This is a genomic window from Actinomadura sp. NPDC048021 (assembly GCF_040653135.1).
Taxonomy (GTDB): Bacteria; Actinomycetota; Actinomycetes; order Streptosporangiales; family Streptosporangiaceae; genus Spirillospora; species Spirillospora verrucosospora.
Genome location: NZ_JBEZJQ010000034.1, coordinates 1 through 95,135 on the forward strand (window position 1 = coordinate 1; position 95,135 = coordinate 95,135).

A 95,135-nucleotide genomic window follows, 5' to 3' on the forward strand; every position below is an offset into this window, starting at 1 on the left:
GAGCCCATCAGCGCCCGGTTGGCGTCGTCGTGCTCCAGGAACGGGATCATCGCGGTCGCGACCGAGGTCATCTGGCGCGCCGAGACGTCCATGTACTGGACCTCGCGGGCGGGGACCAGCTCGACCTCGCCGCCCTTACGGCGGACGAGCACGCGGCTCTCGACGAAGGTGCCGTCGTCGTTCAGCAGGGAGTTGGCCTGCGCGATGACGTAGCGGTCCTCCTCGTCGGCCGTCAGGTAGTCGATCTCCTCGCCGACGACGCCGTCGGTGACGCGCCGGTACGGGGTCTCGACGAACCCGAACGGGTTGACGCGGCCGAACGCGGCGAGCGAGCCGATGAGGCCGATGTTCGGGCCTTCGGGCGTCTCGATCGGACACATCCGCCCGTAGTGCGACGGGTGGACGTCACGGACCTCCATGCCCGCGCGCTCACGCGACAGACCGCCGGGGCCCAGGGCGGAGAGCCTCCGCTTGTGGGTGAGGCCGGCCAGGGGGTTGGTCTGGTCCATGAACTGCGACAGCTGGCTGGTGCCGAAGAACTCCTTGATGGAGGCCACCACCGGCCGGATGTTGATCAACGTCTGCGGCGTGATCGCCTCGACGTCCTGCGTCGTCATCCGCTCCCGGACCACCCGCTCCATACGGGCCAGCCCCAGACGCACCTGGTTCTGGATCAGCTCCCCCACCGTGCGCAGCCGCCGGTTGCCGAAGTGGTCGATGTCATCGACCTCGATCGGCACCGCCACACTGCCCAGGGTCGCCTCCTCCTCACCCGCGTGAAGACGCACCAGATACTCGATCGTGGCGACGATGTCGTCCTCGGTCAACGTCCCCTGGTTCATGTCCAGGTCCAGACCGAGCTTCTTGTTGATCTTGTAACGGCCGACCTTCGCCACGTCGTACCGCTTGGGATTGAAGTACAGGTTCTCCAGCAGCGTCTGCGCCGACTCACGCGTCGGCGGCTCACCCGGACGCAGCTTGCGATAGATGTCCAGCAGCGCGTCATCCTGCCCGGACGTGTGATCCTTCTCCAGCGTCACATTGATCGACTCATACGAGCCGAACCGCTCCCGGATCCGCGCCTCGTCCCACCCCAGCGCCTTCAGCAGCACCGTCACCGGCTGCTTGCGCTTGCGGTCGATGCGCACGCCCACGTTGTCGCGCTTGTCGATCTCGAACTCAAGCCAGGCACCCCGACTCGGGATCACCCGGCACCCGTAGATGTCCTTGTCCGACGCCTTGTCCAGCGCCCGGTCGAAGTACACCCCCGGCGAACGCACCAGCTGCGAGACCACGACACGCTCGGTGCCGTTGATGATGAAGGTGCCCTTGGGGGTCATGAGCGGGAAGTCGCCCATGAACACCGTCTGGCTCTTGATCTCACCGGTGGTGTTGTTGATGAACTCCGCCGTGACGAACATCGGGGCGGAGTAGGTCATGTCCTTGTCCTTGCACTCCTCGACGGAGTACTTGGGCGGCTCGAACCGGTGGTCCCGGAACGACAGGGACATGGTTCCGGAGAAGTCCTCGATCGGACTGATCTCTTCGAAGATCTCCTCCAGCCCCGACTGCGTCGGGACGCTCTTACTTCCGGCCTTCTGGGCCGCCTCGACCCGGGCCTTCCACCTCTCGTTGCCCAGCAGCCAGTCGAACGAGTTGGTCTGCAGAGCAAGGAGGTCCGGGACTTCGAGCGGCTCCTTGATGCGCGCGAAGGAGACGCGGTTCGGACCGGTTGCGGTATTCGAGGCGTTGCGCGAGGCTGCCAAGAGTGGTCCTTCCGAGGGCTCGCGGCGTAACAGATGACACGCACGCCAGACGATCCACGTTCGAGACCTGCTCAAAGAGGGCCAAACCGGACCCTCAAAGGGGCCTGAACCGGACCTTCACAGGTGTGCTCTCACACGTGGATAGTCAGAGGGCAGCGCAAAGGGGCAGTGTAGCCGAACCGGTACACCGCTCGCAACTCTAGCGCCGCAGTATGCATCACGTTGCCATGGAGCATCGCCCCTCAGCGCCTCTCAGTCAAGAGCGGACTTGGACTTTTCAGGCCCTGACCTGCAGTGAGGAAGGCCATAGTTTAGGGATCCGGGTTGACAGCCCGCGAACCGCCCACGACGGCGGGTCGCGCGCCCTCGGACCGTTCGGCCCGCCGCCTCGTCTAGGCGCGGCCCGAGGGGGTTAACAGCGACTCGTCCGCGCGCCGTGGCGGCCGTCCGGAAGACTCCGGGAGAGACAGGCGTCCGGGCCCGGAGGGGGCGGGCGCCCGGCCCAAGACCGGCGCCCGGCGCGTGCGGCGGCTAGGAGAGGACCGTGAGCTCAGAGGCGAGCCACTTGCCGTCCTTCTTGACCATCGTCAGCTTGATCCGGAGCGGCTCGGGGAGGCGCTGCTGCTTGTCGGTCTTGGTCGCCGACGACCGGTTGGCGTAGACGAGCGCCACGACCTTGTCGGGGGTCGCGCTCACGACGCCGACCTTCATGACCGTCGTGTTGGAGACGGCCTGCTGCTGGACGGCGACGGTCTTGAGCTGCTGGGCGAGCTTGTCGTACTGGGTGTGCAGCTTGCCCGTCGTGGTCGCGGACGCGGCCTTCAGGTCGGTGTCCAGCGTCTGGTAGTCGTACGAGGACAGCTTCTGGGCCGCGCGGGACGCCGCGAAGGACGCCTCCTTGGACGCCTGCTCGGTCGCGTCCTGCTCGCGGACCTTCAGCGCCAGCGCCGTGGTGGCCGCCGCGAGCGCGACCGCCAGGACGACCAGCACGGCGATCACGGTCGACCTGCCGCCCAGCCGGGACCGGCCCGCCGGCTCGTCGTCGTCCTCGTCGTCGTCGCCCTCGTCGGTCGCCTTGACCGGCTTCTTGAGGTTCAGGCGCTTGGTCCTGGGGGCCTTGGCGGGCTTCGCGTCCTCGCCGTCTTCCTCGCCTTCGGCGTCTTCCTCAGCCTCGGATTCCTCCTCGGCCTCAGCGACCTCAGCGACCTTCGGGGTCTCGGCGCTCTTCGCAGCCTTGGCCTTCTTCGGAGCCTTGGCCGTCTTGGTGGTCTGGGCCGTCTTGAGGGACTCGGTCTCGTCCTCTTCGGCCTTCGCGTCGTCGTCGCCGACGGCCTCGCCGTCCGTCTCCGCCGCTGATTCGCTCCCTGCGGCGTCGGCGTCGCCGGACGCGACTTCAGACGCCTTCCCGCCACGACGGGGCTTCTTGGGGGATTTGAGGGCCTTAGGAGTCTCCTCCGGAACGTCCCCTTCGGGCGTCTCGGGCTCCTCGGGCTCCTCGTCCGCCGCGGCCGCTTCGGCGGCGGCCGCCTCGTCCGCGGCGATCTGGGCGAGGCGCGCGGCCTCCCGGGCCTTCGCGGCGGCCTCCTCCGCCAAGCGCGCCGCCTCGGCGGCCTCCTCGGCCCTGGCCGCTCGATCCGCCTTGATCGTCACGGGACAACCTCCAGTCCGGACACGAGCCAGCGGCCGTCGACCCGCGTGAGGTCCATCTGGTACCGGTAGCCCTGCGGCGTACCGTTCTGCACCTTGTCGTTGGTGACGGTCCCGGTGAGGGACACCATCACCTCGGCGGAGTCGCCGTCGATGGAGACCAGCGCGGCGTCGACGTCACTGACCGTCGACTTGGCCTTGGCCTTGGTGATCTGCTGCATGAAGGCGTTCGACTGGCTTCCCAGCTTGTTCCTGAGGTCGCCGGTGGTGCCGCCCACGATGCGGTCCAGGTCGCGCTGGGCGGTGGCGGCGTCGAGCGACATCAGGTTGACGCCCATCTGCCGCGCCGACTGGATCGCCTTCGCCTTCTGGTCGGCCTCGTCCTTGTTCCTGAGGGAGACCACGCCGAGCCAGCCGGACGCGATGGCGAGCCCCACCACGACGACGCTCAGGACGATCGCGGTGACGAGGGGTAGACGGCGCCTCATCGTGCCCGCCTCACTGGCTCAGCGGTCCGAGCAGGAGCCACTTCCACGAGGATTCCTCTCCCAACTGGCGTGTACCGGCGCTGCGCGGCATGACGTATCGCTTGCCATCGGGGCCGTAGACGGCGCCCGTCGCTGGATCGTATCCAGCGAATTCGACTGAACCGGCCGGATACGACAGGTACAGGTTCCCGCCCGCGAGCTGGCCCGTCGGGGCCTCCGCGGCCTTCGCCTTGCTCTTGCCGGAGCCCTTGGCGTCCGTCTTGCCGCCGTCGCCGTCGCCGCTGCCGGCGCCGTCGCCGCGGGTGCCGTACGCGCCGCCCTCGGGGAACCCGGCCCCCGTGGTCGCGCCCGGCGGGACCTGCGGGAACGGCGCGATGGCGTCGCGCGGGAAGTTGCGGGCGCCGCGCACCGCCGTGGGCGCGTTGTTCGGCGCCTTGCAGCCGACGTCCAGGCGCGGCTTCTTCTTCGAGGTGTCCTGCGGCCAGCGGTGCTTGACCTTCTCGTAGCCCTGCGTGCAGGCGGGCGGCCCGTCGATGTTGAGGTCGAGCCCCAGGTGCTGCGTCCCGTCCCCGGGCGTGACGGTGAACGCGCCCGCGACCGTCACCGGGTAGAGGATGAACAGCGACCGCAGGCCGGCCTTGCGGGACGCGACGATCTGCCCCGTCGTGGTCAGGTTGGCCAGCAGGACGGGCAGCGTCGGCGCCAGCTGGTTGATGGCCTGGTGGGTCTCGTTCACCGCGCCCGGAGCGCTGTCGATGGTCTTGCGCAGCGCCGGGTCGTCGTTGCGGAGCGAGGTGGTCAGCGCGTTCAGGTTGCGGGCGAAGCCCTGGATGTTGGCGCCCTGGCCGCGCTGGGTGTCGAGGACGGTCACGCTGTTGTTCAGCAGCCGCTCGGTGTCGGGGTAGGCCTCGTTGGCGGTCTTCAGCAGCCGGTCGGTGTCGTCCAGGATCGACTGCAGGTCCGAGGCGGAGCCGGTGAACGCCTTGTTCAGCTCGTCCACGATGATGCCGAGGTCCTTGGTGTTCACCGACCCGACGAGGGAGTCGACGTTGCGCAGCAGCTCGGCGGTGGACACCGGCAGCGTGGTGCGGCTCCGCGGGATGGTGTACGGGTCGCCCTCGTCCAGGTAGGGCCCGGACTTCGTGGTGGGCTCCAGGTCGATGTACTGCTCGCCGACCGCCGACCGGTTCGCCACGACGGCCTTGGTGCCCTCGCGCGGGATCCGCTTTCCGCGCTCCAGCAGCAGCTTGACGCGGATGCCGTCCTTGGTCAGCTCCAGGGGGCCGACGCGCCCGACCGGGACGCCCCGGTAGGTGACCTCGGCGTTGGTGAACACGCCGCCGGAGTCGGTGAGGTCGACGTAGGCGACGTACTGCTTGCCGAGCAGGTCGCGGCCGATGCCGATGTAGTTGACCGAGACGATCGCCACGCCGACGACGGTGATGACCGCGAAGGCGATGAGCTGGACGATGACGCCGCGCTTGAGGATCACGAGAGGCCCCCCGCCATCAGGGTCCGCAGACCGCCGTCACCGGGGTCGGGCGCGAGCGCGCCCGGCCGTCCCTGGCCGTTCGTGCCGGCCGGCTTCCCCGGGGTCTGTGTGGTGCCGCCGGGAAGCCCGGGCAGCCCGCCCTGGCTCCCGCCGCCCGGCGTCTGCGGCAGGACTCCCAGCGGGGAGTCCGGGAGCGTCACGTTCGGCACCTGGAGCATGCCGCGCATCTGCTTGCCGCTGCCGAGCAGCCCTTCCAGGTCGGTGCCGCCGAGCAGGTTCTGCGCGATGGACTCGAAGTCCAGGTCGACGGTCAGCCGCACGTTGCCGTAGTCGCCCGCGATGACGTTCTCGAACGTCGAGGGGAACGGGAAGGTGATCAGCGTCTCCAGCGACTTCGGCAGGTCGGAGCCGGCCTTGTTGAGGTTGCGCAGGATCGTGTTGAGGTCCCGCAGGTTGGCCAGCATGTCGGCCTTGGATTGGTTGATCACGTAGGTGGTGGTGCGGCTGAGCTTGTTCAGCGCGACCAGCATCTTGGTGAGGTCGGCGCGGTTGCGGTCGAGGACGGCGATCGCGGGCCCCGTCCGGTCGATGGTGTCCTGGATCGTCTTGCGCTCGGCCGCCAGCTTGCCGGTCAGCCGGTCGATGCTGTCCAGCGCCCGGGTGATCGCGGCGCGGTTCTGGTCCAGCGTCCCCGCGAAGGTGTTCACCCGCTGGAGCACCGACTTGATCGTGGACTCCCGGCCGCCCATCGCGGCCTGCAGCTCGTGGCTGATCGTGGAGACCTGCTCCAGGCCGCCGCCGTTCAGCAGCAGCGACATCGCCGACAGCACCTCTTCGATCTCGGTGCCGCGGGAGGTGCGGTTCAGCGGGATCAGGTCGTCGTCGGCGAGCTCCCCGACCGGCGCCTCGTTCTTCGGCGGTTCGAGCTGCACGAACTTCTCGCCGAGCAGGCTGGTCTGGCTGATCGTCGCGATCGCGTTGTCGGGGAGCTTGACGTCGCCGCGGAACTTGACCGTGACGACGGCGTGCCAGCCGGCGCCCTGCCCGCCCTGCCCGCTCTGCCCGCCGGGCTCGCCGGCCAGCTCGATCTTCTCGACCTTGCCCACCGACACGTCGTTGACCTTGACCGCCGACTGCGGGACGAGGTCCAGCACGTTCGCGAACTCGATCTTGACGGTGCGCGGGTGGGAGCCGAGGTCGGGCCCGCCGGGCAGCGGCAGCGACTCCACGCCGTTGAACGAGCAGCCGGACAGGGCCGTCACGCCCGCGAGCGCCGCGGCGCCGAGCAGCCGCGCCCTTCCGATCGACCGCCTGGTCATCGGCCACCTCCAGGCAGCAGCGCCGTGACGTCCGTGGGCTTCTTCTGGGTCCCGGTCGCCGCGGGCTTGTTCGTCGTGCTCGTCTTGCCGGACTTGCCGGGCCTGCCCTGCGGGCCGTAGGCGTCCGGCGGGATGGGCACCGGGTCGTAGTGCGTGGTCAGCGCGGTGATCCAGGACAGGTCCAGGCTGAAGCCGGTCAGCGCCTTGCCGATCCCGTTGTACGGCTTGACGAAGTCGAGGCACTCCTTGGCGGGCGTGCCCACCGAGTACGCCAGCGAGCAGATCCAGTCGGCCAGGTCGTGGAACTGGCGGAAGTTGTCGCGGGTGTGGATCGTGCCGCTGATCGGGTCGTAGGCGCGGGCCAGGTTGTTCACGGCGAGCGGGCCGGCGGTGAGGATCTCGGCGAGCGCGCCCTTCTCCTTCACCAGCACGCCGGTGACCTGCGCGAGCTGCCGGACGTTGGCGGCCAGCTCGGTGCGGTTGCCCTTGACGAACCGCTGCACGTTCCGCAGCGTCGGGGCAAGGGTGTTGAGGGCCGCGCTGAGCTCCTCCTTCTCCCCCGCGAGCTGCCCGGAGACGCCGTTGAGGTGCCCGGAGAACGACTTGATCTGCTGGTCGTTGGCCTTCATCGCGTCGGTGATGATCCGCAGGTTCTTGATCGTCTCGGCGACGTCGCCGCGGTCCGTGCTCAGCGTGCTGAGCGCCTTGGACGCGTCGGCGATCGTCTGCCGGATGTCCTCGCCCTGCCCGTCCAGGTTCGCCGCGCCGACCTGCAGCAGCCGCGACAGCGAGCCCTGCTGGCCGTTCGCTCCGGGCGCGTTCGCGCCCTGCGGGCCTAGCGCCCGGGACAGCTCGTTCAGGTTGCCGCCGACCTCGTCGACCTCGACCGGCACCGCGGTGCGGTTGGTGCCCAGCGTCGCCCCGTCGGCCAGGACGGCGCCGCCCTTGTAGACGGGCGTGATCTGGACGTAGCGGTCGGCGACGAGGGTCTGGTTGACGATCACGGCCTGCGCGCCCGCGGGAACCTTGTACTCGGCGTCGTACCTCAGCTCGACCTTCACCGCGTCCCCGACGGGCTCGACGCTGGTGACCTCGCCGACGGGGATGCCGAGGATGCGGACGTCCGCGCCCTTGTACAGGCCGACCGCCTTGGTGAAGTACGCCGTCATGTGGCGCTGCTTCGGCTCCTGGAGGACGAGCAGGAGCACGGCGGCCAGCACCGCGACGGCGAGGATCGCGCCGCCCAGGCGGAGGATGCTCGTGGAGTTACGCACTGGTGACCTGCCTGCTCACGGGAGGAAGGGCAACGGGTTGTCGGTGTTGCCGGTCGTGCCGGTGCCGGGCGATCCGCCGCCCGGACGGGCGCCCTGCCTGTTCGTCGTCGCGCCTCCGCCGGACGGGGGGTTCTGGATCGAGGCGGGGATCGGGATCAGGTTCTGGATCCACGAGTCGAACCAGCGGCCGGTGCCCGTCACGTCGGAGAACTGCCGGGCGAACGGCGCGAACAGCTGGAGGATCCGGTCCAGGTTGTTCTGGTTCTTCAGCAGGATCCGGTTGACCGCGGCCAGGTTGTCCAGCATCGGGCGCAGCTGCGCGTCGTTCTCGTTGATCAGCGCGTTCACCTGCTGCGACAGGGTCACGGTGTTGATCAGCAGCTGGTGGATGACGTCGCGCCTGGCCTGCACCGCCTGGAGCACCTTGTCGCCGTCCTGGACGAGCTTGGCGAAGTCCTGGTTGCGGTCGGCGAGCAGCTTGGAGACGTCCTTGGCCTTGCCGGCCAGCTCGTGTAGCTCGTCGTCGCGGGACGCGACCGTGTTGGACAGCCGGCGCAGCCCCTGCAACGAGGCCCTGACCTCCTCCGGGGAGTTCTTGAAGGTGTCCGACAGCACGTCGAAGGACTTGGCGACCTGCTGCACGTCGATCGCGCCGACGCGCTGGCTGAGCTCGCTGATCGCGGGGACGACCTCGAACGGGGTGTGGGTCCGCTCGATCGGGATGTTGCGGGCGAGCCGGCCGCGCCCGCGCGGGTTCAGCGCGAGGTAGTGGGCGCCGAGCACCGTCTTGATCTTGATGTCGGCCTCGGTGCGGTCGCCGAGCCGCACGCCGTCGTCGACCCGGAAGGTGACCTTCACGTGGTCGCCGGCCAGCTCCAGCCCGGTGACCTTGCCGACCTTGACGCCCGCGATCCGGACCTCCTCGCCGGCCCGCAGCCCGGCCGCCTCCCGGAACGCGGCGGTGTGGGTCCTGCCGCCGGAGACGAACGGGATGTTCTCCAGGTTCATCGCCAGCACCACCAGCACGATGATGATCGCGAACGCGGAGAGACCGATGGGGACCGGGTTGCGTTCCCGGAACGGGATCCTCATCTACTTGCACCTCGCGTTCTCGTTCACGATCGCCGGCGTCTGGTAGACCGGTCCGCCCGGCAGCCGCACCCGCGCGTCGAGACCGCAGATGTACATGTTGAACCAGGAGCCGTAGGAGGAGATGTTCACCAGCCCCTCCAGCCGCTTCGGCGTCCGCTGCAGGCCCGCGTCGAGCTCCTTGCCGTTCGCGTCGAACGTGGCGGTGAGCTTGCGCAGCCCCGCGATGTCGTCGCGGAGGTCCGGGCGGGCGTCGGCGAGCAGGTTCTGGGTGGTGCCGGTCAGCTCGTTGATCGCCGCCACCGAGTCGAAGATCGCCTTGCGGTCCCCCGAGACCCCGCTGACGAACCCGCGCAGGTCCGTGATCAGCTGGTTGACCTCGATGTGCCGCTCGTCGATGGTGCCGAGCACGGTGTTCAGGTTGTCGATCACCTGGCCGATGACCTTGTCCCGGTCGGCGAGGGTGTTGGTGAGCGACGCCACGTGCGCGAGCAGGCTGTTGATCGTCCCGCCCTCGCCCTGGAGCACCTGGATGATCTGCATCGCGAGCGTGTTGACGTCCTTGGGCTCCAGCGCGCGGAACAGCGGCCGGAACCCGTTGAACAGGGTCGTCAGGTCCAGCGCGGGCGTGGTCTGCCCGATCGGAATCGTTCCGCCCGGCCGGAGGTAGTCGTTGGCCTGGCCGGCGCCGTCGGTCAGCGCCAGGTACCGCTGGCCCATCAGGTTGCGGTACCGGATCTGCGCCTTGGTGGACGAGGGCAGCCCCGCCTTGAACACGTCCTCCTTCTGGAGGCTGAACGTCACCTCGGCCTTGTCGCCCTCGTACAGCTCGATGTGCTCGATCTGGCCGACCCGGACACCGGCGACGCGCACGTCGTCGTTGTCGAGCAGGCCCGTCACGTCCGAGAAGATCGCCTTGTAGGTGGTCGTCTCCCGGAACCGCATGTTGGAGATCGTCATCGCCAGCACGCCGGTGGCCAGCGAGGTGACGACCACGAAGATCCCCAGCTTGATCGCCGCACTGGTCGTCCTCACTTGACCGTCACCACCGATCCCTCGCCCAGCAGCGGCCCGAACATCAGCGCCGCGACGTCGGACAGCTGGTCGGCGCGGGTCCGCGTCACCGGTCCGAGCACGTTCTTGATCTTGTCCTTCTCGCTCATCGAGCCCGGGTCCACGAAGACGTTCGACAGCGCCCGGCCGCGGCTCCCGCCGCCGTTCGGGTCGTCGGGGTTCTTCCACCACAGGTCGTCCTGCGTGCCGTCCAGCGCCAGGTAGGTCGGGGACGGGACCTTGGGGTTCGGCAGCCCGTAGCAGCGCGGGTCGCGCTGGTCCTTGGCCTCCGGCTTGTCCAGCGGGTACTTGTAGCCCGGCACCGGCTTGACGATCTCGATCGTCAGGTTGAAGGTCTTGGACCCGTTGCCGCCGGCCACCCGCTGCGACTCCGGCCTGAGCTTCATCAGCCCGGCGAACACGCACGGCAGGGACGGCGAGTAGCGCGCGACCAGGTCCAGCCCGTCCCGGTTCGCGATGTTGAAGCCGATGATCTTCGGGGCGTTCTGCCGCATGAACACGTCGCCGTCCTGCGCCAGCGCGGTCGTCGCCGGGATCAGCTGCTCGATCGTCGCCTTCTTGTCGGTGATCGTCCGGCTGGTGACGTTGAGGTTGCGGAGCGTCTGCAGCAGGTCGGGCGCCGCGGCGCTGTAGATGTCGGAGACGTCGGCCAGGCCGTTCAGGTCGTGCACCAGCGTGCCGAGCTGCGGGTTGACCTTCCGCAGCAGCTCGTCGGCCTCCTCCAGGTTCCGGCCGATCTGGTCGCCGCGGCCCTGCAGCGCCGTCGCCAGGGCGTTCAGCGTCGCGTTCAGCTCCGCCGGCTTCACCGCCTGCAGCAGCGGGAGCAGGTCGTTCAGCACCTTGTCGATCTCGACGGCGGCCTGGGAGCGGTCCTGCTGGATCACCTGGCCCGAGCGCAGTCCCATCGGGCCTCCCTGCGCTGGGGCCGCCAGGTCCACGTACTTCTCGCCGAACAGCGTCTTCGGCAGCAGCCGCGCCTGGACGTTGCGCGGGATCAGCTTCGCCTTGCCCGGGTCCAGCGCCAGGTGGAGCGTCGCCCCCCGCGCGTCGGCGTCGGTGCCGCGCACCTCCCCGACGATCAGACCGCGGATCTTCACGTCGGAGTGCGGCAGCAGCTGCAGCCCCGCCCGCTCCGTCCGCACCTTGACGTCGAGCGTCGGCGTGAACGCCTTGTTGTACAGCGCCACGGTCAGCGCCAGCAGCAGGATGATCACGACGATCATCGACGCGCCGAGCACCCGGTAACGCACCCGCTCACTCATGCCGGCCTCCTGTGGGGGGACGACCCCCCACACCCCCCGCGTTCGCTCCGCTCATCCACGTCACCCCGCGATCCGGACGCTGGTGGTGGTGCCCCAGATCGCCATGCCGAGCATCAGGTCGACCACGTTGATCACCACGATGCTGGTGCGCACCGCGCGGCCCACCGCGACGCCGACGCCCGCCGGGCCGCCGGAGGCGTGGTAGCCGTAGTAGCAGTGGATCAGCATCACGAGCACCGCGAAAACGATCACTTTTCCGAATGACCACAAGATGTCGTACGGCGGTAGGAACAAATGGAAATAGTGGTCATAGGTGCCGGTCGACTGGCCGTAGAACATCGTCACGATGACCCGGGTCGCGCCGTAGGAGGCGAGCAGTCCCACGATGTAGAGCGGAATGACCGCGATCATCCCGGCGAGCATCCGGGTGGTGACGAGGAACGGCATCGACGGGACGGCCATGACCTCCAGCGCGTCGATCTCGTCGGAGATCCGCATGGCGCCGAGCTGGGCGGTGAACCCGCAGCCGACCGTCGCCGACAGGGCGAGCGCCGACACCAGCGGCGCGATCTCGCGGGTGTTGAAGTAGGACGCGACGAACCCGGTGAACGCGGCCGTGCCGATCTGGTTCAGCGACTCGTAGCCCTGCAGGCCGACCTGGCTGCCGGTGAAGAACGTCATGAACCCGACGATCACCACCGAGCCGCCGATCACCGCGAGGCCGCCGGTGCCGAGGCTCACCTCGGCCAGCAGGCGCAGCACCTCCTTGCGGTACCGGCGCAGCACCCGGAACACCCACGCGAACGCGCGGGCGTAGAACGACATCTGGTGGCCGAAGTCGTCCAGCCGGTCGAGCGGCGCGCTCGCCACCCGCCGGGCGGCCTTGCCCGTCTTGCCAGGGGCAGCCATCTACATCCCCTTCGACGGGACGAACTGGAAGTACAGCGTGGAGATCAGGAAGTTCTCCAGGAAGAGCAGCATGAACGTGATGACGACGGTCTGGTTGACCGCGTCGCCCACGCCCTTCGGCCCGCCCTTGGCGTTCAGGCCCTTGTACGCGGCGACCAGGCCCGCGGTGATGCCGAAGACGAACGCCTTGAACTCGGCCTGCAGCAGGTCGGGCAGCTGCGCGATGGCGTTGAAGGAGGCCAGGTAGGCGCCGGGGGTGCCGCCCTGCAGCATCACGTTGAAGAAGTAGCCGCCCAGCAGGCCGACCACCGAGACCAGCCCGTTGAGGAACAGCGCGACGAACGCGCAGGCGAGCATCCGCGGCACCACCAGGCGGTGCAGGGGGTTGATGCCCAGCACCTCCATGGCGTCGATCTCCTCGCGGATCTTCCGGGAGCCGATGTCGGCGCACATCGCCGACCCGGCGGCGCCCGCGACCAGCAGTGAGGTGACCAGCGGGCTGGCCTCCCGGACGATCGCGACCACCGCGGTGGCGCCGGTGTAGGACTGCGCGCCGAGCTGCCGGATCAGCCCGCCGACCTGGAGGGACAGCACGCCGCCGAAGGGGATGGCGACCAGCATCGTGGGGACGACGGTGACGCTGACGATGAACCAGGCCTGCTGGATGAACTCGCGCCACTGGAACGGCCACTGGAACATCGCGCGGCCGGTGTCCAGGCACAGGGCGAAGAACCGTCCCGGTTCCTTGATCGCGACGTTGGCCGCGCCGTCCCCGATCTTGCGGAACGTCGCCGAAGAGCCCCCGCCCTTTTTTGCCCCTCGCTGGTCCGCGCCGATACCAGGAGTGGACATCAGTAGCCTGCACCCGCTCCCGGCCGGCCGGGCGGCGGGGTGCCGGGGAACCCTCCCCCGGGTCCGCCGGGCGGCGGACCGGCGGGCGGCATGCCGCCGGGCGCCCCGTGCGCGCCGCCGGCGGGAGTGCCGACGGGCGTCATGGACGCCACGTAGCGGGGCCACTCCTCCACCCAGTTGCGGCCGAGGTCGTCGACGAACGAGCCGGGCGGCGGCGTGACGCCGTGCGCCGCGCACCACGCGCCGGGCGCGTGCATGCCGGCGCGGATCAGCCCGTTGCTCGGCATCTGCTGCGGCGGGATCGGCGGCAGCTTGCCGGGGTCGTGGCCCATCTTCGCCTCGGCCTCCAGCTCGGACTCGTCCTTCTCCTCGGACATGCCGATCGGGCCGATCTTGCTGGCGTTGAGGAACTGCCGGACGACCGGCTCCTCGCTGGACAGCAGCATCTCCCGCGGCCCGAACATCGCCAGGTGCCGCTGGTACAGCAGGCCGATGTTGTCCGGGAGGGTGCGGGCGGTGTTGATGTCGTGGGTGACGATCAGGAACGTCGCGCCGATCTGCGCGTTGAGGTCGATGAACACCTGGTTGAGGAACGCGGTGCGGACCGGGTCGAGGCCGGAGTCCGGCTCGTCCACCAGCAGGATCTCGGGGTCCAGGACGAGCGCGCGGGCCAGGCCGGCGCGCTTCTTCATGCCACCGGAGATCTCGCCGGGAAGCTTGTGCTCGGCGCCGAGAAGACCGACCAGGTCCATCTTCTCCATGACGATGCGCTTGATCTCGGACTCGGACTTCTTGGTGTGCTCGCGGAGCGGGAAGGCGATGTTGTCGAACAGGTTCATGGAGCCGAACAGGGCGCCGTCCTGGAACAGGACGCCGAACAGCTTCCGGGTGTCGTACAGCTGCGACTCGGGCAGGTAGGGCAGGTCCCTGTCGCCGATCCAGATGTGCCCGCGGTCGGGCTTGAGCAGCCCCACGAGGGACTTCAGGAAGACCGACTTTCCGGTGCCGGACGGACCCAGGAGAACGGAGATCTCACCTGCGGGAATGGTCAGCGACACGTCCTGCCAGATCACCTGGCGGCCGAAGGACTTCGTCAGGCCCTCGACTCTGATCTCGACGCCCACTCGTCACCTTTCGTCCAGGCCGGGGGAATCCCGAACCAATGAGCGAGTAGCACTCAGGCTCTTTCTGTCGTCACACCGCGTTCTGTCTCCACGCCGCGTTCCGTCGTCACACCGCGTGTCCGCCGCATTGCTACCGTCCGGTAGCCGTGACGGGTGCCACTACCGTAGCGGCCCCCCGTCCAAATGGAAGGGGTTCCGACCCAGATCAGCGGCCAAATGCGACGTTGTAAGACAATCGTTACTTACGGCGTCTATGAGACTAGTGGTCCAAGAACCGGAGCCTCAAGACCGGGGGTGCCGGGGACGGCCGCGACCCTGCGGCCCGCCGCACTGCGGGGACGCGAGCGGCCGGGTGTGGCCACCGCGTCAGACGGGACGCTACGCCGCGCGCGGGAAGCCGCACAACCCGCCGGGACACACGGTTTCCCGCAGGTGTTTGTCACCTCAGCACAGAAAACAGACCTTCCGGGCATCGCCGGTCCACGTTCCGCGACAAGGCCATCCGCCTGCCGCCCGCCGGGCGCGCCCCCTGCCCGCGAGCACCCGGGGCAAGCGAAAGGAGGCGGCCACCCCATCGGGGTGACCGCCTCCTGGAGAGCAGTGGAGCCGCGCGGGCTCCGGAGCTCTGGAGCGTCGTTACTTGACGGTGACCGAGGCGCCGGCCTTCTCCAGGGCCTCCTTGGCCTTGTCGGCCGTCTCCTTGTTGACCTTCTCCAGCAGCGGCTTCGGCGCGCCGTCGACCAGGTCCTTGGCCTCCTTGAGGCCGAGGCTCGTCAGGGCGCGCACCTCCTTGATGACCTGGATCTTCTTGTCGCCGGCACCCTCGAGGATGACGTCGAACTCGTCCTGCGCCGGGGCCTCCTCGGCGCCGCCGACCGGGCCGCCCTGGCCCGGGACGACGGCCGCGACGGGGGCGGCGGCCTTGACGTCGAAGACCTCTTCGAACTGCTTCACGAACTCGGAGAGCTCGAGAAGGGTCATCTCCTTGAAGGCGTCGAGCAGGTCGTCGGTGCTGAGCTTCGCCATGATGATTCCTCCGCTATGGCTTGTGATCTGGGGTGGTACGGGAACCGCGGGTTGCCTACTCGGCGGACGCCTCGGCGGCGGGTGCCTCGGCGGTCTCGCCCTCGGCCTCGCGCTTGGCGCGCAGCGCCTCGGCGAGCTGGGCGGCCTGCGTCGGCAGCGCGTTGAACAGCGCGGCGGCGTTGGCCATCGAGCCCTTCATCGCACCGGCCAGCTTCGCGAGGAGCACCTCGCGCGACTCGAGGTCCGCCAGCTTGGTGATCTGGGCCGCGTCCATCGACTGACCGTCGATGAAACCGCCCTTGATCACCAGCATCGGGTTCGCCTTGGCGAAGTCGCGCAGGCCCTTGGCGGCCTCGACGACGTCGCCGCGGACGAACGCGATGGCCGACGGGCCTTCGAGCAGCTCACGGAACTGCTCGTCGACACCGGCCTCGTTCGCGGCGCGCTTGGTCAGCGTGTTCTTCACCACGCGGAACCGCGCGGTCTCGCCGAGGTTGTCGCGCAGCTCCTTGACCTGCGCGACGGAAAGCCCGCGGTACTCGGTCAGCACGGCGCCGTTGGAGCTCTCGAACTCGTCCTTGAGCTCGGCGATCGCCGCGTCCTTGTGGGCCTTGGCCATAGCCCTCCTTCCGATTACCTGGGTGGTCCGATCCACGCCGCAGTCCGCGGACGAACTGGGCGCCGATCCACCAAAAAACGCCCCGGCGCAGGCGCACGGGGCGTCCAGGCACGGCACGGAGGCCATGCGGGAAGCTCTCGTCTCACCTACGCAGGCCGCCCGAACTGAGTCGGGTCCTTCGGTCACCTCGCGGGAGGTGACGACCGGCGGTCTTCGGCATCGGACAGCATACGTGCCCTGACCAAGGACACCAAATCAGCGGACAGAGCGAGGGACCGCGCCCCGGGCGGGGCGCGGTCCCTCGGTCGTGCTCAGGCCAGGATCAGGATCCGCCGGGCAGGCCGCCGCCGCCGAGCCGGCCCATGATCTCGCCGAAGTCCGTGACCTCGCTCGCCGGCGGCTCGGTGACCTGCACCGGCTTGCCGTAGTCGCGGTACTTCATCGTCATGGTCATGTCGCCGGTGGTCGACTGCGTCGACCTCATCGTCATCTGACGCGGCAGCTGCTGGCCGTCCACCCACAGGTCGAAGTTCATGGCCTGGAGGCCGGTCGTGCCGAGGCTCTTGCGGTAGGCCTCCTGCGTCTCCGGGGAGAGCTTGGCGACCGCGTCCTCCATCCGGTACGTGCCGGTGTAGTGGGTGGTCTGGACGCCGTCGATGGTCTCCTTGCCGACCTCGCGCGCGTCCTTGGACGCCGTCAGCATCTTGGTGTTCTGCACCGGGTCCATCTGCCGGGACTGCCGGAGCAGCTCGTCGATGTTCATCCCGGACTTGGCGCCCAGCTCGTCCAGCGAGATCTTGATCCAGGGCTTGGTCCCGCCGCCGAGCTGGGACAGCATCGGCATCTTCATGTACATGGTCCGGCCGACGAGCCGCTGCTCCATGCCGCCCGTCGGCTTGCCCGCGACCGTCATCTGCCCGAAGTTCATGCTGTAGGCCAGGTCGGGCTTCGTGCGGTACTGCATCGTGCCGCTCATCGTCATGTCGCCCGTCGACGAGCCGGTCGACTTCATCGTCAGGTCGGCCTGGAACGAGTCGATCTGGCCGGTCTTCTCGGCGGCCTTGCCGAGGACCTGCGCGGCGGACAGCCGGAGCCCCTTGCCGGCGTCGTCCACCGTCTTCCCGGCCTCGCCGAGGCAGCCGGTCAGCGAGAGGGCGAGGCCGGTGGCCAGCGCCGTGCCTGCCGCGAAACGACGGATCATCAGGGGGGTCTCCTTGCTCTCCTTGGCACCCGAGGGGTAGGGCCGAACGGTACATCAGACGCAAATGACCCCGCTGCGGTTCACCGTTCTCAGTTGCCGCCCAGGGCGGCCGGGAGGGACAGCTGCCCCACCTGGTCGGACGGAGGCGTGTTCACCTTGAACGACTTGCCGTAGTCGCTGTAGAGGACGGTCACCGACCCGTTCTCGCCCTTCGAGCCGGTCGCCTTGGAGACGAGCTTGCGCGGCAGGTTGTCGCCGTCGGTCCACAGATCGAAGTTGATCTTGCCGTTGGCGCGGTCCTTCGGCAGCCACTGCTGGACCTTCGCGCGGGCCTGCGCGTCGAGCCGGTTCAGCGCGTCCTCGACGGTGACCGTCCCGGCGTAGTGCGTCGTCTTGACCCCGTCGACCGTCTCGGTGCCGACCCTGCGGGCGTCCTTGGAGCCGGTGAACATCTTCGTCTGCTCGGCCGGGTCCACCTTCTGCACCTGGTCGACCAGGCCCCGGACGTCGAAGCCGGTCCGCTGCGCCATCTGGTTCACGTCGATCTTCACCCACGGCTTGCCGCCGCTGACGAACTGCGCGAGCTGCGGGACCTTCGCGTACAGCGTGTTGCCGGTGAAGACGGCCTGGCCCTTGGCGCCCGGCACGCTCTGCCCGTTCTGGCTGAAGTCGTCCAGCTTCGCGCTGAACTCCAGCGACGGGCGCAGCCGGAACTGCCCGTTGGCGTGGACCTTCCCGTCGCCGCCGCCGGTGCCCGTCACCGTCAGGTCGGCCTTGAACGTGTCGGCCTTGCCGGTCTTCTCGGACGCCTTCAGCAGCGCCTGGTTCGCGCTGAGCTTCATGTTGCCGGTGTTCTCCGTCCCGTCCCCGTTGCATCCGGAGAGGAGGAGCGCGGCACCCACTGCGGTGCCGCCGGCCGCCACCACGAGTCGTCGGTTCATTAGGGTTGAGCCTCCCTTGTCGCCCTGCTGGTGTTCCCAGTCTCTTCGGGCGTTAACGGAAGGGCATCCCCCGGTAGTACGAATGGACCCTCGCCCGGTACGACCAACGGCGTAGCCCTTCCCCTGACCCGACGTCAGGGGTGTCCGGCGTCCCGGAGCCGCGTCAGCGGTAGGCGCCGAAGGTCATCGACCCGGCCAGCCCCGCGCCGGGCGCCTGCCCGCTGAGGCTGATCGAGGTCGGCCGGGCCTCGCTGTCGGCCAGCAGGTCGAGCCCGCATCCGGTGTCGTCCGGCACCCACTTGCGGAACGCCGCCACCGCGTCCTGCGGCAGCAGGGCGTACACGCCGCCCATGAGCGTCTGCGCGGTGAAGCGCGTCAGCCCGGCGGCGTCCGGCTCGCTCGCCGTCATGCCGGGCAGCGTCCCGATCATGAAGGTGAACTGCCGGGGGTCGGAGCCGCTCTGCAGGCCGCCCAGCTGCGCCGGGGTCAGCGTGGACCGCGTCCACTTCTGCCCGTCGTAGCCCTTGAGCGTGCTCCCCTGGACGATCACCTTCTGGGTGACCTTGGACAGCTCGCCGCCCTTCATCGTCCGCGTGACGCCGGTGGCGCTCATCGAGAACTTCGGCCACAGCGTGAACGTGGCCGTCTCGACGGCGTGCTGGTAGTCGCCGTCCGAGCCCACCGTCACCTTCAGGTCCGTCTTGCGGGTGAAGGAGTGCAGGCTGGGACCGGGCTGGGGCGGCGCCGTCGGCAGGTTGTGCGCGGCGCCCCCGTTCCCGGGGGTGCGCGTGCCGGGACGCGCGCTCGCGCCCGGGGCGGCTCCCGGCGCGCCGGGCGTGCCCGGGGAGACCGTGGCGGACGCGGCGCCGTTGGGGTTGGCCGGGTCACGCTGGGCCATCGCCGCGGAGGGGGGCAGCACCCCCGCGTCCTTCGGCGAGTCGCCCCCGATCTTCACCACCATCAGGATCGCCGTGGGCACGACGGCCACCGCGGTCACGGCGGAGATGGCGATGGCCCGATCGGTACGACGCTTCACGCGGCAATTCAACACCAGGTTCCTCGCCGGTAACAAAACAATCGAATACCAGATTGTCCGGTTCTGGACTGCGAGACGTGTATCCGCCGATTCAGGGGATTTCGGGGCGGTCTGTCAGCTCGGCGCGGAGGGCGGCCTTGCGGACCTTGCCGGTCCCGGTGCGCGGGAGCGCCGTCACGAACTCGACGCGCCGCGGCGTCTTGAAACCGGCGAGCCGGGCACGGCACGCCGCCGTCAGGTCCTCCTCCCGCGGCCGGACGCCGTCCGGCACGATCACCGCGCACACCGACTGGCCCCAGCGCGGATCGGGCAGCCCCACCACCGCGACCTCCCCCACCCCCGGGACCGTGCGCAGGACGTCCTCGACCTCGCGCGACGAGACGTTCTCCCCGCCCGTGATGATCACGTCCTTGAGCCGGTCGGCGAGGTACAGGTAGCCGTCCGCGTCGACGCGGCCCGCGTCACCGGTCCGGAACCAGCCGCCCGCGAACGCCTCGGCGGTCGCCTCGGGATCGTCCCAGTACCCGTCCGCCACCTGCGCTCCCCGGACGACCACCTCGCCCAGCGCGCCCGGCGGCAGCGGCGCCCCGTCCTCGCCGATCACCGCGATCTCCGCGCCGTCGCCCGGACGGCCCGCCGACGCCGCCAGCTCCGGCCTGCCCGCCACCGCCGCGCGGTGGTCCGCTGGGGAAAGGAACGTCGCGTTGCCCGACAGCTCGGTCATGCCGTACCCCTGGTTCAGGTCGCAGCCGAGCGCCGCGCCCGCGCGGCGCAGCAGCGGCACCGGCATCGGCGCCGACCCGTACGCGATCACCCGGACGGTGGCCCGCAGCGCCTCCAGCGCCGCCGGGTCCCCGTCCAGGTGGGCGAGCAGGTCCTCCAGCATCGTCGGTGCGAGCGACAGATTCGTGACGCCGTGCCGGCGCGCCGCGTCCACCAGGGCGGCCGGACCGAACCGGCGCAGCACGACGGCGTGCCGCCGGAACAGGTGGTGCAGGACGACCTGGTAGCCCGCCACATGGCACAGGGGGAACGGCGTGCAGAACACGTCGTCCGGCGATACGGGACGGCCCGACGCCGTGACCGCCATCCCCGCCAGCAGGCTCCTGTGGGTGAGCCGCACGCCCTTCGGCCTGCCGGTCGTGCCGCTGGTGAACATCAGCCAGGCGACCTCGGCCGGGTCGCGGCCGTCCTCCCGCGGAGGGGCCGGGCCGTCCCACGGCAGGTCGGCGACGTCCACGAGCGGCGGACGCCCTGCGGGAAGTCCTCCCTCGCGGGCCAGCCGCTCCAGCAGGTCCGGCTCACCGATGACGAGCTCGGCGCCGCAGCGGACGACCTGGTCGGCCCATTCGCGCGGATGCAGCCTCTGGTTGAGCGGCACCAGGATCCTGCCTTCGCGCGGAACCCCGTAGTAGGCCGCCACGTACTCCAGCCGGTTGTGCGCGAGCAGCGCCACCCGCGCCCCCGGCGAGCACCGCGCGGACAGGTGGGCGCTCAGCGCGTCCGTCCGGGCGCGCAGCTCGCGGAACGTCCAGGTCGTGCCGTCGACCGACAGGGCAGGGGCCTCGGGGGCGTCCTCCGCGGCCGCGTCGAGCACGTCGTACAGCCGGTGGACGTCCCGGCGCCGCGTCCCGCCCATCGCATCCCCTTCACCGACGACGATCCGGGCGCCGAATCTAGCGGCGGACCGGTGCGCGGGGCCGGCCGCGTCCCGCTGAGCGCGACCTGAGGAAGGCCGCCCGACCATCCACAGCCTGTGGAAAAAACGAACAGGGCGCCCCCGTGGTGGGGACGCCCTGTTCGACGGCGTTCGACGCCGGGCTCGATCAGGCCTCTTCGAGCTCGGCCGTCAGGTTGCGGACCGCGTTCGGGTCCACCGGGATGCTCGGGCCCATCGACGTGGTCAGCGCCGCCTTCTTGACGTACCGGCCCTTCGCGGCGGACGGCTTGAGACGCTGGATCTCGTCGACCGCGGCGGCGTAGTTCTCCACCAGCTGGCGCTCGTCGAAGGACGCCTTGCCGATGATGAAGTGCAGGTTCGCGTGCCGGTCGACCCGGAACTCGATCTTGCCGCCCTTGATGTCGGACACGGCCTTGGACACGTCCATCGTGACCGTGCCGGTCTTCGGGTTCGGCATCAGGCCGCGCGGACCGAGCACCCGGCCGAGCCGGCCGACCTTGCCCATCTGGTCCGGGGTCGCGACCACGGCGTCGAAGTCCAGGAAGCCGCCCTGGATCCGCTCGATCAGGTCGTCCGAGCCGACGAGGTCGGCGCCCGCCGCCTCGGCCTCCTGCGCCTTGGCGCCGACGGCGAAGACGAGCACGCGGGCGGTCTTGCCGGTGCCGTGCGGCAGGTTGACCGTGCCGCGGACCATCTGGTCGGCCTTGCGCGGGTCGACGCCCAGCCGCATGGCGACCTCGACGGTCGCGTCGAACTTGGTGACCGCGGTCTCCTTGGCCAGCTTCACGGCCTCGACCGGGCTGTACAGCCGCTCCCGGTCGATCTTCTCCGCCGCGGCGCGGTAGCCCTTGCTGCGCTTCATGTGCGTTCCTCCAGACGGAACTCGTGGTAGGGGCCAGCGCCGGCCCTCCCACTGGGACGTCTTACTTGACCTCGATGCCCATCGACCGCGCGGTGCCGGCGACGATCTTCTCGGCGGCGTCCAGGTCCTTGGCGTTGAGGTCGGGCATCTTGGTCGTGGCGATCTCACGGATCTGGTCGCGGGTGACCGAGCCGACCTTGGTCTTGTGCGGCTCGCCGCTGCCCTTCTCCACGCCCGCGGCCTTCAGGATGAGCTGCGCGGCCGGCGGGGTCTTGGTGACGAAGCTGAACGACCGGTCCTCGTAGATGGTGATCTCTACGGGGATGACGTTGCCGCGCTGGGACTCCGTGGCGGCGTTGTACTGCTTGCAGAAGTCCATGATGTTGACGCCGTGCGGACCGAGCGCGGTACCGACGGGCGGCGCGGGCGTGGCCTGCCCGGCCTGCAACTGGACCTTCACCAGAGCCGCGACTTTTTTCTTCTTGGGAGGCATGCCTCTCCCTCGTGTTCCGTTTTCACTGTGGTCCCGACTCCCGGACACCGGGCAACACGGCGGGCGGAACTATCACCGCTGTGTTAGGACCTCGATCAACCCGAACCCCGCGTCCGCGGGGAGCACTGCAACTGCACCTTGACGAGTGCGGCCATCTTCGGAGCATCCCCGCGTGCGCGGGGCAGTCGGTACATCACCTCGCGATGGAGACGAGGTACCGAATCCGCCCCCGCCTCGGCGGGGACGGCCCGTCCAGGATACGGCCTGGCCTGAGCGGCCCGGACGTCTCTCGGGGACGGGTGAGACCGTGGACGCCTGTCAGATCTTGGAGACCTGGTTGAAGGAGAGCTCGACCGGCGTCTCGCGACCGAAGATGGAGACCAGCACCTTGAGCTTCTGCTGCTCGGCGTTGATCTCGTTGACGGTGGCGGGGAGGGTGGCGAACGGGCCGTCCATGACGGTGACCGACTCGCCGACCTCGTAGTCGACGGTGGCGGGGGCCTTGGCCTGCTCCTTGGCGGCCTTGGCGACGCCCTCCTCCGGCTCGGGGGCCAGCAGGTTGGCGACCTCGTCCAGGCTGAGCGGGGACGGCTTGTTCAGCAGGCCGACGAACCCGGTGACGCCGGGGGTGTTGCGGACCGCGGCCCACGACTCGTCGGTGAGCTCCATGCGGACGAGGATGTAGCCCGGCAGGACCTTCTCGTTGACCTTCTGGCGCTTGCCGCCCTTGATCTCGGTCACCTCGTGCTGCGGGACCTCGATCTGGAAGATGTAGTCCTCCATGTTGAGGGTCTGCGTCCGGGTCTCGATGTTGGTCTTGACCCGGTTCTCGTAGCCCGCGTAGGAGTGCACGACGTACCAGTCGCCCGGCTGGAGGCGCAGCTGCATCTTGAAGTCGGCGTACGGGTCGGCCGGCGGCTCGGCGGCGGCCTCCTCCTCGTCCGCCTCCTCCTCCGCGGCGCCCTCGCCCTCGACGGACGCGGCGAGCTCGGCGGCGCCCTCGGCCGCGTCCGGCGCGGGGCCCTCGCCTTCGAGCTTCGTGTCCGCGGGCTCGGCGTCGCCGGCGGAGACGACCGCCTCGGCCGTCTCGTCGGCGGGCTCAGCCGCCTGGTCGGCCGCAGCAGCCGCAGCGGACTGGGCCTCTTCAACGGCCTCGTCGTAGGGCTGTGAGGGCTCGGACACGGTCAACTCTTCTCTCGGTCTGCGGTGATGGACTTGCGAAGGTACGGCGGGGCCCGTCGCCCGGCCCGGGCCGGGCTGCGTCAGCCGAAGAGCTGGTAGATGCCCTTCTGCAACCCGTAGTCGATGCCGGAGACGAGCGCGACCATGACCAGCACGAACACCAGCGAGACGGTCGTGTAGGTGATCAGCTCCCGCCGCGTCGGCCAGATGACCTTGCGCAGCTCGGCGATGATCTGGCGCACGAACAGCGCGGGCGAGGTCCGCTTGGAAGGGGCCTTCTTCTTGCCCTTGCCCTCGTCCTTGGCCTCGGGCTCGTCGCGAGTCTCAGTCGCCATTTGCCGCCGTTCACCTCATAGGTCGTGATTCAACCACCCTGTGGTTGCCGCGCGGTCCCGTGCCGCGGAGTGCCACGGCGACGCCATGGCGCGGCCGGCACGGGTGCGCGCACCGCACCTCGCAGGGCAGGAGGGACTCGAACCCCCAACCGCCGGTTTTGGAGACCGGAGCTCTACCAATTGAGCCACTGCCCTTCGCTTCTCCGGCTAAGGAGAAACCCGACCACAGGATCGGGTGGGTGCCGGGTCCCAGCTTACGGCCTGATTCGGTGCCCGCGTGCGGACAGGCTCGTATACCGGCGACACGTCACTTGGAGGAGGAGTCTACGTGCCCGAGGGGCCCGCGTCGAACCGGATATCGGGGGGCCTCCGGAAGGCCGCGGCGAGGACCCGTCCCACCGGCCCGGATATATGGCTGCGGGTCCCGGTGCGACGTCTGTAACGATAGGGGTATGAGCATCGACCGTCCTCGCATCTCCAAGCGCATCGCCGCGATATCCGAGTCCGCCACGCTGGCCGTCGACGCCAAGGCCAAGGCGCTGAAGGCGGCGGGCCGCCCGGTCATCGGGTTCGGCGCGGGCGAGCCCGACTTCCCGACGCCCGACTACATCGTCGAGGCCGCGGTCACCGCGTGCCGGGTGCCGCGCTTCCACAAGTACACGCCCGCGGGCGGGCTGCCCGAGCTGCGCGCCGCGATCGCCGAGAAGACCGAGCGCGACTCCGGCTACCGGGTCGAGGCCTCCCAGGTGCTCGTGACCAACGGCGGCAAGCAGGCGGTGTACGAGGCGTTCGCGGCGCTGCTCGACCCGGGCGACGAGGTGATCGTCCCGACGCCGTACTGGACGACCTACCCCGAGTCGATCAAGCTGGCGGGCGGGGTGCCCGTGGACGTCGTCGCCGACGAGACCACCGGCTACAAGGTGAGCGTCGAGCAGCTGGAGGCGGCCCGCACCGACCGGACGAAGGTGCTGCTGTTCGTCTCGCCGTCCAACCCGACGGGCGCGGTCTACAGCCGCGACGAGATCGAGGCGATCGGGCGCTGGGCCGACGGGCACGGCCTGTGGGTCGTCACCGACGAGATCTACGAGCACCTCGTGTACGGCGGTGCCGAGTTCCACTCGATGCCCGTGGTGGTGCCGGAGCTCGCCGACCGGACGCTCGTCCTGAACGGGGTGGCCAAGACCTACGCGATGACCGGCTGGCGGGTCGGCTGGCTGATCGGCCCGGCGGACGTGGTGAAGGCCGCCCAGAACCTGCAGTCGCACGCGACGTCCAACGTGGCGAACGTCTCCCAGGCCGCCGCGCTCGCCGCCGTGACCGGCGACCTGTCGGCGGTCGCGGAGATGCGCGTGGCGTTCGACCGGCGCCGGCAGACGATGGTGCGGATGCTGAACGAGATCCCGGGCATGGTGTGCCCCGAGCCGGAGGGCGCGTTCTACGCCTACCCGTCGGTCAAGGCGCTACTCGGCAAGCAGCTGCGCGGCAAGCGCCCCGAGACGTCGGTGGAGCTGGCGTCGCTGATCCTCGAAGAGGCCGAGGTCGCGCTGGTGCCGGGCGAGGCGTTCGGCACGCCGGGCTACTTCCGGCTCTCCTACGCGCTGGGCGACGACGACCTGGTCGAGGGCGTCTCGCGCGTCGCGAAGCTGCTGTCCGAGGCGAGCTGACCTCCACGACACGCCGCGCGGACCCGCGCACACGAAACCGGCCCCGGGTGCACATTTCCCGGGGCCGGTTTCGTATGGGACGGGTTCCGCCGGTTCCCGTCCCGGGAAGTCCGGCGGGACGTCCCGCGCACGGCCCCTCTCCGCCGTGGGACGCCCCGCCGGAACGGGGTTCAGGGGCGCACGCCCTCGGCGATGCGCATGAGCCGGCCCTTGGCCGAGCCGGAGGCGGTCACGGTGACGCCGACCCCGCGCCGCGCCAGCCAGGAGATCTGCCGCGAGGAGTCGGGGCGGTCGCCGGTCAGCGCGGGCATGCCGTGCACGGACGTGCGGCCGGGGATGCCCGGCACCCGCATCAGGTCCTTCGGGCCGGTCAGCCCACCGCCCTTCACGAGCGCGACCTCCACCCAGCCGCCCTCGCCGCGCCACGCGCAGGTCGTGGTCCTGCGGTCGGCGTCGCCGGTGACCTCGCAGGGGCCGACGGCGGCCAGGCCGTCGGGCAGATACGTGATCCATTCCGGCAGCACGCCGGTGACGCCGTCCGGGCCCGGCGTGGCCGGGGTCCGCCCGTCTCCGGACGAGCCGCGCGGCTCCGGCCTGCGGGAGGCTCCCGCCTCGGGACTCCCCTTGGGGGACGGGGACCCGGGGAGGCCCGAGACGGGAGGTCGCTCCGGCAGCCGGAGGGGCGAGACGGTGTCGCTGGGACGGGTCGTCTCGGTGTCTCCGGCCGGTGTGGCCCGGAACGACTGATAGGTGGGCACGAGGGCCAGGGCCGCGACGGACGCGGCCGCGACGCCGGCGGCCGCGTGGAGCCGGGCCTTGCGGCGGCGGTGGCGGCGCTTGACGTCGGTGACGAGCGACTGTGACGCGGTCGCCCCGGCCACCTGCTCGGCCATGGCCTTCCGCAGTTCACTCTCCAGATCCATCGCTCATCTCCCCAGTGGGGCCAGGTTCGTGTCGAGGCGTTCCCGGAGCCTGGCGAGCCCCCGGGACGCCTGGCTCTTCACCGTTCCGACCGAGCAGCCGAGAGCCTGGGCCGTCTCCGCCTCCGAAAGGTCCTCCCAGAAGCGCAGGACCAGGACCGCGCGCTGCCGCGGGCCGAGCTTGCGCAGCTCGTCCATGAGGGTCCCCCTCAGCTCGACGGAATGGTTCGGCGAGTCGGCCGGCGTCTCCGGGAGCCTCGCCATCTGGATCTCCCGGAGCACCTTCCACCGCCGGGAGCGGCTGATCACCAGGTTGACCAGGATCCGGCGGACGTACGGCTCGGGATCGCTTCCCGCCTCCAGCCGCCCCCAGTGGCGGTAGGCCTTCTCCAGCGCGGTCTGCAGGATGTCCTCGGCGTCCTGCCGGGCCCCGCACATCAGTGCCGCGGTGCGCAGCAGGGCATCGCCGCGTGCCGCCACGAACTCCACGAACGACTCGTCGTCTCGACGCCCCACAGTGCTCCGTCCCGGCTAGAGCGGTTCCGGCAGTTTGTCCCGTCGGGGACGGGCGGCCTCCGCGCCAAGGCCGCCCGCCCACGCCTGTGTTGTGTTACTGGTGTTACTGGTTTCGCCCTGGGTCGTTACGGGGTGTCAGCCCGCCTTGTGCAGGGCGGCGGCCAGGTCCTTCGTCCCGCCGGCCAGGACGGGGCTGCCGTTGACGAACAGCGAGGTCCCGTTCGGGTCGAACAGCAGCACGCCGCTGCCGTTCGGGCTCTGCCAGGCGGCCAGGCCGGCGATGGTCAGCGGGGTGCCGCCCTGCGGCAGGCCGAGCGCCTGGCGCAGCTGCTCCTGGGTCATGCCGGCGCGCGTCTTGATCGTCTCGACGGTGAGCCACTGGCCGGCCTTGCCGGTCCACTTCTGCGTGACGGCGCAGATCTGCGCCTTGCGCAGGTCGGCGGAGCCGGGGACGGCCGACACGTAGCGCAGGCCCTTGGCGGTCATGACGGTCTTCTCGACGGGGCCGCCGACCTTCACGGCGGGCTTCAGCGTGCTGCAGTCGAGCTTGGGCAGCGCCGGCAGCGCGGGCTTGGCGGGGGCGCCGGGCACGCGCGCGTTCGGCTTGGCCGCCGGGGCGCCGCCGGGCAGGTCGCCGGTGGACGGCGCGCAGGTGGGCAGGTTCGCCGGGACGCCGGGCTTGGCGGGGAGGGTCTTGCCGTCCGGGAGCTTCGCGCCGGGGAGCTCGGTGTTCGGGATGCCGACCTCCGGCAGGTCCTTGCCGGGGACGCCGGTCTTCGGCAGCTGCCCCTCCGGCAGGTGCTGGGTGGCCGGGTTCTGCTTGAGGTGCTGCTCGACCTGCTTCTTCGCCCCGTCGGCCGGGACCTTGGGCAGTCCGGGCTTGGCCGGGAGGTTCGCCGGGAGGCAGGTCGGGGCGGTCTTGGGGGCGGCGTCCTGGAGCTTGCGCTCCACGGCGGGGGCCTTGGCGCTGCTCGACTGGAGGCCGGCCTCGTGGTGGGAGCCGGTCATGGCCCACGTCGCGCCGCCGCCCACGGCCACGGTCCCGACGGCGGACGCTGCGATCAAGGCGGCCTTCAGCGTGATCATCGTGAATCCCTTCGGAGGCAAGGTGGTGCTTCGGGGGTGCCTGTCTCTCTCTGGCGCCCCTCGTATACGCACGGTGCCGGTGGGGGGTTGCACGGGATTCCAAAGTTTTTTTCGGGGATGCCCATGGGGCGCGATGGCCGCCGGGTGTCATGCGAGGTAGTCCGGTGGAGTGATCCTGTGGGGGCGGGCGTTCGAGGAGGACGATGATCCGGCAACATTGGCTCATGGAGGCCCGTACCGTTTCAGCCCGTCCGGCCGAGCACCGTCCCATGCCGGACCCCCGGGAGCCCGCGCCCGCGCGCGGTCCCGCCCGCCCGGACGTGGCCCTGCTCCCCAAGGCGCACCTGCACCTTCACTTCACCGGGTCGATGCGGCACTCCACGCTCGTGGAGCTCGCCGGCCTGCACGGCGTCCACCTGCCCGACGCCCTCGTCGAGGACTGGCCGCCCCGGCTGCACGCGACCGACGAGCGCGGCTGGTTCCGGTTCCAGCGCCTGTACGACATCGCCCGCTCCGTCCTGCAGACGCCGGACGACCTGCGCCGGCTGCTGCGCGAGACGGCCGAGGACGAGGCCGCCGAGGGGTCGGGCTGGCTGGAGATCCAGGTCGATCCGAGCGGGTACGCCGGGCGCTTCGGCGGCCTGACCCCGACCGTGGAGCTGGTGCTGGACGCCGCGCGCCAGGCGTCGGAGGCGACCGGGGTCGGCGTCGGCGTGGTGATCGCGGCGAACCGGACCCGGCACCCGCTGGACGCCAAGACCCTCGCGCGCCTCGCCGTGCGCTACACCGGCAGGGGCGTCGTCGGGTTCGGCCTGTCCAACGACGAGCGGCGGGGCCGCGCCTACGACTTCGAGGGCGCGTTCAGGATCGCCAAGCGCGGCGGGCTGCTGTCGGACCCGCACGGCGGCGAGCTGCTCGGCCCGGCGAGCGTCCGCGAGTGCCTGGAGACGCTGGAGGCCGACCGGATCGGGCACGGGGTCCGCGCCGTCGAGGACCCGCGGCTCCTGGAGCGCATCGTGGACCGCGGGGTCACGCTGGAGGTCTGCCCGGCGTCGAACGTGGGTCTCGGCGTGGCGGCGACGGCGTCGGACGTCCCGCTGCGGCGGCTGTTCGAGGCGGGCGCGTCGATCGCGCTCGGCGCCGACGACCCGCTGCTGTTCGGGTCGCGGCTGGCGCGCCAGTACGAGCTGGCCCGCACCGCGCACGCGTTCAGCGACGCCGAGCTGGCGGAGCTGGCCCGGCAGTCGATCCGGGCCTCGGCGGCGCCGGACGACGTGCGGCGCCGGCTGCTGGCGGGCGTCGACGCCTGGCTCGGCGACCGGCCGCGCTGACGACCGCGCGGCGGGCCGCGGCGATCATGTGGACGGGCGCCACAGGCCCCGGCGTTCGAGGTGGCCTGCCAGCAGCTCCCCGGCCCGGACGATGTGCGCGCGCATCTCCTCGCCGGCCGCGCGGGCGTCGCCGTCCCGGAGCGCCGCGAGGATCCGCCCGTGGTCGCGGACGGCGACGCCCGGCCAGCCGGCGAGGCGCCCGTACAGGCCGCGCGGCACGTACCGGGCGGCCGTGCCGAGCGACCAGGCGAGCTTCGGCGAGTCGGCGGCCAGGTTGATCTCGCGGTGGAAGCGGTGGTTGCGCTCCTCCATGAGGTCGGGGCGGTGCGCGGCCTTGTCGCGGGCCAGGGCGCGCTGGAGGCCGTCCAGGCGTTCCAGGGCGGCGGGGCCGATCCGGGGCGCGGCGCGCACGGTCAGCTCGGCGGCGATGCCGGCCTGCACCCAGAAAAGATCTTGGACGTCCCGCTCCGACAGCGGCGCGACGACGAACCCGCGCCGCGGCTCCAGGACGACGAAGCCCTCGCTGCGCAGCGACTTCAGCGCCTCCCTGACGGGCGTGACGCTGATGCCGAACTCCAGGGCCAGCCGTTCCAGCCGCAGGTGGTCGCCGGGCCGGATGCGCCCGTCCATGATCAGTTCGCGGATGCGGGCGGCGGCCTCGTCGCTCAGCTGGAGCCGCGTGCCGAGCGCCTGCCGCGGCGGGGGAAGGGAGGCGGGTAGGGCCACGGTGGTAACTCCCGTCCGGGCCCTTCCGCGGTGGAGCCTCGCTACCGCTCAGGGGCCCTGGAGGGAGTGTTCCCGCCGGGTCACGCGGTGATGCCCTCGATCAGCAGCAGGACGCCGAAGACGGCGAACCCCGCCGCGGCGCCGTACTTGATGACGCGCTCGGGCAGCCTGCGGCCGAGCATCTGGCCGACGACGATGGCGAGCGCGTCGGCGGCGACCATGCCGACGGTCGAGCCGAGCCAGACGCCGGTCAGCCCGGCGAGGCCGCCGTGGTCGGCGGCGAGGGTGACGGTGGCGAGCATCGTCTTGTCGCCGAGCTCGGCGAGGAAGAACGCCCCGCCGACGGCGAGGATCGCCGACCCGGTGGCCATGCGCGCCTTGTCGCGCTCGGCGTCGTCCAGCTCGTCGCCGCGCAGCGTCCACAGCGCGAAGCCGAGGAACACGATGCCCGCGATGATCGAGATCGGGCCGGTGGGGAGCGCGGCGCCGAGGGCCGCGCCGAGGGCGACGCTGGCCAGGTGGACGATCGCGGTCGCGGCCGTGATTCCGATCAGCACCGGGAGGGCGCGGAAGCGGGTGGCGAACGTCATGGCCATGAGCTGGCTCTTGTCGCCCAGCTCGGCCACGAAGATCACGGCCAGACTGATGAGGAAGGCGGTCACCTGGTCCCTTTCGCTCGTGCTGCCGGGCGAAGGGCGGGGGCTCGCGCGCACGACCTCGGCCCGGCATGACTGCCAGGCCGAAGGTCTCGTCCGCCGCGATGTGACCGGGCCCGCGTGACCGGGCGCCGTCGGCGGCGCCAGCATGTCGACCACGCGATTGGGACTACTCCCCCTCGACGCCGTCCACCCTACCAAGGAGCCTCGGGCGGGCCCCGGGTCAGAGGGTCGCGCCCACCATGACGGGCTCGTTCACCAGCTCGACTCCGAACGCGTCCCGGACGCCGTCGCGGACCTCGCGGGCCAGCGCGAGCAGGTCGGCGGTGGTGGCGCCGCCCGGGTTGGTGAGGGCGAGGGTGTGCTTGGTGGAGATGCGGGCCGGGCCGCGCGCGTGGCCCTTGGCGAACCCGGCGCGGTCGATGAGCCAGGCCGCGGACGTCTTCACCCGGCCGTCGGCCTCCGGGTAGCGCGGGAACGTCGCGTCCGGGCCGAGGCGCTCGGCGACGCGGCGTTCGAGCTCGGCGAGCCGGTCCGGGTCGAGGATCGGGTTGGTGAAGAAGGACCCGGCGCTGCGGGTGTCGGGGTCGGCCGCGTCCAGGACCATTCCCTTGCCGCGCCGCAGTTCGAGGACGGCGTCGCGGGCCTCCTTCAGCGCGACCCGGTCCCCCGGCCGGACGCCCAGCCTGCGCGCCAGCTCGGCGTAGGCGATGGGCTGCGACTCCTCGGCCTCCTCCAGGGCGTACGTGACGTCCAGGACGACGTACCGGTCGTTGCCCTTGAAGGCGCTGTGCCGGTAGGTGAACCGGCAGGCGTCGCGGTCGAGGGCGACGCAGTCGCGGGCCTCCCGGTCGTAGGCGCGGACCTCCACGATCGTCTCGCTGACGTCCTGCCCGTAGGCGCCGACGTTCTGGATCGGCGTCGCGCCGACGCGGCCGGGGATCCCGGACAGGCATTCGACTCCGGCGAGGCCGTCGGCGACGCAGCGGGCGACGAACGGGTCCCAGTCCTCGCCGGCCTGGACGCGCAGCAGCACCCTGCCGCCCTCGGCTGCGACGCGCTCGGTGCCGCGGGTCCCGACGCGCACGACGGTGCCGGGGAACCCGTCGTCGGACACCACGAGGTTGCTGCCGCCGCCGAGCACCAGGACCGGTTCGCCCTCGTCGTCGGCCTTGCGGACGGCCGCGACCAGCTCCGCCTCGGTCGTCGCCTCGACGAAGCGCCGCGCGGGACCGCCCAGCCGCAGCGTGGTGTATCCGGCCAGGTTCACGTCTTCGGCGAACACCGCCACGTCGTCTCCCCCTCCTGCCGTGCCCCGCGCCGCCGGGCCGGCCCGCCCTCGTCCCCTCGACGCGCGCACCGGCCGGGACGATCCCGGCCGGTGTGCCGCCGCGCTCAGGCGAGCCTGACGACCGCCTTGGCGCGCGTGAGGACCTTCTGGTCGTTGGACCTGGCGGTGAGCGCCACGACGACCTTGTTGTCGTCGAGCTTCTCCTCCACCTTGCCGCTGATCTCCAGCGTCGCGCCGCCCTCGTCCGGGACCACGACCGGAGAGGAGAACCGTACCCCGTAGTCCACGACGGCGCCCGGGTCGCCGGCCCAGTCGGTGACGAACCGGCCGCCCTGCGCCATCGTGTACATGCCGTGGGCGATCACATCCGGGAGGCCGACGGCCTTGGCGACGCCCTCGCGCCAGTGGATCGGGTTGAAGTCGCCGGACGCGCCCGCGTACATGACGAGGTTGGCGCGGTCGACGGCGTAGGTCTGCTTGGGGATCTCGGTGCCGACCTCGACGTCGGCGTAGTTCACCTTGGCGGTCATCAGGCACCCCGCTCCACGATCGTGTTGTAGGACTTGCAGACCGGCTCGCCCTCGACGGTCGCGATCTCGGTCTCCACGACCATCTTCTCGTTGTTGCCGATCGACCTGATCTCGGTGATCGTCGAGGTGCAGGTGATGACGTCCCCGGCGCGCAGCGGGCGCGTGTACTCGAAGCGCTGCTCGCCGTGCACGACCATCGCGTAGTTGAGGCCGAGGTCGGGGTCGGCGAGCCCGGGGTTGCCGAGGGAGACCACGATCGGGAAGGTGGGCGGCGCGATGACGTCGGGGTACCCGGCCGCCTTGGCCGCCTCGCGGTCGCGGTAGACGGGGTTGCGGTCGCCGATCGCGTCCGCGAACTCGCGGATCTTCACCCGGCTGACCTCGTAGGGCTCGCTGGGCGGGAAGCTCCGCCCGATGAAATCACGGTTGAGTGCCATGCAGTCCGTTCCCTCCAGATGGACCAGGGCCCCGCGGACTCGCCGGCCGCACCGCTCCGCCGGCCGGGGCGTCCGGGCGCCTTCTGAGCGCGCTGGTTCCGCCTCTCCGGACGGACGGTAACAGAACGGCATTCACACCGTCCGCGCGGGTCTCAGTGCCAGAACGGAGAGTTCGTGACGGTCTGGGCGGCCTGGGGAATGAGCGGCCTTCTGGAGGAGCGGCGGACGGCGGGAATCGGACACTGGGCGAAAGTCTCGGCACATACATGAAACTCCCGGTCGGGCAGCGAGAACGCTGTCCGACCGGGAGTCCACTGACGCTCAGGGATCCCGCCCAGGGAGCGGGACCCTTACTTCACGCCGCCCCCTAGGAGGCGGTGTGCCCGGGCATGAGGGCCATGACCTCGTCCACCGTGTCGACGATGGTGTAGAGGTCGGGGTCCCCCGGGGAGATCTTGCCGCTGGGCAGCATCGTCCCCCGGATCCAGGCGTCCAGGCCCCCCCAGTACTTCTCGCCGACCAGCACGATCGGCCGCGGGGGGATCTTCTTGGTCTGAACGAGGGTCAGCGCCTCGAACAGCTCGTCGAGGCTGCCGTTGCCGCCCGGCAGCACCACGATCGCGTCCGAGTACTTCACGAACTTCACCTTGCGGGTGAAGAAGTACCGGCACTCGATCCCGACGGTGAGGTACGGGTTGAGGTGCTGCTCGTGGGGGAGCTCGATGCCCACCCCGATCGACACCCCGCCGTTCTGGAACGCCCCCTTGTTGGCGGCCTCCATCGCGCCGGGGCCACCGCCCGTGATCACCGCGAAGCCGGCTGCGGCCAGCGCGGCGCCGATGCCGACGCCGAGCTCGTACTCGTCCGTGCCGGGTGCGGTGCGGGCGCTGCCGAACACGGCGACCGTCGGCAGGCCGATGCGGTCGAGGACCCGGAAGCCCTCGGCGAACTCGGCCTCCGCGCGCCGGCCCAGCATCGAGCTGGGCTCGACCAGTGCCGGCTCGGCCGCCTGCGAGGCGGGCAGCTGTATGTCTCGCTCCTCCGGACCGGAGGAACAGATCGGTTCTGTCATGTTGGTTCTCCGTTGAACCCGCCTTACGCCGTCCGAGACGGACGCAAGGGCACCCCGGCCTTCGGGATGCGATGTTGATCGTCCGCTGGTCCGGTCGAGCCGCAACCTCCCTTGGCGGACGAGTTCACGACCGGCGATGACCCGTGTGCGCACCGTTCTGACCGGTCTGCGCACCGCGATGACAGGGCCGTCTACCAGGCGCTCCGCGCCCATTGCCGGGAGCCTTCGCGCCTGGACTGTCCAACCTGCGGCATCGTGCCGCGCCAGATATCCGACAAACAAGAACAAAAGGGAGTGAAGCAGCCATGAGCGCTGCCCGAAATACGCACCCCAAAAGGTGTGACGGTCATTCCGTCGGCGTCATCATCACCGATCCGGTCCTGGGCGTCCTGATCGGCGACATCTCCGACGGCCGGGGCGCGTCCGGCGTTGGCGGGCATGTCGAGGACGACTTCGACGGCTTCGACCAAGCGGCCCACGGGGAGGTCAACGAAGAGACGGGTCTGACCGTCACGTCGCTGAACCCGCTGTTCCCGGAGCCGAAGTGGCGCGCCAACCCCTGCAAGCGGGGGGACGGCCCGTTCGGTCTCGGCCACAAGTGGCAGCTGTACCGCGCCACGGTGGCCGACGTGAAGGCACTCCGCCTCGACAGGAAGTCGTTCCGGAACCTGCGATGGGTCTCCGAGGCCCAGTTGCAGGAACTGGCGGAGCGCACCCTGCGCTACGCCAGGGGCGAGATCACCCGCGGGGAGTGGGAGGAGCGTCCCGGCCTCACGTTCTCGTGGGTCCTGTGGTTCGTCCTGGCCGGCATGATCGAGATGCCGGAGGCGGAACTGCAGGAGATCGAAGACGCGATGCTCAACGACACGAGCAACCGTCCGTGAAACCCGCCCGGGGACCGGCCGGCAGCCACGCTGCCGGCCGGTCCCCGGGACCTGCGTTCCGGACGGACGGCGCCCGGAACGACGTTCAGCCCGCCCTCGCGGACTGCGAGAACGGGCTGATGCGTGTCAGTGGCAAGCGTGCGAAGAAGTCTGCGCTGCGGGGCGGACTCGCACCGTGGCCGGGTCTCCCGGGCATGGACCGTGGGTCCTTGGCCAGCGGGTGTCCCGATGCGGACGGTGGGTCCTGGCCCTGCGGCAGGGCAGTACTTCTCCGTCCGGGACCTCGGTTAGCGGGTCTCCTTGTGCGGACGGTGCGTCCGGCAGTTCGGGCAGTACTTCTTGATCTCCAGGCGGTCCGGGTCGTTGCGCCGGTTCTTCCGCGTGATGTAGTTGCGGTGCTTGCACTCCTGGCAGGCCAGCGTGATCTTCGGCCGGACGTCGGTGGCAGCCACGATGGAGTGCCTTTCTGAGCTAGGGACATGGACTTTCGGACCTCGGCCGTCCCCGGGGGACGGCCGGCGATTCGACCCAGCCTGCTCACCCCCGTCGGGGGGTGAGAGACCTGGGTAGTAGCGAGGGCCGGACTTGAACCGGCGACACAGCGATTATGAGCCGCTTGCTCTGCCTGACTGAGCTACCCCGCCGAGATGGTCGGTGTGGACCGGATTGCCAGGATACCGGATGCTCACCGAGCCCTGGGAACACGAGAACCCGGACGATGATCGGGGAACCGGTTCCGCGGGCTCCGCGGGACCGTCTCCAGAATACCGGGTGCGCCGGTGAGCTGCGAAACGTCCTGCTGGAACCGGTGGGACGGTACCACAGGCACAGGTATGGAGCGAATCAGGGCGCTCGGCGCCGCGGGGGCGGCGACGGCCGCTCCCCGGTACGACGAAGGCCGCCCTCCGGAATGCGGATGGCGGCCGGTTTGCCGTGAGCCCCTTTACGGAATCGAACCGTAGACCTTCTCCTTACCATGGAGACGCTCTGCCGACTGAGCTAAAGGGGCCTGCGTCGTTCGCGCAGTGAAACCATACAGGGTCCGGGCGCGTGGTGCGAACCGGATTCCCGCGCCGGTGTCCGCGCTGGTCAGCGCAGCAGGTTCCGGGCGATGACGAGCTGCTGGATCTGGCTCGTCCCCTCGTAGATGCGGAAGAGCCGGACGTCGCGGTAGAAGCGCTCGACGGCGACGCCGCGCATGTAGCCCATGCCCCCGTAGACCTGGACGGCGCGGTCGGCGACCCGTCCGACCATCTCCGAGCAGTAGTACTTGGCGCAGGACGGGCCGAGCTTGGTGTCCTCGCCGGCGTCGTAGGCGCGGGCCGCCTCCAGGACCATCGAGCGTCCGGCGTACAGCTCGGTCTGGGAGTCGGCGATGAGCCCTTGGATGAGCTGATACTCGCCGATCGCCTTGCCGCCCTGGCTTCGCTCCTTGGCGTACGCGACGGTCTCGTCGAGGATCCTCTGGGCGAGCCCCACGCAGACGGCGGCGATGCTGACCCGGCCATGGGCGAGTGACGCCATCGCGGTGCGGAAGCCCGTCCCCTCCGTCCCGACCATGGCCTCGGCGGGGACGCGCACGCCGTCGAAGAAGACCTCGGCCGTGTGGGCGCCGCGCTGGCCCATCTTCTCGTCGGACGGGCCGACGCGCAGGCCGCCCGCGCCCTTCTCGACGAGAAAGGTGGAGATGCCGCGGGAGCCGGGGCCGCCCGTCCGGGCGAAGACCATGAAGACGTCGGCCTCGGGCGCGTTGGTGATGAACCGCTTGGCGCCGTCGATGACGTAGTCGTCGCCGTCCCGGACCGCGGTCGTGGTCAGCGCGCTCGGGTCGGATCCCGCCTCGGCCTCGGTCAGCGCGAACGCCCCGACGACCTCGCCGGACGCGAGCCTCGGCAGCCAGGCCTCCTTCTGCGCCGCCGTCCCGGCGTTCACCAGGACCTGCCCGGCGATGCCGTTGCTGGTGCCGAACATGGAGCGGAACGCGGGGCTGGCGTAGCCGAGCTCGAAGACCAGCCGCACCTCCTCACCGAGCGAGAGGCCGAGCCCGCCGTACTCCTCGGGCAGCGCGTACCCGAACAGGCCCATGTCGCGGGACGTGCGCCGGAGCCGCTCCGGGATCGCGTCGGTCTCCTCGATCTCCTCCTCGCACGGGACGACCTGGTCGCGGACGAAGCTGCGGACGGCCTTGAGCACGTCGGCGAAATCCTGGGGCTCCATGGGCCCTATTCTAGAATCAGATTCCAAGATGGTGGGCGGATTCCGGCCCGGCGCACCCGATATGCCAAGGTGATCGTTTATGTCGCTCCAGCCTCTCGTCGATCAGATCGTCCGGGCCGCGGTGGTCGAGGACCGCTCCTTCGGCGACCTCCTCCCGCAGCTCATGCAGGTGTTCCAGACGGCCTCCCCCGCCGAGATGACCGCCGCGATGCCCCGCCTCGCCGAGGGCATCGCGGAGGCGCCCCCGAACCTCGGCGGGTGGCTCGCCATCGTCTCCGGCGCCTGGGTCGAGAACGGCGCCGACCCCGACCCCGTCGGGGCGCCGCTCGTCCACCGCATCTCCGAGGTCACCGCCGCCGCGCTGGCGTTCGCGAACGCGTGGGACCAGGCCGCCGGCGGCAAGCCGCCGCCGGACATGCAGGAGGAGCAGCCCTCCCAGCAGGTCTTCGACACCGTCGCGCCGCACCTCGGGGACGGCGCCGTGACCGCGATGATGTCGTGGTTCGCGCTGCCGCAGTTCGCGATGGCGGGCTGCACCGTCCTGCAGATGGGGCCCGCGGTGCGGGCGGGCATCGCCGACCGCGACTTCTGCGCCTTCGCCGCCGGGCAGGCCGCCCAGTACCTCGGGCAGATGGAGCACTACCAGGCGCTGCTGCGCGTCCTGGACGGCGAGCGCCTCCTCGTCCTCGACCGCGCGAGCCGCAAGGGGTGGACGGTCACGATCGGCGGGCTCGGCGACAACTTCCAGCTGCACGTCCTGCTCGCGGGCGCGCTCATCGGACGTCCCGGCGGGCTGACCGGCGACCGTCCCGCCCCCGAGATCATCGCCTGCTTCCTCAACGCCGACACCCCGCCCGGGCGCCCGATCATCTCCAGCCCGTGGAACCTCGTCGACGCGCACGGCGAACCGATCTGGAACGAGGGCGTCCCGGCCGACATCCCGGTCGTGAACGGCACCCGCGTCGTCGTGATCGATCCGCCGTCCTACGAGCGCACGTTCCCCGCCGGACGGCGCTTCCCGCTCATGCCCGGCACCCTCCGCATGGAGGGCATGCACCTGCCGGAGGACCTGGACGCCTGGTGGCCGCACATCGCGGCCCCGACGCGTTAACAGCAGGGCGGCCCCGACGCGCTGACGGCAGGGCGGCCCCGACGCGTTAGGCGGGGGCAGCGGTCAGGAGTCGAAGCGCACGAAGACGGCGGTGGCGTCGTCGTACCGCTTCCCGCGGGCCGCGGTCGCCTCCGCCTCCGCGGCCCTGGTCCTCCTGACGAGTTCCCGCGGGCCCTCCTCGTCGAGGAGGCGGAGCAGGTCGCCCCACTCCATCCGGCCGAACCGCTCCACGAGCCTGGACGCGCCGTCGCTCAGCACCGCCGCCCGCCGCAGCCCCTCGACCGGCACCTCGCCGGTCAGCCCCTCGTACGCGGCCTCCGGCCTGGTGCTCGCCACCCAGAACCCGCCGGGGCTGTTGCGCGCCCGCCGCACGCCCTCCAGGGTGTAGCTCGGCAGATGGTCGACCCGGTCGTCCCGGAAGACCCTGATCTCGCCGACGTCCACCACGATCGGCGAGTCGGCGAGGACGTACCACTCCACGGCCCCGCCGCGGCGGCGCAGCAGCGACACGGTCGCGGACGGGCTGTCGGGATTGCCCAGGTCGCACGTCTCGGTGTGCGCCTCCGCGGTCACCTTGATCGCCTCGGCGACGAGGTCGGGCAGGGGCTTGCCGTCCTCCAGCGCCAGCAGCGCCGCGATATGCCCGCCGAGCCTGCGCACCAGCCACGCGGGGTCGTGCCGGCAGCCGCTGTCGACCCCCTGCGGGGCGGTCGCGCCGTCCAGCAGCACCACCCAGCCGGGGCCGGCCGCCACGAAGTCCTCGTTCTCCCGTCCCGGCGTCGCCACACTCACATAACTCACCTGCACGGATGCAGGTCTACCCGGTGGCCCGCCCCTTGGGGAGCCGCTAGACCAATTCCCTCATCCCGAGTTCCCGCGCCGGTCCTGATGTGGTGGCCCTAGGGACGCGAACGCCGCCGCCGGGCGTGGCCCACCCACTCCCGCGCGTTTCGGCCCCGGCCCGAGGACCAAGCCGACGACCCCTGTGACCTGCGAAGATCATTTTCGGCCGAGAGATGGGCCACTTTCGGACAGCGATGTTTGTATCCACCGTCGCGGCCGTCCCGCCGTCGCCGACCGGCGCCCCCTCGCCGCCCACTCCGACCCCCACCGACATTTCCGCAGGTCAAGTGCCACATAGCGCAACGCTCTGGTTCGCAGCGTCCCTGCCTGAACCACCTGGTTGACAGGACCAATGACTCCCTCATGGGACAAGCCACCTCAACTGTCACAGGACGTTCATCTGCGACTTCACCGTCCTCACGCCCCAAACGTTAACTCTGGCTCATTACCGTTCGACCACCACCGCGTTCCGCGGCCCCCACCCCCCGAGCGGCGAGAGGAGCACGACCCCAGTGACGTCTCGTGGTCAACGCGCGCGCGTGCTCGCCGCCGTCGCCGTGGGCGCGTCCGCCCTGCTCGTGGCCGGGTTCCTGGCTTTCCAGGCCTTCCGGGGAGACCCGGCGACCGCCGCTCCGCCGATGCCGTCGCCCGACGCGTCCCGTCCCGCCGAGCCCGCCACGACGGCGTCGCTGCCGCCCGCCGCTCCGCTCCGCCTCGAAGTGCCGCGGATCGGCGTGCGCACACCGCTGATGAAGCTGGCCAAGAACCCGGACCGGACGGTCGAGACGCCGCCGCCGAGCCGCGCGCAGGAGGCCGGCTGGTACCGCCTCGGGGCCGCGCCCGGCAGCCGGGGCGCTGCCGTGATCATCGGGCACGTGGACTCGGCGCGCGGCCCGGCCGTGTTCTACCGGCTGGGAGAACTGCGCCCCGGCGACCGGGCCAGCGTCCTGCGCGCCGACGGCCGCACCGCCGTGTTCCGGGTCGACTCCGTCGAGCGGTTCGGCAAGGACCGCTTCCCCACCCGCCGCGTCTACTCCGACCCCGGCTACGCGGCGCTCCGCCTGATCACCTGCGGCGGGCGCTTCGACCGCGCCACCGGCCACTACGTGGACAACGTCATCGCCTTCGGTCACCTGATGCGCACCGAGGGGACCCGCTGACATGCGCCCCGTCTCCGGCGCCCCCGACGGGCCCCGCCCCCACCAGGGACGGCACCGTCTCCCGCGCCCCGCTCCGCACGTCGGGGCGTCTCCCGTCCGGCGGACGCCCGGTTCGGGACACCTGGCGTCCCCGTTGGCGCGGGGAGGCCCCAGCACCCACCGCGCCCTCTCCCCGACCGTCACCGTCCCCGACCGGGTGGCGGCCGCGCTCATGCCTCCGCCGGTCCGGCGCCCCTCGCCCCCGGCTCCGTCCCCGCCTCCACCCGTCCACGCCCGGCCGCGGCCCACCCCGGCGCCGTCCCGCAAGGGGAAGGACGGCAAGCGCGACCAGGCCCCCGTGCGCGCGAACGCAATGCGCGTGACCGTCCTGATCCCGGCGCACAACGAGGCGAAGCAGATCACCGAGACGATCGCCTCGCTGCGCCGCCAGGAGCGCCCCCCGGACCACATCATCGTGATCGCCGACAACTGCACCGACGCCACCGCCGCGTTCGCGCAGCTGTGCGGCGTCGAGATCGTCGGCACCCGCGGCAACGAGCACAAGAAGGCGGGCGCGCTGAACCAGGTCCTCGACCGGCTGCTGCCGATCTTCGGCCCGGACGACGCGATCATGGTGATGGACGCCGACTCGGCGCTCGACCCCGGCTTCATCCGGCACGGCGTCGAATACCTGGCCACCGGCCGGTACGCCGCCGTCGGCGGCACCTTCACCGGCAAGCCGGGCGGCGGCGCCGTCGGCATGTTCCAGCGCAACGAGTACGCCCGCTACGCCCGCGACGTCCGGCGCCTCCAGGGCAAGGCCCTCGTCCTCACCGGAACCGCCACGATCTTCCGGGCCGCCACGCTCCAGGAGGTGGTCGCCGCCCGCCGGGACCGCCGCCTCCCCGGCCTGCCGCACGTCTACGACGTCCGCGTCCTGACCGAGGACAACGAGCTGACCCTCGCCATCCTCCACCTCGGGTTCCGCATCCTCTGCCCGAAGGAGTGCACGCTCACCACCGAGGTGATGCCGACCTGGCGCGAACTGGCCCAGCAGCGCCTCCGCTGGAAGCGCGGCGCGCTGGAGAACCTCGTCGACTACGGCTGGACGCCCGTCACCCGGCCCTACTGGGGACGGCAGCTGCTCTCCCTGGTCGGCATCCTCGTGATCACCGCGTACCTGCTCTCGCTCGCCTACTCGGTGATCTGGCTCGGCGGGATCCAGATCAGCCCGCTGTGGGCCGGCATCACGGTGATCTTCATGGTGGAGCGCGTGGTGACCGTCCGCCGGCGCGGCCCGGCGCAGATGGCGATCGCCGCCACCATCGTCGTCGAGATGGTCTTCGACGTCTTCCTCCAGATCGTCCAGGCGCGTGCGTTCTGGCAGGCCGCCTGGCGCAAAGAAAGGAAATGGTGATCCATGTACAACAACCCCCCGATCGGCGGCGTGGCCGCCGGCTTCGGCGGCGCCGCCGCCGCGTCGCCCTGGCTCGGCCTCCAGGCCCTCTGGCTCGGCCTCGCCCTCTTCACCCTGGTCTCCGCGGGCCTCGCGGTGAAGCGCATCCTCCCCGCACGCAAGGGCTGACGGTGAAGGCCGGGCCCCTCCCCGGCCTTCACCCCTCTCCGGTAGGTTCCGGCGGATGGGGTCAATAGCGGGCACGGTCGCGACCGCGTGCGGCATGTTCGCTGCGACGAACGTCGACGACCTGATCGTCCTGACCGTCCTCTTCCTGTCCGGACGCGCGACCGGGTCCCCGCGGCCCTGGCAGATCTGGGCGGGCCAGTACGCGGGCATCGCCGCCCTGGTCCTCGTCTCGGTGGTCGCCGCGCTGGGCCTGACGATCGTCCCGGACGAATGGATCGGCCTGCTCGGCCTCGTCCCTCTGGCCCTCGGCGTCCGCGGCCTCGTCGCGGCCGTCCGCGCCGGAGACAACGACGGCCCTCCCGCGGTCGCCTCGGGCCTGCTCCCGATCGCCAGCGTGACGATCGCCAACGGCGCCGACAACATCTCGGCCTACACGCCGGTCTTCCGCACCATCGGCCCGGAGTCCACCCTCGTCACCGTCGCGGTCTTCGCGGCGGGCGTGGCCCTGTGGTGCCTGACCGCGTCCTGGCTGGGCTCGCACAAGAAGGTCATCGATCTCCTGGACCAGCACGGCCGATGGCTGGTCCCGATCGCCTTCATCACCATCGGAGCCTTGATCGTCCTACAGTCCGCCGCTGACCTCCGCCACGCCCTCGGCTTCTGACCCCGGCCCCTGCGTGAGCACGCACCGCAGCCGGAAGAGGCACAACCTGCCGGGCGCAAAAGCAGGGCCGGGCCCCCTCGTGGAGGGGGCCCGGCTGAATTCTTCGCGATCAGCGCTTCGGCTGCTCCGTGGAGGAGTCGCCAGAGCGAGGAGCCTCCTGCTGGGGGCTCTTCTTCTCTTCGTCCTTGTCCTTGCCCGTCACTGCGAGCACAGCCCCGACAGCCGCTGCTCCGATGACCTGTCGCCGGGTGATCTTGGCGTCTCCCATGGTTCTCTCTTTTCTCTTGTTTTTCAGTTGACTGCGGGACCGAGCCCGCAGGACGTACCGTCCGGGCACCACGCCCTAGCGCAAGCGGCCGAGAGCATTCGGTGAGAACGACGGCATCGCATCGGGATCAGCGCGCGGAGTCAGCGGCATCGCGCGCATCCGCGGAGCCAGGAGGGTGGGCCGCTGAACACCGAGAGCCCCCAGGCGCGATCGCGACTGGCCGAGCCGGCCGTCCCGTGTGAGAGACACATGCGAAGGAGAGCAGACGAAAGCGCCGACAAACGCGTGACTGCCTTTACGTGAACCCCGCAATTCACGTAAAGGCAGTCACTTCCGCGGCGTCAGCTGCCGGCTATTTGAACGAGGTGTAGCGGCCGTGGGGCGCGGTCAGCACGAAGCTCTTGTACTTCCCGGTCTTGCAGTTGCTCCAGGTGTAGTACGAGTTCCCGTAGATCTTGCGCATCTCGAAACCGCGGGTGACGACCAGCGTCGTCTTCGGCGGCACCGTGGTCTCGTCGCTCTGCGTGGTGGTGATGCTCTCCGACTTCTCGAGACCGCCGCCGACCTTCACGTTCACCTCGGCGAAGATCCAGGCCTTGAACGACGCGGAGGCCTCGACGCTGACGTTCCACTTCGTGCTCGCCTGCTTGGTGAGGGTGTAGGTGCGCTTGACCGACCGCTTCGACTTGTTGATCAGCTTGTCCCGCTCGCCCGTCGACTTGCGGTAGTTGACCTTGCGCTGGACCTTGACGGACCAGCCGGGGTCGCAGTGCGGGCTCGCGGCCCTGACGACCTTGCCGTGCGCCGCCACCTGCCCGGCGGTGCTGGAGTGGCCGGAACCCGAGACCCCCAGTGCGATGGCCGGGACGGCGACCAAGGCGGCCGCTCCGGTGCCGATCGCGGCGATGCGGGCCTGCTTTGCCTTCGAGCTCTTCACGAATTCTCCCTGAGTCGATACGTGATTTCCGATCGGTGGGGAGAGCTTAGAAATCCAGGAAGAAAGCACCCTAGGGCCTTAGGGCCCTACGCGGCGCTGACGGGGGCCCCAAGCCCGGCACTCAAAACGCGCATTGCAGAGAGAAGAAGCGGAAACCGGACATCGAGATGACGCGCCTTCCCGCGTCCCCCGGGGCCTACGGCGCGGAATTTCCATGACGAGGACTGGCAGGCCGATTCTTCCGCCCGCATTCTGCGAGCCATGCGATGGCGCGTGCCGCCCAGGGCCCCCGAGGTCCTCGGTCCCGATCAGTCAGCCTGACCGCCATGTGGACGCGGCGATCGTCCCGACCACGCACGGAGCCCAGCGATCCGTCTCGACACTGGCCCTTGAACACATGAGGCCAGATCTTGGCGCCCCCAGACACCGGCTATATCGAGTCGGCGGCGAAGCCACGTCCGGGTTCAGGCGGAGCGGGAGAACGTCACGTAGTCGGCGACCAACCGGTAGCCGAGACCTTGATAGGTGGCGCTACTCGCCGGAGTCGCGACGTGCACGATCTCGGTCGCGCCGGCGGCCAGCAGCGAGCGGGTGACGGCGGCCACCAGGGCGGTCGCGTAGCCGCGTCCCCGATGCTCGTTCGTCGTGTAGATCAGGTCGAGCCGCACCGCCGAGCCGAACCGCGGGCCGTGACCGGCGACCGCCACCACGCGGCCACCGGTCTCCCAGACGTACAGGTCACCGGCGGCGAGGCGGCCGGCGACGGCGCCGAGCGTGCCGTGGCCCCGGGTGACGGCCTCGTACCAGCGGTCCAGCAGATCGTGGTCCGTCGGCGCCGCGGGCCGCGCGAAGCCGTCCGGCACCGAACAGGGCCGAAGCGCCTCCAGCCGGTACAACCGCAGTCGGGGACCGACCACCCGCCCGGGACATCCCGACGCGAACGCCTCGGCAAGGTCACTGCGGCCCTCCCACGCGTGGGGCGCGCCGTCCATATACCCCGGCAGCGCAGCCGCGGCCTCCACCGGCATGTCGCCAAGAAGCAACGGGCCGAAAGAGGGGCGGACGAACGCGCCACCGACCGTCCCCCCAGGATCTGTCCACCATCCGAACAGCGGCGGAGTCCCTCCACCACCTGAGCGGCGGAAGGCGGACAGCGCGATCAGCAGCGGGAGGTTGGTCGCCGCCCGCGCGAGCAGGAACTCCTCCCCTGGGCCGAACTCAGCCGGGTCGCCCACCACAGACCAGCCGGAAGTCAATGCCACGTCCGCCCCCTCCAAGCAACGGGAACCACCTGACTTCTTCGGACATCGGCAGCGTCTCAGAAGACCACCTCGTCCGGGCCCGGACGGCGGCATCCGCTCGTTCGGAGGGGATCCGCACCGACGCCGACGCCATGATCATTGCGTGTTGCCGTCGTGGTCGGACGGTCGTGAGTGCACCACGAGAGAGTCTCGAGGTGTCACGTTAAAAGGAGATCTACCATGACTGCTCCGGGTATGACCCCCGAGAAGGTCGCGGACAAGCTGCGAGTCCTCGCGGCCCTGGCTCCTCTGGTCACCGAGAGCCCGACGGCCGCGAAGGTGTGCGGCGAGCTGGCCCGGGAACTGCGTCCCGTCATGCCGACGGTGATGCGCGCGCTCGTCTTCCTCGCCCTCGCCGACACCGTCGCCACGCTCACGAAGCCGGGCGGCCTCCTGGAGGACTTCCTCAAGGGCGGCCCCTCCACCGGCGGCACCACCAAGACCTCCGACACCGAGTGACGGCCGCCTAGCTCAGGCGACCGGCACACACAGCCGGAGGTTCCACGAAGGAGTCAGCAAGACCAGGCCTTGGCTCGCTGATCTCAAGGGCGGCCCGGCGTGACCACGCCGGACCGTCCAGCCAAGCGGGACCCCCGGCACGCCGTGCCGGGGGTTCCTTTGTCAGCGGACTGTCGGCGTGCAGCCTCAATCGCCGTCTCAGCCGGCAGTTCGAGCATCTTCAGCTTCGATCACCCGTTTCATCCCTCCAGCACCGCGTTCCATCCATTTGCGAAGGGGACCGGTTGTATCGCGGGCGTATCGAAAAACGCATATGCCACCGCAACGCTCTTCCGTCTTGGGTGGGAGCTTGGACCACAGCGGTCTGCGCCGAGCGCATTGCGCTCGGCGGAAAGTGATTACGGAAGAGGAGAAGGCGTGGCTGGTGACGGGAGCTGGGATCGGCGTTCGCTTCTGCGGGGCGCGGCTGTGGTGGCCGGTGCCGCCGCGGCCACACCGCTGCTCGGCAAGACGGCTAGGGCGCACGCCGACGGCAGTGACGCGGACGCGTTGTTCAAGGCTGGGAAGTTCGAGGAGGCCGCCCGCGCGTACGAGGAGATCCTGAAGAAGGACCCAACGAACCTGCACGCTGCACGCCAGCGCGGCTACGTCGGGCTACTGGCCAACAAGTTCCCCGACGCGGAGAAGTACCTCACGATGGCCCTCAGACTGGCGCCCGACGACAAGGAGACCAACCAGCTCCTGGGCGACTGCTACATCAGGCAGGACAAATTCTCCCTCTCCGTGCCCCGTTGGCGAGCGGGCGGCGAGGAAGGATACGCCAAATGGTTCGCGGCGATCCGCGGCGAGGCCTACCAGATTCACGGCGACATCGGCCGCGTGCCATGGAGGCAGATGGACCCGGAACCGCTGGTAGAGGTCTCCGTCAACGGCGGACCGCCGAAGAAGCTCAGTTTCTACACCGGCGCCCCGAATCTGAGCCTGACCGCGTCGGCGGCCAAGGAAGCCGGCCTGAGCCCCGTGTACGCGGAAAAGACCGACTTCGAAGGCACTCCCATATGGGTGTACTACGGGGTGCTGGACTCCTTCAACCTGGGCGGCCTCGAACTGCGCAACGTCCCGGTGGGCTGGTCGTCGACGGAGTCGGGCGGAGATGTCAGCACCGGCAACGACGGCCTGATCGGCACGTGGATCTTCTACCACCTGCTGACCACCTTCGACTACGCGGGCCGCTCACTGATCCTGCGCCGACCGACCCCCGAAGCGGTCGCCGAGGCCACACGGGCGGGCACCAAGCCCCTGCCGCTCTGGCTCTCCCGTGACCACGATCTCAGCAGCACGGGCAGCATCGCCGGCTCCGGCCCGCGGGTGATGGGCGTCAACTTCGGCGGAATCGGCGAGATCGCCGTGGGCATGCCCGGGGAGGTGGCCAAGCAGTTGGGGGTCCGCACCGACTACGACCGCCCCATCGAGACCTTCGCCCACAGCCACCCGACCACCACCTACCCCTGCTACCCGAAGGAGATCCGCCTCGGCGACGCCGTCGCCAACGACATCTACTGCGAAGCCGACCCGAACATGCCGGTCAACGTGGGCTGGCCCTACGGATCAGGAATCGACGCGATAGGCCACTTCGCCCACAGCTTCTGGAAGCCCTACAACGTCACCCTCGACTTCACCAACATGAAGCTCTACCTCGCCCACGGCAAAGCCGCCTGATCACTGCCGAGGTAGGTCCCCTCCGGTCAGTGCAGCGCGCAAGGGCAAAGCGTTCACCCTCAAGACCGGTCGCCTGGTGTCGGGGAAGCGCGGCGAGGACACGATCGCCTGATCCCCCTTCTCGGTCACTACCGCACCGCGAAGTGGCCGTAGGCCTCGCCCCACCATCGGCAGGGCATCGCTAAGGCCCTGACGGACGCAACAGAAGTGGTGCTCACCCGTCCAAGGGTGCCCCGGCGGGGACGCTCCTTCGTGAGGCCCCGCCGGGCTAGGCGTACAGCAGACTTCACCGCAAGGGAGGCGAACCGCCTGAGCATCTACTCCCCGCGCTGCACTGGCTGGACCGGAACACGCTCGACCTACGGGAACTGGCGCCGGAGCGGCAAAGCCCGCAGATCGCACGCCAGGTGCTCAACCGACTCAGCAGCAAGCAAGACGGGCCACGCGCCACCGGCAGCAGGGCGACCAGGAAGCGGGCGACGTTTAACAACGCCATGGAGCACGCCTGCCAGCGGCGCATTCTGCCGATCAACCCGCTGCCCCTGGTCAACTGGACCTGCCCTCGCGTGGCGCGACGCTAGACCTACGCGTGATCGCCAAGCCGAGACGCCATACGCCCGGCGACACGCCGCCGTGTCCACATGGCGTGGGGCCGGGGTGCCGTCGGCTCAGGGGGCCGAGTCGGCCGGGCGCAGCGACGCCGTCCTGCTGCGGGTGTACGCCAAGTCCATGACCGGGCAGGAGGACGACGCCAAGCGGCGAATTGCGGCTGTTCTCTGGTGAGCGTGGTGGGCCGCTCTCAGAGAGCGCGTACGGGCGCGTCTGGCAGCTCGCCCGCGGCATGGCGCTCACGCCCACACAGGTGGCCTCCCCCCTGGCCGGGCGGCCCTACGACCTCCGCCATAGCGGCGTCACGCTCGCCCTCACAGCCGGCGTCCCGGCACCCGAGGTCGCCCGCCGCGCCGGCCACGGCGTCGAAGTCCTGCTACGGGTCTACGCCGGGTGCATCGACGGCCACGAGCACATGTGGAACGGCCGTATCGAGGACGCGCTCAAGGACGGCGACCAGCTAGGAGTGCGATGCCCGCCAGGACGACCGGGAGGGGACCGGCGAGGTCATCGACACCGGCGAGCTGCGCGGGGACGTTCCGGCCGTTTGTGCCAGATGGCTCAGTGGCAGCGCTGGTGTTTGGTCGTGAGGTGTTCGGGTTGGGGTCCCCGCTGTGCGGTCTAGGGCCCTAGGGCCCTAGATGAGGATTCGGAGGGTTTTTAGCCTCATCGGCAAGACAGCGGATGTGACATCGGTCAGAAGGCATCCAACAGCGAGGCTCGGATCCCTACCGGAAGGCTGAAGATGTCCAGCAAGCTCCCCCTCAAGGTGCCCGTCGCTCTCGGTGCGCTCGCTTTCGCGAGTGCCGCGCTCCCGGCCGGTCCGGTGCACGCCGATCCGCCGAATGAGGCGATTCCCATCGCTCTCGATCAGGTGGACGACTATGTGAAGTTCACCGAGGACGACAACACGGTGATCTCCGATCACGCCAAGGCCCTCATCGACGCCGCGCCGAGCGGGGCGACGATCCGGCTCCCGCTGTACTACTTCAGCCAGAACAAGATCGTGACCTCTCTCAGCAGGGCGAAGGGGCGGGGCGTCAAGGTCAGGGTCGTCATCAACGGCAGCGAGATCGGCATGCCGCAGTACCGGGAGCTGACGGCGGCGTTCGCCGACTCGCCCGATGCGGTGCGGACGTGCGGGCGGCGGGTCACGGACAGCGCCGGCGGGTTCCCGAAGCAGAGCGGGCGCTACATATCCACTCGCGGATGCGCCGCCAACCGGAAGGTCGGCGACAACTATTCGCGCATGCACAACAAGTTCATGACGATCGACAAGGTCGCGAAGAAGGGGGGAGGCGTCGCGCGGAACGTCGTTTACGTGGCGTCCGCCAATCTGCACGAGTGGACCTCGTACGAAAGTGCCATCACGGTGCGGGACGCCGGGCTGTACAGGTTCTACAGCAGATATTTCGACGACATGTACCGTCTCGCGAACAGGTCGGGGCGGCTCGACAACTACGGATCGAGTCACGTGTACAAGCCGCCCGGCGGGAAGTATCAGGTCTACACGTTCCCTCGGAGGGAGGCCGCCGGGAAAGCGCGCACGAGTGCGTCCAACGATCCGGTCGTGGCGGACGTGAAGGCGGCGAGGTGCTCGCGCAGTGCCAGCGACGACGTCATCAACGTGGCGAACGTCAGGGTCGTCCGGATGGCGGTGGCCAACGCGCTCATCGATGCTGGGAAGCGCGGCTGTACGGTCCGAGTGCTCACCGGGGACATCGCCTTTGAGGACGGTGGGGCGGAGCTGATCTACGCGGCGGTCAACAAGCTCGCGTACAGCTCCTACATCGAGGGCGGCGTCAGGTACTGCGGGCCGGTGAACAACATCTCGTGGATGCACGAGAAGTTCATGCAGATCAGTAAGGGCACGTCGTCCGGCCTGTACGTGGGCAGCCACAACCTCACCGTCCAGGCACTGCGCCAGCAGGACGAGAACATCCTCCGCGTGCGGAACGCCACGCTGTACGCGGCCTACACCGGGCGTTTCGACTCGCTCCACACCTACTGCTCGCAGTGGAAGCCGAAGGTGCCTCCTCACACGGGCCCAGGCGACAACGCGGTCGAGGACGTCGACTAGAGGACGCTCGGACGGCCGTGTTCCGTGAACACCCGGCAATGGCCGGTAGGAGCGGGGAGCTACCGGGAACCAACGAGAACGGCCCCTGACAGCGTTCTAGCTGGTCAGGGGCCGTTCTACGTGGTGGTGGCGGGTGCAGGGTTCGAACCTGCGTAGGCTAAGCCGACGGATTTACAGTCCGCTCCCATTGGCCACTCGGGCAACCCGCCGTGGTGTTTCGCTGGAAAGGATAGCGGACCATCGGGGTGGGTGTGACATCGAGGCGGGGCGTGCGGGGCGTGGGGAGTCGATACGCTCTGTAGATCGTGATGCTGCTGCTGAGGGGATGTGTGGGCGATGGCCGACTCGTCGTTTGACATCGTGTCGAAGCTCGACCGGCAGGAGGTCGACAACGCGTTGAACCAGGCCGCCAAGGAGGTGGCGAACCGGTTCGACTTCCGGAACGTGGACGCGGGGATCAAGTGGTCCGGGGAGTCGATCGAGATCCAGGCGAACACCGAGGAGCGGGCGAACGCCGTGCTGGACGTGCTGAAGGACAAGCTCGTCAAGCGGGGGATCTCGCTGAAGGCGATCGACGCGGGTGAGCCGAAGCTGTCGGGCAAGGTGTACAAGCTGGGCGTGGGCCTGAAGGAGGGCATCGCCCAGGAGGACGCGAAGAAGATCGGCAAGATCATCCGGGACGAGGGGCCCAAGGGTGTGAAGGCCCAGGTGCAGGGGGACGAGCTGCGGGTCAGCTCGAAGAAGAAGGACGACCTCCAGCAGGTCATCACCCTGTTGAAGGGCAAGGACCTCGACGTCGCGCTGCAGTTCGTGAACTACCGGTAGGACGAGGGGAGCGCGCCGGCCCCATCCCCCGCAGAAGTGGCCGGCGCGCTCTTGTTGGTTATGACGCGGCGGCGTCCGGAGTGGTTCGGGCGAATCTAGCGGCGGCCGGCCATGCGTTCCAGGCGGGCGATGCGGTCGGCGGTCGGCGGGTGGGTGGAGAAGAGCTTGCCGATGCCGGCGCCCTGGAACGGGTTCGCGATCATCAGGGAGCTGGTGGTGGCGAGCTCGGGGTCCTGCGGCAGCGGCAGCGCGCGGGTGCCGGCGTCGATCTTGCGGAGGGCGGAGGCCAGGGCGAGGGGGTCGCCGGTGAGGCGGGCGCCCGCGGCGTCGGCGGAGTACTCGCGGGTCCGGCTGATGGCCATCTGGACGACGGCGGCGGCGACGGGGCCGAGGATCAGCATCAGGAGGGCGCCGAGGACGCCGGGGCCGTCGTCGTCCTCGGAGCGCCCGATCGGCAGGAAGATCGCCAGGTGGGACAGGTACGTGATGACCGTGGCGATGGCGGCGGCGACGGAGGAGATGAGGATGTCGCGGCTGTAGACGTGGGACAGCTCGTGGCCGAGGACGGCGCGCAGTTCGCGCTCGTCCAGCATCTGGAGGATCCCGCGGGTGCAGCAGACGGCGGCGTTGCGCGGGTTGCGGCCGGTCGCGAACGCGTTGGGCTGGCGGGTCTCGGAGACGTAGAGGCGCGGCATGGGCTGGCGGGCCGAGGTCGCCAGTTCCCGGACGAGCCGGTACAGCACCGGCGCCTCGACCTCGCCGACGGGGTGGGCGCGCATCGAGCGGAGCGCGATGCGGTCGCTGAAGAAGTAGGCGACGCCGTTGGTTCCGAGGGCGATGACCAGCGCGATCGCCAGACCGGTGCCGCCGCCGAACGTCCAGCCGGCGACCAGCACCAATGCCGACAGCGCAGCGATCAATGCTGCCGTCTTGACGCCGTTGAACCGCACCTGCGTTGCCTCCCCGTCGACTCCGGCATGAACATCAACGGTTTGACCTGGGGGAACGTTCCCAAACGTTTCCCCGGTTACGTGGCGTTCCCGACCGTCTGCAGGACGATCTGGGGCGCGACGGACAGCACGACCGCGCCCGCGGCCGCCGCGGTGATGGCGGCGCGGACGCCGAGGCCCGGCGCCGCGTCGTAGTCCTCGCTGGTGGCGGAGGGGGTGAAGAGGCGGACCGCCCAGGCGAGGTAGTAGTAGAGCCCGATCACGGTGTTGATCGCCATCACGACGGCGAGCCAGGTGACGCCGCCGGCGAGGGTGGCGCGGAACACGACGACCTTCGCGAACAGCCCCATGACGCCGGGGGGCAGGCCGGCGAGGCAGATGAGGAAGAAGGCCAGGGCGGTGGCCACGGCGGGGCTGCGGTGGGCGAGGCCGCGGTAGTCGTCGAGGGTGTCCCAGCGTCCGGTGGCGGCGCCGCGGCGGTGGAAGCCGATCACGACGGCGAACGCGCCGATGTTCATGACGGCGTAGAGGGCGACGTAGGCGGTGGTGGCGGCGACGGCCTCGGGGAGGCGGTGCGAGCCGACCGCGAGGGGCGCGAGCATGTAGCCCGACTGGGCGACCGACGACCAGGCCAGCAGGCGGATCGCGGTCCGCTGGCGGAGGGCGGCGAGGTTCCCGAGGGTCATGGTGAGGGCGGCCAGGACGGCGACGACGGGGCCCCACACGTGCCCGTAGGCGGGCAGGCCCAGGGCGAGGACGATCGCGAGCCCGGCGAACCCGGCGGCCTTGGAGACCACGGCGAGGAACGCGGCGACGGGCAGCGGGGAGCCCTGGTAGACGTCCGGCGCCCAGAAGTGGAACGGGACGGCTGCGACCTTGAACGCGAACCCGGCGAGGACGAGGACGGAGCCCAGCGCGGCGACGGGGTCGAGGTCGGCGGGGAGCCGGGCGAGGGCGGGCGCGATGCGGTCGAGGTGCATGGCGCCGGTCGCGCCGTACACGAGGCTGATGCCGAACAGCATGACCGCGGTGGACACGACGGAGACGAGGAACAGCTTCAGCGCGGCCTCGGAGGACGTCCCGTCGTAGCGGCGCAGCGCGGCCAGCGCGAACACCGGAAGGGAGAGGGTCTCCAGCGCGACGACGAGGAGGACGAGGTCGCGGGCCGCGACCAGGGTGAGGGCGCCGATGACGGCGGCGAGCAGCAGGAAGTGGTACTCCCCCACCGGGATCTTCGAGTCGGTGATCTCCTGGAGGGACAGCAGCACGACGATGACGGCGGCGCCGAGGATGATCCCCTGGAACAGCAGGGTGAAGTCGTCCGCGACGTAGGAGCAGGAGGCGGGGCCGCCGGAGCGCAGGCCGTCCGGCAGGCAGAAGGTGGCGCGGCGGTCCCCGGGGGCCAGTGCGATCACCGCGGCGAGCGCGGCGGCGAGGGACCCGCCGGACAGCAGGGACAGGACGCGGCGGGGCGCGTCGAAGGCGTCGGCGAGCAGCAGCCCGATCGCGGCGACGGCGAGGATCAGCGGCGGCGCGACCGCCGCGTAGTCGATGTCCTGGATCATCAGCCGCCTCCGAGCAGCGCGCGGACCGGACCCGTGGTCACGTCCAGCAGGGTCTTCGGCCAGAGGCCGACCAGCAGCGTCAGCGCGATCAGCGGCGCCCAGGCGGCGTACTCCTGGAGGGAGACCGACGCGACCGGGCCGCGGGGGACGGCGACGCCGTCGGACGGCCCGTGGGTGAGCCTCGCGAGCATCCGCAGGAAGTAGGCGGCGGTCAGGACGGTGCCGAGCGCGGCGACGGCCATGAACGTCACGAAGGTCTCGCGGGGCAGGTCGGCGTGCGGGCGGTACGCGCCGATCAGGGCGAGGACCTCGCCCCAGAAGCCGGCGAGGCCGGGGAGCCCGAGGGACGCGACGGACGCGAAGGTGAGGATGGAGGCCAGCCGCGGGGACGTGCCGAGCATGCCGCCGCCGAGGGCGTTCATGTCGGCGGTGCCCCAGCGTTCCTTGATCGAGCCGACGAGGAAGAACAGCAGGCCGGTGATGAGGCCGTGCGCGATGTTGCCGAAGAGGGCGGCGTTGACGCCGACCGGGGTGAGGGTGGCGATGCCGAGCAGGACGAACCCCATGTGCCCGACGGACGAGTAGGCGATCATCCGTTTGAGGTCGCGCTGGGCGAGGCAGGCGAGCGCGCCGTAGACGATCCCGATGACGGCGAGGAGGCCGAGCCACGGCGCCCAGACCTGCGCGCCGCCGGGGGCGAGCGGGAGCGCGACGCGGACCAGGCCGTAGGTGCCCATCTTCAGCAACACCCCGGCCAGCAGGACGGACCCGACCGTGGGGGCCTCGGTGTGCGCGTCGGGGAGCCAGGTGTGCAGTGGCCACATCGGCGCCTTGACCGCGAACCCGATCCCCATCAGGGCGAACGCGGTGATCTGGAGGCCGTGCGACAGGCCGGCTCCGTGCCGGGCGGCCAGGTCGGTCATGTCGAGCGTGCCGGCCTCGGCGCCGACGAGCAGCATCCCGGCGAGCAGGAACCCGGAGCCGAGGAGCGTGTAGAGGATGAACTTGGTGGCGGCGACGCGGCGGCCCGCCCCGCCCCACAGCATGATCACCACGTACATGGGGACGAGGACGGTCTCGAAGAACACGAAGAACAGCACGAGGTCGAGCGCGACGAAGGTGCCGAGCATCCCGACCTCCAGGACGAGCAGCAGGGCGGTCAGCAGCCGGATCCGGCCGCCTTCCGGCGGGTGCCGCAGCGTGTAGAGGAAGCACAGGAACGTCAGCAGGGCGGTCAGCACGACGAGGGGCAGCGAGATCCCGTCCACGCCGAGGTGGAACCACAGGCCGATGGCGGGCGCCCAGGGCCGGTCGACCTCCATCTGCATGCGGGACGTGCCGGCGAAGTCGAACGCGGTCAGCGCCGACACCGCGACGAGCAGGGTCGCGGCGGACACGGCCGTCCCGAACGCGCGGACGGCGAAGCCGGTGCGCAGGAACCGGTTCGCCGGGACGAGCATCGCCAGCGCCCCGAGCAGCGGGATCGCCATCATCAGCACGAAGATCACTGGAAGATCACCACCGCGGCCGCGATGGCGGCGACACCGGCGAGCAGGCCGGTGAGGTAGGTCTGCGGGTTTCCGTTCTGGACGAATCTGACCAGGCCGCCGATCCGCCCCGCGCCGCGTCCGGCGCCGACGACGGCGGCGTCCACGCCCCGCTGGTCGAACAGGACGACATGTCGAGCCAAAGCCTGGACGGGCCGGACGATGACCGCCGTATAGAGCTCGTCCACGTAGAAGGCCCGCGCGAAGACGGTACGGACGGGGCCGAGCGCGCGCGCGGGATCCAGTGCCGGGTCGCGGTTCCACACAAGGAAGGCACCGCCCGCGCCCACCGCGAGCAGCAGCACGCTGAGCAGCGAGGCTCCGAGTTGGGGCCGCAGTTCCGAGGCCCCGAGGCCGAAGAATCCGAGGATCGCGGCGGGGACGGCCAGCGCCGCCACGGTCCACGACATGATCCGTGCCGGGTCGCGGACCTCGTACGTCCCGCGCCGCTCACCGAAGAACGTCATCAACCACGCACGCATCGCATAGGCGGCCGTCAGGACGACCGTGACGAGCAATCCCCCGTAGACCAGCCAGGCGATCCCGCCCGATGTGACCTCGCCGCCATGCAGGGCTGCGTGCTGGGCGGCCTCGATGACGGCGTCCTTGCTGAACCACCCGCTGAACGGCGGGACGCCCGCGAGCGCGGCGAAGCCCACGGTCATCGACCAGAACGTGAGGGGCATGCCGCGCCGCAGGCCGCCGTAGTGGGCGAGCATGTTCGACCCGGCGGTCACGATGACGCACCCGGCGGCCAGGAACAGCAGCGCCTTGAACGCCGCGTGCGTCAGCAGGTGGAAGATCGCGGCCGACCGCGCCCCCACCGCGAGCCCGGCGGCCATCACGGCGAGCTGGCTGATCGTGGAGTAGGCCAGCACGCGCTTCAGGTCGTCCTGGGCGAGGGCGGCGCACGCCGAGCCGACCATGGAGACCACCGCGAGGACGCCGAGGACGGCGAGCGCGGACGGCGCCGCGAGGAACACCCCGTACAGGCGCGCCACGACGTAGATCCCCGCCGCGACCATCGTGGCCGCGTGGATGAGGGCGCTGATCGGCGTGGGGCCCGCCATCGCGTCCGGGAGCCAGGTGTGCAGCGGGAACTGGGCGCTCTTGCCCGCGACGCCCGCGACCAGGAGCAGCGCGGCCGCCGTCGCCGTCGACTGCGGGAGGTCGCCGGCCGTCCGGACGATCCGGTCGATCTGGAACGTCCCCGCGCCCACGCCGAGCACGATCACGCCGATGAGGAAGCCGACGTCGCCGAGCCGCGTGACGAGGAACGCCTTGACCGCCGCCCGCGAGTTGGCCCGCTCCTCCCAGTGGTGCCCGATCAGGAAGTACGAGCAGATGCCCATGACCTCCCAGCCCACGTACAGGACGAGCAGGTCGCCGGAGTAGACGACGAGCAGCATCGCGGACGTGAACAGGGAGATGAACGCGGCGTAGGAGGAGTACCGGCGGTCGCTCGACATGTACGCGACCGAGAACACCTGGACGGCGAGCGCCACGCAGCAGACCATGAGGCCGACCACCGCGGCCAGGCCGTCCACCTGGAACCCGACCCTGATCGGCACCGATCCGGTGTCGACCAGCGTGAGCACGCCGGTGCGCTCGCCCGGGTCGCGCCAGACGGCGAACGCGACGATCGCCGACAGGACGAGCGACACCGCGACCGGCGCGCAGGCGATCAGCGCGGGGCCGTTCCGCAGCGGCGACCCCGCGGGGCCGCCGCGCAGCGCCCGGGTCAGGGACGGGCCGAAGAGCAGGCCGGCGAACGCGGCGAGGAAGGGCAGCAGCGCGGCGAGCGACGCGAGCCAGATCACTGCGCCGCCTCCTCGCGCTCGGGCGCCGGTTCGGGAGTGCCCTCCCCGCCGTCGGACACGCGTCCGGCCGGACGGGGGACGGCCTCCGCGTCCTCCACGGCCTCCGCGTCTTCGGAGAGCGCGCGGAGGCGGTCGACGTCGATCATCTGCCGGTTGCGGAACACCAGCAGCACGACCGCGAGGCCGAGCCCGACCTCCGCCGCGGCGATCACGATGGTGAACAGCGTGAGGACCTGGCCGCCGTGGAGGCGGTCCCGGTACCAGACGTCGAACGTGACGAGGTTGAGGTTCACCGCGTTCAGCATCAGCTCGACCGACATCAGGACGAGGATCGCGTTGCGGCGCGCGAGCACCCCGTACACGCCGACGGAGAACAGGAGGGCGGCGACGACCGTCGGGTAGGCGAGATGCATCAGGCGGCGCCCTTCCCGTCCGGCTCCGCGCCGGGCTTCGCGTCCGGCTCCCCGACGGGTTTCCGGACCGGCTTCGCCTCAGCCGCCGGACGGGCCCGGATGTCGGACCGCGACAGGACGATCGCGCCGACCAGCGAGGCCAGCAGCAGCACCGACAGGACCTCGAACGGCAGCACCCACGTCCGGAACACGGCGCCGCCGAGCTCGTCCGCCGACCCGCCGCCCGCGCGCAGCGGCATCCGCGCGCCGCCGAACCCCATGACCGTCACCGTGACCAGGACGGCGGCCGTGGCGGCGGCGACGGCCAGCGCGGCCCACCGGTTCCCGGAGTCGAGGTCGGCGGACTGCCCGATCGGCGCCCGCGTCAGCATGACCCCGAACAGCAGCAGCACCACGACGGCGCCGACGTAGATGAGGACCTGCACCCAGGCCACGAACTCCGCGGTGAGGACGAGGTAGCCGCCCGCGAGCGCGCCGAACGACACGACCAGCCACAGCGCCGCGTGGACGAGCTGCCGCGTCGTGACCACGAGGATCGCGGAGCCGACGGCCACCACGCCGAGCAGCGTGAACACGATCTCCTGGCCGCTCATCCGCGCTCTCCCGGCCCCGGGGGCGGGCCCGTGCGGGGAGTCCGGGCGGCCCTCGCGGCGGCCTTCTCCGCCGCGGCCACCTCCTTCGGCGGCTCGGCGGACGGGTCGTGCGCCTGCGGCGGCGGGACGGTCCACATCCACTCCCGCAGCCGCTCCTTCTCGTGCGTCAGCTCGGCGATGTCGTACTCGGCGTACTCGAACTCCGGCGACCAGAACAGCGCGTCGAAGGGGCACACCTCGATGCAGATGCCGCAGTACATGCAGAGCGCGAAGTCGATCGCGAAGCGGTCGAGGACGTTGCGGGTCCGGGGGCGCCCGCCGCCTTCGGCCGGGAGCGTCTCCTTGTGCGAATCGATGTAGATGCACCAGTCGGGACACTCGCGGGCGCACAGCATGCACACCGTGCAGTTCTCCTCGAACAGCGCGATGACGCCCCTGCTGCGCGGCGGCAGGTCCGGTTGCACTTCGGGGTACTGGCGCGTTATGGACCGCCGCGTCATCGTCCGCAACGTGACCGCCAGCCCCTTGGCCAGCCCGCCTCCTGGTAGCCGTCCCACGCGCCCCATGATTGCGCACGATCGGCGTGGGGGGAACGCGACGGGTTCGGCGTTCGTCCAACGAGGTATAGGTCGTGTGCTAGTGCGCAGGCTTGCGGCCGGGGAGGGCATGTGGGTCATCACGCGGAGCGCCCCTACGATCCCGAGCCCGAGCACCGCTCCCGGCCGGCGTCCGACCACCCCCGTCCCCAGCACCGGCACCCGCCGCGACCTCCGCAGCGGCCGCACCCGGCGCCCGGCAGGCGCCCCCCGTACCCGGGTCCGCCCGGGGCCCCGTACCCGGGTCCGCCCGGGGCCCCGTACCCGGGTCCGCCCGGGCCCGCGCAGCCGCCCCTGCCGTCGCCCATCCCGGTGCCCACCCCGCAGACGGCCCGCGGAATCGTTTGGGCTTTCGTGCCCTTTGTCACGCTGGGCTACGGGACGCCGTTCTCGTTCCTGTACGCGGCCGTCCGGCGGCGGTCCCTCGGGCTCGGGATCACCGCCGCCGGCTACGGCGCCGGCACGGCCGCCGTGATGATGATGCTCCAGGCCGGCGACCCGATCTTCCTCGTCCTCGGCTCGTTCCTGGCGATCCTGCTGTGGATCGCCGGGACGGGGCACGCGTTCGCCGTCCGGCCGTCGGTCTTCCCCCGCGAGATCCCCCGCAACGTGCTCAACGAGCACGCGATCGAGGTCGCCAGGTACCGGCGGTCGCTGCGCGAGCAGGCCCGCGCGCTCGCCGCCGAGGACCCGGCGCTCGCCCGCGAGCTGCGCATCGGCCGCCCCGACGTGCCGCGCGCCTACGACGACGGCGGGCTCGTGGACGTCAACCACGCGCCCCGCGAGATCATCGAGGCGCTGCCCGGCATGACCCCGGAGATCGCCGACCGGATCGTGCGCCGCCGCGCGCAGACGGGCGGGTTCGTCTCCGTCGAGGAGATGGCCCTCGACGCCGACGTCCCGCCGGACGTCCTCCCCCAGCTCGCCGACTTCACGATCTTCCTCCGCTGACCCCCCGGCGCCGGCGGCGCTCAGAGGGCGACCCTGAGGACGCCGGTCAGCGCGAGCTGGGCCAGCGACAGCGGGACGAGCCACGCCCAGGCGAGCTTCTGCAGCTGGTCCTCGCGCATGCGCGGGTAGCTGACCCGCAGCCAGATCACGCAGAACGCCAGCACGGCGATCTTCAGCAGCGTCCAGAGCCAGCCCAGCTCGGTGTTCAGGAACGGGCCCTTCCACCCGCCGAGGAACAGCACCGTCGTCAGCGCGCACAGCACGACGATCCCGGCGTACTCGGCCAGGATGAACAGCGCGAAGCGCAGCCCGCCGTACTCCGTGTACGGGCCGAAGATGATCTCCGAGTCGGCGACCGGCATGTCGAACGGCGGGCGCCGCAGCTCCGCCAGGCCCGCGACGAAGAAGACCACGCCGCCGACCGCCTGCCACGGCAGCCACCACCAGCGCCACTCCTCCACGACGCCCTGCAGCGACAGCGTCCCCGCCGCCATCGCCACCGACGACGCCGCGAACACCATCGGCAGCTCGTAGGACATCAGCTGCGCCGCGACCCGCATCCCGCCGAGCAGGGAGTACTTGTTCGCGCTCGCCCAGCCCGCCATGATCGCGCCGATCACCCCGACGCCCATCACGGCGAGCGCGAAGAACACCCCGGGGCCGAGGTCGAGCGCGACCTGCCCGCCGGGCCCGACCGGGATCACCAGCAGCACCAGCAGGTACGGGACGATCGCCACACCCGGCGCCAGCTTGAACACCCAGCGGTCGGCGTCGCGCGGGACCACGTCCTCCTTCTGCGCGAACTTGACGCCGTCGGCGACGAGCTGCGCCCAGCCGTGGAAACCGCCCGCGTACATGGGGCCGAGACGGCCCTGCATGTGCGCCATCACCTTGTGCTCGGCCTGCCCCACCAGCAGCGGGAGCACCGCGAACGCGCCCGCGACCAGCACCAGCTTGACCACGACCTCAAGCATGGGGCCCCCAGCCCTCCGGAACCCCGGGCGGGCGGACGCGGCGGCGGCTCGGCGCCCCGTGCCCCGACTCGCCCGGCTCCTTGGCGCCCGGCCACGGCTTGGCGACGCGGGCGGCGAGCACGAAGTCCTTGCGCAGCGGGTGGCCCTCGAACCCGTCGGGCAGCAGCAGGGGCACGAGGTTCGGGTGGCCCTCGAAGAGGATGCCGAACATCTCCGCCGTCTCCCGCTCGTGCCATGCGGCGCCCCGGTAGACGCCCGTCGCCGTCGCCAGCACGGGCGCCCGCTTCGTGACGCGCGTGCGGATCAGCAGGTGGTGGCGGCGCTCCAGCGAGTACACGTGGACGACGACCGCGAAGCCGTCCTCCAGCTCGTCGACGCCGGTCAGCCAGTCGAAGAAGCCGCAGGACAGGTCGTCGCGCGCGAAGGTGAGCGCGTCCAGCCAGAGCTCGGGCGACACCCCGACGGCCAGCCCGCCGAAGGTCTCCTCGGTGGTGACCTCGTCGCCGAAGCGTCCCGTCCAGGCGTCGGCGAGTTCCGCTCCCGGCGGCTGCGGGCTCATCGGTCGCGCCCGATCTGGTCGTCGTGGTCGTCGTCCACCAGCCCGGGGATGATCGACGGATCGTGCGACGGGTCCGCGCCCAGGTCGTCGTCCTCCACCACCGGGACGGGCACGGTGACGTACTGGTCCTCGACCATGTGGACGGGCTGCGTCGTGTCGGACGGCCCAGCAGGAGGCGCGGCCTGCTCGGGTTCGGGTTCGGGCGCGGGTTCGGGCTCGCCCGAAACGTCGGCCTCGCCGAGATGCCGGACGGGCTGGGTGACGTCGGTCGGATCGACGGGCGGCGCTCCGGGCTCCGGCGCGACCGGCGGCTGGACGGGCGGCGCCTTGTCCTCCGGCCGGACAGGCGGCGTCTCGGGCCTCGGTTCGAGCTCCATCGTGGCCTCCGCGTCGCCGAGGTGCAGGACGGGCAGCGTCTCGTTGTCCGCGGCCGCGGTCTCTTCCGCCTCGTCCTTCGGAGGCTCGGCCTCATGGCCGTCGGCCTCCAGGCTGTGCCAGTGCTCGAAGCTCTCGTGCTCGTCGGACGGGGGCGGCGGCTGGAGCGGGCGGCGCAGGACGGTGGCCGGGAACGGACGCGGCGCGGGCGGCGGGGCGACGGGCTCGCCGCCGCCGTCCCCGCCGTAGCGGTCGCCCAGCGACTCGCCCGCGATCTTCTCCTGGAGGTGGACGATGCCCTGCAGCAGCGCCTCGGGCCGGGGCGGGCAGCCGGGGACGTAGACGTCCACCGGGATGATCTGGTCGACGCCCTTGGTCACGCAGTAGGAGTCCCAGTACGGGCCGCCGCAGTTGGAGCAGGCGCCGAAGGAGATGACGTACTTGGGTTCGGGCATCTGCTCGTAGAGGCGCCGCACCGCGGGGGCCATCTTGTCGCTGACGGTGCCGGAGACGACCATCAGGTCGGCCTGCCGCGGACCCGGCGCGAACGGGATGACGCCGAGCCGGATGAAGTCGTGCCTGCTCATCGACGTCGCGATGAACTCGATGGCGCAGCAGGCCAGGCCGAAGTTGAAGACCCACAGCGAGTAGCGCCGGCCCCAGTTGAGCACGAACCTGATCGGCTTGGGCGCGAGCCGCGACAGCGGCCCGACGCTCGGCGGGGGAAGATCGATGGTGCCCACGACGCCATTGTTACAGCGCCGGAGGGGTCAGACCCAGGACAGGACGCCCTTCTTGCCCGCGTAGGCGAGGCCCGCGGCCAGGAACGCCAGGAAGACGAACATCTCGCCGAGCGTCGTCGCGCCGTAGCCGGGGTCGGAGAAGACGGTCGCCCAGGGGAAGAGGAACACCGCGTCCACCGCGAACACCACGTAGAGGTAGGCGAAGACGTAATAGCGCACGTAGGAGTGGGCCCAGCCCTCGCCGACAGGGTCGACGCCGCACTCGTACGTCGTCAGCTTCTCGACCGTGGGACGATGGGGACGCAGCAACCGGTTCGCCGCGAGAGCTCCCCCGACGATCCCGGCGCCCGCGAGGAGCAACACGACCAGAACGACATATGTGTCGAAATAGTTATGCACCAGATCCTCCTCGTGTGCGTCACATCCAGTATCTCGCGATGCAGCATCGAGAAGTGTGACGTGGTACCTCCACCCGGGAGGATCACAATGTCATGCTCTTGCTGCACACTAGGTTCGCATGGGTCGGTTTTGACCTGGAAGGACGTGACCGGATGAGCAACCCCCCGCCTCCCCCGGGCTGGGAATCCCCGGGTGGGGCCTCCTGGCCGCCTCCGCCGCCGCCAGCGGGCCCGGGCGGGCCCGGTCCCGGCGGACCCGGAGGCCCGGGCGGCCCGCCCCCGCCCGGCGGCTTCGGTGGTCCCGGAACGCCGCCCCCCTTCTTCCCCCCGCCCCCCGGCGGCCCGATGGGCCCGCCGATGCCTCCGCCGAAGCGCGGCGGTGGCGGCGGCCTGGTGATCGGCCTCATCGGCGGCGGCCTCGTCCTCCTTGTGATCATCGCGGTCGTGGTGTTCGTGGTGGCCAAGGGCGGCGGCAAGTCCCCCGAGGAGAAGCTGACCGCGGCCGCGACCAACATGGACGCCGCCCGCGCGGTCTCGCTGAAGGGCACGTTCGGCGGCAGCGAGACGCTGCGCGGCGAGCTGAACGTCACCAAGGGCGGCCGCGCGATGGGTCCGGTCACCTGGAACACCGACCAGGTCACCGTGCTGTCGGCCGACGGCAAGCTGTTCGTGAAGGGCGACAAGTCCTACTGGACGCGGCAGATCTCCTCCACCGACGACCCCTACTACCTCACCTCGGGTGAGCAGTGGGGCCGGCTGAGCGCGGACGAGCTCGACCTCGACTTCAAGGAGCAGCTGTCGCCGACGGCGCTGGCGAGCAAGATCCGCTCGGCCCGGCTGTCGCGCGTCAAGCCGATCGAGACGACCTGGATGGGCAAGAAGGCGCTCAAGTTCAGCACCTTCTCCTCCACGCTCTACATCACCGACGAGGACGACGCCGAGCTGATCCGCTACGAGGCGACCACGCCGCGGGTCGCGCTGGACGTCACCCCGAAGGACTCCGGCGACGCCTCGTCCCTCATCTCGGACATGCGCACCAGCATGGGCGAGCTGAAGGACGCCTTCAACGCCTCGTCCAAGCCGACGGTCGACGAGTGGAAGAAGGGCGGCTGCAACGGCAACTCCGGCTGCACGGTCGAGGCCAAGATCCGGCCGCCGTACGACGTGGAGAAGCCCGTCACGATCGACGTCCGGTTCCGGCTCACCGCCGGCACGCTGACCGGCCGCGACCTCGGCAACTGCACCGCGCGCATCACGATCTCCAGCTCCCTGTCGCAGTGGGCGAGCTGCCGGGTCGTGAGCAGCTCGTGGACGAGCTGGGCGAAGGCGACCGGCGGCACGTTCTACAAGCACGCCGAGTACAAGGTGATCGGCGCCACCTCCGCCGAGGTGTCCGCTCTGCAGAACGGCCTCGACAGCGAATGACGCCGCAGGTGAGGCGCATCACGCGCTGATCCGCACCGGCAAGGGTGCCCGGTGGCGCTCCTCCCGTTCCGGGAGGACGCGCCGCCGGGCACCCTTATGCTCTTTGTGGACGGCCCCTCCAGGGCCCGGCGGCCGCCCTTCCCCCCGGAACGTTTCGGAGCCCGTCGGCGCCCACCGGGGGACGCCTCCAGATCCCTTGCTTTGTGTCTGACGGTCGGGCCGGTACCTGGCCCCGGAAGTGAGCAGAGTGAGCCCCGAGTGAGCGCTGAACAGGACGAGCCGTCGCCGACGGCCTCTTCCCGACCCCCGTACCCGGACGAGTCCGGCGACGCCTCCCACCCGGACGGCGGCCCGCAGCAGGGCGCCCCCGTCCAGGAGGGCCCCCACCCGGGGGACGTCCGCGTCGCCGGCGGCCAGGCCCCACCCGGCGCGGCCGCTCCCACCGGTCCGGACGCGGCTCACCCGGGCTCCCCCGGCTCGGATCCGGAGGCGACCCCCACCGATCCGCGCGGCACGCCCTCCTTCGTCCCCGCGGGCCCGCCCTCCGCCGCTCCGCCCGGCGCGGGCCTCCCGCCTGACGCGGGCTTCCCGGGCGAGCCGGGCGCGGCCTTCTCGCAGAGCGGTCCCGTCCCGCCGGGGCGCCAGCGCAGGCCCCGGGGCCGGCGCGTGGTGGTGTTCGCCGGGGCCGCGGCCGCCGTCGTGGTGGCCGGAGCGGTGGCGGCCGTGGCGCTCACCGGGGGCGAGGAGGCCCCGAAGCCGAAGCCGAAGGCGACCGCGCCGGCTCCTCCTCCGGCGTGGACGGTCGCGGCGGGCCGGGCCCTCACCTCCGGGACGGGCCTGCGCTACGACGGCACTCTGACGATCAACGGCCGGCCGGTCCAGGCGCGGCTGCGCGTGACACCGGCGGGGGCGGCGAGCGGCACGCTCACCGCGGGCGTGCTGACGGCGGAGGTCGTCGCGATCGGCGGCGACACCTACCTCAGGGCCGGGACGGCGTTCTGGCAGACCTACGCGAGCGGCGTCGCGCACCCGGAGTACTACGCGGGACGCTGGTCCAAGGCGCCCGCCTCGGTGCCCGGTTTCGACGTCCCGGACGTCCTCGGGCCCAAGGCGATCGCCAGGTCGCTGGCGAAGTCCCCGGCGAAACCGCCCACGGAGAACGTGGGCGGCGTCCGCGCCTTCAAGGTCAAGGCGTCCGGCGCGGAGTACGTGCTCACGGCCCAGGCCCCGTACCGGCTGCTGGCGGTGCGCCCGGCCGGGCAGGCGGCGCAGCACTTCACCGTCGCGCCGGTGGCGGCCCCGGAGACGCTGTTCGCCGAACTGCGTCCGCGGGTGGCCCGGCTCGGGGGCGCGTTCGATCCCGGCCTGCGCTTCACGCCGGGGACGCTGGCGTTCAGCAACTGCGACCAGAACACCAGCGGCTGCACGGTGAGCATGCCCGCCACGCTCACCGAGCCCGCGACGGTGCCCGACGGCGCGCGGGCGGTGCTGCGTGCGGCGCTCTCCTCCAAGGGCGAGCCGCTCGGGTCGTGCTCGGGGGCGGGACCGGTCCCGGCCAACCGGTCGCTCGTCCTGCGCTGCACCGTGACGAGCAAACTGTGGCGGCACTGGATGCGCGCGGCCCTCGACAACCCCGGCTCCTACCCCTACGAGGCGAAGGCGCGCGTCGTCGGGGAGGCCGTCGACGTCGCCGACGTGCCGAAGCTCCTCGCCCGCGTCGACCGCGAGCGCAGGGCGGTGGCGAAGGCGGCCGCGGGCACGCCGGGCCCGACGGTGTCGGCCGAACCGTCGGTCAAGCGCTCGGAGCGACCGGAAATCGCCACATCTCAGACACCAGGGACACCGTGAGCCCCACGTGCAGGGGCGGTGCGGTCGAACGGGATTCCGGATGTCTACACTTCGGGTCGTGAACTCCACGCCTCTGGGGAGCGGATGCTCCTCGACGAGTCCCGCGCGGCCACTGGTCCGGCGTCTGCACGTCGACCTGTGCCGCCAGCGCAGCTGCCTGTGTTCGGGATGAACCCGGGGGCCCGTCCAGGTCGTATCGCCCGATAGGACCTGCGGAGCGTTCGCCGCCCGTCGCTCGCCTCCATGACGCGCGGCCACCGGCACCGGACGAGGAACGCGCGCCTTCCCTGCGCGGTCATCCCAGTGTGCGGCCCGTCACCGCTAACCCATCCCGTCCCGGACATACCATGAAGGTAAGCCTAAGTAGCATCACGATCCTGGGTGCCTCCCCCAGGACGGATGCTGCGCGTCGAGGAGGTCTTCCTCTGTGACCAAACAGGTCCAGCAGCTCGACCGCGTCATCATTCGCTTCGCCGGAGACTCCGGCGACGGCATGCAGCTGACCGGCGACCGCTTCACCCAGGAGACCGCGGCGTTCGGCAACGACCTTTCCACGTTGCCGAACTTCCCGGCCGAAATCCGCGCCCCCGCCGGGACCCTCCCCGGCGTGTCCAGTTTCCAGTTGCACTTCGCCGACCACGACATCCTGACCCCGGGCGACGCGCCCAACGTCCTGGTCGCGATGAACCCCGCCGCCCTCAAGGCGAACCTCGGGGATCTTCCGCACGGCGCCGACCTCATCGTCAACACCGACGAGTTCAGCAAGCGCAACCTCGCCAAGGTCGGCTACGCGGCCAGCCCCGTCGAGGACGGCTCGCTGTCGGAGTACCGGGTCCACGCGCTGCCGCTGACCTCGATGACGGTGAAGGCGCTCGAAGACTTCGACATCTCCAAGAAGGACGCCGAGCGCGCGAAGAACATGTTCGCGCTCGGCCTCCTGTCGTGGCTGTACCACCGTCCCACCGAGGGGACGCTGGCCTTCCTGGAGCGCAAGTTCGCCAGCAAGCCCGAGATCATGAAGGCCAACATCGCGGCCTTCCAGGCGGGCTGGTCCTACGGCGAGACGACCGAGGCGTTCTCGGTGCAGTACGAGATCAAGCCGGCCGAGCACGAGCCGGGGCTCTACCGCAACATCACCGGGAACCTCGCGCTGGCGTACGGGCTGGTCGCGGCGGGCGTGCAGAGCGGGCTGCCGATCTTCCTCGGCTCCTACCCGATCACGCCGGCGTCCGACATCCTGCACGAGATCTCCAAGCACAAGCGGTTCGGCGTCCGCACCTTCCAGGCCGAGGACGAGATCGCCGCGGTCGGCGCGGCGCTCGGCGCCTCGTTCGGCGGGTCGCTCGGCGTCACCACCACGTCGGGCCCCGGCATCGCGCTCAAGAGCGAGACGATCGGCCTCGGCGTCGCGACCGAGCTTCCGCTGCTGGTCATCGACGTGCAGCGGGCCGGCCCGTCCACCGGGCTGCCGACCAAGACCGAGCAGGCCGACCTGCTGCAGGCCATGTACGGCCGCAACGGCGAGGCGCCCGTCCCGGTGATCGCGCCGCAGTCCCCGTCGGACTGCTTCGACGCGACGATCGAGGCGGCGCGGATCGCGGTGAAGTACCGCACGCCGGTCATCCTGCTGTCGGACGGCTACCTCGCCAACGGCTCCGAGCCGTGGCGGCTGCCGGACGTGGCGACGCTGCCGAAGATCGAGCCGAACTTCGCCGAGCCGTCGCAGGAGGAGTTCCAGCCGTTCGCGCGCGACCCGGAGACCCTCGCCCGCCCGTGGGCGGTCCCCGGCACGGCCGGGCTGGAGCACCGGATCGGCGGCCTGGAGAAGGCCGACGTCACCGGCAACATCTCCTACGACCCCGCCAACCACGACCGCATGGTCCGGCTCCGCCAGGCCAAGATCGACGGGATCGCGAACGACATCGAGCCGCTCGCCGTGGACGACCCGTCCGGCGCGGCCCGCGTCCTGGTGGTGGGCTGGGGCGGGACGTACGGGGCCATCTCCGCCGCCGTGCGGCGCGTGCGGGCGTCCGGGCGCGCCATCGCGCAGGCCCACCTGCGCCACCTCAACCCGTTCCCCGCGAACCTGCCCGAGGTCCTGCGCTCCTACGACAAGGTGATCGTCCCTGAGATCAACCTCGGCCAGCTCGGGCTGCTGCTGCGCGGCCGGCTGCTCATCGACGTGATCGGCTACAACCAGGTCCGCGGCCTGCCCTTCAAGGCCGAGGAGCTCCAGGGCGTCATCCAGGATGTGATCGACAGTGAGTGACAACGGAGCCCACGGCACCGTCCCCGCCAACGGCAACGGGTCCGCCAACGGCAACGGACCGGCGGACGGCCGCGGCCTGCTCTCCCTCGTCCCGAAGGCGGACGGGAAGCAGACGATGAAGGACTTCAAGACCGACCAGGAGGTGCGCTGGTGCCCCGGGTGCGGTGACTACGCGATCCTCGCGGCCGTCCAGTCGTTCCTTCCCGAGCTCGGGCTGCGCCGCGAGAACATCACGTTCATCTCCGGCATCGGCTGCTCGTCGCGGTTCCCGTACTACATGAACACCTACGGGTTCCACTCGATCCACGGCCGCGCGCCCGCGATCGCGACGGGCCTCGCCACGTCCCGTCCCGACCTGTCGGTGTGGGTGGTGACCGGGGACGGCGACTCGCTGTCCATCGGCGGCAACCACCTGATCCACGCGCTGCGCCGCAACGTCAACCTCAAGATCCTGCTGTTCAACAACCGGATCTACGGGCTGACGAAGGGCCAGTACTCGCCGACCTCGGAGATCGGCAAGATCACCAAGTCGACGCCGATGGGCTCGCTCGACGCCCCCTTCAACCCGCTGTCGCTCGCGATCGGTGCGGAGGGCACATTCGTCGCCCGCACCATCGACTCCGACCGCAAGCACCTGCAGTCGGTCCTGCGGGCCGCCGCGCAGCACCGCGGCACCGCGCTCGTCGAGATCTACCAGAACTGCAACATCTTCAACGACGGCGCGTTCGACCCGCTGAAGGACGCGGACGTGCGCGACGACGTCACCGTCCGGCTGGAGCACGGCGAGCCCATCGTCTTCGGGGCGGACCGTGCCAAGGCGCTGCGCCGCACCCCGACCGGGTCGTTCGAGGTCGTGAACGTCGCCGACGTCGACCCGGCCGAGATCGCCGTGCACGACGCCCACAACCCGGACCCGTCGCAGGCGTTCGCGCTGTCGCGGCTCGACCAGCCGGCGTTCGAGCACACCCCGATCGGCATCTTCCGGGACGTCGACCGCCCGTCCTACGACGAGCTGATGCGGGCCCAGCTCGACGAGGCCGTCCAGGCGCAGGGCGAGGGCGACCTCGCGGCCCTGCTCGGCAGCGGCGACACCTGGCGCATCGACTAGACGGCGTCTCCGCAGGCCCGGCCCCCGCTTCACGGGGGCCGGGCCTTTTCGCGCTTGGAAACCCCGCGAACGGGGCACGGTCTCCCACGTGCCGGTCGGCCGGCGATCCGCGGCGGTCTTCCGGGCGGGAGGCCGTGCGCGGCGGCGTCCTCGCCTGACAGACTGAGGAGATCACGAACCGGGAGGTGACGATGCGGGTCATACCGCGCCTGAACAAGGGTCGTCAGCGGGATGAGGAACCCGCACCGGTCCCGGCGCCTCCCGCCCCGTCCCCAGAACCCGCGGCTCCGGACCCGAGCCTGAAATGGCCGTCGCCGCCACCACCGGTCCTCCCCGAAGACGCCGCCGCGACGACGCAGCCCCAACCGACGACCGCCCGGCCCCCTGCCCCCGCCCCGCCCGAGGACACCGCGCCCACCGCGGACACCCGTCCCATGAATACCGGGTTCGAGCCGGGCCGCGACCCCGCTGAGGCGCTGGGGCAGGAGAGCCTCCGGGACGCAGAGCCGCGCTCCCAGGCCACGACGGCCGTTCTGCCCGCGGCCACGCGCCCCCTGGGCACGGAGGCCGAGAGGCGGCGGGCGCGGGCCGCCCAGCGGCAGCGGGAGGCCGCGGAGATGAAGCGGAGCCGGGCGGCGCGGCGGCAGGGCCGCCCGTACCGGGAGGCCGCGCCCGCGAGGGCCGCCGACCAGCACCGGTCGGCGATGCTGGTCATGGTGCTCACACTGGGACTGCTGATCGCGGCCGTCGCGGTGACCGGCGGGATGATCGCGTCCTCGATGCGGACGCGCCCGGTGACGCTGGCCGCCCCGCTGCACATCTACCCCGTCGCGCAGGTGCTGCCAGGGCCGTGCCCCGCCGGGACGCAGGGCATCACCGGACAGGCCGCCACCGGGGTGACCTGCTACCGGCTCACCCAGGGGATCGCGATCCACAAGGTCGCCGACCTGCGCGTGCAGAAGTCGCGGGTGAAGCCCGGCGGATACGACGTGGCGCTCACGCTGCGCCCCGGCGACCGCCGCGCGTTCGCCGAGCTGACCCGGGCGACGGTCGGCCGCGACCTGGCCTTCGTCGTCCGCGACCGCCTCGTCACCCTGCCGCGCGTCGACATGGCCATCACCGACGGAAAGGTCGTCGTCACCGGCTCCCCCGACCGCCCCTCGGCCAACGCCCTGGTCCGCCAGCTGCGTTCTTGATTGCTTTTTCTCCTCCTTCGGGCCTTCGGCCCTCCATCGTCGAAAAAGCGGGCGATCGCTGGCATCGCTCCGGCTCGCCTGGCGGCTCGCTGCGCGATCAGATTCTTGCTTCGCTCGAATCTGCCTTCGGACGCGATCGCCACACTGAGGTTGTCGTGTGGTTGCGGTGGGGGCTGAGGTCGTTGGACGGCCCGTTCTTACGGCAGGTCTTCGCCTTGGACGGCTTGGATCTCCAGTTCGACCTTGAGGCTCTCGCCGACGAGGGAGATGCCCGCTTCCAGGATCTGGTTGAAGCGGATGCCGAAGTCGGTGCGGGGCAGATCGGCGGTCGCGCGGAACGCGGCGCGGAGGCCGCCCCACGGGTCGGAGCCCATGCCGAGATAGATCATGTCGAGGTCGACCGGCTGGGTGATGCCGTTGAGGGTGAGGCGGCCGTGCACCGTCCAGCGGTCGGGTCCGGCGCCGGTCAGCCCGTCGCCCTCGTAGGTGAGGACGGGATGGACGTCGGCGTTCAGGAAGTCGGCCGAGCGCAGGTGGTCGTCGCGCATCTTGTTGCCGGTCTCGATGGACGCCGCCTCGATGCGCGCCGTGACGCGGGACTCCTCGACCGGCTCGGCGATCTCGATGCGTCCCTCGAAGGCGGCGAACCGGCCGCGGACGCTCGACAGGCCGATGTGCTGGGCGACAGCGCCGATGTTGGAGTGCGCCGGGTCGATCGTCCAGACGCCGGGCGGCGGGAGCTCGGTGCCGCCCGCCCGGCCGAGGACGATCCTGCCGATGTCGGCGCTTCCGGCGCTGGACACGATCATCGTGGCGGCGGCCGGCTGGAAGCCCATGGCCGTCACGATCACCGTGTAGGTGCCGGGGGGCAGCGGGCCGGCGGCGAGCACGCCGTCCTCGCCGGTCTGCTCGCGCGCGACCTGGTCGCCCGCCAGGTTCGTGACCGTGACGATGGCGTGCCGCACCGCCCAGCCGTCCTTCGTCCGCACCGTTCCGCGCAGACCTCGGTTAGCGTCCATCAACGACCCGCACTCCAGGTTCCGTGTCTCGTGGCCGCCGCCTGCGGGCGGCCCGGCTCGCTCGTGCCCGTCACTCGTCCGGGTAGCCGAGCTTGAGGTCGTGGTCGTCCAGCCCGCTGCCGGAAAGCGACAGGCCGGTCGCGACCGGAGGATATCCGGACGCGATCACCGTGTACTGGCCACCGGTGAGGTCGGTGAAGGCGTACTCGCCGTCCGGTCCCGTGATGACCATCGCGACGACGTTGCCGGCGGCGTCGACGAGCGTGACCCGCGCCTCCCCGACCGGCTCGCCCGACTCGTTGCGGACCGTTCCGCGGATGCGGGCGCCGGGCGGCATCTCCACGTCCAGCCGCGTCTGGCCGTTGCCGGTCACCTCCACCGGCATCGCGACCGGGCGGTGCGCGGCGGCGCTGACGGCGAGCGTGTAGGCGCCGGCCACGAGGTCCTTGAACGTGTAGCGGCCGTCGGCGTCGGTGCGGCCGGTGCCGACGACGTCGCCGCGCACGTCGGTGACGACGACCATCGCGTTCACGATGGGGGTGCCGTCGGCGCTGCGGACCGTTCCGGCGAGGCCGCCGCTGCCGGCCAGCAGCAGGTCGAACTCGACCGGCCGGTCGCCGACGACGAGGGTCGCGGCCTGCGGCTCGTGCCCGCCGGTGGCGGCGATCAGCACGTAGCTGCCGGGGCCCGGCGTCGGCAGCGCGTACCGCCCGTCCTCCCGCGTGATCGCGCGGGCGAGCTGGTGGCCGTCGACACCGATGAGGGTGAGGGCGGCGGACGGGACGGGCTCGCCTTCGCGGGTCCGCACCACGCCGCGGACGGGGACGCCGCCGCCGTTGGCGTCCTGCTCGATCTGCTGGGCGAGGAGCTTCGCCTGGGCCGCCAGCTCCGCGGCGGCCGGGGTCTCCGACGCCTGGGCGGGCGGGGCCGCGGCGACGGTGGCGAAGCGGCCGTCGTCCGGGTAGCCGTTGTCGCGTGCGTGCCTGCCGGCGCCGACCGCGCCGACCGCCCCGGTCCGCACCACCGCGGACGGCGGGCGCACGACGCCGCTCTCCGCCGGGACGTCGGTCGCGGGCGCCTCGGACGGCGGCGCGTCCTTGCCGCGGTGCGCCGAGCCGCGCAGGGGGAGCTCCTTCAGCGCCAGCATCGCGAGGAAGCCCACCAGGGCGATGGGGATGCCGACGAGGAAGACGCTCTGCAGCGAGTCGGTGAAGGCGTCCTGGATGATGCCCCTGATCTGCGGATCAAGCTTGCTGATCTCCTCCGGGGAGCCGAGGTCGGTCGCGCCGCCGCCGGCCGGCACGGGGATGCCCGCCGCGCGGAAGCCGCTGGTGATCTCCTCCGCGACCCGGTTGGTGAGGATCGCGCCGAACGCGGCCACGCCCATCGCGCCGCCGAGGTTGCGGAAGAACGAGACGCCGGACGTCGTCGAGGCGAGGTCGGCGGGCGCGGCGGCGTTCTGCGCGGCCAGGATGAGGATCTGCAGGCTGAGGCCCATGCCGACGCCGAGGACGGCGAGGTCGGCGCCGACGATGACCTTGGGCGAGTCGGTGTGCAGCAGCGACAGCAGGTACAGCCCGCCGGCGACGCACAGCAGCCCGACCACCGGGAAGATCTTGTAGCGGCCCGTCCGGGTGACGACCTGGCCGGAGCCGGTGGAGGTGATCAGCATCCCGACGACCAGCGGCAGCGTCATCAGGCCGGACGTCGTGGGGCTCATCCCCTTGACGATCTGCAGGTACTGCGGCATGTAGATCATCACGCCGAACATCGCCATGCCGACGCAGACGGAGACGAACGAGGTCAGCAGGAAGGTGGGGTTGCGGAACAGCCGGGGCGGCAGGATCGGGTCACGCGCGACGCGTTCGGCGACGACCGCGAGGACGAGCAGCAGGGCGGCGACGCCGAGCAGGGCGTAGGTCCACCGGGAGTTCCACTCGAACTCGATCCCGCCCATGGACAGCACCAGCATCAGCACGGCGGCGCTGCCGGTGATGGTGAACGCCCCGAACACGTCGATGCGGGTGTCGCGCCGCACCTTCGGCAGCTTGAGCACCTTCTGGATGACGAGGAAGGCGACGATGGCGAGCGGCACGCACACGTAGAAGCACCAGCGCCAGCCGAGGCTGTCGGCGTCGACGATGAACCCGCCGAGCAGCGGCCCCGCGACCGTCGAGACGCCGAACACCGCCCCCATGAACCCGGCGTAGCGGCCGCGCTGCCGGGGCTCGACGACGTCCCCGAGGATGACCTGGGCCAGCGCCGACAGGCCGCCGACGCCGAGGCCCTGGAACGCGCGGGCGGCGATCAGCTGGCCGATGTTCTGCGACAGCCCCGCCCCCACCGAGGCGGCCACGAAGATGACCAGGGCGGTCTGGAACATGAGCTTGCGGCCGGCGATGTCCGACAGCTTGCCCCACAGGGGCGTGGACGCGGTCATGGTCAGCAGGGACGCGCTCGCGACCCAGGACAGCTTGTCCTGGCCGCCGAGGTCGCCGACGATCGTCGGCAGCGCCGTGGCGACCACCGACGTCGAGATCATCGACGTCAGCATCGCCATCATCAGACCGGCGAGGATCTCCAGGATCTGTCGGTGCGTGTACTGCGGTCTCGCTTGCTCTGGCGCCGCCGGGCCGTGCGACGCCACGCTCGCCTGAGCCACATTGCCCCCACAACTCAGATGAATTACCTGTGTTTTGCATGTATCTTATGTAGACGCATGTTTACTTGCAACTCAGGACATAATGGACACCGACTGTAACGGCGACCGGGGGCTGGCGGAATGCAGGTCGGGGAACAGATCGGAAAACAGGCCGCGGGCGCGGCGGCGCGGGGGCGCAAGCGCGACCGGGAGGCCACCCGGCGCCGCATCCTGGACGCCGCCCGCGACCTGTTCGGCGAGCACGGCTACGACGGCGTCACCGTCCGCATGATCGCCGGGCACGCCGAGGCGAACACGGCGCTGGTCCACCGGTACTTCGGCTCCAAGGCGGCGCTGTTCGGCGAGGTCCTGGCCGGGGAGTCGGTGATCCGCGGCGTCATCGCGGGCGACCCCGGGGGGCTGCCGCGCCGGCTCGCCGAGCACTTCGTCCGGCAGGTCGACCAGCGCTCGGTCACCGCCATGTCCCGGATGCTGGACCGGTCGGCGGGCCACCCCGAGGTCAAGGAGATCCTGCTCCGCTACCTGGAGGACGTGATCGTCGAGCCGATGGTGGCGCAGCTCCAGGGGCCCGACGCGCGGGCGCGGGCGCTGCTCGCGTCCACGATCATCATGGGCGGCGGGCCGGTGCGGCGCCTGGTCGGCCTCGGCGACCTGCGCGCCGCCGACCCCGCCGACCTCACCGACCGCCTCACCGCCATGTTCACCGCGGCCCTCGCCCCCTCCGTCCACCGCGAGACGTAGCACCCCGGGGCCGCGTACCCCGGCGGGAGCAGGCGGGATCGCCTTCAGGGCGGAGCGGACGGCCGCGAGGCGCGCATAGGGTTCTGCTCATGGGGCGGGCGGGCGCTGTCAGGGCGCGGTGGGACAGGACGGGACGGCCCGCGCGCTGGGCGTCGGCGGCGGTCGCCGTGGCGCTCGCCGGCGGGGCTGCGGCCTGGGGCGCGACGGCCGGCGGCGAGGCCCGCGTCCAGGCGTCCGAGCAGCGCGTCACCGTCGTCGACGGGCCGAACGACGACCAGCGCGTCACGCTCGACACGACGTTCTACAAGCCGGTCGGACGGGCCAGGGGCCCTGCGGTCCTGCTGGGCCACGGCTTCGGCGGCAGCAAGCGGGACGTCGCCGGCGAGGCCCGCGACCTCTCCCGCGCCGGGTACGCGGTGCTGGCCTGGTCGGCGCGCGGGTTCGGGCGCTCGACCGGCGAGATCGCCCTCAACTCGCCCGACTACGAGGTGAAGGACGCCCGGCAGCTGATCGACTGGCTGGCCCGGCGGCCGGAGGTCCGGCTCGACGGCCCCGGCGACCCGCGCGTCGGGATGGCGGGCCAGTCCTACGGCGGCGCGATCGCGCTGATGACCGCCGCCTACGACCGGCGGGTCGACGCCATCGCACCGCAGATCACCTGGAACAGCCTCCCCGACGCGCTCTTCCCCGACGCCGCCTCTGGCGCCAAGCCGACGGACGGCGTCTTCAAGAAGCTGTGGGCGGGGCTGTTCTTCACGGACAGCGCGAACCGGACGGCGTGCGGGCGTTTCCTGCCGTCCGTGTGCGAGATGTACCAGGAGGTGGCGGAGAAGGGCCGTGCCACCGAGTCGGCGATCACGATGCTGCACCGGTCGAGCCCCGCATCCGTCGCCGACCGGATCCGGGTGCCGACGCTGCTCGTCCAGGGCCAGTCCGACTCGCTGTTCCCACTCGACCAGGCCGACGCCAACGCGCAGGCGATCGCGCGGAACGGCGCGCCGGTGTCGGTGGTGTGGTTCCAGGGCGGGCACGACGGCGGCGACCCGGAGACCGAACGGGTCGAGGGGCTCGTGCGCGACTTCTTCGACGCCCGCCTCATGCGGTCGTCCGCGCCCTCCCCGGACGGTTTCACCGTGACGCGGGCAGGCGGGCTCGACTCCTCCACCCAGGCGGTCGTCGTCGACGAGGCGTCGACGCCGCGGTATCCGGGGCTTTCGGGTGACGCGTCGCGCCTGCCGCTGGCCGGGGCCGAGCAGACGATCTTCAATCCGGCGGGCGGGTCGCCCGCCTCGATCTCGGCCCTGCCGGGGCTGGGAGCGCTCGGATCCCTGGGCGGGTCGCTGGGAGGCTCGCTGGGCGGGCAGCTGCCATCGGACATGCCCGGGCAGACCGCCACCTTCGAGACGCGCCCGCTGGACCGTCCGCTGTGGCTGACGGGCGCCGCGACCGTGCGCCTGAAGGTCACCGGCGACGGTCCCCTGTTCGCGAAGCTCTACGACGTCTCGCCGGGCGGAGGCGCCGCTCCGGCGCGACGGCTGGCCGCGCCGTTCCGGGTGTCCGGCGGCGAGGTCACGGTGACGCTCCCGGCGATGGACTACCGCTTCGACCGCGGGCACCGGCTCCGCCTGGTCGTCGCCACCACCGACATGGGGTTCGCGACGCCCGCGAAGCCGTCGTCGTACAAGGTGCAGGTGGTGTCGCCGCTGACCGTCCCGTCCGTCCCGTCGTTGAAGGCCGCGCCGGCGCCTCTGCCCGTCTGGGTGTGGGCTCTGCCTGTCGCTGCCGTCGCTCTGGCGCTCGCCATACTTCTCCCTGGACGCCGTAGGCGCGGCGCCGAAACGGACAGCGACGTGCCCCTGGAGATAGCGGGGCTGACGAAGGCGTACAAGAACGGGCACCTCGCCGTCTCCGACCTGTCGTTCCGGGTGGAGAAGGGGCAGGTGCTCGGTCTCCTGGGGCCGAACGGCGCGGGAAAGACGACGACACTGCGCATGCTGATGGGCCTCATCCACCCAGACTCCGGCTCGATCCGCATCTTCGGGCACCGCGTGTACCCGGGCGCACCCGTGCTGTCCCGCCTTGGTTCCTTCGTGGAGGGGCCTGGGTTCCTGCCCCACCTCTCCGGTCGCGACAACCTGGACCTCTACTGGCGCGCCACCGGGCGTCCCTTGGACGAGGCCCACCTGGACGAGGCGTTGCAGATAGCCAACCTGGGTTCGGCGCTCGACCGGGCCGTCCGCACGTACTCGCAGGGGATGCGGCAGCGTCTCGCCATCGCGCAGGCCATGCTCGGCCTGCCGGACCTCCTCGTCCTGGACGAGCCCACCAACGGCCTCGATCCGCCCCAGATCCGCGAGATGCGGGAGGTGCTCGTCCGGTACGCGGCGGCCGGGCGGACGGTCATCGTCTCCAGCCACCTGCTCGCCGAGGTGGAGCAGACCTGCACGCACGCCGTCGTCATGGCGGGCGGCCGCCGCGTCGCCGCCGGCCCGGTCGCCGAGATCACCGGATCCGGCCGCCGCCTGGAGGACGCGTTCCTGGAGATCATCGGGGAGGGTTCATGACCGCCTACCACGTCCGGCGCACCCTTCCGCTGCGGGTCGAGGCCGTCCGCCAGTTCCGGCGCCGCCGCACGCTGGTCGCCTTCGCGTTCCTGCTCGTGCTGCCGTGGGTGCTGGTCGCCGCGTTCAAGATCGGCGGGGATCCGGGGCCGGACGGCGTCCCCAGCCTGGTCGACGTCGCCACGTCGTCCGCGCTGAACTTCGCCCTCTTCGCCCTGTTCGTCTCCACCGGTTTCCTGCTGGTGGTCGCGGTCGCCCTGTTCTGCGGCGACACGGTGGCGAGCGAGGCGGGCTGGTCGTCCCTGCGCTACCTGCTCGCCGCGCCCGTGCCCCGCGCCCGGCTGCTGCGCCAGAAACTGATCGTCGCCCTCTCCTACGCGGTCGTCGCGGTCGTCAGCCTGCCGCTGATGTCGCTGGTCGCGGGGACGGCCGGATTCGGCTGGGGCGACGTCGAGCTCCCGACCGGCGGCACCGTCCCGGTGAGCACCGCCCTCGGCCGCATGGCGATCATCATCGGCTACTCCCTCGTGGCGCAGCTCGTCGTCGCCGCCCTGGCGTTCCTGCTCTCGGTGACGACCGACTCCCCCCTCGGCGCGGTCGGCGGCGCGGTCGGGCTCGTCATCGTCAGCAACATTCTGGACGCCGTCACCGCCCTCGGCTCCTGGCGCGACTTCCTCCCGACGCACTGGATGTACTCCTGGATGGACGCGCTTCAGCCCGAGATCCAGTGGGCGGGCATGGCCAAGGGCGCCGCCCTCTCCCTCTCCTACGCCGCCGTCCTGCTCGCGCTGGCCTTCCGCCGCTTCCGGACACGCGACATCGTCTCCTGATCCCGCCCACGCTCCGCGTTCCTCCGGACGCGAACCGTGGATCACAACCCCCCGAAAATCGGTCGAACCTGCAGTTCAGGTGGCATAAGCTCGGCGAACCTCGACCGGCGCGACCGCGTCATACGAGGCAACGGCCCGATCCCCGGGTTTTAAAGGCAGCCCGGCGGGGGGAGATGATCACCATGGCACGGCAGCAGCTCGTCAAGCGCCCCAGGCCCCCACGTCAACCGAGCCCACCCGACCTGCGGACCCCTTCGGGCCGCCTCCTGCCGTACTGACCCCACCGGGAGAGCCTCGCAGGGAGCCTCTCCCGCTCGACGACGGTCCGTTCGAGGCCGCCACGCCCTCGCCGTGGCGGCTCCGGTCGGCGCGAGCGGTTTGGGCGCCGCCGCCACGTCCCACCGACCCCACAAGCGCATCGCGTACGCCTCGTGCGCGGGCGTCACGCTCACCTTGGTCGCCCCAACGAGGGTCGGCAGACTGCCACCTGGCAGTTCGATAGGTTACTTTGCGCCAGTAGCCAGATCACCATGCTGCACGCCATGTGCATCAACGCAGGTCAGCGGTCGGGTGCCCGGAGAGGCGGTCCGGGCGGGAAGCTACCGGCAAAGTGCCATGTTGCTAACCGACCTATGTTTCTCTGCACAGAGCATCACGCATCGGGCAGAATCGAACCGACGGCGGTTTCGAGGACGGCAGATGATGCTTCGACGACCCTGGTCCACCGGCGGAACGCGGCTCGTGTACCGCCTGCTCCTCGCCGTGGACCTGGAGAAGTACAGTCACCTGGACGCGCAGCGGCAACTCGCCGCCCAGAAGGACCTCCGCAGGCTGCTCAACGGCTGCGCGAGAAGGACCGGCCTGCGCACCAACGACTGGTACCGCCAGCCCGGCGGGGACGGGGAACTCGTCGTCATGCCCGCCGACGTCGACATCCCCCACGTCGTGGGCGCCTTCACGTCCGACCTCGAATGCGCGCTCGCCGAGCTCAACAGGGGGCGGGCCACCCGCCTGCGCATGCGGCTCGCCCTCCACCACGGCACCGTGATCGACGGGCCGCTCGGCCCGGCCGGCGACGCCCCCGTCGTGGTCTCCCGGTTACTGGACTCCGCGCCGCTGCGCGAGCACCTCACCGAGCACCAGGACCGCGACCTCGCCCTGGTGGTGTCCGACACCCTGTACAAGGACGTCGTGGGCAGCGGCTTCTGCGCCCTGAAGCCCACGGACTTCTCCCGGCTGGAAGTAGTGATCCAGCGGCTACATCCACCACGACAGGCTGCAGCCGCGAGAGCTCCCCCTCCCGGCGCCCGCCGCATGACGATCAGTCCGTCCCGTCGCCGTACCGCCTGCGTATGGAGCGCCGAAGAAGCAGCCACTCCACGCTCGAAATCGTCAGGACGGCGCTCAGGCGATCCGTGGAATCCCGCATCAGAACGGATTCCCCGTCACAAGCGATCTCGACGCAGTTGCCTCCACCGCTGCGACTGCTCTTTCTCCAGACCACCCGCGATCGTTTCGTCCTGTCCACACTGGCCCCTTCCAACCGCCGGCCTTCACGGCGCGGCTGTCAGAATTCCGGGGCACAACCTTGGAGGCGTCCTCGCAGGCCAATCAGGATGCGAACGGCGACCTTCTGTTCGGGCGAACGTCCTCACGCTCGGCCATGCCCTTCGGCGCACGATCCCAGGCACACCACAGTCCTGTGTCGTGCTCTGTCAATGTGAGAGTGTAAGTGTTCACCGAAGATCAAGCCATAGGTGGATCACTCGCCCCGCGCCGCTGCCGGCGTCGAGGAGCCTCAGAGCGATTCCGCGACCGTGTTGAGCAGCACGGCCGAGCCTTCCGGACCAAGCGAAATACGGCGCAGCACCTCGAACTTCTCGCGATAGCGGACGATGTCCTCGCGATAGTCGCGACCGATCAGTTCACCCTGCGCGCCTTCCAGATACAGCACGTCGTCGTCTTCGGCTTCGACGAACTCAAGGAGCTTGAACGGCCCGCTCAGCCCCGGATGGGCGCCCCGGTCGAGCGGAACGATCTCGATGGTCACGTTGGGCCGCTTCGCCATCTCCAGCAGGTGCGACAACTGGGCGCGCATCACCGCGGCGCCTCCGACCAGCCGACGGATCGCCGCCTCGTCGATGACGAAGTAGAACCTGGGGGGCGCGTCCCCCTCGAAGATCTCCTGCCTGCGCAGGCGCACCTCGACCAGTTCGCTGATCTGCTCGGGAGCGTCCTCGCCGCGCAGGTTCGAGAGGATCTCCTTGGCATAGGCGCTGATCTGCAGGAGGCCCGGAACGAGCAGAGGATCGAACTCGCGGCAGGCGCCGGCGGCCGACTCGAAGCCGATGAGCTCCGCCATCTGCGGGCTGAGGACCCTGCGATAAGCGCTCCACCAGGCCGTTTCACGGGCCGCGCGCGCCAGCCCCAGAAACTCGTCGTACCGTTCCGCCGGCACTCCATACTGCTGCAACATGACGCGGACGTCGCTCACCGCGACCCGGACCATCCCGCCTTCAATGCGGATGATTTTCGAAAGCGACCATTCCAGGGCCTTCGCCGCCTGCTCCTGCGTCAGCTCGGCGGCCTCACGGGCCCTGCGGAGCTCTACCCGAAGGCGTCGCTGGTGAACAGTCGGACTGTCCGGCATGCCCTACACCTTCCACTTCTCTGCCAGAAGGCAGAGTGCAACCTTTCAAAGCGCCTAGGTCGCAAAGACTAGTGCACCACCAACCGCATGTGGTCGGTTCACGCCCGAGGATTTGCCCAACCTCGACGACTCAGCGTCCCCAAAAGAACACAAACCGCCACACACGACCTGTCCAATACCCACACTGCCAAGGAGCCGCAATCCAGGCTCCAGCGACTCACCAGCATCCCTGACCCGCTGTCGTGACCCGCCGGGTACCGAGAACCTCGCTATAGGGTTCGAAAGCACCCACCGGAGGGTCACAGTCCAGGCGACGCTCTGTCGTCTGCAGAGAAAGAAGCCGATGAGCGCGGCAACCGACGTCGACGCCTTGCGGCGCATGATGGCTTCAGCCGCTACGCGTGGGGAATGGCGCTGCGCTGACCCCCGGCGCCGACTCCTCAGAGCCCATTGCGACGGAGGACGCTGCTCAGGACGCCGGTGTTCCGCGCCTCGACAGCCTCCAAGAGTCGTTCACCGTAGGCGCAGAGGCTGGCCTCCCACGGATGTCCGAACGTCCCGAACGAGAGATCCTGCGACAGGAAGATGTAGTAGTCGTCGTCAGGAAAGACGGGGACGACCCAGGAGTTGTAGTCCTCCGGCTCGCTCAGGCGGTGCGGCCAGAAGCGGTAGCTAGGGTGCGTCCAGTCCATGACGTAGAGCCACTCGTCCCGATCGACGCAAGCCTTGAAGGCTTCATGGAACAGGACGTTGACGTCGCCAGGCTCAACGGCGAGGTACCAGTGCCACTCTGAGAGAGTAGGACGTTCCCGGGCAAGATCCCACGTCACCGACGGGGAAGGCTCCAGGATGCCCCTCCGCGGATCCGGCCGGCCAGAGGGACGAAACGACGTCAACTCCTCGAAGGCACGCCAGGCCCCATCCTGATCCGAATCGGAGAGCCGGACCCATGCCGGCAAGTCTTCCGCCATCATCCCTCCAGAGGTCCGGCTGGACATTCTCACCCAACCTCGGCGCCCAGGCATCTCCCCTAAGAGAGGAGACGCGCAGGACGCTCGCCCGGGTAGGGGCGTCCTAGGGTTCTCGGGTGCGCATGTATCTGTCCTCCTGGCGGACCGGACAGCATCCGGAACGGATGCTGCGACTGCTGGAGAGTCCCGCCGGGGCCCGGACGGCGGTGATCGCAAACGCCGTCGACGCCCTGCCCGGCACCGAGCGCCGAGCCGCGGTCGAGCAAGAGATCCACGCTCTGACCGCCCTCGGCCTCCGACCTGTCGAAGTCGATCTGCGGACGTACTTCGACCAGGACCCAAGCCGCGTCGCTGCCGCGCTCCGAGGTTTCCCTCTCCTCTGGGTCCGCGGAGGCAACGTGTTCGTCCTCCGTCACGCTCTGGCGAAGAGTGGCGCCGACCGCGCCATAACCGAGCTCCTGCAACAGGACGCTGTCGTCTATGCGGGTTACAGCGCCGGCGCCTGCGTCCTGGCCCCAGACCTACACGGGCTGGAGCGATGCGACAGTCCCCAGGCTGTGCACAGCGCCTATGGCGCACCGGCCCGCTTCGACGGCCTGGCCGTCCTCGACTACGTCGTGGTGCCGCACATCGACTCCCCCGGACATCCCGAGACCGAGATCCTAGGAGCTGTCGCTGACCACTACCGCTCCCAGGGCATCGCCCACCACACGCTGCGCGATGGCGAGGCCATCGTGATCGACTCCCCCACTGGCGACTGACCAATCCCTGCGGACATAGGCAGCTCAGCCGTCGAGGATGCCGTTCAACTCGGTGAGGATGTCCTGCCAACTCGGCATGCGCGCATGTGAAGGGGCGGCCGGGGCGAAAAGGATGTGCGCGCCCATCGAGCGGAGGGCGTCCAGGTTCCGCCCGAAGGCCACGTGGGTGGCCAGTTCCGCCTTGACCTGCGGGACCGCGAGTATCGGCACGCCCATGCCGAGGTGCTCGCACAGCATGCCGACCGCGACCGTGTCCGTGATGCCGAGCGCCCATTTGTTGATCGTGTTGAACGTGGCCGGAGCCACCACGATCGCGTCCGCGGGAGGCAGCCCGTTCGACGTCTCGTGCGGCTGCCGGAAGTCGGTCCGCACCGGCCCGCCGGTCAGGGCCGCGAGCCGGTCCATGTCCAGGAACTTGGCCCCCATGGGGGTCGCGATCACCCGGACATGCCAGCCCGCGCCTTGGGCCAGCCGCACGAAAGCCTCCAGATCGGACGCCGCACCAGCCCCGCACACGACCACGTAGAGCACCTTCGCCGAGGTCATCGACCTGCCTCCCCCCCTGCGCGTGTTCTCTGCGGACCAGCAATGAGCATGGCATCCGTCCTGACCCGCTCGGAATCGGCCCCAAGCACAGCCCGCAGGTAGCTCAGCCACAGATCACGCGCGAATGCCGCCGCTGGCGCCGTTGACGATCAGGCTTGAGATGCCGCCCGCGAAGCACAACTGCCCGAGGCAGAAAGCCGCGATACCTGCCCTGCGGGCAAGCTGCCGGCCAGTGACGGGGCTCATAAGGGAGTCTCCTTTGCACGCGCTCTGAAACGCTTTTCTCTTGCGACCGTCCGAGCGCGCGCTGCTGTGACAACGCAGCGGCAAGGGCCGTCCTTGCGACGCCTCGTCGCTCAGGGCCGAGCAGGGCGTCCAGACCGAGCGACAGCCGACACGGAATTGCCGCAACCACCCCGCCGGAACGAAAGGCTCGGCTAAAGCTCGACGGACGTCGGCTCTGCTCGAGAATGTGCGCGGGCCCGAAAAAACTAGTGCGCGGCGACCAAAGGAACAACGCCGACGGGATACCAGGCGACATCAACCGGGTCGAACCGGCCTCCTAGCAGCTGGCGCACGATCCAGCCGCGTTGGGAAAGCGCCTCCGGTACAGGCGTGAGCTGTGCGAACTCAATGAGCCAGCAATAGGCGATCGCAGCAGCGCCGGCAGCCAGTGGGGAGATCGACGGCCTTATGAAGATCACTATCGTGTAGACGATGGCGGCGGACAGCGCGGCGCCTGAGTACTGCTCGACGGGCCCGTCCAGCGCGGCCCGGATCGCGTAGGCCGCGCCCGCGAAACCGACCGCCGTGACCACCATCAGCGGCCGGATCCACCGCGCTGCGAGCGACATCGCGCGATCATACTGACTGAGCGGACTGGAAGGACCTGGACCCGGGCGGCCGCGTGGTCAGCGTCTGCGCTCTATGAAAGGGGCGCCGGCGAGGGAACTAGGCAGGCCGGTCGACCAGATCGAGCGCGTTCCCGGTACTCGGGCCAGGTCACGGATCCAGACGGCGGTGCCAGGGCGTCCCGCGCCGCTTTCGGTGGTCCAGCTACCGCCGCTGTAGTGCAGGTAGCTCTTGTCGTCGTCGACCGTGCTCACCGAGACCCAGGCGCCCTGGTCACCATCGCTGGCGAGCGTGGGGAAGTGATAGGCGAACGGGGACGCGGGGATCGTCGTCGACGTCCAGCTCTCGCCGTCCCAGTGCATGAGCTCGGGAGCCGCATAGCTGGTGTTGGCACGGTAGGCCCAGACGCTCGTGGCCGAGACGGGCGCGATCTTCGCGATGTAGGTCTGCTCCTTGGACGGGTACCGAATCGTGCTCCACTTGGTGCCGTTCCATTGCAGCATGGCCTCAGTCGGACCGGCCCCCGGGATGTCGCAGGTGCAGGCGATCCAGATGTCCTTCGCCGACCGGACGGCGACGGTGGAGGCACTGACCATCGGCACCGGAGTCTTCCGGCGCACCCATCGTCCGTTCTGGAAACGCAGGGCGACGGCCTTCTTCGCCTGCAAGTCGTACCCGACCGACCAGGCCGGTCCACCGGGCGCCGCCGAGACGATCTGCAGATACGTGGGCAGGGGTGACGGCATGGTGGGCCGGACCCCGGCCGGGTAACCGACCCTGCGCCAAGCGGTGCCGTTCCAATGCAGTGCCGGCGAGCCGCGCTCGTTCAGGTAGATGCCCCAGGCGTTCCGCGGTCCGGCGGTGGCGAGGTCGACGACCTGGCCCGTGCCCGGCGGCAGCTCCTGGCGCTGCCACTGCCGACCATTCCAGGCGAGCATGACGGGTTTTCCACTCGACGACGCGTCCTCGATCCCGGCCGCCCACGCGGCCCGCGGCCCGGCCGCCGCTATCTCGGTCACCACCCCGAGACCGTCGAGAGTCGGAGTGGGCACCTTCTCCCATTCCGGGGCCGCCGCGGTGGCGGCGGATGGCATGAGCAGCAGGCCGGAGAAGGCGGCGGTCCAAGCGGTGACGCGAAGAACTCGATGTCCAGCCATGCAGACTCCCGGGGCGGTCCGGCGGCAGACCCCCCAAGATCTCGCCGCCGTCTACTGGCAAGCTTCGAGACCTACCTATCCCAAGATCACCCAAGCCAAACAGACATGTCCGTTCATATGACCGATGCGGGCCACCCGCTTGACCGCACGATCCTCCAACGGCTCGAGTACCAGCACAGGAGAAGCTGAGGGTGATGGCAGTGCAGCCCGGGCACGCCACCAGCACAGGGTGCGGGGATCCTCCAGCCAGGAAATTGTCCGATCGGCAGCAGTTTCAAATGCTTGGCCCACTGAAATGCCGTTTTCGACGACCAGGGCGAGAGTCCCGGGTGCCTGTGTTCAGAAAACTCAGCGTGATGGAGGGCCAGTGTGGTCGACGAGTTACCAGGGCACCACGCCGGCGTCTTCGAAGAAGGAGCCGGTCGGGCCGTTGTCAGGCAGGGTGGCCAGGTGGATGGCTATGGCGGCGCCTTGTTGGGCGGTGCGGATGCCGCGGAAGCCGTTGAGATCGGTCGCGCAGTAGCCGGGGCAGGCGGCGTTGATCAGGATGTTGGTGTCGTGCAGTTCCTTGGCGTACTGGAGGGTCACGGCGTTGAGGAAGGTCTTGGAGGGCGCGTAGGCGGCGGAGATCGGGCCTACGGCCTCCACGCCGGACTGAGAACTCTGGCGGGTGAGAGACCCGACGCTGCTGGACATGTTCACGATTCGCGGTGCGGCGGACCGCCTGAGCAGCGGCAGCATGGCGTTGGTGACGCGGATGACGCCGATCACGTTGGTCTCCACGACCGTTCGCATGGTCGCGGGGTCGACGGTCGTGGGCGTCTGTGGCATCCCACCGGTCACCCCGGCATTGTTGACCAGCACGTCGAGCCTTCCGAAACGCTCGGAGAGCAGGGAGGCCGCGGCGGTGACGCTCTCGTCGGAGGTCACGTCCAGGGGTACCGCGAACGCGTCGACCCCCTCGGCGCGGAGTTTCTCGACGGCCGCCGAGAGCCGCTCCGGGGACCTGGCCGCCACGCCGACGGTGTGGCCGAGGGCGCCGAGCCCGACGGCGATCTCGTATCCGATTCCCTTGTTGGCACCGGTGATCAGTGTGATCGTCTGTTCGCTCATACCCGAAATCCTGGCCGTACGGCCGGGAGCACTCCAACACCGCTTGGGTAGCGTTCGATACCTCGCGGGTATTGATCCCCCGGTACGGTGAGAGCATGGAGACGCGAGAGTTGCGGTACTTCGTCGCCGTCGCCGAGGAACTCCATTTCGGCCGCGCCGCCGAGCGCCTCGGGATCGCCCAGCCGCCCCTCTCGCGGGCGATCAAGCAGCTGGAACGCCGCCTGGGCGTTCGGCTTCTCGAACGCACCAGCCGTACCGTCGGACTCACCGAGGCCGGAAAGGTCCTGCTCAGAGAGGGCCGGGCTGCCCTCGACGCGGTCGACGCCGCCGGCCGCCGCACCCGCCGCGCCGCCGCCACGGAGCCGAAACTGGTGCTCGTCACCAAGGCCGGGGCGTCGGGTGAGCTGCTGCCGAAACTCCTGGACGCCTACGCCGCCGAGCCCGGCGCGGTCGCCGTCGAGGTCCTGCTGTGCGGAATCGGAGAGCAGGAGCGGCTGCTCCGCGACGGCCGGGCCGACGTGGGACTGCTGCACAGGCCGTTCGACTCGACGACCGGCCTGGACACCGAGGAGCTGAGCACCGAGGGCCAGATCCTGGTCCTGCCGAAAGACCATCCCCTCGAAGGCCGTACGGACCTGCGCATGGCCGACATCGCCGACCTCCCGCTGCCACGCTGGCCGCACTTCGACGGCGGCTACCCCGACGGCCCGGGACCCGAGGTGCACGACCACGCCCAGCTCCTGCAGCTGATCGCGCTGGGCAGGGCGGTGGCTCTACTGCCGGAGACCGCCCGGAGCCATCTCCGCCGCGACCTGGCCTTCGTGCCGATCCTGGACGCGCCGACCGTCACCACCGTGATCGCCTGGCCGCCGCACAGCCGGTCCCTGGCCCTCGCCGGACTGATCCAGACGGCCACCCGCCTCTAGAGCGCAGGCGGCGGCAACCGTTCAACCATGCCACCGTGCGCCCTACGCCCCGGCCTGGCGGAGGAGTCGTTATCGGCATGGAGCTCTAGATGAGGGTGCGCACCACCGCGAGCATCGCAATACACCGGCAGCCGTTCGGATTCTTGTGCAGGTACTGCTGGTGGTACCCGTCTCTGCACATGGTCGCCGTCTTAGGCGGCCGGACTCCGCAGTTTGACGACGAGTTCGACACCGAGAGCTCGGGCCAGGCGTTCGAGGACCGCCAGTGTCGGGACGGTGCCGCCGGCTTCGAACCGGGCCACGGCCGACTGGGTCATCTCCGCCCCCCTGGCCAGTTCGCTCTGACTCCAGCCACGCTCCTCACGAAGTGCCCGAACACTCCGCCCCAGTTCATAGGCCAAGCGAGCAACGTCGTACGCCTCGGCAGCACCAGGTTCGGACATGCGGCGCTCGCGCAGCGCACTCCAGTCCGCCCGATCACCCATCGACCTCACCTTCCTCAGCCTCCGCCGAGTGCGCCTCGGCCACGCACAGCCGCAGCGCCCTTCGAGCGCGCTCCACCTCTCGATCTTCTCGCATGCGCGTCTTGTGGAACACCGTGAGCAGAACGATTCGTCTGCCAGAAGCGATCCAGTAGGTCACACGTACGGCCTGGGCGTCGAGGTGGAAACGCAACTCCCTCAACTTGCCATCAAGCTGTCGCGTGTACGGCTCCCCAAGCAGCACTCCCTCATCAGCGAGCAAGTCGATGTAGAACGCCGCCGTAGCGAAATGCGCGGTCGGTAGACCTTCCAACCACTCCCGCACCTCCGGCTCAAGCTCCACAGTACCCCAGGCCATAGCATCGATGCTATGACCTGGGAGGCGGCGAATCTGGACTTTGCAGAAGCTGGAGCGACCAGCGCTACTCGGCGGGGGCTACGCCGACCGGGCAGGAGAGGCCCGTGCCGCCGGTCCCGCAGTAGCCGCCAGCCACGTCGAGGATCTCGTGGTGGGGGTCAGGCCGCTGGTTCCGCTCGTCAGGAGCGTTGTTCCTTTTGGTTAATTACCTGCTGATATGTTGCCTCGGTGAAGCGGGGAGTGGTGTGCGGGGTCGCGGCGTACGTGCTGTGGGGGCTGTTCCCGCTCTACTGGCCGCTGCTGAAGCCGGCGGGGGCCGGCGAGATCCTCGCGCACCGGATCATGTGGTCGCTGGTCGCGGTGGTCGCGGTGCTGGCCGTGCGGCGGAGCCGGGGGTGGCTGCGGACGCTGGGATGGCGGCGGGGCGTGCTGCTGACGCTGGCGGCGCTGGTGATCAGCGTCAACTGGGGAACGTACATCTACGCCGTCAACACCGGGCACACGATCGAGTCCGCGCTCGGGTACTTCATCAACCCGCTGATCAGCGTGCTGTTCGGCGTGGTGATCTTCCGGGAGCGGCTGCGGCCGTGGCAGTGGGCGGCGGTCGGGATGGGGATGGCCGCGGTGGTCGCGCTGACCGTCGACTACGGGCGGCCGCCCTGGATCGCGCTGGTGCTGGCGTCCGCATTCGCGGTGTACGGGCTGCTGAAGAAGTTCGCCGACATGCCCTCGGCGGAGAGCCTGGCGGTCGAGACGGCGGTGACGTTCCTGCCGGCGCTGGGGTTCGTGCTGCTGCTGGAGGGACGGGGCGAGGCGACCTTCGGGCATCACGGGGCGGGGCACGCGGTGCTGCTGGCCGGGGCCGGGATCGTGACGGCCGTGCCGTTGATGCTCTTCAACGCGGCGGCCGTCAGGCTGCCGCTGAGCGTCATCGGCATGCTGCAGTACCTGGCGCCGGTGCTGCAGTTCGCCATCGGGCTTTTCGTGCAGCACGAGGAGATGCCGCCGAGCCGGTGGGCGGGGTTCCTGCTGGTCTGGCTCGCCCTGGTGACGCTCACGTGGGACGGGGTGGCCACCGGACGAAGGGAAGCGGTGCCCCAAACCGGGCCAAGGGGCTAAAGTGCCGGACGTCACACCCCCGAGCGAGGGAGTCGTCGTTGCGTCTGCTCAGCGTCACCGTGTTGGGAACAGCGCTCGTCGCGGCGGGCATGCTGGCTCCGGCGACGGGGCGGGCGACGGCGCACGGGGACGGTCCGGTCTCGGTGGAGCCCGCCGCCGCGCGGCCCGGTGAGCGGATCCGGCTTTCGGTGCCGGGATGCAGGGGCACGGTGGCCGCCACTTCCGAAGCGTTCGCCGGGCGGGCCGTGGACCACTCGACCGTCGTGAGGCGCGACGCGGCGCCCGGCAGCTACCCCGTGGTGGTCCGCTGCGGATCACGCAGAGTGACCGGCAAGGTCAGAGTGGCGGGGCGAGTGGCGTGGCCCGATCTGGTCCCGATCGACCACGGGGCACAGTAATTCGGTATAAACCGGAAGAGAGCTCCATTTAGCGGGCGTCACTCTCCGTGTTCTCACGCGCCGGCGAAAGTCCTTTTCGCGGGCCTCTTCTGCGTGCCTGTAAGGCCGACTCGGACAATGAGACAACACAGCGGGCAAGTGATAAGGGTCACGTCGGAAAGGTTGAGATTTCTACCGGGCGAAGCCTTGCCGTTGTTAATTGATCATGTGATACTCCCACAGAAAGCTACATAACACCGCAACCTTCCCACAAAGCCCGAATCACTCATTCACGGCATCCCACCGCGAGGGGCGCCGTGCGTCCCGGGCGCCCCCATGCCCCCGGAACGGCCAACCGCGAGCACTGGTACTCCAACTCAACATCGAGGGGCAGTCGGTAAATGTCCGTTGACGTCGGCGCCGTCCCAGTCCAGAAGGCGAAGAACTTCCCCCTTTACCGCACGGTCGCCGGCTTCGTCCGCGACCCACTTCGCCAGCTGGAGCGGATCAGCACGGAGGGGGACGGCCGGCTCATCCGGCTCGACCTCGGTGCGTCCCACCCCTACCTGGTCACCCATCCCGACCACATCCAGCAGGTCCTGCGGCGCGAGTCGGAGATCTTCCAGCGGGACGGGGTGTTCTGGAGGCCGCTGCGCGAGCTGATGGGCGACAGCATCCTGTCCGAGGGCGCCGAGTGGGAGCACAGCAAGCGGGTGCTGCAGCCGGTCTTCACCACCCGCAACGTCAACCGGCTCACCGGGCTGATGGCGGATGCGATCAACGACGCCGTCGGCAAGCTGGAGGAGCCCGCCCGCGCGGGACGGCCGATCGACGTGCTGCCGGAGATGAGCCGGATCGTCAACGAGACCGTGATCAAGGTCCTGTTCGGCGACAAGATCTCCCCGGTCGAGGCCAACCAGCTGATCCCGACGTTCGACCAGATCGCGACGTCGATCTCGGTCCGCTTCCTGCTGCCGTTCCTGCCGCGCGTGCTCCCGATGCCGGGCGACCGGGCGTTCAAGGACGCCGTGCAGGTGATGGACGAGGTCCTGTTCGAGCTGGTGGCGCGCTACCGGGACGATCCGGGCGACGGCAGCGACATCTTCACCGCGCTCTGCCAGGCCCGGACCGAGGACGGCGCCCCGCCGGACGACAAGTGGATCCGCGACAACCTGCTCGCGATGTTCGCGACCAGCACCGAGACCACGACGCTGGCGCTGACCTGGCTGTGGCCGCTGCTGCACGACCACCCGGTGGTCCTGGACCGGCTGGTCGAGGAGATCGAGGGAGTGGTGGGCGCCGAGCCCGTCCGCCCGGACCATCTTCCGAGGCTGCCGTACGTGTCGCAGGTCGTCCAGGAGCTGCTGCGCCTGTACCCGGTGGGCTGGATGTTCCCGCGCATGGCGACCGCGCCGACGATCCTCGGCGGCGTGCACATCGAGCCGGGCGACCCGGTGCTCATCAGCCCGTTCCTCACGCACCGGCTGGCGTCGGTGTGGGAGCGCCCGCTGGAGTTCGACCCGGAGCGGTTCACGCCGGAGAACTCGCGCAGGCGGCACCGCTACGCCTACTTCCCCTTCGGCGGGGGCCCGCACCAGTGCATCGGCCGGCACGTGTTCGACGTCGAGGCGCGGATGATCCTGACGAGCATCCTGAGCCGGTTCCGCCCGGCCCTGTCCGACGCGATCCCCGCCATGCCGCGCATCGGCGCGACGCTGCGGCCGCGGGAGTCGATGGAGATGACGCTGACCCCGGTCGGGCGGAACGCGTGACGGCGGCGGAAAAGGCGCCTCCGCGTCCCGGCGGCCCCGCGGCGCCCGACGCCCTGCAGGGCGCGCGGCACGACGGCGCCGTCATGGCGCAGGCCGTGAAGTGCGCCCGCGACCTGGCGAAATGCGCGGAGACCTATCCGGACCTGTTCGACGTCAAGCCGATCGACGAGACCCTGTTCAACGCCGTCGCCTGCGCGAACGCGTTCGGGTCGCCGTGGCTCACCGCGTCCGGGATCCGGATGGCGGCGCGCACCTCGCTGTGGATCTTCGGCCTGGACTGGCTGGTGGACCATGTCGCGACGTCCCGGGACGAGGTGGACGACATCAACCAGCGCTGCCTCGCCGTCGCGGAGGGGGCGCCGCCGACGCCGGGCGACGGGCTCACCCGGTTCCTCGCCGACATCCGGGACGAGGCGGCCGGGGCGCCCGCCTTCGCGGCGCTGCGCGACGACTGGCTGGCGCAACTGGCGCGGCTGCTGCACGCCGGGGCCCGCGAGCTGACGTGGAAGTCGGTCGACGTGGCCTCGTGGCCGACGTTCGACGAGTACCTGGACAACGCCGACAACTACGGCTCGGCCTGGGTCAACATCTCGCACTGGATCGTGCACGCCGACCAGGGCGTCCTCGACCACATCGGCGAGCTGCAGGCCGCGAGCCGGGACGTCCAGCAGGTGCTGCGGCTGCTCAACGACCTCGCCACCTACGAGCGGGACGTCACCTGGGGTGACCTGAACGCGCAGATGCTCGGGGTGGAACGTGCCCAGATCACCGCGCGGATCGACGAGATCGTGGCCCGCTGCCGCGAGCGCGTCGGGCCGCTGCGGGACGACTGCCCCGAGGCGGTGGCCTACCTCGAACGGCAGATCGGCTTCAGTACGGGCTTCTACGGGCTGAGCGACTACTGGGGGTCGCTGTGACCGTCGAGGAGGCGGGCCCGGAGACGGCCGAGGCCGCCGATCCCGACCCCGACGATCTTTACGCGGCCGCCGCCGCGCTGGTGGACGATCTCGTCCGCCACCCGTGGGGGCGGTCGTCCCCGTCGGTCTACGAGACCGGGCGGCTGGTGGGCCTCGCCCCCTGGCTGACCGGACATGCCGCAAGGATCCGGTTCCTTCTCGACACGCAGCGGCCCGACGGCGGCTGGGGGCCGCCCGACCCGGGCTACGCGCTCGTCCCGAGCCTGAGCGCGACCGAGGCGCTGCTCTCCGTGCTCGCCCCGGAGGGCGGGCGCTGGCCCGCCGGCGTCTCCGTCGCCGAGGTGGTCCGCGGCGCCGGACGCGCCCTGCGGTCCCTCGCGCGGCGGCTCGCCGGCGCCGCCGCGGCCGACTTCCCGGACATGCCGGCCATCGAGCACATCACCCCGGCCCTCATCGAGGCGATCAACGGGCACCTCGACCGGCTCCGCGACGACCCCGCCCTCGCCGCCTGGTGGACGGGCGGACGGCTGGCCCCGCCCGCCGGGATGGACGGGGCGTTCGTCGCCGCCGCCAAGGCCCACCTGGAGAACGGCGGCGCCGTGCCGCTGAAGGTCCAGCACGCCCTGGAGGTCGCGGGGGCGTCGGCGCGGCGGGCCGGTTCGGTCCGTCCCGTGCCGCTGCCGGAACCGGCGCGTGCCGTCCGCGAAGTCTCGGCGGCGGGCGAGCGGCGGCGGTTCGCGACCGTCGGCGCCTCCACCGCGGCCACCGCCGCGTGGCTCGGCGGTCCCGACGGCGACGGCCCTGGTGACGAGGCCGCGCGGCGCTATCTGGAGGCCGCCGCCGAGCAGCACGGCGGTCCCGTTTCCGTCGCCGTCCCGGTGACCAACTTCGAGCGCGGGTGGGTGCTGGGCTGGCTGGCCCGCACCGGACTCGCGCCGGCCGCCCCGCCGGAGTTGATCGCCCAGATGCGGGCGTCGCTCGGCGAGGACGGCGCGCCGGGCGGCACCGGCCTGCCCCCGGACGCCGACACCAGTTCCGGCGTGCTGTACGCGTTGTCGCTTCTCGGTGAACCGCACCCGCCCGACCTGCTGTGGAAGTACGAAACGAGCACGCATTTCTGTAGCTGGCCCGGAGAGAACGGACGGTCCGTCACGACGAACGCGCACGTGCTTGAGGCGTTCGGCCATTACCTGGAGTGCGGCGGCGCCGGCCCGGCCGGCCGTTACGCGGCGAGCGCGCGAAAAGCGGCGTCCTGGCTCGTCGGCGAGCAGTTGTCCGACGGCCGCTGGCAGGACAGGTGGCACGCTTCGCCGCTCTACGCGACCGCTTGCGCCGCCCTGGCGCTGGCCGAGTTCGGCGGCCCGGAATCGGCGGACGCGGTGAATCGGTCCGTCGCGTGGGTGCTGGGCGAGCAGCGCCCGGACGGTTCCTGGGGGCGCTGGTGCGGGACGGCCGAGGAGACGGCCTACGCCGTGCACATCCTGACGCTGGCCCGCCCGTCCGGCGGCGCCGCGCCCGACCCGGCGGTGCGGGAGGCGGCGGAGCGAGCGGTCCGGCGGGGCTGCGCCTACCTCAGGGCGGCCCTGCGGAGCACTGCGGGGAGCCTGACCGGCGGTCCGGGCGACGTTGACTCCGGCAAGCCGCCTCTCTGGCACGATAAAGACCTATATCGCCCAACGACCATCGTGCGGGCGGCGGTCCTGGGCGCCCTTCGTGTGGCACATCGTGACACGAGTGTTTCAGTGCGGTGAATTTCACCACCCTGTCCGAGGGTGACCTGGTTGTACGCCTGAGCCGGAAACCATTCACCTTGAGTGGGTTTGGTGGCGTTGGTAAGGTTCACCGGTGCCTTGCCGATCATCCGGCATAGCGCTACCCGCTCTCACCGCCACCAGTGTCTCGCAGCCGGGCCCAAGACCTCGCATTGCAGGCACCTTGACAATTGTTGGGGCGATCATAATGCGTTTCCGCAACTCACGGCTGCGGACCAAGATTGCGGCCCTGCTGGTCTCGCTGACCGCGCTGTGGGCCTTCGCCGCCTGGGTGACGTTGCGCGAGGGCGTGAACCTGCTCTTCGTGAGCACGCTGGACAGCGTCGTGGCCCCGAGCGACCCGCTGCTCGTCGAGCTCCAGCAGGAGCGCCGCCTCACCGTGACCATGCTCGCGTCCGGCCAGCGGCGGCCCGACCTGCTCGCCGCCCAGCGCGCCCGCACCGACAAGGAGCGGGCCATCGTCGTCGAGAAGGCCCGCAGCGGCTCGGTCCGCCGCGCCGCCGACGACGAGATGGACCAGCGGCTCGACGCGATGGTCCGGCTGCTCGGCCGGCTCGACGGCGACCGCCGCTCGATCGACGCCGGCGCCTTCGACCGCCGGCACATCATCGACGCCTACTCCGACACCATCGAGTCGATCTTCCACATGTACGACGGGACGACGACGCTCGACGACAAGGGGTTCACCTCCGACCTGCGCGCGGAGATCGCCGTCAACCGGTCCTGGGAGCTGCTGTCCCAGGAGGACGCGCTGGTCGCCGGCGTCCTCGCGTCCGGCCGGATCACCCCGGTCGACCAGATCGACATCGCCAAGGCCGTCGGCGCCCGGCGCCTCAACTACGAGCGCGCCCTGGTCGACCTCGAGGGCGCGGACCGGCAGGCCTGGGACGAGCTGAACGCCAACAAGCGCCTCACCACCGTCAGCGCCCTGGAGGACATGCTCCTCCAGCGGACGAAGGCGCAGCACCCCCGCATGACCGCCGAGCAGTGGCGCAACGCGACCGAGCCCGCGCTCGCCCAGATGCGCAAGTCCATCCAGGACGCCGGCGACCGGCTGGTGGAGCGCGCCACTCCCATCGCCGCCTGGGTCGTCATCCGGCTGCTGCTCGCCGGTGGCCTCGGCCTCCTCGCGGTCATCGCGTCCATCGTCGTGTCGATCACCACGGCGCGCGCGCTCGTCCGGCAGCTGGAACGGCTGCGCGGCGCCGCGTGGGAACTGGCCGAGCAGCGGCTGCCCGGCGTCGTCGAGCGGCTCGGGCACGGCGAGAAGGTGGACGTCGAGCTCGAGGCGCCGCCGCTGCGGTTCGGCACCGACGAGATCGGGCAGGTGGGCCGCGCGTTCAACGCCGTCCAGGAGACCGCGATCCGTACCGCCGTCGAGCAGGCGGAACTGCGCCGCGGCATCCGGGACGTCCTGCTGAGCCTGGCCCGCCGCACCCAGACGCTGGTGCACCGGCAGCTCACCATGCTGGACGCGATGGAGCGCCGCCGCGACATCGAGACCAAGGAGCTGGAGGAGCTGTTCCGGCTCGACCACCTCGCGACCCGCATGCGGCGCAACGCCGAGAACCTCATCGTGCTGTCCGGCGCCCTCCCGGCCCGCGGCTGGCGCAACGCCGTCCCGATGGTGGACGTCGTCCGCGCCGCCGTCGGCGAGGTCGAGGACTACACCCGCGT

At 70.6% G+C, this 95,135-nt stretch carries 88 protein-coding genes, 4 tRNA genes and 2 pseudogenes; 30 read left to right on the top strand and 64 right to left on the bottom strand.

Annotated features, from left to right (window positions below; all coding sequences use genetic code 11):
• From AB0C87_RS37690 to AB0C87_RS37800, 23 genes and pseudogenes are all read right to left on the bottom strand, one after another.
• Positions 1–1,766: pseudogene (locus AB0C87_RS37690) on the bottom strand (DNA-directed RNA polymerase subunit beta); the annotation flags it as partial.
• A 531-nt stretch (positions 1,767–2,297) separates the two neighbouring features.
• Positions 2,298–3,416: a hypothetical protein gene (locus tag AB0C87_RS37695; protein ID WP_360581598.1), complete on the bottom strand. Its 1,119-nt coding sequence runs from the start codon at positions 3,414–3,416 to the stop codon at positions 2,298–2,300.
• The gene (locus tag AB0C87_RS37700; protein WP_360581599.1) at positions 3,413–3,901 is read right to left on the bottom strand and encodes a hypothetical protein; all 489 of its coding nucleotides are present in this window, start codon (positions 3,899–3,901) and stop codon (positions 3,413–3,415) included. The genes AB0C87_RS37695 and AB0C87_RS37700 overlap by 4 nt, the downstream gene beginning before the upstream one ends.
• Before the next feature lie 10 nt (positions 3,902–3,911).
• On the bottom strand, positions 3,912–5,393 hold the full coding sequence (locus AB0C87_RS37705; protein WP_345178458.1) for an MlaD family protein: 1,482 nt from the start codon (positions 5,391–5,393) through the stop codon (positions 3,912–3,914).
• Positions 5,390–6,712, bottom strand: coding sequence for an MCE family protein (locus AB0C87_RS37710; RefSeq protein ID WP_345178457.1), 1,323 nt, complete (start codon positions 6,710–6,712; stop codon positions 5,390–5,392). Before AB0C87_RS37710 ends, AB0C87_RS37705 begins: the two co-directional genes overlap by 4 nt.
• On the bottom strand, positions 6,709–7,986 hold the full coding sequence (locus tag AB0C87_RS37715) for an MCE family protein (protein WP_345178455.1): 1,278 nt from the start codon (positions 7,984–7,986) through the stop codon (positions 6,709–6,711). Before AB0C87_RS37715 ends, AB0C87_RS37710 begins: the two co-directional genes overlap by 4 nt.
• Positions 7,987–8,001: 15 nt before the next feature.
• Positions 8,002–9,078: an MCE family protein gene (locus tag AB0C87_RS37720; protein WP_345178454.1), complete on the bottom strand. Its 1,077-nt coding sequence runs from the start codon at positions 9,076–9,078 to the stop codon at positions 8,002–8,004.
• The gene (locus AB0C87_RS37725) at positions 9,079–10,110 is read right to left on the bottom strand and encodes an MCE family protein (protein ID WP_360581600.1); all 1,032 of its coding nucleotides are present in this window, start codon (positions 10,108–10,110) and stop codon (positions 9,079–9,081) included.
• Complete coding sequence (locus tag AB0C87_RS37730) at positions 10,107–11,411, bottom strand: MCE family protein (protein ID WP_360581601.1); 1,305 nt, start codon at positions 11,409–11,411, stop codon at positions 10,107–10,109. The genes AB0C87_RS37725 and AB0C87_RS37730 overlap by 4 nt, the downstream gene beginning before the upstream one ends.
• Before the next feature lie 60 nt (positions 11,412–11,471).
• Positions 11,472–12,236 carry an ABC transporter permease gene (locus AB0C87_RS37735; protein WP_345178474.1) on the bottom strand — a complete coding sequence of 255 codons (765 nt, stop codon included), beginning with the start codon at positions 12,234–12,236 and terminating at the stop codon, positions 11,472–11,474.
• A gap of 84 nt (positions 12,237–12,320) precedes the next feature.
• Positions 12,321–13,019 (bottom strand): ABC transporter permease, encoded by a 699-nt coding sequence (locus AB0C87_RS37740; RefSeq protein ID WP_229810621.1) that lies wholly within the window; start codon positions 13,017–13,019, stop codon positions 12,321–12,323.
• A 152-nt stretch (positions 13,020–13,171) separates the two neighbouring features.
• Positions 13,172–14,296, bottom strand: a complete 1,125-nt coding sequence (locus AB0C87_RS37745; protein ID WP_345178449.1) for an ABC transporter ATP-binding protein — start codon at positions 14,294–14,296, stop codon at positions 13,172–13,174.
• A gap of 636 nt (positions 14,297–14,932) precedes the next feature.
• Positions 14,933–15,322 carry a 50S ribosomal protein L7/L12 gene (rplL, locus tag AB0C87_RS37750; protein ID WP_345178448.1) on the bottom strand — a complete coding sequence of 130 codons (390 nt, stop codon included), beginning with the start codon at positions 15,320–15,322 and terminating at the stop codon, positions 14,933–14,935.
• A gap of 55 nt (positions 15,323–15,377) precedes the next feature.
• On the bottom strand, positions 15,378–15,941 hold the full coding sequence (gene rplJ, locus AB0C87_RS37755) for a 50S ribosomal protein L10 (protein WP_345178445.1): 564 nt from the start codon (positions 15,939–15,941) through the stop codon (positions 15,378–15,380).
• A gap of 322 nt (positions 15,942–16,263) precedes the next feature.
• On the bottom strand, positions 16,264–17,142 hold the full coding sequence (locus tag AB0C87_RS37760) for an LppX_LprAFG lipoprotein (protein WP_345178443.1): 879 nt from the start codon (positions 17,140–17,142) through the stop codon (positions 16,264–16,266).
• 89 nt (positions 17,143–17,231) lie between these two features.
• Positions 17,232–18,083, bottom strand: coding sequence for a hypothetical protein (locus AB0C87_RS37765; RefSeq protein ID WP_353831422.1), 852 nt, complete (start codon positions 18,081–18,083; stop codon positions 17,232–17,234).
• Positions 18,084–18,246: 163 nt separating this feature from the next.
• Complete coding sequence (locus tag AB0C87_RS37770) at positions 18,247–19,119, bottom strand: hypothetical protein (protein ID WP_353831423.1); 873 nt, start codon at positions 19,117–19,119, stop codon at positions 18,247–18,249.
• 91 nt (positions 19,120–19,210) lie between these two features.
• Positions 19,211–20,758 (bottom strand): AMP-binding protein, encoded by a 1,548-nt coding sequence (locus AB0C87_RS37775; RefSeq protein WP_360581602.1) that lies wholly within the window; start codon positions 20,756–20,758, stop codon positions 19,211–19,213.
• Positions 20,759–20,945: 187 nt separating this feature from the next.
• A complete protein-coding gene (gene rplA / locus AB0C87_RS37780; RefSeq protein ID WP_149259625.1) occupies positions 20,946–21,662 on the bottom strand; it encodes a 50S ribosomal protein L1 in 717 nt (238 codons plus the stop codon).
• A gap of 61 nt (positions 21,663–21,723) precedes the next feature.
• Positions 21,724–22,155: a 50S ribosomal protein L11 gene (rplK, locus tag AB0C87_RS37785; RefSeq protein ID WP_360354689.1), complete on the bottom strand. Its 432-nt coding sequence runs from the start codon at positions 22,153–22,155 to the stop codon at positions 21,724–21,726.
• Positions 22,156–22,473: 318 nt separating this feature from the next.
• Complete coding sequence (gene nusG, locus AB0C87_RS37790; protein WP_360581603.1) at positions 22,474–23,337, bottom strand: transcription termination/antitermination protein NusG; 864 nt, start codon at positions 23,335–23,337, stop codon at positions 22,474–22,476.
• An 80-nt stretch (positions 23,338–23,417) separates the two neighbouring features.
• Positions 23,418–23,672, bottom strand: a complete 255-nt coding sequence (gene secE, locus AB0C87_RS37795; RefSeq protein ID WP_360581604.1) for a preprotein translocase subunit SecE — start codon at positions 23,670–23,672, stop codon at positions 23,418–23,420.
• Positions 23,673–23,794: 122 nt separating this feature from the next.
• Positions 23,795–23,867, bottom strand: a tRNA-Trp gene (locus tag AB0C87_RS37800).
• Between the two features lie 257 nt (positions 23,868–24,124).
• Between AB0C87_RS37800 and AB0C87_RS37805 the strand changes: the two genes are divergently transcribed.
• Entirely contained in the window at positions 24,125–25,336 is a 1,212-nt protein-coding gene (locus tag AB0C87_RS37805; protein ID WP_345178426.1) for a pyridoxal phosphate-dependent aminotransferase, read from the top strand.
• A gap of 170 nt (positions 25,337–25,506) precedes the next feature.
• On the opposite strand, the gene AB0C87_RS37810 is transcribed toward AB0C87_RS37805, so the two are convergent.
• From AB0C87_RS37810 to AB0C87_RS37820, 3 genes are all read right to left on the bottom strand, one after another.
• Positions 25,507–26,259 (bottom strand): hypothetical protein, encoded by a 753-nt coding sequence (locus AB0C87_RS37810; RefSeq protein ID WP_360581605.1) that lies wholly within the window; start codon positions 26,257–26,259, stop codon positions 25,507–25,509.
• Between the two features lie 3 nt (positions 26,260–26,262).
• Entirely contained in the window at positions 26,263–26,772 is a 510-nt protein-coding gene (locus tag AB0C87_RS37815; protein ID WP_345178421.1) for a SigE family RNA polymerase sigma factor, read from the bottom strand.
• A gap of 135 nt (positions 26,773–26,907) precedes the next feature.
• Positions 26,908–27,858 carry a hypothetical protein gene (locus tag AB0C87_RS37820; RefSeq protein WP_353831426.1) on the bottom strand — a complete coding sequence of 317 codons (951 nt, stop codon included), beginning with the start codon at positions 27,856–27,858 and terminating at the stop codon, positions 26,908–26,910.
• 269 nt (positions 27,859–28,127) lie between these two features.
• Here AB0C87_RS37820 and AB0C87_RS37825 point away from each other — a divergent pair, with 269 nt between their 5' ends.
• Entirely contained in the window at positions 28,128–29,189 is a 1,062-nt protein-coding gene (locus tag AB0C87_RS37825; RefSeq protein WP_360581635.1) for an adenosine deaminase, read from the top strand.
• 24 nt (positions 29,190–29,213) lie between these two features.
• On the opposite strand, the gene AB0C87_RS37830 is transcribed toward AB0C87_RS37825, so the two are convergent.
• The 6 genes from AB0C87_RS37830 to AB0C87_RS37855 form a co-directional block, all read right to left on the bottom strand.
• Positions 29,214–29,915: a GntR family transcriptional regulator gene (locus AB0C87_RS37830; protein ID WP_360581606.1), complete on the bottom strand. Its 702-nt coding sequence runs from the start codon at positions 29,913–29,915 to the stop codon at positions 29,214–29,216.
• Between the two features lie 80 nt (positions 29,916–29,995).
• Positions 29,996–30,577 (bottom strand): TMEM165/GDT1 family protein, encoded by a 582-nt coding sequence (locus AB0C87_RS37835; RefSeq protein ID WP_360581607.1) that lies wholly within the window; start codon positions 30,575–30,577, stop codon positions 29,996–29,998.
• Positions 30,578–30,794: 217 nt separating this feature from the next.
• Positions 30,795–31,862 (bottom strand): UDP-N-acetylmuramate dehydrogenase, encoded by a 1,068-nt coding sequence (locus AB0C87_RS37840; RefSeq protein WP_345178411.1) that lies wholly within the window; start codon positions 31,860–31,862, stop codon positions 30,795–30,797.
• Positions 31,863–31,966: 104 nt separating this feature from the next.
• Positions 31,967–32,392: a MaoC family dehydratase gene (locus AB0C87_RS37845; protein WP_345178409.1), complete on the bottom strand. Its 426-nt coding sequence runs from the start codon at positions 32,390–32,392 to the stop codon at positions 31,967–31,969.
• Positions 32,392–32,829, bottom strand: a complete 438-nt coding sequence (locus tag AB0C87_RS37850; protein WP_089315429.1) for a MaoC family dehydratase N-terminal domain-containing protein — start codon at positions 32,827–32,829, stop codon at positions 32,392–32,394. Before AB0C87_RS37850 ends, AB0C87_RS37845 begins: the two co-directional genes overlap by 1 nt.
• 367 nt (positions 32,830–33,196) lie before the next feature.
• Positions 33,197–33,901, bottom strand: coding sequence for a TIGR00730 family Rossman fold protein (locus AB0C87_RS37855; protein WP_360581608.1), 705 nt, complete (start codon positions 33,899–33,901; stop codon positions 33,197–33,199).
• Positions 33,902–34,206: 305 nt separating this feature from the next.
• Here AB0C87_RS37855 and AB0C87_RS37860 point away from each other — a divergent pair, with 305 nt between their 5' ends.
• Positions 34,207–34,785 carry an NUDIX hydrolase gene (locus AB0C87_RS37860; protein WP_360581609.1) on the top strand — a complete coding sequence of 193 codons (579 nt, stop codon included), beginning with the start codon at positions 34,207–34,209 and terminating at the stop codon, positions 34,783–34,785.
• A 287-nt stretch (positions 34,786–35,072) separates the two neighbouring features.
• On the opposite strand, the gene rpmG is transcribed toward AB0C87_RS37860, so the two are convergent.
• The 4 genes from rpmG to AB0C87_RS37880 form a co-directional block, all read right to left on the bottom strand.
• Positions 35,073–35,237 (bottom strand): 50S ribosomal protein L33, encoded by a 165-nt coding sequence (gene rpmG / locus AB0C87_RS37865; RefSeq protein ID WP_067466611.1) that lies wholly within the window; start codon positions 35,235–35,237, stop codon positions 35,073–35,075.
• Between the two features lie 118 nt (positions 35,238–35,355).
• Positions 35,356–35,429, bottom strand: a tRNA-Met gene (locus AB0C87_RS37870).
• A 292-nt stretch (positions 35,430–35,721) separates the two neighbouring features.
• A tRNA-Thr gene (locus tag AB0C87_RS37875) sits at positions 35,722–35,794 on the bottom strand.
• Positions 35,795–35,874: 80 nt separating this feature from the next.
• Positions 35,875–37,002 carry an acyl-CoA dehydrogenase family protein gene (locus AB0C87_RS37880; protein ID WP_360581610.1) on the bottom strand — a complete coding sequence of 376 codons (1,128 nt, stop codon included), beginning with the start codon at positions 37,000–37,002 and terminating at the stop codon, positions 35,875–35,877.
• A gap of 79 nt (positions 37,003–37,081) precedes the next feature.
• Between AB0C87_RS37880 and AB0C87_RS37885 the strand changes: the two genes are divergently transcribed.
• Positions 37,082–38,113: a hypothetical protein gene (locus AB0C87_RS37885; protein WP_360581611.1), complete on the top strand. Its 1,032-nt coding sequence runs from the start codon at positions 37,082–37,084 to the stop codon at positions 38,111–38,113.
• A gap of 63 nt (positions 38,114–38,176) precedes the next feature.
• On the opposite strand, the gene AB0C87_RS37890 is transcribed toward AB0C87_RS37885, so the two are convergent.
• Positions 38,177–38,905 carry a hypothetical protein gene (locus tag AB0C87_RS37890; RefSeq protein WP_360581612.1) on the bottom strand — a complete coding sequence of 243 codons (729 nt, stop codon included), beginning with the start codon at positions 38,903–38,905 and terminating at the stop codon, positions 38,177–38,179.
• A gap of 563 nt (positions 38,906–39,468) precedes the next feature.
• Between AB0C87_RS37890 and AB0C87_RS37895 the strand changes: the two genes are divergently transcribed.
• Genes AB0C87_RS37895 through AB0C87_RS37910 form a run of 4 tightly spaced genes read left to right on the top strand, consistent with a single transcriptional unit; the run spans position 39,469 to position 42,344 of the window.
• Positions 39,469–40,116, top strand: coding sequence for a class F sortase (locus AB0C87_RS37895; protein WP_353831433.1), 648 nt, complete (start codon positions 39,469–39,471; stop codon positions 40,114–40,116).
• A gap of 1 nt (position 40,117) precedes the next feature.
• On the top strand, positions 40,118–41,512 hold the full coding sequence (locus tag AB0C87_RS37900) for a glycosyltransferase family 2 protein (RefSeq protein ID WP_360581613.1): 1,395 nt from the start codon (positions 40,118–40,120) through the stop codon (positions 41,510–41,512).
• A gap of 3 nt (positions 41,513–41,515) precedes the next feature.
• Positions 41,516–41,680 carry a hypothetical protein gene (locus tag AB0C87_RS37905; RefSeq protein WP_160160924.1) on the top strand — a complete coding sequence of 55 codons (165 nt, stop codon included), beginning with the start codon at positions 41,516–41,518 and terminating at the stop codon, positions 41,678–41,680.
• 55 nt (positions 41,681–41,735) lie between these two features.
• Entirely contained in the window at positions 41,736–42,344 is a 609-nt protein-coding gene (locus AB0C87_RS37910; protein ID WP_360581614.1) for a cadmium resistance transporter, read from the top strand.
• A 109-nt stretch (positions 42,345–42,453) separates the two neighbouring features.
• On the opposite strand, the gene AB0C87_RS37915 is transcribed toward AB0C87_RS37910, so the two are convergent.
• From AB0C87_RS37915 to AB0C87_RS37925, 3 genes are all read right to left on the bottom strand, one after another.
• A complete protein-coding gene (locus tag AB0C87_RS37915; protein ID WP_345178380.1) occupies positions 42,454–42,612 on the bottom strand; it encodes a twin-arginine translocation signal domain-containing protein in 159 nt (52 codons plus the stop codon).
• 352 nt (positions 42,613–42,964) lie between these two features.
• Positions 42,965–43,549 carry a hypothetical protein gene (locus tag AB0C87_RS37920; RefSeq protein WP_360581615.1) on the bottom strand — a complete coding sequence of 195 codons (585 nt, stop codon included), beginning with the start codon at positions 43,547–43,549 and terminating at the stop codon, positions 42,965–42,967.
• Positions 43,550–44,013: 464 nt separating this feature from the next.
• Positions 44,014–44,811 (bottom strand): GNAT family N-acetyltransferase, encoded by a 798-nt coding sequence (locus tag AB0C87_RS37925; protein ID WP_360581616.1) that lies wholly within the window; start codon positions 44,809–44,811, stop codon positions 44,014–44,016.
• A gap of 219 nt (positions 44,812–45,030) precedes the next feature.
• Here AB0C87_RS37925 and AB0C87_RS37930 point away from each other — a divergent pair, with 219 nt between their 5' ends.
• From AB0C87_RS37930 to AB0C87_RS37945, 4 genes are all read left to right on the top strand, one after another.
• A complete protein-coding gene (locus AB0C87_RS37930; protein ID WP_360581617.1) occupies positions 45,031–45,309 on the top strand; it encodes a hypothetical protein in 279 nt (92 codons plus the stop codon).
• Between the two features lie 417 nt (positions 45,310–45,726).
• Entirely contained in the window at positions 45,727–47,028 is a 1,302-nt protein-coding gene (locus AB0C87_RS37935) for a tetratricopeptide repeat protein (RefSeq protein ID WP_345178373.1), read from the top strand.
• A 657-nt stretch (positions 47,029–47,685) separates the two neighbouring features.
• Positions 47,686–47,811, top strand: a complete 126-nt coding sequence (locus AB0C87_RS37940; protein ID WP_360581618.1) for a hypothetical protein — start codon at positions 47,686–47,688, stop codon at positions 47,809–47,811.
• Positions 47,812–48,463: 652 nt separating this feature from the next.
• The gene (locus AB0C87_RS37945) at positions 48,464–49,717 is read left to right on the top strand and encodes a phospholipase D-like domain-containing protein (RefSeq protein WP_360581619.1); all 1,254 of its coding nucleotides are present in this window, start codon (positions 48,464–48,466) and stop codon (positions 49,715–49,717) included.
• A gap of 124 nt (positions 49,718–49,841) precedes the next feature.
• Here the strand turns inward: AB0C87_RS37945 and AB0C87_RS37950 are convergent.
• A tRNA-Tyr gene (locus AB0C87_RS37950) sits at positions 49,842–49,926 on the bottom strand.
• 127 nt (positions 49,927–50,053) lie between these two features.
• Here AB0C87_RS37950 and AB0C87_RS37955 point away from each other — a divergent pair.
• Positions 50,054–50,542: a YajQ family cyclic di-GMP-binding protein gene (locus AB0C87_RS37955; protein ID WP_345178307.1), complete on the top strand. Its 489-nt coding sequence runs from the start codon at positions 50,054–50,056 to the stop codon at positions 50,540–50,542.
• Positions 50,543–50,637: 95 nt separating this feature from the next.
• On the opposite strand, the gene htpX is transcribed toward AB0C87_RS37955, so the two are convergent.
• From htpX to AB0C87_RS37990, 7 genes are all read right to left on the bottom strand, one after another.
• Complete coding sequence (gene htpX, locus AB0C87_RS37960) at positions 50,638–51,492, bottom strand: zinc metalloprotease HtpX (protein WP_345178305.1); 855 nt, start codon at positions 51,490–51,492, stop codon at positions 50,638–50,640.
• Positions 51,493–51,569: 77 nt separating this feature from the next.
• Complete coding sequence (locus tag AB0C87_RS37965; protein WP_360581620.1) at positions 51,570–53,057, bottom strand: NADH-quinone oxidoreductase subunit N; 1,488 nt, start codon at positions 53,055–53,057, stop codon at positions 51,570–51,572.
• Entirely contained in the window at positions 53,057–54,565 is a 1,509-nt protein-coding gene (locus tag AB0C87_RS37970; RefSeq protein WP_360581621.1) for an NADH-quinone oxidoreductase subunit M, read from the bottom strand. The genes AB0C87_RS37965 and AB0C87_RS37970 overlap by 1 nt, the downstream gene beginning before the upstream one ends.
• Positions 54,562–56,424: an NADH-quinone oxidoreductase subunit L gene (locus tag AB0C87_RS37975; protein WP_353831458.1), complete on the bottom strand. Its 1,863-nt coding sequence runs from the start codon at positions 56,422–56,424 to the stop codon at positions 54,562–54,564. The genes AB0C87_RS37970 and AB0C87_RS37975 overlap by 4 nt, the downstream gene beginning before the upstream one ends.
• Positions 56,421–56,837 carry an NADH-quinone oxidoreductase subunit NuoK gene (gene nuoK, locus AB0C87_RS37980; protein WP_353831459.1) on the bottom strand — a complete coding sequence of 139 codons (417 nt, stop codon included), beginning with the start codon at positions 56,835–56,837 and terminating at the stop codon, positions 56,421–56,423. The genes AB0C87_RS37975 and nuoK overlap by 4 nt, the downstream gene beginning before the upstream one ends.
• Positions 56,837–57,430 carry an NADH-quinone oxidoreductase subunit J gene (locus AB0C87_RS37985; protein ID WP_353831460.1) on the bottom strand — a complete coding sequence of 198 codons (594 nt, stop codon included), beginning with the start codon at positions 57,428–57,430 and terminating at the stop codon, positions 56,837–56,839. Before AB0C87_RS37985 ends, nuoK begins: the two co-directional genes overlap by 1 nt.
• A complete protein-coding gene (locus AB0C87_RS37990; protein ID WP_345178294.1) occupies positions 57,427–57,987 on the bottom strand; it encodes an NADH-quinone oxidoreductase subunit I in 561 nt (186 codons plus the stop codon). Before AB0C87_RS37990 ends, AB0C87_RS37985 begins: the two co-directional genes overlap by 4 nt.
• A 393-nt stretch (positions 57,988–58,380) precedes the next feature.
• Between AB0C87_RS37990 and AB0C87_RS37995 the strand changes: the two genes are divergently transcribed.
• Positions 58,381–58,977, top strand: a complete 597-nt coding sequence (locus AB0C87_RS37995) for a helix-hairpin-helix domain-containing protein (RefSeq protein WP_353831461.1) — start codon at positions 58,381–58,383, stop codon at positions 58,975–58,977.
• Positions 58,978–58,997: 20 nt separating this feature from the next.
• Here the strand turns inward: AB0C87_RS37995 and AB0C87_RS38000 are convergent, their stop codons facing one another.
• From AB0C87_RS38000 to AB0C87_RS38015, 4 genes and pseudogenes are all read right to left on the bottom strand, one after another.
• Positions 58,998–59,951, bottom strand: coding sequence for a complex I subunit 1 family protein (locus AB0C87_RS38000; protein WP_345178290.1), 954 nt, complete (start codon positions 59,949–59,951; stop codon positions 58,998–59,000).
• On the bottom strand, positions 59,944–60,510 hold the full coding sequence (locus tag AB0C87_RS38005) for an NADH-quinone oxidoreductase subunit C (RefSeq protein ID WP_345178289.1): 567 nt from the start codon (positions 60,508–60,510) through the stop codon (positions 59,944–59,946). Before AB0C87_RS38005 ends, AB0C87_RS38000 begins: the two co-directional genes overlap by 8 nt.
• 635 nt (positions 60,511–61,145) lie before the next feature.
• Positions 61,146–61,589, bottom strand: a pseudogene (locus AB0C87_RS38010) (NADH-quinone oxidoreductase subunit B family protein); the annotation flags it as partial.
• Between the two features lie 66 nt (positions 61,590–61,655).
• Entirely contained in the window at positions 61,656–62,027 is a 372-nt protein-coding gene (locus AB0C87_RS38015) for an NADH-quinone oxidoreductase subunit A (RefSeq protein WP_345178286.1), read from the bottom strand.
• A 356-nt stretch (positions 62,028–62,383) separates the two neighbouring features.
• Here AB0C87_RS38015 and AB0C87_RS38020 point away from each other — a divergent pair, with 356 nt between their 5' ends.
• From AB0C87_RS38020 to AB0C87_RS38040, 5 genes are all read left to right on the top strand, one after another.
• Positions 62,384–63,451 carry a hypothetical protein gene (locus AB0C87_RS38020; protein ID WP_345178283.1) on the top strand — a complete coding sequence of 356 codons (1,068 nt, stop codon included), beginning with the start codon at positions 62,384–62,386 and terminating at the stop codon, positions 63,449–63,451.
• Positions 63,452–63,709: 258 nt separating this feature from the next.
• Positions 63,710–65,299, top strand: coding sequence for a hypothetical protein (locus AB0C87_RS38025; RefSeq protein WP_360581622.1), 1,590 nt, complete (start codon positions 63,710–63,712; stop codon positions 65,297–65,299).
• A 427-nt stretch (positions 65,300–65,726) separates the two neighbouring features.
• Positions 65,727–67,568, top strand: a complete 1,842-nt coding sequence (locus AB0C87_RS38030; RefSeq protein WP_345178278.1) for a 2-oxoacid:acceptor oxidoreductase subunit alpha — start codon at positions 65,727–65,729, stop codon at positions 67,566–67,568.
• A gap of 76 nt (positions 67,569–67,644) precedes the next feature.
• Complete coding sequence (locus tag AB0C87_RS38035; RefSeq protein ID WP_345178470.1) at positions 67,645–68,676, top strand: 2-oxoacid:ferredoxin oxidoreductase subunit beta; 1,032 nt, start codon at positions 67,645–67,647, stop codon at positions 68,674–68,676.
• 434 nt (positions 68,677–69,110) lie between these two features.
• Positions 69,111–69,872 (top strand): hypothetical protein, encoded by a 762-nt coding sequence (locus AB0C87_RS38040; RefSeq protein ID WP_360581623.1) that lies wholly within the window; start codon positions 69,111–69,113, stop codon positions 69,870–69,872.
• 197 nt (positions 69,873–70,069) lie between these two features.
• Here AB0C87_RS38040 and AB0C87_RS38045 read toward each other — a convergent pair whose 3' ends face one another.
• Together AB0C87_RS38045 and AB0C87_RS38050 are read right to left on the bottom strand one after the other, a co-directional pair.
• Positions 70,070–70,891, bottom strand: coding sequence for a YceI family protein (locus AB0C87_RS38045; protein WP_345178274.1), 822 nt, complete (start codon positions 70,889–70,891; stop codon positions 70,070–70,072).
• Between the two features lie 70 nt (positions 70,892–70,961).
• A complete protein-coding gene (locus AB0C87_RS38050) occupies positions 70,962–73,538 on the bottom strand; it encodes an MFS transporter (protein WP_345178468.1) in 2,577 nt (858 codons plus the stop codon).
• A gap of 135 nt (positions 73,539–73,673) precedes the next feature.
• On the opposite strand from AB0C87_RS38050, the gene AB0C87_RS38055 reads away from it, so the two are divergent.
• The 3 genes from AB0C87_RS38055 (at position 73,674) to AB0C87_RS38065 (ending at position 77,685) form a co-directional block, all read left to right on the top strand.
• The gene (locus AB0C87_RS38055) at positions 73,674–74,294 is read left to right on the top strand and encodes a TetR family transcriptional regulator (protein ID WP_345178271.1); all 621 of its coding nucleotides are present in this window, start codon (positions 73,674–73,676) and stop codon (positions 74,292–74,294) included.
• An 89-nt stretch (positions 74,295–74,383) separates the two neighbouring features.
• Complete coding sequence (locus tag AB0C87_RS38060; RefSeq protein WP_345178270.1) at positions 74,384–76,858, top strand: alpha/beta fold hydrolase; 2,475 nt, start codon at positions 74,384–74,386, stop codon at positions 76,856–76,858.
• Positions 76,855–77,685, top strand: coding sequence for an ABC transporter permease subunit (locus AB0C87_RS38065; protein ID WP_360347815.1), 831 nt, complete (start codon positions 76,855–76,857; stop codon positions 77,683–77,685). Before AB0C87_RS38060 ends, AB0C87_RS38065 begins: the two co-directional genes overlap by 4 nt.
• 1,321 nt (positions 77,686–79,006) lie before the next feature.
• Here AB0C87_RS38065 and AB0C87_RS38070 read toward each other — a convergent pair.
• From AB0C87_RS38070 to AB0C87_RS38080, 3 genes are all read right to left on the bottom strand, one after another.
• Complete coding sequence (locus AB0C87_RS38070; RefSeq protein WP_353831467.1) at positions 79,007–79,213, bottom strand: DUF397 domain-containing protein; 207 nt, start codon at positions 79,211–79,213, stop codon at positions 79,007–79,009.
• A gap of 270 nt (positions 79,214–79,483) precedes the next feature.
• Positions 79,484–80,335 (bottom strand): helix-turn-helix transcriptional regulator, encoded by an 852-nt coding sequence (locus tag AB0C87_RS38075; protein WP_345178264.1) that lies wholly within the window; start codon positions 80,333–80,335, stop codon positions 79,484–79,486.
• A gap of 440 nt (positions 80,336–80,775) precedes the next feature.
• Entirely contained in the window at positions 80,776–81,333 is a 558-nt protein-coding gene (locus tag AB0C87_RS38080) for a DUF2716 domain-containing protein (RefSeq protein WP_360581624.1), read from the bottom strand.
• Between the two features lie 95 nt (positions 81,334–81,428).
• Here AB0C87_RS38080 and AB0C87_RS38085 point away from each other — a divergent pair, with 95 nt between their 5' ends.
• Positions 81,429–82,067, top strand: a complete 639-nt coding sequence (locus AB0C87_RS38085; protein WP_360581636.1) for a Type 1 glutamine amidotransferase-like domain-containing protein — start codon at positions 81,429–81,431, stop codon at positions 82,065–82,067.
• Between the two features lie 24 nt (positions 82,068–82,091).
• Here AB0C87_RS38085 and AB0C87_RS38090 read toward each other — a convergent pair whose 3' ends face one another.
• From AB0C87_RS38090 to AB0C87_RS38110, 5 genes are all read right to left on the bottom strand, one after another.
• On the bottom strand, positions 82,092–82,613 hold the full coding sequence (locus tag AB0C87_RS38090) for a flavoprotein (protein ID WP_353831468.1): 522 nt from the start codon (positions 82,611–82,613) through the stop codon (positions 82,092–82,094).
• A gap of 114 nt (positions 82,614–82,727) precedes the next feature.
• Positions 82,728–82,859 carry a hypothetical protein gene (locus tag AB0C87_RS38095; RefSeq protein WP_360581625.1) on the bottom strand — a complete coding sequence of 44 codons (132 nt, stop codon included), beginning with the start codon at positions 82,857–82,859 and terminating at the stop codon, positions 82,728–82,730.
• A 245-nt stretch (positions 82,860–83,104) separates the two neighbouring features.
• Positions 83,105–83,467 carry a DUF2809 domain-containing protein gene (locus AB0C87_RS38100; RefSeq protein ID WP_360581626.1) on the bottom strand — a complete coding sequence of 121 codons (363 nt, stop codon included), beginning with the start codon at positions 83,465–83,467 and terminating at the stop codon, positions 83,105–83,107.
• A 57-nt stretch (positions 83,468–83,524) separates the two neighbouring features.
• The gene (locus AB0C87_RS38105) at positions 83,525–84,622 is read right to left on the bottom strand and encodes a hypothetical protein (protein ID WP_360581627.1); all 1,098 of its coding nucleotides are present in this window, start codon (positions 84,620–84,622) and stop codon (positions 83,525–83,527) included.
• Between the two features lie 381 nt (positions 84,623–85,003).
• A complete protein-coding gene (locus AB0C87_RS38110; protein ID WP_360581628.1) occupies positions 85,004–85,735 on the bottom strand; it encodes an SDR family oxidoreductase in 732 nt (243 codons plus the stop codon).
• A 95-nt stretch (positions 85,736–85,830) separates the two neighbouring features.
• On the opposite strand from AB0C87_RS38110, the gene AB0C87_RS38115 reads away from it, so the two are divergent.
• The gene (locus AB0C87_RS38115) at positions 85,831–86,661 is read left to right on the top strand and encodes a LysR family transcriptional regulator (RefSeq protein ID WP_345178250.1); all 831 of its coding nucleotides are present in this window, start codon (positions 85,831–85,833) and stop codon (positions 86,659–86,661) included.
• 191 nt (positions 86,662–86,852) lie between these two features.
• On the opposite strand, the gene AB0C87_RS38120 is transcribed toward AB0C87_RS38115, so the two are convergent.
• Together AB0C87_RS38120 and AB0C87_RS38125 are read right to left on the bottom strand one after the other, a co-directional pair.
• Positions 86,853–87,146, bottom strand: coding sequence for a helix-turn-helix domain-containing protein (locus AB0C87_RS38120; RefSeq protein ID WP_353831472.1), 294 nt, complete (start codon positions 87,144–87,146; stop codon positions 86,853–86,855).
• On the bottom strand, positions 87,139–87,501 hold the full coding sequence (locus AB0C87_RS38125; protein WP_360581629.1) for a type II toxin-antitoxin system RelE/ParE family toxin: 363 nt from the start codon (positions 87,499–87,501) through the stop codon (positions 87,139–87,141). Before AB0C87_RS38125 ends, AB0C87_RS38120 begins: the two co-directional genes overlap by 8 nt.
• 228 nt (positions 87,502–87,729) lie before the next feature.
• Between AB0C87_RS38125 and rarD the strand changes: the two genes are divergently transcribed.
• The 6 genes from rarD to AB0C87_RS38155 form a co-directional block, all read left to right on the top strand.
• Positions 87,730–88,620, top strand: coding sequence for an EamA family transporter RarD (gene rarD, locus AB0C87_RS38130; RefSeq protein ID WP_360581630.1), 891 nt, complete (start codon positions 87,730–87,732; stop codon positions 88,618–88,620).
• A gap of 38 nt (positions 88,621–88,658) precedes the next feature.
• A complete protein-coding gene (locus tag AB0C87_RS38135; protein ID WP_360581631.1) occupies positions 88,659–89,018 on the top strand; it encodes a hypothetical protein in 360 nt (119 codons plus the stop codon).
• A 380-nt stretch (positions 89,019–89,398) separates the two neighbouring features.
• Positions 89,399–90,769 carry a cytochrome P450 gene (locus AB0C87_RS38140; RefSeq protein WP_345178245.1) on the top strand — a complete coding sequence of 457 codons (1,371 nt, stop codon included), beginning with the start codon at positions 89,399–89,401 and terminating at the stop codon, positions 90,767–90,769.
• Positions 90,766–91,686 (top strand): terpene synthase family protein, encoded by a 921-nt coding sequence (locus tag AB0C87_RS38145; RefSeq protein WP_360581632.1) that lies wholly within the window; start codon positions 90,766–90,768, stop codon positions 91,684–91,686. The genes AB0C87_RS38140 and AB0C87_RS38145 overlap by 4 nt, the downstream gene beginning before the upstream one ends.
• The gene (locus AB0C87_RS38150; protein ID WP_360581633.1) at positions 91,683–93,437 is read left to right on the top strand and encodes a prenyltransferase/squalene oxidase repeat-containing protein; all 1,755 of its coding nucleotides are present in this window, start codon (positions 91,683–91,685) and stop codon (positions 93,435–93,437) included. Before AB0C87_RS38145 ends, AB0C87_RS38150 begins: the two co-directional genes overlap by 4 nt.
• A gap of 208 nt (positions 93,438–93,645) precedes the next feature.
• Positions 93,646–95,135 (top strand): nitrate- and nitrite sensing domain-containing protein (locus AB0C87_RS38155; protein ID WP_360581634.1); only part of this gene is annotated, 1,490 nt, incomplete at its 3' end.

Coding starts and splice junctions, on each gene's coding strand:
- AB0C87_RS37700 (WP_360581599.1), bottom strand. CDS start 3,901: ATGAGGCGCCGTCTACCCCTCGTCACCGCGATCGTCCTGAGCGTCGTC.
- AB0C87_RS37710 (WP_345178457.1), bottom strand. CDS start 6,712: ATGACCAGGCGGTCGATCGGAAGGGCGCGGCTGCTCGGCGCCGCGGCG.
- AB0C87_RS37720 (WP_345178454.1), bottom strand. CDS start 9,078: ATGAGGATCCCGTTCCGGGAACGCAACCCGGTCCCCATCGGTCTCTCC.
- AB0C87_RS37730 (WP_360581601.1), bottom strand. CDS start 11,411: ATGAGTGAGCGGGTGCGTTACCGGGTGCTCGGCGCGTCGATGATCGTC.
- AB0C87_RS37735 (WP_345178474.1), bottom strand. CDS start 12,236: ATGTCGTTCTACGCCCGCGCGTTCGCGTGGGTGTTCCGGGTGCTGCGC.
- AB0C87_RS37740 (WP_229810621.1), bottom strand. CDS start 13,019: ATGTTCCAGTGGCCGTTCCAGTGGCGCGAGTTCATCCAGCAGGCCTGG.
- rplL (WP_345178448.1), bottom strand. CDS start 15,322: ATGGCGAAGCTCAGCACCGACGACCTGCTCGACGCCTTCAAGGAGATG.
- rplJ (WP_345178445.1), bottom strand. CDS start 15,941: ATGGCCAAGGCCCACAAGGACGCGGCGATCGCCGAGCTCAAGGACGAG.
- AB0C87_RS37760 (WP_345178443.1), bottom strand. CDS start 17,142: ATGATCCGTCGTTTCGCGGCAGGCACGGCGCTGGCCACCGGCCTCGCC.
- AB0C87_RS37765 (WP_353831422.1), bottom strand. CDS start 18,083: ATGAACCGACGACTCGTGGTGGCGGCCGGCGGCACCGCAGTGGGTGCC.
- AB0C87_RS37775 (WP_360581602.1), bottom strand. CDS start 20,758: ATGGGCGGGACGCGGCGCCGGGACGTCCACCGGCTGTACGACGTGCTC.
- rplA (WP_149259625.1), bottom strand. CDS start 21,662: ATGAAGCGCAGCAAGGGCTACCGCGCCGCGGCGGAGAAGATCGACCGG.
- rplK (WP_360354689.1), bottom strand. CDS start 22,155: ATGCCTCCCAAGAAGAAAAAAGTCGCGGCTCTGGTGAAGGTCCAGTTG.
- secE (WP_360581604.1), bottom strand. CDS start 23,672: ATGGCGACTGAGACTCGCGACGAGCCCGAGGCCAAGGACGAGGGCAAG.
- AB0C87_RS37805 (WP_345178426.1), top strand. CDS start 24,125: ATGAGCATCGACCGTCCTCGCATCTCCAAGCGCATCGCCGCGATATCC.
- AB0C87_RS37810 (WP_360581605.1), bottom strand. CDS start 26,259: ATGGATCTGGAGAGTGAACTGCGGAAGGCCATGGCCGAGCAGGTGGCC.
- AB0C87_RS37820 (WP_353831426.1), bottom strand. CDS start 27,858: ATGATCACGCTGAAGGCCGCCTTGATCGCAGCGTCCGCCGTCGGGACC.
- AB0C87_RS37825 (WP_360581635.1), top strand. CDS start 28,128: ATGCCGGACCCCCGGGAGCCCGCGCCCGCGCGCGGTCCCGCCCGCCCG.
- AB0C87_RS37845 (WP_345178409.1), bottom strand. CDS start 32,392: ATGACCGCCAAGGTGAACTACGCCGACGTCGAGGTCGGCACCGAGATC.
- AB0C87_RS37850 (WP_089315429.1), bottom strand. CDS start 32,829: ATGGCACTCAACCGTGATTTCATCGGGCGGAGCTTCCCGCCCAGCGAG.
- AB0C87_RS37855 (WP_360581608.1), bottom strand. CDS start 33,901: ATGACAGAACCGATCTGTTCCTCCGGTCCGGAGGAGCGAGACATACAG.
- AB0C87_RS37860 (WP_360581609.1), top strand. CDS start 34,207: ATGAGCGCTGCCCGAAATACGCACCCCAAAAGGTGTGACGGTCATTCC.
- AB0C87_RS37880 (WP_360581610.1), bottom strand. CDS start 37,002: ATGGAGCCCCAGGATTTCGCCGACGTGCTCAAGGCCGTCCGCAGCTTC.
- AB0C87_RS37885 (WP_360581611.1), top strand. CDS start 37,082: ATGTCGCTCCAGCCTCTCGTCGATCAGATCGTCCGGGCCGCGGTGGTC.
- AB0C87_RS37900 (WP_360581613.1), top strand. CDS start 40,118: ATGCGCCCCGTCTCCGGCGCCCCCGACGGGCCCCGCCCCCACCAGGGA.
- AB0C87_RS37905 (WP_160160924.1), top strand. CDS start 41,516: ATGTACAACAACCCCCCGATCGGCGGCGTGGCCGCCGGCTTCGGCGGC.
- AB0C87_RS37910 (WP_360581614.1), top strand. CDS start 41,736: ATGGGGTCAATAGCGGGCACGGTCGCGACCGCGTGCGGCATGTTCGCT.
- AB0C87_RS37915 (WP_345178380.1), bottom strand. CDS start 42,612: ATGGGAGACGCCAAGATCACCCGGCGACAGGTCATCGGAGCAGCGGCT.
- AB0C87_RS37930 (WP_360581617.1), top strand. CDS start 45,031: ATGACTGCTCCGGGTATGACCCCCGAGAAGGTCGCGGACAAGCTGCGA.
- AB0C87_RS37955 (WP_345178307.1), top strand. CDS start 50,054: ATGGCCGACTCGTCGTTTGACATCGTGTCGAAGCTCGACCGGCAGGAG.
- AB0C87_RS37965 (WP_360581620.1), bottom strand. CDS start 53,057: ATGATCCAGGACATCGACTACGCGGCGGTCGCGCCGCCGCTGATCCTC.
- nuoK (WP_353831459.1), bottom strand. CDS start 56,837: ATGCATCTCGCCTACCCGACGGTCGTCGCCGCCCTCCTGTTCTCCGTC.
- AB0C87_RS37985 (WP_353831460.1), bottom strand. CDS start 57,430: ATGAGCGGCCAGGAGATCGTGTTCACGCTGCTCGGCGTGGTGGCCGTC.
- AB0C87_RS38000 (WP_345178290.1), bottom strand. CDS start 59,951: ATGCTTGAGGTCGTGGTCAAGCTGGTGCTGGTCGCGGGCGCGTTCGCG.
- AB0C87_RS38005 (WP_345178289.1), bottom strand. CDS start 60,510: ATGAGCCCGCAGCCGCCGGGAGCGGAACTCGCCGACGCCTGGACGGGA.
- AB0C87_RS38020 (WP_345178283.1), top strand. CDS start 62,384: ATGCCTCCGCCGAAGCGCGGCGGTGGCGGCGGCCTGGTGATCGGCCTC.
- AB0C87_RS38040 (WP_360581623.1), top strand. CDS start 69,111: ATGAATACCGGGTTCGAGCCGGGCCGCGACCCCGCTGAGGCGCTGGGG.
- AB0C87_RS38045 (WP_345178274.1), bottom strand. CDS start 70,891: ATGGACGCTAACCGAGGTCTGCGCGGAACGGTGCGGACGAAGGACGGC.
- AB0C87_RS38055 (WP_345178271.1), top strand. CDS start 73,674: ATGCAGGTCGGGGAACAGATCGGAAAACAGGCCGCGGGCGCGGCGGCG.
- AB0C87_RS38060 (WP_345178270.1), top strand. CDS start 74,384: ATGGGGCGGGCGGGCGCTGTCAGGGCGCGGTGGGACAGGACGGGACGG.
- AB0C87_RS38065 (WP_360347815.1), top strand. CDS start 76,855: ATGACCGCCTACCACGTCCGGCGCACCCTTCCGCTGCGGGTCGAGGCC.
- AB0C87_RS38075 (WP_345178264.1), bottom strand. CDS start 80,335: ATGCCGGACAGTCCGACTGTTCACCAGCGACGCCTTCGGGTAGAGCTC.
- AB0C87_RS38080 (WP_360581624.1), bottom strand. CDS start 81,333: ATGTCCAGCCGGACCTCTGGAGGGATGATGGCGGAAGACTTGCCGGCA.
- AB0C87_RS38085 (WP_360581636.1), top strand. CDS start 81,429: ATGTATCTGTCCTCCTGGCGGACCGGACAGCATCCGGAACGGATGCTG.
- AB0C87_RS38090 (WP_353831468.1), bottom strand. CDS start 82,613: ATGACCTCGGCGAAGGTGCTCTACGTGGTCGTGTGCGGGGCTGGTGCG.
- AB0C87_RS38095 (WP_360581625.1), bottom strand. CDS start 82,859: ATGAGCCCCGTCACTGGCCGGCAGCTTGCCCGCAGGGCAGGTATCGCG.
- AB0C87_RS38100 (WP_360581626.1), bottom strand. CDS start 83,467: ATGTCGCTCGCAGCGCGGTGGATCCGGCCGCTGATGGTGGTCACGGCG.
- AB0C87_RS38105 (WP_360581627.1), bottom strand. CDS start 84,622: ATGGCTGGACATCGAGTTCTTCGCGTCACCGCTTGGACCGCCGCCTTC.
- AB0C87_RS38110 (WP_360581628.1), bottom strand. CDS start 85,735: ATGAGCGAACAGACGATCACACTGATCACCGGTGCCAACAAGGGAATC.
- AB0C87_RS38115 (WP_345178250.1), top strand. CDS start 85,831: ATGGAGACGCGAGAGTTGCGGTACTTCGTCGCCGTCGCCGAGGAACTC.
- AB0C87_RS38120 (WP_353831472.1), bottom strand. CDS start 87,146: ATGGGTGATCGGGCGGACTGGAGTGCGCTGCGCGAGCGCCGCATGTCC.
- AB0C87_RS38125 (WP_360581629.1), bottom strand. CDS start 87,501: ATGGCCTGGGGTACTGTGGAGCTTGAGCCGGAGGTGCGGGAGTGGTTG.
- AB0C87_RS38140 (WP_345178245.1), top strand. CDS start 89,399: ATGTCCGTTGACGTCGGCGCCGTCCCAGTCCAGAAGGCGAAGAACTTC.